The organism is Bacillus cereus group sp. N31 (genome assembly GCF_016483245.1).
Classification (GTDB): domain Bacteria; phylum Bacillota; class Bacilli; order Bacillales; family Bacillaceae_G; genus Bacillus_A; species Bacillus_A toyonensis.
The window spans coordinates 115,343-230,685 of the sequence record NZ_JAEHCH010000002.1 but is presented as its reverse complement, the minus strand read 5'-3'; the positions used below and the strand labels follow the sequence as shown (position 1 = coordinate 230,685).

Sequence of the window (115,343 nt, the reverse complement as noted above, 5' to 3'; positions counted from 1 at the left end):
CACTCACGCGAGCTGGTTCAACGCCCTTTTCTTTACAAAACTGAACAACCATTTCTTCAAATGCGCTCGATAATCCTTTTAAACCATCAATGTACTGCAATTGCTCTACTTGCAACTTTTGAACTGCATTTACATTTTTATGTTTTAAATTCTCATATATTTGTTCTCCAAGCGTTTGAATGTTTTCATATGCTTTTTGAATAATAACGAGCTTCTCATATAATTGTATGTACATATAGCTTCCTTCCTTTTACAAGACTAAATTTACAATTAAACCGTGGATTTCTCCAATTTGATTTAACATTTCTAAATGTCCAGTTTTTGTATTAATTAAGTTCATCACATCTTCTAATTCATTTAATCCCATTTCTGCTTGTTTCACAATCGTCATTTTCTGTGAATATCCGTAACGCGGATGACGAGACATAACGTCTTTATATTGCAATACATTATCTACGTAAAAATTCAAAAATGATTTCACTGTATTTTTGTATTCCATGACATTATCAAGCGTTAATTCCATTTCAATTTTCTCTTTTATTTCTCCAATATTATCGACAAACGCTTCCATTTGTTCTAGCAATTTATCTTTTTTCGGATCTGCATGCAAATTATCCGAAAATGCAAGTCCTGTCCTGACATTTGCTTCTTTCGGCATTTGAGTAGCAGGCGGTATATGCGATAAAATTGGATTATGCGAGATAGAACGTAGCATATATATCACCTATTTATTTTTTTATTTCTTCCTAAACTTAATCGTAAAATCCAGTTATTTATAATTATACTCTGAACAGTAATATTTTGCAGTTATTTTTTATAAAAGATATGTTACAATTTAGCATGAGGTGGCACAATTCTATGAATATTTTTCTTTGTGGTTCAAATCAATTAACAGCATTAGATCAAGATGAAATTAAAAAATTTCTAACTGACTATGCTCACAAACATAAAATTTACATATTATGTTATAAATCTATCGAAAATGAAGTTCTTCGTTTTTTCATTGAAAACGAAAGACTCGCTCAAAATTTATGCCTTTACACGCTACAACCGTTACAAGCATTAACAGATGAATTTCAAGAAGTCGTTCATTACTTAAAAAAACACGGAGCCGAGTATGTTGCTTTTGATCATCCTTCCGACTCCATTTATCGATCAGATTTTATGTTTTTTGTAAAACAAATTATTGAAGATACCGATTTAGTTCTCTGTTTTTATAACGGGGACAAACATACATCTGTCATTCCCATTGACGTTGCAAAAGAAGCAGGTATTGATGCTGTTATTTATGATTTACCGGGTTTACATGAAAAACAGATGAAAAAAAGCTTTGAACAAAAAATTCGTATGATGTAAAGGGGGAGGCACAATATCGTTATTGTGCCCATTGTAAATATGATACTTGAACAAGATTATGATCATTTTATCGCGAGTTTTAAACAACAATACAATATGGATATCGCTTCGTATAAACAGGATAGAATGCGCCGTAGAATCGATGCTTTCATTTCAAGAAAAGGATTTGACAACTACGCAAATTTCTTAAATCATTTACGTGCTGATCAAAATTTATTTTTAAGTTTTATTGACTATATTACAATTAACGTTTCAGAGTTTTTCAGAAATAAAGAACGTTGGCAAACGTTAGAGACGAAAGCACTGCCAAAATTACTTGAACAAAATAACGGGAAATTAAAAGTATGGAGTGCTGCTTGCGCTGCTGGTGAAGAACCATATACACTCTCTTTAATTTTATCGAAACATCTTTCTCCATTTCGCTATGAAATTCAAGCAACAGATCTTGATTTTCATATTTTAGAAACTGCGAAACGCGGTCAATATACAGAACGTTCTTTAAAAGAATTACCTATCGATTTGAAAGAGCGTCATTTCACAAAAGAGAATGATACATATTCATTGCATCAAAACATTAAGCAAAACGTTTCGTTCAAACAACACGACCTCTTAATGCAGTCATTCGATACAAATTACGATTTAATTATATGTCGTAATGTAATGATATACTTTACAGAAGAAGCAAGAGTAAAGCTTTATGAAAAGTTTAGTCGTTCTTTACGAAAAGGCGGTGTACTATTTGTTGGTAGTACAGAACAAATTTTAACACCCGAACGTTACAACCTTCAGCGGTTTGATACATTCTTCTATGAAAAAATATAAAGTGAAACTTTAATCAGCACATACCAATCGGGCTTTTACGGGATTAAAAAGGTCGTCACAATGAAGTGACGACCTTTTTATATAACTCGAATTAAAATGATACCAACAATCCATATAAAAAGAAAAAGAAACGTCATAGACCATTTATGTTCTTGCATTGTATGTTTCAACGCCTGTGACAATTGTGTCATATTCATTTCTGCGAGCGCTCTCCATACACTGACATCCCGATCTTTTGCCGTGCGGTCTGTAACGCTAATTAAAATGGTTTCGTTAGACAATTTCGTTATATAAGCAGTAATAACCGTTACCATTAAATTTATATTTCCTTCTGAAGAATCACTCTCCACTCTAGAGATAAGTGCACTTACATCTAATAACGGAATATGTACCTTTCTACCAAATGATAGTTGTACTTCAGCGAAATCATACGTTCCATCTAATAAAGGAAGATCTTTTATATGCGCCTGCTTAACAAGTCCTTGTAAACTTCTAATTACTTGTTCAAATATTTTTTCTGTTTGCTTACCTTCTCCAGATAACGTATGTAACTTTTTAAAGAGTTGTAACACTGTATCCATCTCTTTAGAAAGTATTTCCTTCATAATCTTTCCATCGCCTAAACTTGCAAGTAAAATGCCTATTTCATTATTTTTCGAAATGATTTTAGACTGCCCACTAAACACTAAATTACTATGCTTTCGTTCTTTCTGAATTTCATGTTCCGAAATAGCTGCAGGCTGTTTTAATGGTTGTAGCGTCTTATTTTCAACTGTCGTACGGTTAATTTCCATTTAAATGCCTCCACTACTACGAAATGATTAGCCCCATTCTTTATTACTCTTTAAAACTAAAAATAGTACAAATAAACCTGACATAATAGTAAACACATTAGAAGCTTGTACTCCTTGTTCACTTCTTTCTTCTTTCTTATCTTCTGGCTCTGTTTTCTTTTTCGAAACGTCTTGCTTGTCATTTTTACCTGTTTTCTCTTTTTGAGCCTTTACATTACTTACTTCCTTATTATCTGCCAATGGGTCTTTTATAACGTGAGGGAATTCCTCTTTCTCTTTCAATGTTTCTTGTATAAACTCATTTACTTTCTCGTCTTGCTTCGGAATGTGAATAACTGGAAGTTTTTCTTCTGGAAGCACGATCTCTACTTTCGAATCTTCTTGCTTACTAATTTCTTTCTTATCTTCTACTTTATTTTCATTCTCTTGCTCTTCTGTTTTTTTATCATCTTCCATTTTTTGTCCCAAAACAGAAACGATATATTCACTTTCCGCAACAAGTTTATTGCCTGCAGCATCCACTATTTCTACAAATAGTTTATACTGTCCATTTGGCAAGGCATCAGTTAGTTCAAATACTTTTTGCCAATCCATGTCACGCTTGTTGTAGTCTAATAAAAAGGGAATTTCTTTATCATCTTTCCCTTTTAATGTAACGCGCACTTCTTTCACAGCAGATTCTACATCGGCAGCTTTCACTCGTATATGTATAGAATCTCCCTGTTTCCGTTCAATTAAGTTCTCTTTTGCTTCATCAATAGTAACTTTATGTAACTTCGGCAATTCTTTATCTATAGTTGGTGTTTCATTTCCAATACGAACGAGCGGGACTTTCACTTCATTTTCTATGAGCTCTTCCTTCTCATTTTCTTTGTAACTTTGAACGAGATGAAGATTCCAATCACCTTGTAAATCAAAACTCTCGACTTTATAGTTAGCAATCCATCGCTTCGTTTCTTCATCATACTCAAAAGATAGCATTCTTTCTTGTGCATACTGCTCGCCATTTCTTTGTAACTGCAATATACCTTTCATACTTTGAATGTCTTTCTCGTTTGGTTCTACAGTAATCCGCATTTCTTCGCCAACTTTTAGCTCTGGCTTATTTACTGTAATAACACCTTGATCCGTTTCTATCTTTCTTTCGCTCTTTTGTTCATTCGTCACTTCTTTTTGTTCATCTTCACCTTGATTTATTTCTACTTGCTCTGGCTGTTCTTGAAGTTTCTTATTTTCTTCTATTACTTCCAATTTATTTATTTTTTGCTCTGGCTCAATTTGTTCTTCCGCCTGACTTTGCAGGGGGAAGAACAAGCACACATGTATACATAGCCAACTCATTAGAAAAAACTTTACGTTTTTCATCTACTCGTTCAAACTCCTATTTCAACGCCTTATAGCGATTTCGTCACTTTTACTCCGAAAAACCCATCTACATTTACAAGTTCACCATATGCCACTAATACATCATTCACATAAATTCGAATCGGTTCATCAATATCTTCATCTAGTACAACCGCTTCATTTTCTTGTAAACTTAATATATCTTGAATGGTTTTCACAGTACTTCCAAATACAAATTTCACATTCATTTCTACATTTTGTAGAATGGATGTATCCATATATACTGGTTCAATCTGTTTTACTTCTTTAAATTCAATAGGTTGTACAACTGGTGCCGCAATTTCTTCCTCTTCAATTTCTTCCGGGGTAATCTCTTCTTGCTCTTCCACCATTGGATACAGAAGTCTTCTTACCATTTCTTTCGCTTCGGAAATGGGTAAAATTTGATACATTTTCGATTGAAGAAGATCGCCAATTTCAAGATTGAACGTAATTTGAACGAGTTCGTCCACTTCCATTGACTCTCCCAAGTATTCCATTTCTTCTTTTAACGTTACAAATTTGACATTTGGCGGCGTCATGTCCATTTTTTCTTGAAACATTTCCGACATCGCTGTTGCAGCATGCCCCATCATTTGGTTCATGATCTCTTTAATACCGCTTAGTTCTAATTCACTAAGCTCTTTTTCCGGATCAACTTCCCCTGTTCCCATCATCATTAAATCTACCATTGTTAAGGCAACATCTTTCGTAAATACGAATACGTTCTCATTCTTTAGCCCTTCAACAAAGTCGACATTTAAAATGACAAATGGCACTGGTACTCCATCATAATGACGAACATTAATCGCCTCTACATTTGGTGTACTAATCGTGACTGGCTGATTTAAAAGCGTTGATAATACCGTTGAAGCTGAACCGATTGAAATGTTCGCAATTTCACCGAGTACATCTTTCTCTTCTTGTGTTAAATACTCTTTTTCAACATGTTCCTCTACAATCTCAGTTTCAACCAGTTCCGCCGGTTCATCTCTTTCTTCTATTTCACCAGATAATTGCAGTAATTTATTTATCATTCGTTTCGCATGTTCCACCGAAACAATTTGTACAAGTTTAGAGTTTACAAGATTATCTATTTTTAGATCGAATGATACTTTAACTATTGTGTTATTTCCAGTTATTTCAGAGATTTTCTCCATCTCTTCTGATAGCTTTACGACTTTAATTGTCGGCGGAGACATATCTACTGTATCTTGGAAGAATTCCGACATAGATGTAGCTGCGAATCCCATCATTTGATTCATCGCTTCTTGTACAGCACTTAGCTCTAATTCACCAAGTTCTTTTCCTTCTTCCACTTCACCTGTCCCCATCATCATTAAATCAGCAATTGATAGTGCAACATCTTGCTTAAGAACAAGAAGGTTTTCCATATCTAATCCTTTTGTAAAATGAATATTTAACACAACATGTGGAACTTCAACATCACTTGTATCATATAAATCTACCAATTCTACACGAGGAGCAGTAATGTTTACTTGCCTATTTAAAATTGTTGATAATACAGTCGAAGCTGAACCAAATGATATATTTGCGATTTCGCCAAGAATATCGCATTCTTGAGGTGTTAAATGCTCATTTTCTTTTTCTAGCACAATTGTGCTCGTTTCCCCGTTTGTTTGTTGCTCAGGCATTTTCCCTGCCTCCTCATTTCTGTTTTTCTATCAAATGATATAAAGTGACACTTTAATCAGTGGGACTTCTATCCATTCCTCACTGATTATTAACCCGCAACTAGCAGGATAAACTCTCAACTTATTACACTCATTATATTTTAACAAACTGATTATACAAATCGTTACTCTGTATTTATTTCCAGTTATATAATTATTTTTATACATTCATAATAATTAACCAAAAAGCTCCCCAATTGTATACAAGTGGGGAGCTTTCCTTCATTCCTATTATAAACCTTCTGGGTTTAAAATGAGGACCACTCGTCCATCACCGAGAATCGTCGCACCAGAGAAATAGTTAGAACTCTCTGCAAAGAAGTCACCTAATGACTTTAAGACGATTTCTCTTTGACCGATAATTGTGTTTACAATAAGCCCATAGCTACGATGTGTATTACGAACAATTAACACAGGAACCATTTGACCATCATATGACGCAAACGCCTCATCTACTGTTTTTTCACCAAATACTGTACTTAAATGTTTCACTTCAATAATTTGGTTACGATAATTTAACACATCTTTTCCTTGTAAGGATTGGATGTCTTCTCTCTTAATTCGAATTGCTTCCACAATATTTCCAAGAGGTAAAGCATAACGCTTATCGTTCGTTTGAACAAGCATAGATTGAATAATAGACAAAGTTAACGGAAGTTCAATTCTGAATGTACTTCCCTTTCCTTCCTCAGAATCAATAATTAAATGTCCACCTAAACTATGAATCGTATGTTTTACAACATCTAATCCAACACCACGCCCAGAAAGATCCGATACAACTTCAGCTGTACTAAATCCTGGTTGGAATATAAGATCAAACACTTCACGATCTGTTAATCTATTCGCATCTGCTTCTGTTACAACACCATTTTTAATCGCTTTTTCTAATACTTTCCCTTTATTAATACCGTTTCCATCATCCGTAATTTGAATAACGACATGATTTCCACTATGAAACGCCTCTAATTTAATCGTTCCTGTCTCATTTTTACCTGCATCACGTCGTTTTTCAACAGTCTCAACACCGTGATCAATTGCATTTCGAATTAAATGAACAAGCGGATCACCGATTTCATCAATTACAATTTTATCAACTTCAGTAGTTTCTCCTGTAATTTGTAAATCGATTTTTTTACCTAAATCTTTCGCTAACATTCGTACCATACGTGGGAAACGATTGAAGACCGTTTCAATTGGAACCATGCGCATGTTTAAAAGTACATTTTGAATATCTTTTGAAATATCTCCCAATCGATTTAAATGCTCAATTAATTCCTTGTTTTGAATCGTTTGTGCCAATTCATCAATGCGCCCACGCTCAATTACACTTTCTTCAAACATATTCATTAATGTTTCGATTTTCTCTAATTGAACACGAATGGAGCGATTCTCCACTTTAGCATTTTTCGTTTTTACTGTGCTTTTAGCTGGTGTAGTATTAGCTGGTTGTTTCGGTGCTTCTACAGGTGATACAACCTGCGCAACTGCAGAAGATTGTATCATTTTCTCTATTTGCACAGCTTCTTGTGATGTATGTCCTTGCTTCACTTCTACTTTCTCAATTTCAGAAATATGAAGCACTACTTGTTTCAATTCTTCTACATTATAATCAGTATCCATAAATACTGTGAACTCAAATCCGAAAGCATCCGCTTCAATTTCTTCAATACTCGGAACAGTTTTTTGTATATTACCTACATTTTGCAATGCTTCTATACACATAATGGCACGTACTGCTTTTAAAATAGCTTGCTGTTCTACCGTTATATGTACTTCATGCGAAACTCCACCATCGTTACCTATATGATCTTGCTCTATATGTTCTGTAGGAGTTACTACATTACCGTGCAATAATGCTTCTAATTTCTGTTTAGTAGAAACTACATCAATATTACCCATTCCGCCTTGTTGTACATCTGCAACCATCTTCTCTAAATTATCAATGCACTCAAAAATCACATCAATAATATCCGCATTGACCACGATATTCCCATGACGGATTTCATCTAACACGTTTTCCATCTTATGCGTTAAATCCGCCATTTCCGCAAATTCCATACTTGCAGACATACCTTTAAATGTATGGGCTGAGCGGAATATTTCTCCTACAACATCCATATCAGCTGGATTTTGTTCTAAAGTTAGCACATTTTCATTTAGCGATTGTAAATGTTCTTCTGATTCCTCAAAAAATATATTCAATAGATCTGTTTGCATTTTAATCCCCTACCTGTCTAACAAACATTTCATTTATGTATAACAATTTAGTGTTTTAAAAAGAGAAAAAAGGGGGCCACACGTGTATCCTCTATCACTGTTTTGATTCCTTGTGGCACCCCTTTTATATTAGCTATTTGCTACTTTTGTTAAAGCTTCGATTACACGATCCGCTTGGAATGGCTTTACAATAAAGTCTTTCGCCCCACCCTTAATTGCATCTAATACCATACCTTGTTGTCCCATTGCCGAACAAATAACAACCTTTGCACTTGAATCAATTTTAATGATTTCTTTTAATGCTTCAAGTCCGTCCATTTCTGGCATAGTAATATCTAATGTTACAATATCAGGTTGAAGTTCTTTATACTTTTGAATTGCTTCTACTCCATTCTCCGCCTCACCGATAATTTCAAATTCAGAATTACTTTTTAATAAGTTTTTAATCATCGTTCGCATGAACATCGCATCGTCTACAACTAAAATTTTATGTGCCATTCTTTTTGATTCTCTCCTTCTATGTATAAATATATCTTAATATTTCACCTTATCATTCTCACTCATTATACAAAATAAAATGATAAAATTTAATATTTTTTTAAAAGAATTTTCGTATTTTTATTATTTTATTATTAAAATAATAATATACTATTCTTTTATATAAATAACAACGCGACGATTTTTCTCCCAGTTTTGCGGTGAATCATTTGGTACAACTGGCTTTGTGTCTGCATATCCTACCGCAGCTAACCTCTTATCGTCCACATTATACACTTCGATTAAGTGGTGAATCATATTAGCTGCTCGTGCTGAAGATAATTCCCAGTTAGAAGGGAATTTCTCATTATGAATAGGTCTACTATCTGTATGTCCTTCCACAACGATTGGATTTGGTACTGATTGGAAAAATCCGACTAATTGACTCATTATCTCTTTTGCTTCTGGTTTAACGTTCGCATCACCCGTATCAAATATTAAATTATCTACGATAACGACACTTACCCCTGTATCTTCTCGATATACATTCACTTGACTAATACCGTTATTATCTACATATGCTTTTAACTTTTTATATAATTCATCCATTCTCTTTTTTGAGATCATTTTTTCATCATTTTTTTCATGTGTTATATCTGGTATTGTATTTTCCATTACTTTTGCATCTACTTGCTCCGCATCGCTAAACTTTTCAAGCATCTTTGACAATTTTACTGCATCCTGCTTTGATGTAGCAACTAGTAATACAAAGAAAGTTAATAATAACATCGTTAAATCTGTAAAAGTCGTCATCCAACGAGGCGATCCCTTTTGCGGTCGTTTTATCATCATACCACTCCTTGCAATATTAGGCTGCTCGTTTTTCTTTTTTTATCTTCGTTTCGTACACATACGTATCAAGTTTCAACTTTAATTTAGAAGGAATTTGCCCACGATACAATTCTGAAATTGCTTCAATTACAAACTTCTTCTCTGTATATAAATCCTCAATACCACGATACACCTTTTCCGCAAGAGGTATTGCGATCATATTCGCAAGTACTGATCCATATAATGTCGTTAGCATCGCCACTGCCATTCCTGTACCAATTTGTGATGTATCTTGCAAATTTTGAAGCATAATGATAAGACCAATTAAAGTCCCTATCATACCCCAAGCTGGAGCGAAATCACCAATTTTATCTAATAATGTTGCCCCTTTTCTTAGCTCATACACTTCTGTTTCTATATCTTTCATTAACACTTCTTTTAATTCATCTTCATCGTAGCCACTTAACATTAAACGAATCCCCTTTTGAATAAAAGGGTTGTCTACTTGTTCTCCATCAACTTCTAAAGAAAGTAAACCGTTCTTTTTAGACTTTTTTGAAAAATCAACGAACAAATCCGTTAACTGTTCTAAATCTTCTTCTCTTCTATGTAAAACAGTAAAAATACTTTTCGTATATTTTTTTATTTCTCCAAATCGATACGCCACAACAATTGTCGCTGCCGTTCCCCCTATGACAATTAAAATAGATGGAATATCTAAGAAGTTTTTAAAAGCTTTTATTCCACCGCCACTAAGTACGATCGCCGCTATTACAATAGCGAAGCCTACTATAATGCCCATTGGACTAGAAATATCAAACTTCCTTTTTTTTCTTTCTGGTCTAGCAAATACTTGTTTTTCGTCTCCCATATTCCTGCCCTTTCCTTTTCATTTTTATAAAACATTTTTTTATTTTAATAATGCGTTTTCACATATAACGTTCATTATACGCTTATCATCTATTTATCGCAATATACTCATAAAATTGACACATTTCATTTCCATATTAGAATTATGGTATGGAAATAAGAGGAGGATCACGATGGAACATAACATTTTACAAGTCATTGCATTAGCAGAAAAACTAAAATACGAAATGCGACATAGCTGGCTTTCTAACGGACGCCAAGAAAGTGTTGCCGAACATACATGGCGCATGTCTCTAATGGCCATTTTAGTTGAGCCTTATTTAGATCAAAAAGTAAATATTGAAAAGTTACTTAAAATGGTTATTATTCACGACCTAGTCGAAGCTGAAGCTGGCGATATCCCTGCTTTTGATACAATGAATAGTCACGAATTACAATTACAAAAACAAAAAAATGAACTTGAAGCAATTTTAAATATTAAACAAACATTAAAAGGTTCTCTCGGTGAAGAATTATATAATTTATGGATGGAGTTTGAAGCGAAAGAAACGTACGAAGCAAAAGTTGCTAATGCGCTTGATAAATTGGAAGTAAAAATTCAGCATAACGAGGCTGACATTAATACGTGGCTACCAATTGAACATAAAATGACATTCCAAGTCGCAAAACATACAAACTTTGACTCTTTCCTATCTAAATTACAAAAACTTATTGAACAAGATGGAGAAAAGAAGTTATTAGCTGCTGGCATTGACGTTGAAGCTTGTAAGAAATAATGAAATAAGACACTCTACTAGAGTGTCTTATTTCATTATTGTTGATACTGCCTGCTTGTAAATCAGCTGTTGCTTTCCATCTACTAACATTAAAACTGTAAATTTGTCTACGCCAGCAACTTCTCCGACTATTCTCACACCACTCTTTAAGAAAACTGTAACAGTACCTTTTTCTTCTTTTATTTGCTTATAAAGCTCATCTTGTAAATGTTCCAATAACGTTTCTCCCCTTTTTTTCGTTGAATATCTTAATATAAAAAACTATAAATTATTCATTTATGGACCTTATCTTTTACATTCATAAACTTATTAATTAGTATATCTAAATCTCGGCTAAATAACAAAACTTTATCATGATCCAATCCGTGTCTCGCAACAAGTTGAATTAACTCTTTCTTTTTGTTTTCTATTTTATTTTGTAATCGTCCCATCTCCATCTCTAAACTAAAACTCCCTTTTCCCATAATATTACTTGTAAAATTATAGTACATATTCCCTCATAAAAAAATATAAAAATGGTTTTTTTTACAATTTTTACGTTTTTAACATACTCTTAATCCGTAAACGCTTTATTTAGTAAGATTTCCCGCACATGTAATATAGAAAAACCTGAATCACACAGACATTTGTCTAATTCAAATACAGACTGGCTCCTTTTCCACATGAAAAACATATTGTATATAGTAGTCCATGAATTATATAGATTAATTTACAAAAAGGAGGAAAACACATGAGCTATGGTGGTAGTTGTGCTGGTTTCGGCGGTGGATTTGCTTTGCTTATCGTACTATTCATCCTTCTAATCATTATCGGATGTAGCTGCTGGGGTGGCGGCGGATACGGATATTAATCATCCTATCCTTACCAAATGAATTAAAAACTATACGAAAACAGCTCATATTTGAGCTGTTTTTTCATACTTTCGTATGAATTTATATCCCTCTTATTTCTGATTTGATCTAACAAAATATCGTTTACTATGAAATAAGAAACATTTTTACTAAGGGGGATTACAATGATTAAAGGTCTTTATGAGGCACATTTACCCGTCCGTAACTTAGAAGTATCAATACCTTTTTATGAATCACTAGGGCTAAAATTATATAAAAGAGGTGACGATATTGCTTTCTTTTGGATTAAAGAAAATGAAAGTTGGCTCGGACTTTGGGAAGGAACAGAATACAAAGTTACTTATCATCCATCTTTGCGACATATTGCCTTCCAAGTAAGCTTGCTTGATTTAGAAAATGCAATACATTGGCTAAGTCAAAAAGGAATTTCAGCACGAAAAGACTTTGGAATGGAGCCGATTGAACCAATCGTTTTTCCAGAGTTGGCACACGCCTCCGTATACTTTAACGATCCTGATGGAAATAGTTTAGAATTGATTGCACAATTACCTGTTGAACTTTCTGCAGCAGAGAACATGTATTTAAGTGAATGGAAAAAACAAGTTCAAGCATCATTAATACATAAGGATTAATCTTTTATGTCAGTTTCTTATTCCACACTGCTTAAAACAAATACAAACTTTAGAAAGCTGTTTTATGGTCAAACATTAAGTGTACTGGGAGATTGGTTTCATACGGTAGCTTTATTCACATTCGTTTATAACGTAACAGAATCTCCGTTTATTATCGCACTAACTTTTATGAGTAAAGGGTTACCTCAACTTCTTCTTAGTCCTTTTATTGGAGGATTTGTGGATCGATTTCCAACAAAGAAGATTTTGATTTCCACCGATGTTTTAAGAGGAGTTATTGTACTCACTTACTTATTAGCAACCTATAAGATTGAAATTATTTTCGTAGCTAATATATGTTTGTCGGTCCTCTCTTGCTTATTTGAGCCTGCTAAACAATCAACTTTAAAAATGATTATTAGGCAAAAACATTTAGTAACTGCAAATACACTTTCTAGTACAGTTAATGGCTTTATGTCAATTATGGGCGCCTCATTAGGTGGGATTATCGCCCAGGCTTTAAGTATAGAAATCGCTTTTATCATTAATAGCCTATCATACTTTGTTTCCGCTTTAATCATTTATAAGTTGAATATCCCTTCTCACAAAAAATTTAACATAAAAAAGTCATTTTTTGTGGATATAAAAGATGGATACACGTACATATTACAGAAAAAAATTATATTAGCATTAATTCTTGTCGGAATTTCATGGGGGATTATTGGTGGTGCTTATCAACTTCTTTTAACAATTTATGCCGAAAGAATCTTCCATGCTAATATTGGAATTTTATATACTGTTCAAGGATTAGGTCTTATTATTGGTAGTCTATTCGTTAATCTATATGTATGTAAAAATAAGGAAACAATAAAAAAAGCATTTGGCTTGGCGTACTTATTACAAGGATTTTTCTTTCTCGGATTCGTTCTATCCAATCAGCTTATTATCGGTATTATTACTTTACTCTGCATGCGTATCGCAGGGGGCATTATCGTCCCTTTAGACACAACCTTATTACAAATGTATACCGAAGAAAACATGATTGGTAAAGTTTTTTCATTTCATTATTCCATATATGGTTCTCTCATTCAGCTATCTATGTTTATTACAGGCTGGCTTTTAGAAACCCTTTCTCCGCAAGTAATTGGTTGCCTGTTAGCTATATGTTGTATTTTTGTTAGTTTTATATGGCTTTTCTTATTTTATCGCGGGAAGCTTAGTGAAGATCCTACCGATACTATATAGCTCACTGCTAATTTTTATTTACTCTCATTTGTTATCGTTATATAACAATCAAATTAAATAAAATACAAGTCATTTCATTTCATGAAAAGGCCCTTTACTTGAACACCATTTGAGAGGAAATCAAATATTTATGTTAAAATAAAAGTAAGATTGTGAAAGATTGCACTTATTCTATAGGCTCCAAACAGCTACATTCGATTTTCGTAGTAATAAAATATGTATTGAATTTGATTAAATAGGAGGGCTATTTTGGAGATTACATTAATTTTCATATGTATAATATTGGTGGCTTCTGTTTTGCAAGCCAGTACAGGTTTTGGCTTTTCTATAATGGCAACACCTTTCTTACTCATGTTATTTCTACCGCAAGAAGCTATACAAATAAACATTATTTTATCATTAATTATTTCAATATCGCTCATTTGGAAAATAAGAATGGACGTTGATTTTATTTTACTGAAACGGTTTATTTTTGGAAGTATAGCCGGTGTACCTTTTGGAATTTTAATCTTCATTTCCGTTAACATAAACACTTTTAAATTAACAATTAGCATCCTACTCTTACTATTAACATTGTTGCTAATATGCAATGTTAAAGTTAGATCAACACCGTTTAGAGATTTCGTAGTTGGTGGATTATCAGGACTTTTAACGACGAGTATCGGTATGCCCAGACCTCCTTTGTTACTTTACAGGAACTGATACTGAAAAAGAGAAGTTAAGAGCAACTACTTTAGCTTTTTATCTGTTTATATATTTCATTAGTCTAATAACTCAAATACTCTTTACTGGAACGAACAAAACAATTTGGGAATCAAGTTTTTATGCAATTCCAATTGTATTGTTAGGTTTATTTATAGGTCAAATTATTTTCAAATGGCTTAATCAACTGATTTTCAAAATATTTACATATATCCTTTTGAGTTGTACAGGTGTTTATCTTCTTATTGAAAGTTTGAATTCGTTATAGAAAATGCTTTAGATTGCGCAATAACAGCTTGGTTTAAATGAAATTATTGTTGTATTTTTAAGCTACAAAATCATCCGATAAAAAGCGGCTATTATGCCGCCTTTTACATTAAATATTTTATAAAGCAAAGACCTGAACTTACTATCACGAGTATATTAAAGAATAAGAAAAAACCTTTTTCGAAATCTGTATACTTTTCTACTTTTACTCCGCGTTTTTTCAACTCCATAATAATCATCGCAACTTCATGTGCATACGCAATACTTCCAAACTGTATATAATTGTTATTATATTTAATCTCAAAAACGTTTTTCATTTTTTTATGTTGCGAAATAGATTGTATATCTCCTATTGGCATGCTATGTTCATTTGTTTTTTTGAAATAACAATCTAACCCTTTCATTATCATTCTTTTATTCGTTAAAACGATATAATAATAAAAAGTAGCTCCTACGTAATATATATTCGGTATAACTTTGTTATTTGCCATATATCCTTCATCTACTAATAGTTCCTTCTGAATTTCTTCACCAGCTTGTAATTCGTTGCGAATTGATTCTTCTAACATTTGTAAAGTTAATTTTTTTAATAACTCTCCATTTCTCACATAATACTTATCTATATTTATAGACTCATTCGCTTCTTTCTCTAAACGTGTAATTTCTTCTTCTGAATATTGGAGCTCATTTAACATCGATAATAATCTTTTATCCATATTACACACTCCCTTTCCACAGTTTTTGAAGTTTTTTCTTTCCACGAGAGATTCGATTGTATATATAGTCAGCCGTTACTTTTAATTCTTTTGCAATATCGTCAATGGAATATCCATCAATATACCTCTTTAAAAAGATATATCGATCCTTTGTATTTAAATCTTGTACGATTTCCATAATCTCTTCTTGTTCTATTTCATACTTATCATGGATACCTGCATCTATTTCTACGTCTTTATCAATTTTATTCTCTTTATATACTTTCTTTTTATATTCCAATGCCTTTAATTTAGTAATACCAATCATCCAAGATTTTAAGTTGCCTTTTCTATATCAAATTGTTCGATTTGAAACCAAATGATAGTAAATACATCATTATAACAATCATCCACATATTGTTTTTCAATAGGGGTACTTAATGATTTATGAATAATGTACAGAATTAATTTTCCATATTAATCAATCACTTCTTTCAAAGCATCTTGATCACGTTTTTTCATTGCTATAATTAAATCCTCTTCAGAATCGAAAATCATAAGCATCTTCCTTCCTCAGTTCCCCTTTAGCAGCTGCTTTTACTTACTATTGGCATTTCATTCTCATTTTCTATCACTTTTGTAAAAATTTATTAATTTTTATTTTCACTTTATATAATAACAAATAAAAAACCGAAGTTAAAAAAGTGAATCCCACTTTCTCAGCTTCGGTTTTACAAGTAATGTTATAACGTAAACTAACGTCTCAGGTTTGTCTTTTTACTCATTTTTTATTTAACCCTTTCTCACTTAAAAACTCTTTCATATGCATTCTTTTCTCTTTGGACATAAATGAGCTCATTGATTCCGTCCATGTTATGTTTTTTTGATTTGATGATCTTTCTTTGTAATATGCGCTCATCGTTTCATCATATTCGTTTAATAATTCATCATATTTCTTTTCATCATATCCATTTTCATGAAGAATTGCTGCTACCGGTAAACGTGGTTTAACTCCATGTTCTTCATCTGGCACACCGACTGTCATTCCAAACACAGGATATACTTTATCCGGTAAATGAAGCAATTCACTCACTTCTTTCGGGTTATTACGAATACCACCAATATAACAAATACCGTATCCTAATGATTCCGCTGCTAGTGCTAAGTTTTGCGCAAAAAGTGAAACATCTACCGTCGCAACGATAAAATCTTCCACCCCTTCATGCTTTATCTCTGTACCATGCTTTTCACACGCCATTTCAAGTCGCTTTAAGTCTGCACAACAAACAAAGAATGCTGCACACTCTTTCACGTGACGATTTCCGGATAGTTCTGCTAGTTTAGCCTTTAGGTCTTGATCGGTTACATATACAACAGAATAGGCCTGTACAAAATGCGAGGAAGCGGCATGCTGCGCAGCTTGAACCATTCTTTCTACTACATCTTTCGGAATGGATTCTTCTTTATATTTACGAACTGAAACGTGTTGCTCCATTTTATGTATGATCTCATTCATAAAAAACACTCCTTTTTTCTCTTCATAATGAAAAATTAACATATCTTTTTCAATATTCACAACTTATAAGCACAAAAAGAGCAATTCTTTTTGAATTGCTCTTTTTAAAATGTCTATCAATACGGTAAATGAAATTATATCAACGATAATTTAAATATATCAACGATTCCTTGCACTATATCAACGATTTTTCGAATATATCCACGATTCGACAAGAAATATCGGTTTACCGACAAATAACGGCAAAATTACCCCAATTTATTTCTTGTCTTATTACGCTGCTTTCAAAACTTTAATACCTTTTACGATATTCCAAATGAAGTAGTAAATTCCTACAAGAATGAATACTGCATATGTGATAGCCATCCCAATTCCCGCGCCATCAGATTGATCGAAGCCTAAACCGTATACGCCTGATACTGCTAATCCAGCAAATAAGATTGCGTACGGAAAAACATGTGACAAAAATGCTTTTTTCGCGTGATATTTCACTTCATCTTCCGCAACGAAGTACACGATAATTGGCAGTAAAAATGGTGCAAAAAAGATACTAAAGTAACATAGTGAAGATAGAATATTATTTCCTTTCATCCGATTCACCTCTAAATAGTTTTTGTTATCTTTATTATGTCAGGAATCTACTCCAGAAACTATCGCTTTACCTTTCATGAACATGACATATTTGTAAGATTTCCCTCAAAAAATCCCGCCTGGAATGCTGGCGGGATCACTTTCACTATATTCGATTCATAAACCAATATTGCGTAATCGCTAAATATTCTCGGACATTTGATGAAATGATAATGGGCTTCGGTGTTTTGGCAGGAAGCCCTTCTAATTGCAAACCTTGTTTTGCTGCTATTTTTTTCGCTCTAAACATATGGAAATCGTTTGTTACGATCATACCTTTTTTCATATTGGCTGGAATTAACGGTTTTGAGAATGTAATATTCTCATCTGTACTCGTTGATTTATCCTCCATTATAATACGGTCTTCTGCAATATTTTGTTTCATTAATCCTTGTTTCATCGCTAATGCTTCTGAAATATCTTCACCTTTTCCTTGTCCGCCAGATACGATAGCGATTGTTTTCTCATGTGATTTTAAATATTCAGCTGCTTTATCAATACGATATTGTAATGAGTACGATGGTTTCGTCCCATTTACTTTCGAGCCTAATACAATGATATAATCAGCATCGTCGGTAGCTTTCATATGCCCATGCTTATAAATGTTATATTGTAAAAAAACCGCGTACACAGCGCAAACCGTTATAATTGCTATAATATACTTAATTATTTTCTTCTTTCTCATATCCATATACTCCTATGTTCTTTGCTTCTTTCATCATAATATCCATTTATTCGTTTGTATACAGACAAATTCCAAATAACCCTTATTTATCCTCTAAAAGGTAATATTTCTATTATTTTTGGGAATAGTAAGTACAACTTCGCACGAAGGAGTGTCCCTATTGCTTCTCTTTTTATGTAACGTATCATTCTTTTTTATTTTATTTTTACTATCCCTTAAGCTACTTGGTAAATCTGCATTGGCACAACTAACTCCTCATGATTTTGGGGCTATTATCTTTTTATCTTATTTAGCTTTTCAAGCCATACCAGTCGCTGGTGCTTTACAAGCATTTCTCGGTATGGTCGTTATTACATGTTTGCACTTACTTCTTACAAAATTAAGCTTACTCAATAAACTAAATCGTTTCATTCTCGGACACCCCATTATTTTAATTAAACATGGTGATATTATTTTTGAGAACTTACAAAAAAGTAGATATCCAATACCCGAATTGCTTTCTAACCTTCGCGTCGCCGGATATCCAAGTGTTCATGAAATTGAATACGCTATTTTAGAAGCGAATGGAGCCATTAGCATTTTACCAAAGCGAGAACTTGTACCATTGACTCCAAAGGATATGAATATACATGTTAAGTATGCTGGATTACCAATAGCCCTTATTGTCGATTCTCAAATTCAATACGATAACTTAAAGTTGATCCATAAAGACGAAAAGTGGTTATATAAAGAGTTAAAAGAAAAAGGCATCACAAATATTAAAAATGTGGCTTTTGCGTCTGTTCAAGAAACTGATGGGTCTTTTGCGATTAGTTTAAAAGAATGAAAAAATCCCCTTACTTGCTCAAGGGGATTTTCTTCATTATATTGCTTCTTTCTTTCCTGCCATATGTAATGGAACAGGATGTTTCATACGATTCATCGTAAATACGATAATTGCTGTCAATACTTCCGCAACCGGCATAACGAGCCAAATTCCGTTTATTCCAAATAACTTTGGCATAATCCATAACAACGGAATAATAAATAGTAACCCTCGGCTCATTATAATAAGTACTGATTTCTTCGTTTGTCGCACTGATTGGAAGTACTCTCCATACACAATGTTGTAGCCTAAAAATACGTATTGGATAAAGAACAAGCTAATACCTGTTAACGTTAACTCCAATAGTTCTGGCGATTGGACATCAAATAGACCAATGATATATTTCCCGAAGAATAATCCGACAATTATCGCAATGCCTCCGAGTACAACCGCAATCTTCACAGCAAACTGTAATCCTTCACGCAATCTTTCTGATAAATTTGCACCGTAATGGAAACTTGCGATTGGTTGTAATGCTGCTCCAACACCAAAGAATAATAGTAATGCCATCGCATGAATGCTATTCACCATTGCATAGGAAGCGACTCCTACTTCTCCTGCATATTGAACGAATGCGATGTTAAAACCAATCGTTACGATTGCTACTGTACTTTCTGCTGTAAAACTTGGGAAACCAATCACCATTATTTGTTTAACCGTATCCCATTCAAAATGGAATTTCGTCCACTTTAAAATACTACTCTTTCTAAAGAAGTGAGTTAATAATACAAGGAAACCAATTGCTGCCGAAAGAATAGTCGCTGAAGCAGCACCTGTTACACCCCATCCAAAGATGAAAATAAAGATATAGTCAAACATTATGTTTAATACAGCCGTTACAACAAGACCTGCCATTGCTAAATTAGGATTTCCATCATTTCGTATAAATGTACTTAAAATATTTTCTAATACGTATATCATTCCAAATGTTAATAACACGTGTAAATAGTCTAACGCATACGGTAAAATCACTTCATTTGCACCGAATAAGTATGCTAAATCTTCTATTCTCCATACGCAAATAGCCGCTAAAACGCCTACGATAATAACTGCTACAGTCATAGATTGCGTAAAAATAGACCTTGCTCTTTCAAGTTTATTTTCGCCTAGTGCAATCGAATATAATGTTGCTCCGCCCATTCCAATCCATAATGAAATGGAGAAGAAAATCGAAAATGCTGGAATAGCGACGTTTACTCCCGCTAAACCGTTCGCTCCAACTCCCCTACTAATCATGACCGCGTCAATCACAATATTAACTGACATTAATACCATTCCGAGAACTGCCGGTATTAAATATGAAATAAATAAACTTTTTATCGGTTTTTCTCTTAATTTTTCTGTTGCTTCCATACTAATATGCTCCTTTTTTCAACGCTCTGTTCACAGTTTAAACCTTCAAGTAACTTGAAGGTCAAGAGAGAATTTAAAAATAGGTAACTTAATTATCGTCATTGATGCCGATTTGTAATTAGTACGAGTCTTACACCTTATTTCATTGTTTTTTCATTATAGGGATTTGAATTTCCGTTACTTGCTCCTCTGGATTTTCTGTTACAGACCAATCAATTAATGCAATCTCAATCGAATCTCCGCTCACTTCATATCCCTCTTGAGAGATGTATTTCATTAACTCCTTGTATGTTTCATCTGTTTCTTCATATGGTCCATGATGATAAGCACACGCAAATATACCTGCTTTAATTTCATCTGAACTATGTACTTGAAAAGGCATATAATCCAAAAGAATAAAAACACTATTGTATGATTGAAATTCATTTTGAATTAATGCTTTTTTGGCAACCGTTACACCGATATCTCCAGAGAATAAGCTATTATCTATTTGTTTCATATTTTTCTGCAACGAATGGATATAATACTCAAACATATCATCTGTTGTATTTGGTGCAACCGCAATCGCTGTAATCTTTCGCTGCGGGATTTCTTTAACTATGATTTTTTCAGCTTTTACTTTCGTCGCTTCCTTAATTACATAAATTCTATGTTCCATTTTTGCTAAAGCATACTCAATTTCTCTTTGCTTCTTTAACATCATTTCTTGTTGCTTTTCAAGTAAATTAAGCGCATAAGATGGGTTCCGCTCATCAATATATTTCTTAATTTCCTTTAACGGAATATTTAACTGTCGTAAAAATTTAATCGTATCTAACAGTGAAAACTGATCAATTGTGTAATAACGATAATTCGTTTGCGGATCGACAATAGACGGGTGAAAAATTCCTTTTTCATCATAATACCTTAATGTAGATTCTGCGATATTATGCATTTTTGCCATTTCTCCAATTGTAAAGCGTTTGTTTATTAACATATTCCATTCTCCAATTCATTAAAAATGTTTCCTTATTTCTTCTTATTATATATTGATTCCCTCCATACCTAAATCGAATCTCATCATGAAAATCTGCTATTTTTTCATTGATTTTTTATAAATTTTATTATATATTGATTACAGGTTCAAGTTACAAGTTCAAAAGAACTTGTAATTAGACCCTTTGTTTAATGGGTTTTACATATTTTCATTAGGCAAATTCCGAGAAATCGTTTAATAAAAATACAAAGTGATAAGGAGAGGATCAAATGGAATTCGAATTTTTCTTTCAAATTGCACTTATTTTATTAAGTACAAAGCTTGCTGGTGACCTTAGTGTTAGATTAGGTCAACCTTCTGTACTCGGTAAATTAATTGTCGGTATCGTTATCGGTCCAGCTGTATTAGGTTGGATTGAAAACTCAGAACTTCTAACACAATTAAGTAATGTTGGTGTTATTCTTTTAATGTTTATGGCTGGACTTGAAACAGACTTAGAAGAATTAAATGCAAATCGTAACTCTTCTTTAGCAGTTGCACTCGGAGGTATCATTCTTCCATTCGTAGGTGGTTATGTTTCCGGTCTTGTTATGGGAATGGAACAAGGGAACGCTGTATTTTTAGGATTACTTCTATGTGCGACAAGTGTTAGTATTTCCGTTCAAACACTTCGCGATTTAGGTAAGATGAAAACACGTGAAAGTACAACGATGCTTGGAGCAGCTGTATTTGATGACATTCTTGTTGTTATTTTATTAGCATTCGCAATGAGCTTCTTAGGCACAGACGATGTTAACTTAACAATGGTTATCTTGAAGAAGGTCGTATTCTTCGCCTCTATTATTTTAATCGGATGGAAAGGTGTTCCAGCGATTATGCGTTGGTTATCACCATTACGCGTATCTGAGTCTATCGTGAGCGCGGCTCTTATTATCTGTTTCTCATTCGCATATTTCGGCGAATTATTAGGAATTGCTGGTATTATCGGTGCTTTCGCAGCTGGTATCGCAATTTCTCAAACGAACTACAAACATGAAGTAGAAAAGAAAGTAGAACCGATTGCTTACGCAATGTTCGTTCCAGTATTCTTCGTTAGTATCGGTATGAATATTACATTTGATGGTATTGGTAATCAAATTTGGTTCATCTTAGCATTAACAGTTATCGCTGTCTTCACAAAACTAATCGGTTGTGGATTTGGTGCACGCATGACTGGATTTGATGCAAAGTCTTCTGCAATTATCGGTGCTGGAATGGTTTCACGTGGTGAAGTTGCACTTATCATCGCAGGAACAGGTCTTTCTTCTGGACTATTAGCACAAGATTACTTTACAGCTATCGTTATTGTCGTTATTTTAACTACAATGATTACACCACCAATGTTAAAATACACTTTTGGTGCCAAAGATAAAGCAATGAAAGCAAGTAAATAAGTTTACTATAATAAAAGGAGATTACTATTTTATAAAATAGTAATCTCCTTTTTCATTTTCTCTTTAAACAATCTCATTCGTCTTTAACCATTTTTCAAAAATAGTCCTTGCTTCTTCATCATCAATATTATCACGAAATGAATATACTTTAATGCCATAGTCATCGATATATTCACCTAGCTTCATTTCCTCCACTTTCTTATAAAAATCGTCTACCTCATAGTGCGGAATATACGCATCCCAAACTGGTTCCTTTATTCTTTTGTACGCTGTCACTTCTAAATCATATCCATCTTCATAATATCCGATGTGATAATGTTGACTAGGATCATATTTCTCCATTCATATCCCCTCCCTTTAAAAAACTACCTTATTTCACGTAATAAACAAAAGCGAGCCTTATATTACAGCTCACTTTTGTTCTTTTATTTGATTAAATACGCTCCATCGCTGTCTTCAACGTACCAACAACGAAAGCAATTTCTTCACTTGAAATAACAAGAGGCGGCGCTAATGTTAAAACATTATTATACCCTGCTGTTGTCATACCGTTTCGTCCTATAATTAAACCTTTTTCTTTACAAGCATTTACAACAGTCGCGATTTTGTCGTTATCAATCGGTTCTTTCGTCTCTTTATCATTTACTAGTTCAATTCCTACTAATAGACCTTTCCCTCTAATATTTCCAACTAGCGGATGTTCCCCGATTTCTTCTTTTAATTGCTCTAATAAAAGTGAGCCCATTTGTGCAGAGCGTCCAATTAAATCTTCATTTTCCATAATCTCTAAGTTTTTAAGTGCTAATGCACAAGCCGCCGGGTTTCCACCAAATGTATTAATATGGCGGAAAAATTCATATTCCCCAGTTCCTTTAAATGCTTCATAAATTTCTTTTTTCACAGCTGTTGCTGATAATGGTAAGTATGCACTCGTAATACCTTTCGCCATCGTAATGATATCAGGCTTAACATCATAGTTCATAAATCCAAATGCTTTTCCTGTACGCCCGAAACCACAAATCACTTCATCACTAATGAGTAGCGCACCGTGTTTTTGACATGTTTCATGAACAGCTTTCATATAGTCTTGTGGTGGCATTAAAATACCTCCGCCTGTAATGATCGGCTCCATAATAAATGCGGCTATCGTTTCACTTAATTCCCATGTCATAACACGATCTACTTCTTTCACACACTCTACATCATAAATATTTTGTGATTCCATTTCTGGCATACGATAACAATCTGGCGGTGTTACGTGTAAAAATCCTGAGGCAAAAGGCTCATATTGATATCTACGCTGCGCTTGTCCCGTCGCTGCCATTGTCGCCATTGTATTTCCATGATATCCTCGGTAACGTGACATAAATTTATAACGATGTGGTTCACCTTTATGTGCATAGTATTGCCTTGCTATTTTAAAAGCTGTTTCATTCGCTTCTGACCCACTATTTGAGAAGAAAATAACATATTCTCCTCCAAGCCACTCATTTAACTTTTCAGCAAGCTTTATTGCTGGCTCATGTGATTGCGACATCGGAAAGTACGATAATGTTTGTAATTGTTCATAAGCCGCTTCTGCGAGTTCTTTTCTTCCATACCCACTATTCACACACCAAAGACCACTCATACCATCTAAATATCTTTTTCCATGTATATCTTCAACCCAGCACCCTTCTGCTTTTGCCCCTACCATTGTACTACTTGGACTAAAGGGACGCATGCCGTGCCAAACATATTGCTCATCTTTTGCTAATAATTCATCAGTTTGTTTCGTTTTCATCATTTCTTCCACCTTCCATAACAACTTATTTTTCACAAAAGCTGCGCTGGTGCCATGATGATTTAAATTTCTCCCTGCTTATTTTCATTCCACAAAATTATGACAAATCCTACTTACAACACAGTAATATTTATCCCGCATTAACGGGCAGTAAAACTCCCACTCCAAAATTCAGCTGGAGCAAAGAAGTTAGGTGGGAGATTAACTGCCCGTAAAAGCCCGATTGGTGCGGGCTAATAATTGGTCAGCATGCCCCCCTACTGATTAAAGTTTCACTTTATAAGAAAATGACAAAAGAAAAAGAGCTTTTCTTTTAATACGAAAAGCTCCTCTTTTTTAATGTGAAGATGTGTCGCTAATACCATGACCAGTATTCGATTTCACAAGAATTTCATCAAACTTCGCTACATCTTCTTTCTTACTAGAGAAAATAGTTCCTAAATATGCTGCTAGGAAACCAAGCGGAATCGAAATAATGCCAGGTGTCGTATATGGGAATAAGGCTTCTCCAACAAAAATAGCTTTTCCAGCTACAGGGTTCCAGACGTTTGGACTTAACGCTACAAGAACAATTGCTGATACGAGTCCAACGACCATACCAGAAATGGCACCCGTTGTATTAAAACGCTTCCAATAGATTGTAAATAATATAACTGGTAAGTTTGCACTAGCCGCGACTGCAAATGCTAATGAAACTAAAAATGCTACGTTTAAGGTTTGCGCAAATAACGCAAGTATAATAGATACTACAGCTACTCCAATCGAAGCATAACGAGCCATTGACACTTGCTCTTTTTCCGTAGACTTTCCTTTACGGATAATCTCGTTATAAAAATCATGCGCAAATGCTGATGCTGCTGTTAATACGAGTCCTGCTACTACAGCTAAAATGGTTGCAAAGGCAATGGCTGATACGAAAGCAAATAAGAAGTCCCCACCTAATGCTTTAGCTAATAAAGGTGCTGCCATATTACCAGCAGGATTTGCTTTAATAATCGCCTCATTTCCTACAAACGCTGCTGCTCCAAATCCTAAGAAAATTGTCATAATATAAAATGCGCCAATTAACCATGTCGCATACACAACAGATTGACGTGCCGTTTTTGCATCTCGCACTGTAAAAAAGCGCACAAGAATATGTGGCAATCCAGCTGTACCAAGTACTAGTCCTAAATTTAAAGAAAGTGTATCAAGACCATCTTTATACTTTACTCCTGGATTTAAAAACGAATCTTTTAATGGCGTAGCTGTTTTCATTTGAGCAAACATTTCAGTCACACTAAAATTAAATTTTGCAAAAACGATAACAGAAATAATAAATGTACCAGCCATTAGTAATACAGCTTTAACAATTTGTACCCAACTCGTAGCAGTCATACCACCAAAAATAACGTACACTGTCATTAATGTGCCAACGATTAAAACTGCTGTCGTATATTCTATTCCTAATAATAATTTAATAAGTGCACCCGCACCGACTAATTGGGCAATCATATAAAAAATTGAAATTGTCATCGTATTCAGGGCAGCAATACCGCGAACTTTTTTCGCATCAAAACGCGCTGCAATCATATCCGCCAATGTGTACTTCCCTAAATTTCTAAGTGGTTCTGCAACTAGGTATAATACGACTAAATACGCAACTAAAAATCCAATACTATAAAAAAATCCATCAAATCCAGTTAACGCTATCGCTCCAGCAATACCGAGGAATGACGCAGCAGACATATAATCCCCAGCGATGGCCAGACCATTTTGCCAACCCGTTAATCCCCCTCCAGCCGTATAAAACTCACTCGCATTTTTCGTTTTTTTCGATGCAAAATAGGTTATGACGAGCGTACCAAGAACAATAATTAAAAATAGTGCAAACGCAGTAGTATTCAAATTCAACTCCTCCCTTTTTGCATATCTTGTAGAATTTCCCGCGAAATTTCATCAAAGGATTGAGCTTTCTTACTATAAATCATACATAATGACCATGTCATAATAAATTGCGCAAAAGCAAATACCCATGCCCATGTCACATCACCGAATGCTGGTGTATTAAGCACTTTCGAATACGATGTTAAAATAGGTAGCGCAATAAAAAAACTGAAAAAGAAAATACTCATTGGAACGATAAACTTCTTCTTCGTATTTAATAACAATTGAAATTCTTCTGACTGAACAACCTCTGTATAATTCACTTCATTTTGCAACTTACGTGCTGACGTATCATCTCGTTTCATCCCCTACTCCCCTCTCCAACTCGAAATACACTTCCCCTTCGCATACCCAAAGACTAAATTTTATAAATATTCAGAAACTTATTTTCATTTTAGACAATCCATACATTCCTGCAAAGATTTTTCGGTAGACATTTTTCGTCAATTTTCTCTAAATTTTTAATATACTTTTTCACAATAAAGTGCAACTTAAATCCGTATAGGTTTCGTACACCCCACACCGATTATTAGCCCGATTCTAACAAATACCCGTACACATTTTTTCCTCGTTAAGAAAGAAGTGGTGCTTAATCCCACGTCTTTTCCATCTTTAAGCGTTCCAAATATAAAATTGAATACTGGATTTGAAACACCAAACCAAAACTTTTCGTTTTTATAATGGTGTAATATATGCTGTTTTTTTAGCCACCTTCCAAACTTAGTGACGGGACTAATCGGCTTATGTGCAATATAATGTTTCCATTCATAAACAAGAAGCATGATAATCATTCCGATTCCAAATGAAAGTGTAACAGTAACACTTTTTGTAATACCATATGATATAAGTAAATATATAGTAAAGCTAGGTACACTAAACCATACAGGCAAAAATAAAAGTTTCAAATCATCTGGGTATACGTGATGATCATAATGTAATCTTCTTAACATTTTTAATAAAAATACGTTTTTAGGCGGCTTTAAATAGAATAAAAAACGATGGGTCATATATTCGTTAAGCGTATAAAAAACAATACCAAACAGACACGCTAACATACCGATCCAAGTGAAAAATTGCATTTTTAAAATAATGATGAAAATAAATAAAATACTATACATAATAACAATATCATGCTGCAAAAAGAACTCTTTCCCTACTCTCTTCATCTTACTTCCCCTTTTTCCAAAAAAAACAGCCGCAACGTATCGTTACGACTATTTCTTTTCTATTCACTTTACAAATTTGCCTGCTGTTCTATTGTCGAGAAAAAATTGTTTGTTCCAAATATATTTTGCTTCGGAATAATGTGTTCTACTGCAAACACTGTTACTTCTCCCCTTTGTACCTCTCCAATAATGAGTCCAAATACCTCATGATTTACTGCAAACGTTGGTTGTTTCGTTTGTAGCAATCTGGCTGCAGTATTAAATACCGCTTCATATAATGGATCCCTATCAGTAATTTCTTTTCGGATTTTTGGTGCTAACGTAATAATAATTTCTTTTCCGTCAATAGTGGTTCGATACATAAAAATCTCCCCTTCAATCTTATGTGAACAACTGTAAAGCTTTGTATGCAAAATGGATAGAATATCCTACTAAAATAATACCTGCTCCGGCTGTTATGTAGCCAAGTGCTTTCTGTTTTAATAAAGTCCTTCCAAAATGTACAGAAAAAGCAATATTTAAATTCCATAAAATAATACCAACAATAATGCATAGACTGTACAAGAAAGCTTCTTGTTTCGTTACCTTCGTAAGCAATGAGCTAAGTGTGCTTCCATATATACCAAACCAAAAAACAAGATTTAATGGATTGGATATAGCAATTAAAAATCCTGCCATAAACGATTGTTTAAGGCCACCTACCTCTTCTTTTTTATATTCCATATTCGAGTGGGAAATTCCTTGTTTTACACTTTGAAATCCTAAATAAAATAATAAGAAAAACCCCGTGCAATACATAAGAGCTTGTACGTATGTATACATAAACACAGAAGATAAACCGAAATAAATGAGAAGCATAAACAAAACATCTGCAGTCATTCCACCAATTCCAACAACCCACGCATGCCAAAACCCGCGTTCAATTCCTCGTTTTAACATTTCAATATTAATTGGACCTACTGGTGCCGCTAATGAAATACCTAATACAATTTGCTGTATAATTGCTCCAAACATCGCTCTATCCTTTCTACTTCCTTTACTATTAAGTAATGATGTAACCTTTAAAAATAGACTAGCTTTCATAATAAAATACCCTTTTTTATCCAAAATATACAAAAGAGCCATCTAGATGATGGCTCTTATTTCTCTACCTTATGATGAAAAGGACATTTCCCTTTTATTGGCTCAATATCGTCTCCAATAAAATATTGTTTCCATTCTCGATGGTCAAGATCACCGTAATGACTAATGTTAGGATGTTTCGGCAGCTGATCCCACTTTTCAACTCGTTCACGAACCATTTGCCTTGAATAGGCCCCTTTAGGACGATCACCTTCTAATCCATCGAAAATGGTACGTGGCTGAAACCCAATAACGAGTGAATTCCCTAAATGCCTAGTCTTTCTCTGTTTATAAGCGGGTGCATTCCCAAATGCAAATATCGGTTCACCACCGAATGAAAATTCCCATAAATAATGATCTGGATCTTCAGGAATTTGCTGCGGCCATGTTTGATTATCATGTTCATGTAAATACTGTAGTACTTTCCAAAAGTAATCACGATAATATTCAAGTGATTGTTCTTCCCATTCTGGTTCCACAAAAAGAAAAAATCCTCTTCGTACAATTGGCCGCTCTTTCATTAATTCTAAAAAAGATAACATTGTATGTGGCAAATGACTCCAATCATTATGAGAAAGAAATGAATAACGAAGTTCATTCTTTTTCAATGCTGTTAAACCGAAATAACATGGGAAAGTTGCTTCTAACACGATGCTTGAAAAATTTTGAAATTCTTTCGCAACCCAATTCGGTATATCCGTTCTCGTTCTCATTCCTTCATTATCTAATAAGTAAGACTTATTCATTCTTTCACCTCATTATGTATAGCATTCAATAAAGAATATTACATAACCGGCCTGTCCTATACCTTTTTAAACATTTGACCAGAAAATTATTTAAAAATACAAAAAAATAAAATCGCTTACTTGACTAATTTCTACCAATTCGTGTATATTTAAATTAATCATTTAGCAGAATATTCAAGATTATAGCATTTTTAGTTTATATTATCTTTTCAAATGAATTTCACTAAATGAAAAAAGCAAATGTTTCTAGGAGGAATTGTAACATGCAAGGAAAAGTAAAATGGTTTAACAACGAAAAAGGTTTTGGATTTATCGAAATGGACGGCGCTGACGATGTATTCGTACATTTCTCTGCTATTCAAGGTGACGGCTACAAAGCTTTAGAAGAAGGTCAAGAAGTATCTTTCGATATCACTGAAGGAAACCGTGGACCTCAAGCTGCTAACGTAGTAAAACTTTAATCCAACATATGACAGGAGGTTACCTTACTTGGTAACCTCCTTTGTTATTCCTTTGTATATTTCCGTTTTACAGAGCGAAAACTATGTGAAATGCGCAATTCACAAAGGAGGCAATTACAATGGGTTCAGAAGTAAATGATTTTGAAGAAGTGAAATTCCGTGTAGAAACAGCACAAAAAATGGTAGGTTCTGCAACAATTTCAATGGATCCAGACACACTGGAGCATGCCACTACTGCAGTAGAAGCAGCTCGCTCTCAACTTGAGATTATGAAATCTGTTGCAACAGATTTAGATGAGCCATTTTTAATGAATGAGGAAAAGAAATTAAGTAAGTGCGAGCATCAATTACATGAAGCGAAGCACTAAAAAAACATCCAGAGAGTTTTCTCTGGATGTTTTTTATGACAACTGTTCTCCATATTTTTTCAACGTTTCTCCAACTGTACATTGCCTAATACAAAATGAATGGGCATAATATTTACTATTCGTTTTCCGATTATGTTCTCGCAAAAAACATCCTTCACAATACGTTTCTAATAAGTCATTTACCTCTGTAATGAGTTGCTTTTTTTCCACCTTTGCACCTCTCTATTCGGTTATTTCTTTATGACTATCAATGACTGTCCCTTCTAATGCTTGCGTTGCTAATTGATGTGCTTCTTTATTTTGTTTTCTAGATATTGGCTCACATACAAGCTTTAATTTCATTTGCTTCGCCTTTCGTTCAATTTGATCTAAGTAATGATTTAAATGCTCATCATAGCAAGGCCATTCTCCAGCCAATTGCTGCAGTACAACTTGAGAGTCTCCACGAAGCGTAACTGCTTCATACTTACTCCCTAATTCTTCGAGTATATTTATACCGTATAATAATGATGCATATTCGGCTTCATTATTATCATATATACCTTCTATATATGCGTTGCGGCGAATTCGGTAGTTTGTATTTCCTTTTTTATAATACACACATATACCTACTCCAGCTTCTTTCGTCTGAAGATCATACCCACCATCAAAATAAACATATATTTCTTGAATCTCTTCCTCCACTTGTTTACTCAGCTTCTTCATTTCTTTTAATGACCATTCTGCATCCATTTCATCGTAAAATAAAAGTTCTTTCGCTCTTCCTGTTTTCTCAAAATCCTCCGCAAATTGAAGTACTTCTTCTATGTTCATATAATCTGTCGTTAATTCCGTCTGCAATCCGCGTTTTGTTTTATATAACCAATGAATTTTATATTTCATGCTAAATTCCCCTTATATAAGAATTCTTATTTATATTTTATTATATTTTATCAAGAGTCACAGTATTATATTCAATATAATCACATACAAAAAGAGCTATCCCTATAGGAATAGCTTTTTCATCTATTACATAAATCTTTCAAATTGTACTCGCTTATTAATCCAGTACATTACAGGCATCCCAATCGCCATTACTACGAATTCACCTGCTGCACATGTTAACCAAGTCCACATAAATGGTAAATCAAATGCAAGATGAAGTTCAATTGCAATCATAAACATTGTAATCGTAAAGATAACTGTATTAAAAATCATACGAGCCCAAACACCTTTAATGAATCGCATAGAAATAATCGTTGCAACTAATGCAAGAATAGATTGCCCTACTCCAAATACTAAATCATAAGCGACCATAGGTGAGAAAAAGAGATTCGTTAAAAATACACCTAATACAATTCCGTAACTTGCTTTCTTATTAAATACAACGAGATGATTAAACATCTCTGAAATACGAAACTGTACACCTGTAAAGCCAAATGGCTGAATAAGCATAGAAACAGCAATATATAATGCCGCTATAATACCATTACCGACTATTGTTCTTATATTCATGACAAAATCTCCTTAGTTTTTTTACGTGGGATGGTTTCGAACCACGTTATTCGTTTTTTAAGCAACAAGACTATATTTTACGCATTAGACACTCTTTCGTCAATAGATTCCTATCATCAACTACCTTTTTTCTTTTAGACAACGTATAATGAAACATATGAAAGATTTAGGAGGTTTCACTTCATGACAGCAACAATACAAAATGAAAAAGTAATCGTTTCCATTTCTGACAAAGGTGCAGAATTGCAAAGCGTTCGCTTAAAAGAAGATAACACAGAATATTTATGGCAAGGTGATTCTACTTATTGGGGACGTCGCGCACCAATTTTATTCCCAATTGTCGGCCGATTAGTAGATAATACATACTACGTAGATGGTAAACCATATTCTTTAACTCAACACGGTTTCGCTCGTGATCTTACGTTCTCTGTAAAAGAACAAAGTGAAACAAAAATCACTTATATCGTTACTAGTAATGAAGAAACATTAAAAAAATATCCTTACGAATTTGAACTACTCATTTCTTATGAGGTAGAAGAACAAAATATACATGTTACATATGAAGTAAACAATCCTGCTTCAAAAGAGATGTTCTTCTCAATCGGAGCGCACCCTGGATTCAACTTCCCTCTATTAGACGGCGAATCATTTACAGATTATCATCTATCATTTAACGGTTCTGAACGCTTAGAAACAAGTGTATTAGAAGGACCTTATCTTTCAAGTAAAAAACAATTAATCGCTGAAAATACGAATGAATTGCCACTTACATACGATTTATTCAAAAATGATGCACTTATTTTTGAAAATATGAATACGAATGAAATTTCTATTCGTTCTCATAAACATAATAAATTTGTAAAAGTAGAATTTGCAGGATTTCCATTTGTCGGCGTATGGACACCAGGAGATAACGCACCTTTCTTATGTATTGAACCTTGGTATGGAATCGCTGATGAAATAAATCCAGCAAAAGATTTCAAGGAAAAAAAAGGAATTCAATCTTTACAAGCGAATGAAACATTTACATGTCGTTATAGCATCACAATCGGATAAGTACTCTATCCCCTACTTCAAAGAAACATTTAAGTAGGGGATAATCTTATAATTTGGAGGTTTCTCATTTTGATTGAAGTGTATATTGATGGTGCATCAAAAGGAAATCCTGGTCCTTCTGGTGCGGGAGTATTTATTAAAGGCATACAGCCACCTGTACAATTATCATTACCACTTGGAACAATGTCCAATCATGAAGCGGAATATCATGCTTTACTTGCAGCATTAAAGTATTGCACGGAGCATAATTATAACATTGTCTCTTTTCGTACAGATTCGCAACTTGTCGAGCGAGCTGTTGAAAAAGAATACGCAAAAAATAAAATGTTTGCACCACTATTAGAGGAAGCACTACAGTACATAAAAAGTTTTGATCTCTTTTTTATTAAGTGGATTCCAAGTAGTCAAAATAAAGTCGCTGATGAATTAGCTAGAAAAGCTATCTTACAAAATTAACGGGGGTATGAGTGTGAAAAAAGAGTGGCTTGCTCCTCTCGCTTTATTATTTGTCTCTTTTATTTGGGGAGCTACGTTTGTTGTCGTTCAAAATGCTATGTCTTTCGTTGGTCCATTTACTTTTAATGGCCTTCGCTTTTTATTCGCCGGAATTATTTTATTATTTGTTCAAATGATTTTCTCACAAAAAACTTCGAAACAACATATAAAGCAGAGTAGTTTTGCCGGATTAATTGTTGGATTCTTTTTATGCGTTGGCTATTTATTACAAACATTCGGCTTACTCTATACAACTTCTTCAAAAGCAGGTTTCTTAACAGGACTAAGCATTGTTATGGTTCCAATCTTATCTTTTATCTTTTTAAAACAAAAGGCTACCATTTTCGTCGTACTCGGTATCACTGTGGCAACAGCCGGTTTATATTTATTAACAGCTGCTGATTCTTTTCAATTCAATATAGGAGATATACTTGTTCTCGGTTGCGCAATCGCATTCGCTGCCCATATTCTCATTAACGGTTTCTATTCTAAGAAAATATCACCTTTATTACTAAGCACATCCCAAGTATTAACTGTTGGTATATTTTCTTCTATTTGCGCTTTTTTATTTGAAGATTGGGAAAATTTATTTTCAATATCGCTATGGACGAATCATTCCTTTTTATTCGCCCTATTTCTAACTTCCTTATTTGCGACATCCATTGCTTTTTTCATTCAAACATCGGCTCAGAAACATACTTCTCCAACGAGAGTAGCAATTATTTTCGCAATGGAGCCCGTTTTTGCTGCATTAACAGGTGTTCTCGTTGCTAACGAACAACTTTCTATGTCTGCTATTTTCGGATGTCTATGTATTTTTCTAGGCATGATTTTTGTTGAACTACCTTCCAAAACAAAAAAAGAAGCGCAGGCCGCGTGAAGTTACGCTTGTAACTTCCGCATAAAAGCCTTAGCGCTTTTTTTATCTGTAATTTCTTCTTCTTTCAATCGTTCTAATAACGCAACAAAATAACTGCCATCAAACTGTAATTGATGTTTAATTGTCGCTTCTATTGCTGCGTTCACAATTCCATCAGATGCACCAGTATATCCTTGCCCGAACATAATAAACCCTTGTGCTTCCTCTGATAATTTAAATCCTTTCGTATGTAAGAATGAAAGATAATCTTCTACTGTTTGCATGATATTCCCACCTACTCAAAAATTCTCCACTTCCTATCATACATGTTTTTACACACTATGAGAATGAAATTTCTTTGACAACTTTGTAAATCAATCGTTTACTTCGCTTGCAATGGAGGATTTCCTAACAATCTGAAGGAATATGTACAGTGGAACTTATTTCATATTAAAGGGGAGACACGATGAAACAAGCACTATTAATTATCGATGCTCAACAAGAATTAATTGATGGAAATGAGCAAGAAAATGAAGTTTTTCGTAAAACTGAGTTATTAGCTACACTAAATACAGCTGTACAGAAAGCAATTGATTCAAATGCCCTTATTGTTTTCGTAAGAGATATCGATGTTGCTTCTGGTAGCGGCGTGGGATTTGAAGTACATAATCAAATTCAAGTACCTCAGTCTGCAATCCTTATTAATAAAGCGGCAACGAATTCATTCTATGGCACTTCTTTACTTGAACTTTTAAAAGAAGAAAAAATTAATCATATTGTGATAGGTGGATGTAAAACTGAACATTGTATTGACACAGCTGTTAGGACAGCAACTGTACAAGGATTTGACGTTACATTAATTAAAAACGGTCATTCCACAACTGATTCTAACGTATTGTCTGCAGAGCAAATTATTGGTCATCACAATAAAATTTTACACGGTCATTATAACGTTGATCATTTTTCTATGGTGAGAGATATCGAGGAAGACCTCTTCCAACCAACTCACGACCAATATCGTGATTAATAAACAAAGAATCCTTCATTCAGAAGGATTCTTTGTTACCCAAAAATTTGTGCTGCAATACTATATAGTTCTCCATTTCTTTTCAAAAATTGATCACTATTTTTCATCATAATTGGTGGTGTATTCACCTTTTTAAAACCAGTAACCTCTAATTCTTTCACAAAATCTTTCTTTACTTCTGGTACATCTATTCTTAATTTCCCATTATGCCCTTTTGCTAAATAATGAACAATATTTATTGCCATCTCATCATTTTTAGCAACTACCGGTCCTAATATTTTATTTTCCGGCGTTTGTATACTCAAACCATATCCTATTATATTTTGTTCCTTATCCTTCACAACAGTGCACTGTTCACTTTGCATCATTCTTTTCTTTAAAAACTCTTTTCTATTTGTTCCAAACGCATATTCATCTATTTTTATTATTTCTTCTAAATCACCTTCCTCATAATCCATCATATATTCTTCATTTCTTGCACATTTATGATTCGGATTGTACGAGTTACATATGTATTTAGAAACATAGCTTGCCACCCTAAATCCTAGCTTTTCGTATAAATGCTTCCCCTCATCCGTTGCAATAAGCATAATTGGTGTTCGAGCTGATACGCTATTCATGCATGAATGCGTTATCGCCTTTCCAATTCCTCTTCCCTTATAATCTGGATGTACAATTACCATTCCGATAGACGCTACTTTCTCCCCATATAATATTATTGCCGCGCTAGCAATAAGTTTCTTTCTCTCATTCCACACACCGTATACAATGCCTGCGTTAAAAATCGTCTCAATTTCTTCTCTGCTATAATCCCAACCAATATAAGAAGATAACGCAACAATATCGTCTATTTTTTCTTTTCTAATACGCTCCACTCTCATTTCCAATTCAATCATTCTCCATCTCCTTATTTAGACATTTAAATCATTATTACTAAATCAACTTGTACATGTTTCCCTTTATTTGTCACACACATATCCTATTTTGACCAAGACTATATTGTAAATGAGGTGACAACATGCCCATTACGAATCGATTTTCTACCACCACTAACGGCGCACTCGCTATTACAGGAAACACTTTGGGCTTAAGTAAAATTAGTAACCAAAACCGTGCTGGTACAATCGGGGCAATTGGTGCATTCGCAACTACGAATACTGCTTTACAAGTAACTACTTTTCCTGCTGGTACAACGTTAAACTATACACAAAATAGTTCTACCGCTATTTTAAATATCCCTGCTGGCAGTACGATTCTTTACGCAGAACTCGTTTGGGGTGGAAACTATTTATCTCGTGATCAAAACATTACGAGTGTATTAGGAAATCCAGTTTCTTTCACAACACCTGTGTCAACATACTCCATTACCCCTTCAGCTGTTACAGCTTCAAATCAAACTTTCGTTTCTGGATCTGTCACATTTGGATTTTATACACGATCAGCAGATGTAACGTCACTCGTTCAAGCCGCTGGATCTGGATCTTATACAACAGGTTCTGTCCCTGGACTTGTAGATCCTATAGATGCTTCTAATGGAACAATCAATTCGGCTGGATGGACGCTTATCGTCGCTTATCAAAATGGGACATTACCTGCAAGAAACTTAACCATTTACGTAGCTGGTAACCGTGTTTCTGCAGAAACTGGTAGTGCCGATGTTTCTGTTTCAGGATTTTTAACACCTTCAGGAGGACCTGTAAGCGGGCGGTTATTTTTAAGCTCTACCGAAGGAGATGCTGATTTAACCGGGGATCAAGCTTTATTCGGACCAAATTTCAGTTCATTAAATGCTTTATCTGGACCAAACAATGCTATAAATAATTTCTTCGGCTCTCAAATTAATAATGCCGCAGGGAACTTAGATACAACGGGGACATTTGGAACGCGAAATCAAAGCGCTTCTACAAGTACAAATATCTCCGCAGGAAGGCAAGGTTGGGATATTACTTCCATCGATATTTCCTCTTATTTAACAAACTCACAAGTTTCCGCCGCAATCCGTTTAACTACTAACGGAGATGCATATATGTTAAATACAGTCGGTTTACAAATTAATATAAATTCACCTAACATACAAGCAACGAAAACTGTGAATAAAAGTGTTGCTGCCATTGGAGATATTCTCACTTATACCGTTACTATCCCTAACACCGGACTTCTTCCCGCCAATAACGTTATTTTTATAGATAGTCTCCCTAATGGTACTTCCTTTATACCTGGCACTGTAACGGTAGATAACGTACCACAAACAAATGCAAATCCTGCCGCTGGTATATCTCTTGGAACAATTAACAATAGTGCCTCTCGTACAATAACTTTCCAAGCGACTGTCGTTTCTCTTCCAAATCAAAACCCGATTTCTAACACTGCGAATATTACATTTCAATATACACCAATTGCCGGGGGAACGACTTTTAACGGTCTTGCAACAAGTAACTCTGCAGGAACACAAATTAACCTCGCAGATATTAATGGCACAAAATCAGTTAACAAACTTTTTACCGATATTGGTGAAACATTAACTTACAGTATTGCCTTAGCTAATGTAGGAAATATCGCTGCAACGAACGTTATATATACGGATCCGATTCCTAGCGGGACTACTTTCATTCCAGGGAGCGTAACTGTTAACGGGGTTACTCAAGCGGGAGCAAATCCGGCTAATGGTATATCAATTGGATCGATTGCTGCAAATTCCACTACTACTATTTCATTTCAAGTATTCGCTCCTTCTATCCCTCAAACAAATCCAATATTAAATAGTGGTACAACAACATATCAATACATTCCTGTACCAAACCAACCGGCAGTAAGTGGGACTGATACGACCAATATCGTATCTACTCAAGTGAATAACGCTACTGTAACTATGGCAAAAGCAGTGGATAAAAATTTTGCAGATATTGGTGATAAACTGACTTACACTGTTTCCTTTACAGGTACAGGTAATACGAATGCGAACAATGTTATTTTTACAGATGTCATTCCTACAGGAACAACTTTTGTCCTAAACAGTTTAACAATAGATGGCACGACACAAGTGGGAACAAATCCGGCTAACGGTGTGAATATAGGATCCATCCCAACTGGCACAACAAAAAATGTTTCATTTCAAGTAGTAGTAAATGCAATACCCGCATCAAATGTCGTATCTAACGGATCAAGCGCTTCTTATCAGTACACCGTCAATCCTAGCCAATCACCCGTTACGAAAAACATTTCTTCTAACGTCGTTACTACACAAATTAACAACGCAAACTTAACATTAACAAAATCAACAAATAAACAATTTGCCACAATTGGCGAAACGATAAGTTATACAATTCTTATTACAAACAGTGGAAATACGGCGGCTAATAACGTTCAACTAACAGATCCACTTCCAAATGGAACGATATTAACATTAGGTTCTGTAACGCTCAACGGCGTTTTACAAAATGTAGATTCTCTCGTCGCTTTACCTATCGGCACAATTCCTGGCGGAGCTACTTTCACCTTATCCTTCCAAGTAACAGCCATTAACATTACTGCACAAAACCCTATCATTAATAACGCTTTCGCCTCTTATATTTACACTGTAAATCCAAGCCTGCCACCAACTTCAAAAACTGCAAATTCTAATTCTGTTACATCAACAATTAGACTAGCAAACCTTCACGCTAATAAATCTGTAAGTCAAACGTTTGCGGAAGTTGGAGATGTATTAACTTATACCTTTTCTCTTACAAACGATGGAAATGTTGCGGCGAACAATGTATTACTATCCGATTCAATTGCGAATGGTACTGCCTTTGTACCGAACAGTGTTATAGTTAACGGTGTTTCTCAACCGGGCGCAACACCAGCTAGCATCACTATTGGTAGCATCAATGCTAATGCTACAATTACAGCTTCATTCCAAGTATTAATAACTAGCATTCCAAACCCAAATCCTATTTCGAATAGTGCCTCCATTTCCTATAACTTTACCGTTGATCCAAATGCTTCACCTGTAAGTAAAAATACAACTTCAACCACTACATTTACTCAAGTAAACGATGCAAATGTCATTTCAGCCAAAACAGTGGATAAAGTGTTCGCTACTGTAGGGGATGTATTAACTTATACCGTCGTTTTAACGAATGCAGGAAGTGTTTCTGCTGATAATCTAACTTTCGTAGATACAAATCCAGATGGCACTACCTTTATTCAAAACACTTTCCTTATTAACGGTGTACTTCAAAATAATGCAGATCCAAATATAGGTGTTCCATTACCTGCCGTTCCTGCTAACAGCTCACTTACCGTCTCTTATCAAGTAACTGTCATCTCTTTACCAGCACAAAACCCAACAACAAATTCATCTAGTACACAATATAGTTTCATTTTAAATCCGGGTGATCCACCAACTATAGAAACATCTTTAAGTAATACTGTAAGTACACAAATTAATGTAGCAAATGTAGTTATTGTCAAACAGGTAGATTTAACTATTGCTGATGTTGGGCAACCAATCACATATACAATTGCCCTAGCTAATCCTGGGAATACTCCAGCGAATAATGTAGTTGTTACTGATATACTACCTCCTGGTACGACTCTCATACCAAATAGTATTTTTATAGGCGGTGCTTTACAACTAGGTGCAGATCCAAGTGTCGGTCTTCAAGTTGGCACAATTCCAGCAGGCGGAATTACAACTATTGTCTTCCAAATTAGTACGAATGGGATACCTTCACCAAATCCAGTGCAAAACAGTGCTGCACTTCAATATAGCTTTATCGCAGATCCAAATTTACCTGCTGTTGCGAGAAATGTTACTAGTAATATAGTAACGACACAAATTAATACCGCTAATATTGTTGCTACGAAACTAACAAGTACAAATTTCGCTGATGTTAGCGATGTCATTACGTATGCAACGATTTTAACGAATAACGGCAATATCCCTGCCTCCAATGTAACGTTTACAGATATCATTCCAGCTGGTACCATCTTCCTTCCTAATACTGTAACGATTAACGGTGTCCCTATAGCAAATGCAAACCCTGCTAATGGCATTTTTATCGGTACGATAGGAGCGAATTCATCACGTACTGTTTCATTCCAAGTTTCTGTACCAACTATTCCTAGTCCAAATTCGATAACGAATCAATCGAGCACTACATTCCAATACACGTACGATCCATCCAAACCAGTTGTAATGCAGATGATTGCTTCTAACACTGTACAGACAACTATTAATAATGCAACGATTACCGCTGCAAAATCGGCAGATAAACAGTTTGCGAACGTAAATGATATTATTACTTACACGACTACTTTAATGAATAACGGGAACACACTTACATCAAATGTAATATTTACAGATGTAATTCCAAACGGGACATCGTTCATTCCTAATAGTGTTACTGTAAACGGGAATACACTGCCTAATGTCAATCCAGCAAGCGGAATTGCAATCGACCCAATAAATCCGAATGCCAATACGATTATCTCGTTCCAAGTACAAGTAAATTCTATCCCGAATCCAAATCCAATCCCGAATCAAAGCAATACAACGTACCAGTACGTCGTAGATCCTAACTTACCTCCAGCATCCGCCAATGCGTTAAGTAACGTAATAACAACTCAAATTAATAACGCTACTATTGTCGCTACTAAGTCTGTGAATACACCAACAGCTGCAATTGGTGATATCGTTACCTATACGATTGCAGTAACAAATACAGGTAATACCCCTGCTAGTGCGACTGTTTTAACGGATGGGCTTGGCACAGGAGCTTCATTTATCCAAAACTCCGTAACTATCAATAATGTTCCACAACCAGGATTAGATCCATCACTTGGTATTCACTTGACAGATATTTCGCCAGGAGATACTGTATTCATTACTTTTCAAGCACAAATTTTAGCGATACCACCTAGTGGCACATTAACAAATAATGCTCTTGTAAATTATGAATATACCGTGAATCCAAACCAATCTCCTGCTGTTGGTAGCACAATTACAAATACGACGGTTACCCCAATTATTGATGCTACTCTATCTATAAACAAAACTGTCAATTCAACATTTGCTACTATTGGAGATACACTTACTTTCACTTCAACCATTACTAATTCCGGTAATACTACCGCAAACAATGTTATTTTTACAGATTTAATTCCAAATGGAACAACTTTTATTCCAAATAGTTTTACGATAAATGGAACAACCATTCCTAATGCAAACCCACAAAATGGCATCAATATTGGTAACATGAATTCAAATGCATCTGTTACACTCAGTTTTCAAGTAAACATTACAACACTTCCAAACCCTAATCCAATCCCGAACAAATCATCGCTTCAATATAGCTTTATTGTAGATATAAATGAACCGCCAGTTTCACGAACAGTTAAATCTAATAAAACTTTTACACAAGTAAATACTGCTTCTGTTATCGCAACAAAAACTGCAAGCAGTGCTTTTGCTGCTGATGGAGATACAATTACGTATACAACTACCCTTACCAATAGCGGAAATACTACCGCAAACACACCTGTTTTTATCGATATATTACCACCCGAACTTTCATTCGTTCCTGATAGCGTACAAATTAATACCATCCCACAACTTGGATTTAGACCAGATAGCGGGATTTCTTTAGACTCAATTCCAGTTGGAGGAACGACAACAATTAGCTTTCAAGCTATCGTTGGCTCAATTCCAGCTACTAACCCAACGTTGAACCAATCTAGCACAACATACTCAATCATTGTTGATCCTACCCAGCCGCCGGTGACAGAAACAGCTACAAGTAATCCAACTTTAGTTCAAATTAACGAAGCGATTATTCAAGCAAAGAAAAGTGTAGATCGACTATTTTCTGACGTAGCACCTGGAAATTCATTTTTAACGTATACTGTTTTATTAGAGAATATAGGAAACACAACTGCTACGAATATCATTTTTACAGATCCGATTCCAAATAACGCAGTATTTATAGAAGATAGCGTTCGAGTAGGCGGAGTTTTATTACCTGGGGTAAATCCAGCGAATGGGATACCGATTGGGGATATTATTGCAGGAGATTTTATAAACGTTACCTTCCGTGTGCAAGTAGTTAGCATTCCAAATCCAATTTTCACAATTGGACCAGGCGGACCAAACTCACCGGTTGTAAACGGCGCTTCCATTAATTATCAATTTATGACAGGACCTAATTTACCACTTGTTTCACGAAGTACGACATCTAATTCTGTTTCGACACAAATAAATTCTGGGGAAATTGTGGCAATCAAATCTGTAGATAAAACTTTCGCTACGATTGGCGATACAATTTCTTATACAATTACATTAAGTAACCCTGGAAATGTCACTTCACAAAATATAATTTTCACGGATACTTTACCTGATGGAACGACATTCATATCTGGCACTCTTACAAACGATTCTGGTACACAGCAAATCGGAAATCCAGGTAACGGGATTCAGATTGGAAATATAAACCCAAGTGGAACGGCCATTATTGCTCTCAACGTACTTGTTACAAACATTCCAAGTATAAATCCAATTTCTAATTTTAGTTCTGTACAATTTCAGCATATTGTCAATTCAAGTCAACCAGTTATCACTCAAACCGCTTCATCGAATACCGTTACTACGACAATAAATAGCGCAATATTAACTACCACAAAAAATGCTGATAAATCCATTATTTCTGTTGGCGATACGATTACGTATACATCTACTATTACAAATACAGGAAATACAACAGCAACGAATATTACATTCACAAGCGCTATTCCAGCTAACACTACATTTATACCAAATTCTTTCACAATCAATGGTATGCAGCAATTTGGTGCACGGCCAGCGCTCGGAGTAACTATACCAAATATCGCTCCTGGTAAAACAGTAACCGTTACTTTCCAAGTAAATGTTATTTCTGTGCCTCCTTCAAGTTCAATTATGGATAACGATACAATTTTATACTCTTATACTGTTGATCCAAGTGCCGCTCCTATTACAACTTCTACTTCAACGAATATCGTTACAAACCCGGTACTAGATGCTATGATAACGATGGTAAAATCGGTCGATCAAACAATTGTAACACTAGGTGATACCATTACCTATACAACCATTTTAACGAATAATGGCAATACAAATGCATCGAATATTACTTTCACTGATCTTATTCCAGACGGCACAACGTTCATTCCGAATAGTGTCACAATCAATGGCAGTACACACATCGAACTCGATCCTAATACAGGTATAACAATCGGATCAATTGCTCCTAACAACTCAATATCTATAGCATTTCAAGTTACTGCTACTTCTACACCAACCCAAAATCCTGTAGCCAATTCCGCTACTGCTTCTTACACATTTATCGCTGATCCAAATGCACCGATCGTTTCAAGAAACGTTACTTCAAACACAGTGTTTACTACGATTAATACAGCTAACATTCTTTCATTAAAACAAGTCGATAAATCCTTTAGTCGTATTGGAGACACACTCACTTATACTGTCGTTTTAACAAACAATGGAAACTCATCCGCACAAAATGTTATATTTACAGATACCGTGCCAAGCGTCACTACATTTATTGCAAACACATTTTCTATTAATGGAGTTCCTCAAAGTGGGGTGGATCCATCGAACGGTGTGAATATTGGGACAATAACAGCCGGGACTACAGTAACAGTTTCGTTCCAAGTTACTGTAACATCATTACCAACCAAAAACCCAATTGTAAATTTCTCATCAACATCGTATCAATTAGTCTCACCACCTGATGCAGAGACTTCAATTAGTAATCCTGTTTCAACACAAATTAAGGAAGCCATATTATCTATGACGAAGAATGAAAGTGTATCCTTTGCAGATATCGGGCAAACTACTTTTTACACTACTTCTATTTCGAATATAGGAAATACGGATGCAACGAATATAGTATTCACAGATGTATTACCAAGTGGACTCACATTTGTTCCTAACACATTAACTGTCGATGGCGTTTTACAACCTAACGCGAATCCAAATACAGGTGTATTACTTGCAACACTTCCACCAAATGAAATATATAGTATCGTCTTTCAAGTTAAAGTAAATAGTATTCCCCTTAGTAACCCAGCACCAAATACAGCATCAACGACGTATGAGTTTACTGTTGATCCTGTTAATCCTCCCGCTTCAAGTACAGCTAATTCTAACACTACGCTTCTTCAAATAAACAATGCAAATATTATAAGTACAAAAACGGCAGATCTTACCTTTGCGGATGTTGGTAATACAATAACATTTACACTTAACCTTCCTAATACTGGGAATTTGGTTGCAACTGATGTTACCGTTATCGATATACTTGATAGCAATTTAAGTTTCGTTCCAAATAGTTTCACAGTTAATGGGCAAACCATTCCAAACGCCGATTTATCAACTGGTGTAAATATTGGTTCCATTAATGGTGGTAATACGGCAATCGTTACATTCCAAGCAACTGTTATTACACTTCCAACACTTAATCCCATTTCTAACTCTGCTTCTACCACATATCATTATGTCGTTGATCCTAGCCAGCCATCTATTACAACTTCCAATCAATCTAATACAACGACAACACAAATTAATAGCGCTATCCTTACTGCGCAAAAAAATTCCAATGTATCTACGGTAGATATCGGGCAGGATATTACCTACACCGTTACAATTACAAATAGCGGAGATGTTAGTGCAACGGATGTTATTTTTACCGATCTTATTCCAGACGGAACTTCCTTTGAACCGAATAGTTTTACACTTAATGGAACTAGCATCCCAAATGCGGATATCGTTACAGGCGTTCCAATTGGTGATATCGCGCCAAACGAATCTGCCATTGTAGCATTTCATATTAATGCCAATGAAATTCCGCCTATAAATCCAATTACCAATCAAGCTAGCGTTAGCTTTCAACATATCGTTAATCCAGCCAATCCTCCAGTTTCAAAAAACATTACTTCTAACAATGTTACAACAAAAATTGAAAGTGCTATTTTAAACACTATAAAAATAGGAGATAAAGCATTTGCAACGATCGGTGATACAATTACGTATACAACGACTATTACGAACACAGGCAATATTCCAGCTAACAACGTTGTTTTCTCAGACCCTTTACCGACATGGACACAATTTGTTGCAGAATCCGTTGTTGTTGATGGCACTCCATTATCATCCGCTTCCATTATTGACGGTGTTGGTATAAATACAATCAATCCAAATCAAACTGTAACAATCATATTCCAAGTGCAAATCGTAAGCAATCCAACAACGTTCACACCCGAACTCCAAAACTTAGGATTTGTTAACTTCCAATATAACGTAGGCAATGCATTACAGGCTCAGCCTGGCAACGTGGAAACGAACGTCTTCGTTACTTCTATTAATTCAGCAATACTTTCAGCTGTAAAAACTTCTAGTACAGCCTTTGCGAATATTGGAGACACGATCACTTATACAGTTTTAATTCAAAATAGCGGCAATACGAACGCTACGAATGTAAATTTCTCAGACCTACTTCCAGCAGGAACGACCTTTGTTGAAAATAGTTTTGCTGTAAATGGAAGTACCATTCCAGGTGCAAATCCAAATAACGGAGTTAACATCGGAACCGTTAGTACGAACAGTTCCTTAACCGTTACTTTCCAAGTCATAGTTACATCTACTCCACCTTCAAATCCAATTACAAACGTTGCATCTATTCAATTCGCATTCATTGTTGATCCGGCCTCTCCTCCTGTTACAGGCACAGTAACTTCTAATAGTGCTTCTACACAAATTAATAACGCTACTGTTACAACGGTTTTAGAAGCAAATCGAACAATCGTATCTATTGGAGATATAATTACGTACACTGCAACATTAACAAACACTGGAAACTTTCCTGCAAATTCTGTATTACTCATTAATGGAATTCCTGAAGGGGCATTATTTGTTCCAAATAGTGTTACGCTTAACGGGATTTCACTTCCAGATGCAAGTCCAACGCTCGGCATTCCAGTTGGTATTATCGCACCAGGTGATTCTGCTACTATTACGTTCCAATTTCTTGCAAGTTCTATTCCACCGCAAGGGGCAATAATAAATCAAGCACTTACAAGTTACACGTATATTGTCGATCCGAGTCAACCTCCAGTTACAGCAACATCCTCATCTAATACGGTGACTACAGCTGTCGTTGATGCATCGTTATCCGCAATTAAAAATACAGATTCTCTCGTACAATCTACTAACGGTACAATCACTTACACAGTAGTTGTTCAAAATAACGGAAATACAACTGCAAATACAGTTACTTTAACAGATTTAGTCCCAGAAGGTACTGCATTTATTCCGAATAGCGTGACCATTAATAACATCTCAGTTCCAGGTGCCGATCCAAACGTAGGAATACCATTAAACTCCATCGCGTCGTCAGAAATTGTCACCGTCACATTCCAAGTTATCGTTCAATCTATTCCAAGCGTGAATCCAATTTCTAATATAGCCCGTATTGACTATACTTTTATCGCCGATCCAACTGCTCCTATCATCTCTCGAACAATTACTTCGAATCCAGCTTTCACACAAATTTCAGATGCGAATGTTCTTTCTTTAAAAGCAGTCAATGCACAACAAGCAACAACTGGCGACATTTTAACCTACACGATAACACTAGAAAATACCGGAAATATTCCAGCTACTAATCTCATATTTTCAGATACTATTCCAGAAGGGACCACATTCGTAGAAAATAGTTTTACACTTAACGGAACAGCTATACTTGGTGCCAATCCAAATGTAGGTGTTACTTTGCCTAACCTAGCAGCAAACGCTACTCACCTTATTGCGTTCCAAATTCTTATTAACGATTCATTCTCGCAAGAATCGATTACAAATCAATCTAATACAACATATACAATTCAACCAGACCCAGGGCAACCGCCTATTACTGAAACATCTACAAGTAATATTGTCATTACAAATTTCGTGCAAGCACAATTGACAATTACAAAAACGTCCAATCCAATAACTGTAGATATCGGTGGAACTATCCTTTATATTTCTGAAGTGACAAACATCGGTAATGTTGATGCAATAAATATTATTTTCACAGATTCTATTCCAGCCGGGACTACATTCGTTCCCGATAGTGTCACAATTAACGGTGTCCTGCAGCCAGGTGTAAATCCTGAAAACGGAATACCAATTGGCACGATTCAACCAAACAGTTCCAAAACGATACTATTTCAAGTGCAAACAAATAATCCACCTACTGAAACTGAAATTGTAAATCAATCTTCAACAACTTATCAATATGTAAGTATTCCTACAGCTCCACCAGTGAATCGCTCTGCAAATTCTAACATTGTTACAACATCACTTCAAAATGCAAATATTATTTCTGTTAAACAGGCGGATATTACTTTCGTATCCATCGGGCAAAATATCACCTATACAAATACACTACAAAATATAGGAACTGTTCCAGCTAACAATACGGTATTCATTGACAACATTCCAGAAGGTGCTATATTCATTGCAGATAGCTTATCAATAAATAACGTGATTCAGCCTAGTGCAAACCCTGAAAATGGAGTAATTCTCGGCACCATACAACCAAATGAAACAGTCACTATTTCATTCCAAGTACAACTTACAAATATACCAGAGAACAATACAGTCATTAACATTTCAGACACTTCATATGAATACCAAATTGACCCTAGTTCTCCAATTATTCAGCGTGGATCGTTATCAAATGCAGTAAACACGGAAGTGCGGACGGCTAATGTTCGTGCAATTAAATCTGCCAACAGATCTATTACACGCATCGGTCAAATCATCACATATACAGTCGCAGTTACAAACGCTGGTACAGTACCTATTACAAATACTCTCCTAATTGACGCGATTGCAGCTGGCACCACATTCATTCCCAATAGCATCCTTGTAGATGGCATACCAAGGCCCAATGAAAATCCAATTACCGGAATCACCCTTAATATTATCCTTCCAAATAATACGATTATTGTTACGTTCCAAGTAAATGTAGTCTCTACACCTTCTCAAAATAACATTAATAATATCGCCGTCATTCACTATGAGTATCAACCAGACCCAAGCTTACCACCAATTTCAGAAACGACCTCTTCCAATACTACAAATATACAATTTATTGATGTTATTCTTATCGCTACAAAATCCGCTAATACAGTATTAGCTAATATTGATGAAATCATTGCATATACAGTACTCATTCAAAATAACGGATCCACTACAACTAACTCCATCTTTTTTACAGATACGATAGAAGATGGAACAGTCTTTATTCCGGGAAGTGTAATAGTTAACAACACTGTATTTCCTGCAGCAGATCCAAATATCGGTTTTTCTATTCCTAATATTGCGTCAAGTCAATCGACAACAATAACATTCCAAGTTTCCGTTACGAATTTACCTGCTGTAAATCCAACACCTAATACTGCAAACATCATCTACGACTTTATTTTCAATCCTGACTTTGCACCAATTCAAAAATCTACTACTTCCAATACTACTTTCGTTCAAATTAATGATGCTGATATCATTTCACTTAAAACGGTTGATTTGACCTCTGTAACAATTGGTGACATTTTAACTTATACAACAACTTTAACGAATACAGGGAATACGGATGCCACTGCTGTTGTATTTACAGACAATATCCCTGATGGAACAACCTTTATAGACGGTAGCGTTTTAGTAAATAACATTCCGCAGCTTAATGCCAATCCAAGTAACGGTATACTTGTAGGCACGATTGCTCCTAACGTTACGATCACAGTCACATTTTCCGTTACTGTGGTAGCTCTTCCAGCTAGTGGCCATGTTCAAAATCAAGCAACTTCTCGTTATACAATAAATGGTGAAGAACAAATATCAAGTAGTAATATTACCTTCACTGAAGTTATTTCTGCAAATGTAATTGCAACAAAAACAACACCTATCCAATATGCTGACCTACAAACTATCATCCCTTATACAATTTCCATCACCAATAATGGGAATATACAAGTGGAAAACATTATCGTAACAGATATCATCCCAGCAAATACGAGCTTTATAGAGAATAGTGTTATTGTGAATGGCGACGCTCGTCCAAATGACAATCCACTTAGCGGTATACCAATTGATAACATTCCGCCTAATACGACAGCAAATGTTCTATTCCAAGTACGGGTTACTTCTATTCCGCAAACAAATCCAATCTCTAACACGAGTACAATTCAATATGAATACACAGTACCAGATCAACCACCTATTACCGAAACTATTATTTCATCAGCTGCCATAACAGAAATTCATCACGCGAATTTAAATAGTAATAAAGCTGTTGACCTTGCATTTGCAACGGTCGGTGATACGTTAACGTATACGATTACCCTAAATCAAACTGGTAATGTTGCAGCAAATGATGTAGTTATTCAAGATATTATTCCTCAAGGTACTACGTTTATAGAAAATAGCGTTATTGTAAACGGAGAAACTCTTCCCGGAGTTAATCCAGTAAGCGGCATACCAATTGGCACTATAATTGTTGGTGGAGATGCTATCGCTTCATTCCAAGTTTCTGTGACTTCTATCCCAACACCAAATGAACTCAACAACGAAGCAATTACTACTTTTAACTATATAGTCAACCCAAATAACTTACCTGTTACAAATACGACTACAACAAATACTGTCACAACAACTGTCCAAAATGATAATGTTATTGCTATAAAATCTGCTGATGTCACGAATGCCTTACCTGGTCAAACTTTAACGTATACAATTACGATTACGAATAGCGGTAATGTAACGATTGAAGACCTTCTTGCCAGAGACACCTTACCAATAGATACGACTTTTGTTGCTGGTAGTGTTACGATTAACGGAATCAATCAGCCTAATGAGAATCCTGAAAATGGTATTACATTAGGAAATCTTGCTCCTAATGAATCTGTTATTATTACGTTCCAAGTGACAATATCTTCTTCTACTCTTCAATCTACAATTAATAATAATGCTTCTGTTTCCTATACCGTTATCATTGATCCAACAAAACCACCTATTACAATTACAAAACAAACAAATACCGTTACAACGACAGTCATTGATCCGATGGTTCGCATTGAAAAAACAGCAGACAAATCTATCACCGTTATAGGAGATATCATTACATTCACATTAGCGGTATTTAATCACTCCCCAATCCCGACAATCAGTACTTCTGTTATAGACAGTATTCCAGCTGGTACAACATTTATAGAAAACAGCGTAACAATTAACGGTGCTCCGGTTCAAAATGTTCGTCCAGACACTGGTATTAATATTGGTTCTTTATCTGCAGATACAGTAGCAACTATAACATTTCAAGTTCTCGTAACTTCTATTCCTTCAAACAGTACAATTATAAATTCTGCAATAGTTACCGCTGCTTTTCAATTGACACCACAGGATCCAATTATTACTTTCATTGTTAATTCAAATATTGTTTGTATACCAGTTCAATTTGCAACTGCAACAGTCACGAAAAATGCTTCCGTCAGCTCAGCTTATTTAAATCAATATTTTGATTACACGGTGCGTATTACGAATACTTCCGAGATTTCACTTTCAAATATCTCGTTACAAGACACCATTCCAGCAGGTTTACAATTTATAAACGGCACTGTCTTCATTAATGGGGAACGCTCGCCATTAGCGAACCCGAATATCGGTTTCCTAGTCGCTACTAATTTGGAACCGAACGAAACAATTATCGTGTTATTCACAGTACAAGTGATAAGTCCACCTATTCATAATGAATTTAAAAACACAGCAAACGTTTCTTTACAACTTCAAGTCTCGCCTACCGATCCACCAATTACAGTAACCGTTACAAGTAACGAAAACATCGTCACCTTTATTCCAGAAAATCCAGATGAAACACTACCAAATTTTAATTGTTTCTTTGACGGTGAACGTTTCATACGCATTACTCCTCGAAATATACGAAATTACTTTTGGACTTGGATTTGGTGGCGTTAATCAAAAAGAAAAAGCTTGTAGTTCGGATAATATCCAACCTACAAGCTTTTTTCATAAACAAAATTATCAATTGCTAGCAGCACTATATGCTACATGTCGTTTCTCAATCCGTTCTTCAATTTCTTTCATATTCTCTTTATTAGTTAGTAGGGATTGTTTATTTTCTATTAATAATTGTTTAAAGGATTTTCTCACTTTTTTTCGCATGTTTATTTTCCTCCTTGGGGGATGGTTTATATAAAAGATAACTTGAAACTTTAATCAATGAAAGGATGTACCTTCACTAATTATTAGCCTACATCAATCGGGCCTTTACAGGGAGTTACTCTTCCATCATCACTCTTTATTCAGCGATAATATTGATATAGAAGTCCCACCGCCCGTTAATGCGGGATAAGGATTTATCTGTGTAGACTTATAATAATTGATTGTTGTGAAATCCATTTGAACTTCACATGAAAATTCCGTTTATTTTCTGACAACTTTGTGAACAAAAAAAGAAAGACCGATTCATTCTAAATCGGTCTTTCTAGTATTTATAACATGTTTATTAATATTTCAGGTCTTCCCCAATCCATTTCGTTACATACAAAGCGTAGTTTTTCTTCGTCCATTGTGTGTAACCCTTCTTCTAACGAACATGAAATTGGAACTTCACAATGAATTTGCGCTAATTGTAAAGAGATATTTAAATTCTCTAAATCACTTTCAATTTTTGTACGCTGCGCTTTCGTTAATGATGCTATATTTTCTAGTACTGCCGATACTGTGCCGTATTCTTGAATAAGCTTATACGCTGTTTTTTCACCAATACCTTTTACGCCTGGATAGTTATCACTCGTATCTCCCATGAAAGCTTTCGCATGGACAATTTGCCAAGGTTCTACACCTTTCTCTTCCATGATTTTTTCCGGTGTGTAATACTCGTAATTTCCAATTCCTTTACGAAGAAGCATAACTGTAACATTCGTATCAACCAGTTGAAGTAAATCTGTATCACCTGTCAAAACATAAACTTCTGCCTCATTGCAATATTGTTTTGCAAGCGTACCAATACAATCATCCGCTTCATAACCTTTCATGCCTATTACAGGCATAGATAATTTCGCAGTCATTTCTTGCACTAAATCAAATTGCGGAATTAATTCTTCTGGCGGTGCTGCACGATTTGCTTTATAATTCGAGAAAGATTCCGTTCTAAATGTCGTACTTCCCATATCCCAGCACGTTACAATGTGCGTTGGTTCGATTGCTTGTGTTGCTGTTAATAAATGCTTCATATAACCATGAATCCCGTTCGTTGGGGTACCATCTTGTCGTTTCATAAATTGTCCGTAGACACTTGTTGCGTAAAAAGCACGAAATAATAGTGCCATACCATCAACTAATAATACTTTTTTCATAATTCCTCTCCTACTAACAAAAAATAATAACCCCACGTTATCACGTAAGGTTATATAAATAGATTACCATTCTACGTTTTTTCAACTTTGTCTATTATACATTGTTTTTATATATTTAGCATCATTAACACATTAAGACGTTCTACTGCAACAAGTATGAAGTATTCCTGAATACGTATTTTTACCTGTTGAAACAACTACAGCCTTTGCATTTCCACCAATAATATTAGTACCTTTAAAACATACATTTTCAAGTTCAAGTGGATTATAGTCTTTCATCCGTTTTAATGGAATAAATCTTTTACGTTCAAGGTGGTAGCAACTTTCAAATTTCTCAACATTTGCATCGTTCCCTGTCAATACAGATTCATTTACTAATAAATCATTTGCATAAATGATACGTACATCTGCCGGTACTATATCACCTTCTGAAAGAAAAATCATATCTCCTGGTACAAGTTCTTGTACTGGTAACTTCATCATTTTCAGTTCGTTATTTAGCCCTGTACTACTAGCACATTCTACTCTAGACACAGTAATTGTTTCACATTGCAATTGATCACGCACATGTTGTTTTGAAAAACCTGGAATCATTCCACTTAACTTCATTATTACTTCTGCAATACGCGCTCTTTTTGAAGTTAATTCATTTCGACCGTATACTTGAATACGTTTTTGCGCCTCTTTCATAGATAATCCGTCTCTTGTTGTTTTAAAATACGCAAATACAGATTTTACATCTCTTGTTGCAATTTCAATTAATAAATCTTTATTTTTTTGAAGCATTGTTTGTTCTTTCATTGATTTTTTACTTTGTTTATATGACGTGTTACCCACAGTTTTGTTTACATATAACATATTATCGTCTCCTCCTTTACAACATAGGAAGAAACGCTTTGTTTCTCAATTTATCCACTTTACCGTGAAAGTGTCTAGCGCTTAATTATGTATATAAACGCTACATTATGATAAATATAGAGGGAGGAACAAGTCGTTTCCTGCCTACATCATATATTTTTGATTTGAAGTATATGGGTAACGGAACCGAGTCAGAATTTGACATGCTCCTCACCTCCTCGTTTATTTTTATAGTTTATACTATGAAATGACTCATAGATTGGTAACAAAAAAGACCCTTACTCATAAGAGAGCAAAGGTCATTGCATACACAAATAAACGATTCCTAATATAATTAGAAATCTACGGACCTCTCCCTCGCCGAGTTTTAGCACTGTATAGCATAGGTTCATTACCAGCTACGTTAAGAAAAACCTTAATTCGATCATTCCTGTTGACCCATTGGCGTCTCTCGACATTTTTGGGCAGTAGCATTTCTCTATACAGGAGCCTCACCTAACAGAGACTTATTTTAATTACATAGAAAATGTTACTCTTATTTAAAATAGATGTCAACACTTTGTATGGAAACTTTTCCTTATTACAGAAAAGCCCTCTCTGTTGTTAGCCTATTTTCTCATATATAGTACAAGTTAGCGAACGAAAAAACTTACGTATAAAACGTAAGTTTTTAGTAAGTTACACAACCAGCAATTACAATACCAATTGAAAGTGATAAAAACATAAGAAACAGGCCGACTGCTTGATTATCTTCTTCAAGGCTTTTATTTATATTAAAGCGTGGTGTAAGCCACTCAGCTAAATAATAAACAATAATTTGGGCCAAAATACCAACCGCTCCCCACGAAACCATATCCAAAAGTGAAATGGAATTAGCGGCCGTTGAATATAAAACGATAGCTAGCCCGAGTACCCTTCCTCCAAGTACATAACTGACCGCTTTGTTACCCTGAGCCATTAACTTAAATTCTTTCACTTTCGTTGTCACTTCCATAAGGAACAAACCTATACATAAAAGTGCGAGTGATACTGCTAAATATAGTAAAAAATTAATCATTTATTTTCCCCCTTCTTAATACCTACTGGTAAATAATAAGATTCATTTCCTGTAATCTTTTCCCCAGCACGTATACCGATACTGCTCGCTTTTCCAGCGATTAAAAACGCCCCAAACACATACGATAGTTTCTCCACTCCTTTTTCAGTTTCCAAACATACAACTGGAAGCTCTATATACTTTTGAAATATCGGCAATGACGTTTTATATGTTTCATGTGCATTTCGAATCATAATATTCGTGTCTTTATCGCGAATTGTAATTGTGTCACCTTCCCTACCAAACGAAGGTTTTTGAACGAAAGAACCTTTTCCTAAAAATAAATCTGGTTCTAAATATGTAGGTAGCATATATTCTTTAACCCACTGTTGTTCCTCATCTGTATAAAAAGCCCCTTCTTCTGCTAATCCCCAAATAAGACACTGAATTGATTTTGGCTGAAGTAAAAAGGCAGACAAAGGATTTATAATAAAGAGATTTCCGTCTTTTACAAGTTGTAAAAGTTCGACACCTACAAAATCTCCAGTTTCAGGATCTTGATCCTCAATCAAATCTTCTATCGGATACGTTTGGCGGTACAACACATCAATTTTCACACCGTCATTATCTACTAATGCATCCTTTGTAATTCTAAGTTCTGACATTGGAATCACTTTATTTTCAACATGACATAGCTGACTCAAATACATAGTCGTATTCCAATCCTCTATATGTTCATGATGTGCTGTAAAAACGACATTTGGATTATCTATTCCCTTTACAGCCTCCATTACAGCTTTCGTAATACCAGAAGATAGTAACCGCTCTTGATTTATATTTGGATCATCGTAACCGAATTCTTCACAAACCTTTCCATTCATTTGAAAGCATTCCATAATAAAAGTTGGTGTATCACTATTAAATTCAAGCATTTTAATTTGATTATCATCAGTTAAGACAAAATCAAATCTTGAAATGATAGATTCAGGATACAATTCTTTCATTCTAATAAAAGGTAAACTTGCAGGTGGAAATCCAAGTTCAAGAAGCTGTTCGTCACATAAATTGCGCAGAAGTCTAGCAGTCTTAAAAAATATTTTCCCCATTCGTTCAGTCGCTATTTGTATTTGTTTCATAGTGCGAAACGTTATTGGAAACATATGAAACAAACTATATTCACCTTCATATAAATCCGCCCAAAAATTCGGATATTTCGAATAAAACTCATTTCGCTTTCTTTTGTATTGCGACATATTTTAGCCCCCAAATCCTCCCTTTGAACCGCTTCCAATTCCACCTTTAAATTCCGCAGACGATTGATACGATTTAAACGCCGATGAATTTTTAAAAGTGGATTTATTTTGATAGTATCTCCCACCATAGAAGTAATGTCCACGATAACCTGAACTACTATCATCACACTGCCATACCCCAAGTTCATCATCCCAATCCCAATCTGAACAACTATTATCATTCGGTTTTGGGGGAAGATCTTGTGCGCAGCCAAATAAGGTGCCCGTCATTAAAGACGTGACGACACCACCTACTAGCCATTTCGTTTTTGTCACCCTCGCACTCCCCTTTTTAAATTCTATTCCTATTATATAGCAGAGCATGATAAAGTAGAAGAAAAAGGAAGAAGAGGGTAACTAACTGTTACGATTTATTTAACCGATTATAACCAATGTTAATTAAATATATCAGTAAGCCCTGCTAGTCAAGTGATTGGCTAGTAGCGAGGGTTAACTGCGGGCAATCCCTAAAGCTGATTGAACTACAACGTGGCTAGAAATAGCGAGCGTGAATGTCGCGAAAGCAGAAAAAATCAATCAGATGATGCAAGGTTAAATCCTAAACATTAAAACAATGGGTCTTCCGCCTCGAATCATCTAAGTCAAAAGTGATAAGATGAACGTTCAACGACTATCTCGTATAACTGACGAGAGTACATCACAAGCCTATGGTGCTGGAAAAATCCTCTATCTCTAAAGAGATAAACATATAGTCTGCGCTCATGTGAAAACATGAGAAGTTCATAAGAGAACTGGCTAAGGAATTGCGCCCTTAGTTGAACGAGATACATTTAATTAAATCTATCAAACCTCATTGAATATATCGAACATACGTGCTATTGTAGGTTCAATGAGGTAAGAATAATAATGAAATTTTTACGAGTTAGTCAAGTATCAGAATTAACAGGTTTGCATCCGAGTAGTCTTACGAGAATGCTGGTGGAACACGCTACTATTCAGAGGAATCCATCTTTCATTATCTAAAAGGTGAGTGTCCGAATAATCGCACAGTAAAGGAGTAGGCTTCTGATGATATTGGCGAAGAAAGTTAGACTGATTCCAACGCCTGAACAAGAACAAGTGCTTAGAAACCATGCTGGTGCTGCAAGATTTGCTTATAACTATTGTAAAAGAATGAGTGATAGATACTATAAGCTATTTGGAAAATCTGTTTCACAGTTAGCTTTACAGAAACGATTTACAAAGATCAAAAAGCGAAAGAGATATGAGTGGTTAAAAGACATCAATGCACAAGTTCCCAAACAGGCTTCAAAAGACTTTGATACGGCGAGAAAAAATTCGTTCAAAAAGTACAAAAATGGTTATCACACTTCTTATAAATCCAAAAAAGATTTAATTCAAGGATTTTATGCCAATTATGAAAGACTGGTTATAGGAAAGAAAGTAGTTCATATTAGTCTATTGGAGAAGTGAAAACAAGCCAACAACTACCAAGAAATAAAAAACCATCCAATTCAAGAGTTACATTTGATGGTCGTCACTGGTGGATTAGTGTAGGGTTCCAAGAAGACTTTGAATTACAAGAACTAACCAATGAGTCGATTGGTGTGGATGTTGGTTTAAAAGAGCTGTTTGTAGCTTCTAATGGTATGAAAGAACGAAATATAAACAAAGATGCTAAGGTTAAAAAACTTTTGAAAAGGAAAAAGTCAGCGCAAAGCGATATGTCTAGGAGATTTAAAAAAGGTGTGAAAATTCAATCTGCCGGATATGAAAAAGCGAAAGCTGAGCACCTGCGGTTATCTAGGAAAATTATGAATATACGAAATAACCATATCCATCAAGCAACAGCTAAATTGGTGAAAACCAAACCAATGAGGATTGTTGTGGAAGACTTATCTATCTCAAACCTGTTAAAAAACAAAAAACTATCGAAGGCACTTTCCTTTCAAAAATTAAACTTCTTCTTTCAATGTTTGTCATACAAGTGCGAGAAGTATGGCATTGAGTATGTAAAAGCTGATAAATGGTTCGCTTCAAGCAAGATTTGCTCATGTTGCGGAGTTAAATACGACCATTCAGTTCAACCAGAAGGACAGTGGAGTTTAAAGATTCGTGAGTGGCGTTGTGTTCCATGCAATAGCCATCACGATAGGGATGTAAATGCTTCGATAAATTTATCAAGATGGGTAAAATAAATGCTTGATAATAGGAGGTAACGATACTGCCTCGTGTGGAGTGTTATACCCCTCGTCCCTTCCGGGTTGCGAGAACACGATGAAGCACTAACTTGTGTAAATTTGATTGAATTATATAGATTTAGTTAAGTTTATCGTATCGGATAAAATGCGCTTAGAATATCGACTTAATGATGAAACGAAAGGGTATCCTGCTTTATGGAACTACGCCAATATTTCTAATTCTGAAATTATCGCACGCATGACTTGTGAATATTTTATTAAAGAGAAAAATACTTATGTTGTTACTGCAACTTCGGTTGATCCAGACGGAACAGCAGTTATTTATATTCAAAAAGAAGTTTTCGCCAATGACCCTTCAGACCCTACATACTCCCACATCGGTTTTGAAATTAGAGAACTAAGTGAAACGAGTTCAAGCTTAGTAGATAGTCAAGATGTATGGAACTACGAAGAAATTTTACCATCTCTTCATTCAGATATTATATATATTCAGCGAGACGGCATGTCTATGGAATTCTCCTTGGATTCAAGAGAGATTGATGAAGACAGAAAGTGCTACATTTATTACGGAAACTTCACAGGTGAATCAAGATAATATTGATATATCTATGCAACAAAAAAACCTTACGTATAAAACGTAAGGTTTTTATATAGCCCCACATATGCCGTTCTCTCTAGATGTCCATAAACCTGCTCTCACAGGTGGATGCTCTCACAAATGTTTGTAACTTCCTTCTTAAAAAGATGGCATGTTAGCTACATTTAAATATTGAACTTCCATATTAAACTTATTGGTTTAAGACATGCATAAGCTACGTACACCGTAGGAATTTTATATAAGGTTAGTTGAAATAAGACCCCCGCACGTGCCGCTCCTCGTAAATGTCCAAAAACCCGCTACTCGCAGGTGGATGCCCTCACAGTTACCGTACATCTTCCTCCACAAGGAAGGCTTGATGATGGTCGCTAAATATTGAGCTTCCGTATAACTAACATCGGTTTTAGACATAAATAAGTTACGTACACCGCAGGATGTATTATTTACTTGTCGTTATATTATCACATTGTTTCCAATGTGTAAAATACAAAGTTTTTCGAGCAATCTCTTGCTTGTGACCTTATTTTAATACAAATTATTTTTGCATGCAAGTGATTAATCTTCTTCTTTTGCAATTTGATTTTCTGGATAAGAAATCCAATCACTCCAGCTACCTGCATACAATTTAACATTTTGGAATCCAGCCAATTTTAACGCAATGATATTTGGACATGCCGTAACACCAGAACCACAATATACAATGGTTTCCTTATCTTTCGACAGATTTTGGAATCGTTCTTGTTGCTCAGCTTCATTCTTAAATTGTCCTGATTGCAACATTCCATCCTTCCAAAAATAGTTTGCTGCTGTCGGAATATGTCCTGCTTTATGATCGACAAGTTCCTCTACACCAGCATAACGTTTCGGCTCTCTTGAATCAATTAACGTAACATCTGCACCTGCCTGGATATTCTCTCTTACTGTTTCCAGCGATACAAGCATATGATCTTGTATGTTTGTTTTGAATGTTTTTCGTATAACAACAGGAATTTCCGTTGTTGTCAGTAGTCCATTCTCTTTCCAAACCGGGAAACCACCATCTAATATATATACTTTCTCATGTCCTACATAGTTACATAACCACCATAAACGAGCAGCATTTGCACCAGCTTGACTGTCATACGCAATTACTGTCGTATGTTCATCAATACCAACCTCCGAAAGCTTGTCCGCAAACTCTTCAATGCTTGGCAACGGATGGCGGCCACCATGTTCTGCTATAGGACTTGATAAATCTAAATTCAAATCAAAATATAACGCATGAGGAATATGTTCTTCTTCATACTTTTCTCTACCCCAATTAGGATTCGCTAAATCAAAACGACAATCGATTACACGGACGTTCTCATCTTCTATATGCTCACGTAACCATTCGACTGTAACTATCATCTTTAACGACCTTCTTTCTCTTGTAAACGACTTACATACTCCATAACCATTTCTTCTGTAACATATTTACGCTGTAAGGTAACACCATTTTTTGCAAGATCATTAATTTGCTTTGTTACAACATTAATGACATCAACCGAAAATTCTTTCCCATTTGACGCAAGAGATACGGCTGCTTCAATAGCTGCTTCACGCTGCGCATCTAATTGTAAACATGCTTTTACACTTTCATTTTGTTTACGAGAATGTGCTGTAATTGCTTTATGTACTTCCATCTTCTCTTCCCCCTAAATAAGTTATACGTTCTAATTCAATTCCATTGCAAGCCGAATCATATCACGGCATACAATGCCATTTTCAATAATCTCTTCTTCATAATGCTTCGAAAAGTAATCAAAATCAATAGAAAAAATACGAAATCCACATTTTTGATATAAAGCAAGTTGTGAAACACTAGAATTGCCTGTACCAATTTCAAGTTTTGACATACCATATCCTTTAGCAGTTTCTACGGCATGCCTTAATAGCTTCTTCCCAATCCCTTTTCCTTGCAAATGCTCTGCAACCGCAATATTCATGATTTCCATCGTCTTCGGCCTTGTTTCCAAAAGAACATACACACCGATGACGCTGCCCCCTTGCTTTGCTACGTATGTTAACCCTCTTTGTACATATATAGCTATTTGCCGTTCACTTGGATCAGCAAGTAGCAATAAAGACTTCGGTATAGCCTCTTTTAAAATACGTTCTATTACAAAAGGCATAAAAAATCCCCCCATCTCTATTGTTCTAAACCCTCCTTGTCTACCATAAATAATAGAAAGGAGGGATTCACCATGGACAACAATGAGAAAAAATGCAACGTCATCTCTATTGATGGAAAGAAGAAGAAAAGCGACACGTATTCCTATCCAAAATTAGTAGTTGAAAATAAAACATACGAATTTTCTTCATTCGTCTTATGCGGTGAAACACCAGATGGCAGACGACTCGTTCTTACTCATATGATTTCTACCGATGAATTTGCTGGATTTGTCAAATCTTTAGATACTGTACTGCAAAAGAAAATTGAACGAATCTTTTTCTCATAACGACTATATAACATAAATTTCTTTTTCAATCTCTACTAACTGCTTGTGCAATTGTTCTTTACTTTGTTCATATAGAAATACATCGATCGTTTCAGCCAATGCAAACAATATACTTTCATAATAGTTCATCACATCTTGTTGCATCGCTTTTTGGAATAAGTTCCACTTCATATCCCATTCTTGCTTATAATGATGAACAAATAAATCTTTTTCATCGGCTACATAGTTTGATACAAGCGGTTCTAATACAGATTTAGCGTCTTCTTGCATAAAAGCTTTGTCATTCTTTTCAAAAAAGCTTTTCTCATTTTTAAAATGTGCCAGTGCTTTTTTGAAATCTTTTATTTCAACTGAAGGGAACGGTTCTTTATGTGTAATATCTTTATATTCATACTCCACTGTTCCATTCATAGAAATTGATTGATTTTCTACTTTACAGTTCACTACAATTTCGTCCTTTGCACGCTTCATCGCTTCGTCTATCCATTTTTCAAGACGTAATGATGTCGCACGCATTTCTTGTAATAAATCATGCTGAATAAATGCTACTAATTCCATAACACACTGTTGCAATTGTGTTTTCACATTTCCATCCGTTCGAAGTGACGCCGGATTAATAAATTCAGTAAACACATCGTTATAACGTAGGAATAGACGCTGTTGCACGTAATAAAGCAACTCTTTCACTTCATTTTGCATCGCCTGTTCTTCAGCAAGTACACTATATGATGAAATGATATGAAGTAGTTGATCACGCTCTGCTTCATATTTTTTCGTTTGCTTCTCTTTCTCTTCATTCCCCTGCTTTGCACCATTTATCATGTTTACTAAAAGCTGATCTGCCCCTTTCAACGCACCATATAGAGCATGCACAGAAACAAGCATTAAATCTCTCATCATAAAGGACGTAAATGATTCCTCAAACTTAGTAATTCCAGAGTTTTGTAAAATACCATACTTCTCTTTTTTAACATTCTTTCCTTGTTTCTCTTCAAGCGCACATAAACTTGAAATTGCAAATAAACGCGGATTTCTAATACCGTATTGCAGTAGCTGATCTGCGATATAACCTTTTACCATTTCAAGTTCTTCTTCAGACTCTGCTAAATCCGCCGCATTAATTAAGAAGAACATTTTATCAAGAGCAAAAGTATCCTTTACACGACCAAGCTGAATTAAAAATTCACGATCAGCACGAGAGAATACATGGTTATAATATGTTACAAATAAAATAGCATCTGCGTTTTTAATATACTGGAATGCAACATCAGTATGGCGAGCATTAATAGAATCCGCTCCAGGTGTGTCTACAAGCGCTACTCCCTGCCTTGTTAAAGCACAATCATAATAAAGCTCCATATACTCAACGAAGCATGATTTTTCTTCATTCGCTACATAATCAGAGAACTCTTCTAATGTGACTTGTACTTGTTCTCCTAAATAAGTAGAAACTGCATCATACCCTTTTTGTACCGCTCGTAAAAAGCTAAATGTTGTTTTTTGCTTCCCAGTCGGTGAAGGATATTTCATAACTTTATCAATTTGTACTAACGCCTCATCTAACGTAGTAATCTCATAATGAAACAGCTTATAAACAGCTTTCATATCTTCTAATAGAGCTTGCTTTGATTTGAATTGAACCATTACTGTTCCGTGTGGTTTTTCCTCTGTAACCGGCAAAATTTGATTAATCGTTGCCGTCGTCGGATTTGGTGATACAGGAAGTACCTTCTCACCAAGTAAGGCATTGGCAAATGATGATTTCCCAGCACTAAAAGCTCCGAATAACGCTACTGTAAATTGTTTCGTTTCCACACGACGCCTTTTTTCTATCACCTCTTGCTGTACATGTTTCAGCGCTGGCAATGGCTCTAATATCATTTCAGCTTTCTTCACTTTCTCTAATATACGCTGAATATTTAAAGCTGCCGTTCCTTTTATCTCTTCTTCATGAGCCGCTACATTATCATTTACAATTTCCTGCTCTTGTAGTGTGAATTTCTCACTAACAATTTGTTTTTCACGTTGCAATATCTCCTCTATTTGCAATCCTTCTGGTGTAGCAACACGCTCGTGCCAAACATTTTGTAAATAACTTTCATATGTCTCTAAATTGTTACTGTATTGTAATTCCGTCTCTTTTGCCGTTTGCAACATCGTATATTTTTCAATCTCTTCTTCCATACGAGCAACTGCTTCCTTCACTTTTTGCTTTAAAACGACTGCACTTTTATCAAAAATTTGCTGTGCTTTTGTAAAATAACGTTTCTTCAGTTCATTCGCTACATCCGCTGTATAAAGAAGTAAGTAATCACCTGTGAAACCTGCACCTTGTTTAATGACTTCAGCTAACATTTCTGGTCCAAAAGCAATTTCTAAAGCATATATGTCTTTCCCAATTTCCTCCGTGAACAATCCTTCTTCTTTTAAGAAGGCTACAATAAATTCTTTCACATGAAAATCAAGTTGCGTTTCAACAGTCTTTTGAAGGGCAGAATAAAACGCCTCTACACGTCTTTGTTTTTCTTGCTCCGTCTTTCCTTTCGCAAATAACAAACCAACTTTAAACTTTGTTAATTTCGTTTCTAAATATGCATTTGCCAATTCTCTCATTTCAAATGGCATTAAATACGCGTTATCTAATATAGCTTGTAAACCTTTTATAAATTCGTTTCTCACATGAGATTCTTTACTAGCCTCGTGATGTTTAGTTTCCGTTAGCTCTTCTTTCTTTTCAACTATTTCTGAAATCGAAAGCGGTGATGCTAACTCTTCCTCATATGTCAAAAGAGCTTTTTCATTTTCAGAAACAATAAACGAGAAATGTTCTCCCATTAAATATTCTGTTTCTCGCTCCATTCCCTCTCTTACATACTGCTCTTTTTCTTTCATAATAGAAGTAATTAATGTTTCTAAACTTCCAATTTCATTATGTTGATGGTTCATCATTCGTAATGACGTATAATAAACTCCATCTACTTCAATATCCCAGTTAGAGAACGATTGTTTCACACTATCTTTATAATCCTCAAATGATAATTCATTTTCTTTATGTTTATCTATTTGATTTACAACGAGATAAACCGTTTTATTACGTTGTTTCAATTCTTTGACAAATTGCAAATTCACTTCCGATTGGACGTGATTATAATCCATCATATAAAAAATTACGTCTGCTAGATGAAGTGTCGATTCTGTCGCTAGTTGATGGGCATCATCTGTCGAATCAATTCCTGGTGTATCAACTAACATAACTCCCTCAGGAATTGGCGCATCATTTCGATAAATATGAACACCAATTACCTCATCGCCATCTTTACAAATCTGTTTTAATTCTTCTGCTGAATATGCACCGTCATATTCGTACTGTTCTCCAGATTTGACCGTTACAACAACACGATCTAATCCCTTTTCAATTTTGACGACGTTAGCGCTTGTCGGAATCGGACTTGTTGGTAACAACTGCGCTTTATATAGATGATTCATCATCGTTGATTTCCCTGCCGAAAAGTGGCCGCAGAATGCTATCATAAGCTGCTCTTGTTTATATTTTTGAATCACTTCAAACAACTTTAAGCTATTCTCTGCATCCCCGTGTTTTTGCCACTCTTCATAAAAACAAACAAGTTTTTTCATACCGTTTGTCTGTACTATGTTTGTCATCCCCTTGTTCCCCTTTATCCAAGATGTATATACTTTTCCCCGCTATTTGCGAGCTCTTAATCAGTGAGAGATGCATCTCCCCATTGATTACAGTTTCACTTTACTATCATACTAAATTTTCAGCATATTCTCATTAAAAATAAAAAATCCCTTTCATTCTTTTTACAAATGAAAGGGATTTTATGTAATTTTATTCATTTTGCTGTTCCTACTCCATTTAAAACATATTTCGCAATAACTGCATATACAGCAACTGTACCTGCTACTAATGCATATACCATACTCGCGCACCAACCTTTTTTGATAATGATTATCACTTTTGAATACATTTTATCATTAAAGAGAATCATTATCAACAAATTTCTAAAAAAGAAAGCTCCTTCGGGAAAAGGAGCTTTACTGCCTGTTTTAAAGAAGTTTAAAACTTGCTGTGCACTCTTATTATATCTCATAATACACATCTTAACAGTTTTAAAAATTGGAAATCCCCTCTATCCCCTCCCCCTTACATTTTGTATAATAAAAGGGAATTACTTATTAAGGAGGAAAATAATGACACAAAATCTCACGCAAGGCGAGAGGATACACTCAATTGATATCATTAGGGGAATAGCTGTACTAGGTATTTTTCTTGTTAACTGGCCTATTATTGCTGGAATTGACTCACGTGATCTTTCAGGAGTTTATGAGGGACTAGATAGTTATATCCGTCTAATTTACGATATGTTTATTCAAACAAAGTTTTATACTATCTTTTCGTTTTTATTCGGACTAGGCTTTTATATTTTTATGACGCGTGCTGAAGCGAAAACAGATCGACCAAAAACTTTATTTGTTCGTCGCTTACTTATTTTATTATTATTTGGTTTCTTACATTATGTGCTTTTATGGGACGGAGACATTTTACATACTTATGCAATCGCTGGATTTTTCTTATTTTTATTTTATAAGAGAGAACCTCGTACCATTTTAATATGGGCAATTGCTTTATTAAGTATTTTTCAATTTCTTATACTAATTGCTAGTATTAGTGTTGCCTTAATGTCAAAGGCTGAACTTGGATTCTCCTTACCAGTCATGCCACTTGAAGACTGGGTGTCACAAATACAAAATCGTTTCCATGCATTTTATGCTGATGGAATAGTATTAAATATTACAATGCTCCCAGAAACAGTTGGGCTATTTTTACTTGGTTTATACGCCGGTAAAAAGGATATTTTCCGCCGCACGAAAGAGTTAGATACAAAACTTAAAAAATGGCAAATTATTACGTTCATTTTAACATTACCAATGTGGTTCTTCATGGTCCGTTACTTCTTATCAAAACCATTTTATGAACCAATTTATATGCAGGCCTTTACAATGTTCAGTGGAAAAACATTATTCATCTTCTACATTTTCACGCTAATGCGTTTATTACAAAAAGAAAAATGGCAAACATTATTACGCCCATTCCAATACGTTGGACGAATGGCGTTAACAAATTACATCTCACATACAATTGTTACATTACTTGTATTCGGACTATTGTTCAAAAATGATTATCTTGCTCCATTATGGGTAGGACCTCTATTTTGCATCAGTTTTTATACGTTACAAATCTTTATTAGCCGCTGGTGGCTTTCACATTATCAATACGGGCCACTTGAGTACATTTGGCGGCTTGGTACATATGGGAAAATGATGCCACTTAAAAAGAAAAGCAAGGTCTCATAATGAGACCTTGCTTTTCTATGCTTCTCTTACTGCATTTTGCATCGAAACTGGCTCTTCTTTTACTTTCCCTTTTCGCTGCGGCACCATATTAAATACAATATTTAAAAGTACTGCTGATGCACTTCCAAGTACAATTCCGTTATCTGTTAAAATACGAATATTTTCTGGAAGTTGTGAGAATAATGTAGGAACGACTGTAACCCCAAGCCCAATTCCGACAGAGCATGCAACAATTAATAAGTTTTCTTGCTTTCCAAAATCAACGCTACTTAACATTTTAATACCATATGCCATAACCATACCGAACATCGCTAACATCGCACCACCAAGTACTGATTTCGGAATGATTGTTGTAATAGCTGCGATTTTTGGAATGAACCCAAGAACGATTAACATACCACCGCAAGTATAAATAATAACGCGATTTCTTACTCCTGTTAATTGAACAAGTCCTACGTTTTGAGAGTAAGTTGTATATGGAAATGCGTTAAAAATACCACCTAACACCATCGCTAACCCTTCTGCGCGATAGCCTTTTGTTAATTCTTTTTCACCAATCTTTTTATTACAAATATCAGATAACGCAAAGTATACACCTGTTGCTTCTACAATCCCTACACAAGCAACGAGAATCATCGTAATAATTGGCGTTAATTCAAATGTCGGTGTACCGAAGTAAAACGGCTGAATACCGTGGAACCAATCTGCTTCTCCAACAGCTTGCAAGCTTACTTTCCCCATAAACGCTGCAACGATTGTACCGAACAAAAGACCTAATAAAATAGAAATAGAACGGATAAATCCATCAAAGAAACGATACATAATGATGATAAATAATAATACGCCAAATGCTAACGCTAAGTTTTCAAGACTTCCGAAATCTTTGCTTCCTACTCCGCCAGCCATATCATTAATCGCTGCTGGAACAAGTGTAACTCCAATTACAGTAACAACAGACCCTGTTACGACAGGGGGAAATAATTTTACAAGCTTTCCAAATAATTTCGCAAAAATAACAACAAACAAACCGGCAGCAATAATTGCTCCATAAATAGAAGACACGCCGTATTGTTTCCCAATTGCAATCATCGGCCCAACCGCTGTAAATGTACAACCTAGTACAACTGGAAGTCCAATACCGAAAAAGCGATTTGATAATGCTTGTAAAATTGTTGCAACGCCGCACATTAATAAATCAATTGAGACTAAATATGTTAACTCTTTTTGATTTAAGCCAAGTCCGCCTCCCACAATAAGTGGAACGATAATTGCACCGGCATACATAGCAAGCATATGCTGCATACCTAGCGATGCGATTTTAAATGGATGTTGCTTCATCGCTTATTTCACCTCCGCAGTTTCTTGCTGTACAAATGTAACTGTGCCGTTATCAAGTGATGCAATTTCTGCTAGTGACTCAACACGAACGCCTTGTTCACGAAGCTTCTTTCCTCCATCTTGAAATGCTTTTTCAATAACAATTCCAATTCCCGCAATGCTTGCTCCAGCTTGCTCTACTAAACTCATTAAACCCAAAGCAGCCTGACCGTTTGCTAAAAAGTCATCAATGATTAATACACGATCATTTTCATCAATATGAGTGCGAGATAGTGAAATTTCATTTGTTTCTTGTTTTGTAAATGAATATACGTTTGCAACATACATATTATCTTGTAACGTTAACGATTTACGTTTTCTTGCAAAAATTACTTTTACACCCAGCTCTAATGCAGCCATAACCGCTGGTGCAATGCCAGAAGATTCAATCGTCACGATTTTTGTAATGTTCTCTTCTTTAAAACGTTTAGCAAATTCTTTTCCAATCTCTTGCATAAGTACCGGATCAATTTGGTGATTTAAAAATGCATCTACCTTTAATACGTCACCAGATAAAACCTTTCCTTCGTTCAAAATCTTTTCTTGTAATACTTTCATGTTTGTTCCTCCTCTTATGCAATAAAAAAACTCCAAAAGCCGCCACCACTCGTTACAAGTGAGAGACGTGCTTTTGGAGTTTCGCAAAAAAGAATGCTTAACAAGCAAATATATTCGTCCTCACTCATAGTCAAAGTATTTACGGTACTTCGGTAGAAACTTGCAGGCCATATCCCCGCGATTATATGAGTGTAGCTAACTATTTATTTTATAGAAGGATTATAACGCAATTTTTATACTTTGAAAAGTATTTATTAATAAAACACGTACAAATTTTATAAAAACACTATTTTCGTTCGATTTTTGCAAACTCTTACATTCTCTATTACAACTTCGTTAAAATGACTGGTCCATCTTTTGTAATCGCAATTGTATGCTCGTATTGAGCAGATAATTTCCCATCCATCGTTCTTGCAGTCCATCCATTTAAATCAACTTTAGAATAGCGCATACCTACATTTACAATCGGCTCAATTGTAATTACCATGCCTTCTTGCAGCTTAGGTCCTTGTCCCGGTTTACCAAAATGAAAAATTGCTGGTTCTTCATGAATCTCTTTACCAATCCCATGCCCCGTAAAATCTCTTGCAACAGAAAAACCTTCAGCATTTGCATAACTTTCAATTGCAAAACCAATATCCCCTACATGATTACCGATTATCGCCTGATCAATTCCTTTATATAAAGCACTCTCAGCCACTAGCAATAACCTTTTTGTTTCGTCAGAAACATCCCCTACTATATATGTCCATGCAGAATCTGATAGCGCACCATTTAAGTTTACTACCATATCAATTGTGACAACATCTCCCTCATTTAAAGGAACATCGGCCGGAAACCCATGACACATTTCATCGTTTACAGACGCACATATCGCATATGGATACCCGTTATAACCTTTCTGCTCAGATGTTGCACCATGCTTTTCTAAATACACTTCAACAAACGTCTCAATTTCTTGTGTTGTTATTCCTGGTTTTATCATTTTTCCAATTTCTCTATGACATGAAGCAAGTAATTTCCCAGATTCATGCATCAAATCTATTTCACTTTTCGTTTTAATTGTAATCATTCTACCTCTCCTTGCTAAGCTTGCTATTTGCTACTAAAGTTCAATCATACACACCCTCTAGCAAAAATTCCAATTACAAAAGCAAACATCATTTATTTTTATTTTTTAATATGCATTTTTTCGGATGTTTATTTAGTGTTTTTTATTGATATTCACTTATAAACAACGTATAGTGTTACTATACTATTAAAAGGAGGGTTTTTAAAAATGATGCATGCAGGAAGACTACGTCAGCAAACTTTGAACACTAAGTAACTTAATATGTTCAAAGGCTCTGTTTTCATAAAGCAGAGTAAACGGGATTAGTCTGCACATTTTTAATAATCTTCAACGGAAAAGTACACTTTCTACATGGAGAAAGGCAGATATACATCTGTCTTTTTGTCGTATGTTTTTTCATACAAAGAGAGACCTCTATTTCTTATATCCTCGTCTACTCTTAACCACAGACAGAAGCCCGTCTGTGGTTTTTTTATGATTACATCTTCTTATATCTCACTAATTTGATCCTATTGGTGTAGTTAGGGGGAAATGGTAACAGAAAACGTACTCAAGCATTAAGATTAAAATAAGCATTTGGAGGAAATAAAAATGAACACACTTAAAATTAAACAATTAGCAACTAAGGAAGGCCTAAATATCTTAGAAGATTCAATAAAAATCAATGAATCTGGTGTTGACTTTCAAGTAGCACACGCTAAAGAACAAAACGGAGATAAATGGATACTAAGAATTCCTCGTAGACCAGAATCTATGAGACATGTCCTACAAGAAAAAAAGGCATTGGAAATCATAAAAAACCATGCAGGATTCCAAGTTCCTGATTGGTCTATATTCACTGAAGACTTAATTGCCTATAAGCAACTAAGTGGCGTTCCTGCCGCCACTATTGATATAGAACAACAAGGATATATATGGAGCTTTAATGAAAAAAACGCACCATCTGAATACCATATTTCATTAGGAAAAGTTCTAGCGAATTTACACTCATTACCTCAACAAGAATTTAATAATATCGGTATTGAAATTCTTACTGCTAATGAATTAAGAGCTTCTATGGAACAAAGGATGAATCGAGTGAAGGAACAATACTATGTCAATCAAAAATTATGGGATCGTTGGCAAGCATGGCTAACTGAAGATTCTTTTTGGCCATCTCATGTAGGAGTAACGCATGGGGATATACATCCAGGTCATATCCTGATTGATAAGAAAAATAATGTAACTGGCTTAATCGATTGGACAGAAGTAGGGATAGCTGATGTTTCTATAGATTTCACATCACATTATCTGCTCTTTGGGAAAGATGGACTAACAAAGTTAATTAGCTCTTATGACAATGCTGGTGGTAAAACTTGGTCAAGAATGGATGAACATATTATCGAACTTCTAACAACAAGTAGTATCACTGTTGCTGAATATGCTCAAGTGTCAGGTTTGAAAGAGATGCATGAAGCAGCTGTACACATGCTAGCAACTGAAAGTTAATATAGTTACAAAAAAACTTTAAACTAAAAAACAGAAGAACTCTCTTCTGTTTTTTAGTCATTTTTACATATATAATTCATTTTCAAAAACTCAAAACAACTACCGTTCGTCTCCTGGATAAACGTTCCCACTGCTTCAAATCCTGCCCTTTTATATACTTTAATCGCTCTCTCATTAAATGTCGCTACTGATAGTGTTATATAGTTGCAGCCGTATTTTTCTTCACTAAAATCTAGTCCAGCCTTCACGAACTTTAACCCTAATCCATTGCCAGCTATATCAGGTCTCATTCCAAGTCCTATATCAACCGTTTGATTATTCATTTTAGAAAAACTCCAGTAACCAATGAGAGTACCATTTTCCTTCACAGCAAACGTATCGTCTCCTCTCATTTCAGTACTTAAAAACTCTGCTAAATCTTCTTGATCTGCCTCTATATCATAAAAGGAATATTTCCCTTCATAATGCCAGTTGTATGCAATTTCCTCTGCTTCTTTTTGGTTCATTACTGTAAATGTATAATCCATTCTCCCATCCCCTTTAAAAAAAGAGCTGCAATTAAGCAGCTCTTTTTTATAACTCGTAAATCTCTCTATACTTCGCTTCTAAATAATCAGCTAAGTAGTTTGCATTTAGCCCTTCACCTGTTACATCTTCTAAAATTTCAAGTGGCTTTTTCGTTTTGCCATATTGATGAATGTTTTCTGTTAACCATTCACGAATTGGCGTCACGTTACCTTCTTCTAATAATGCATCAAAGTTTGGAATATCTTTTAGCATTCTTTGCTGAAATTGCGCTGCATACATGTAACCAAGCGCATAAGATGGGAAGTATCCAAATGAGCCACCAGCCCAGTGAACATCTTGTAATACACCTTGTGCATCATTTTCTGGACGAATTCCTAAATATGCTTCCATCTTATCATTCCAAGCCGCTGGTAAGTCCTTCACTTGTAGTGTACCATCAAATAATTCTTTCTCAAGCTCATAACGAACCATAACATGAAGCGGATATGTAAGCTCATCTGCTTCTATACGAATGAATGAAGGCTTCGATTCGTTAATCGCATCATAAAACTCATCGACTGATATATCGTTAAATTGACCGTCACTATACTCTTTTAATAAATCATAATTTTTCTTCCAGAATGATTTATTACGACCGATAAAGTTTTCAAAGAATAATGATTGCGATTCATGAATACCCATAGATGTTCCACTACATAGCGGTGTACCCTCAAACTTTTCTGCAATATTTTGTTCATATACAGCATGACCACATTCATGAATTGTTCCAAACACAGCCATACGGAAATCTTTCTCATCATAGCGTGTTGTAATACGAACATCCCCTCTATTTAATGTAATTTCGAAAGGATGTACCGTTTCATCAAGACGCCCTGCTTCAAAGTCATAATTCAATTGCTTTAATAACTCTAATGTAAAGTTCTTTTGTTTTTCTTTCGAAAAGTGTTCCGATAAAGCACTTGTTTTTAATCCCTTTTTAGACTCTGAGATTTCTTTTACAAGCGGCACGATACGCTCACGAAGTTGACCAAATACGTGATCTAACACTTCTACTGTAATACCAGGCTCATACATGTCTAATAATGTATTATATTTATATGTTTCGTAACCCCAATATGTAATAAATTTCTTTTTGAATTCAACAATTTTTTCTAAATACGGACGGAACATTTCGAAATCAGATTTTTCGCGTGCTTCTTCCCACACACTTTCCGCTTTCGCTTCTAATTTCACATACGCTTCGTATTCAGCTTGTGGAATTTTCTTATTTCTATCATATTCTTTACGACACTCTTCAACCATTTTCTTCGTCGTTTCAGAAAGTTTATCTTCAGATATTAAAGCTTCAAGCTCAGTTAAGTAGTTCCCCATCTCATTTGAAGTCGACATAGCAAACACTTCTGACGAAAGCATCCCTATGACTTCTGAACGCTGATCCACACCTTTTTTTGGTGCACCCGTTCTTAAATCCCAAAACATTAAGCTTAATGCTTCTCCGTAATTTTCTATCTTCTTCACATATGTTAAAAATTGTTTTTCTACTTCATATGTAGCAACTGTCATCGTATAAAAGACCTCCTTTTTCTACCTCAAACTTATTTCGACACGAAAACATAAATTCCTTTTATAATAGAAAAAAAGCTTGGCAAGCGCCAAGCTTTTCCTTATAATTCTTTACCTTCTACCGGAAGTACTTTTTTCACTGCTTCTATCACTTTTTCATCTTCCGTATCTGATAGGAAGATTGATATAGCACCTTTATCGTCGCTCGTACGAATTAAACGTCCAATCCCTTGACGAAGGCGTAAAATCATATATGGCACATCTACATCCCAGAATGGATTATTTACGTGCTTACGTTTCGCTTCAAACACAGGATCGTTTGGAGGGAATGGTAATGACCAAATTATTACATGTGATAATGATGAACCCGGAATATCTAAACCTTCCCATAAATGAACGGCACAAAGTACAGTCTCTTCTTCATTTTGGAAACGAGAAACGAGCTGACTAATTTCTTGATCCCCTTCATATAAGAACGGAACTGACATTTGCTCTTTACTTACATATTCTTTGAACGCTGCAAGTTCTTGCGTTGTACGGAATAATACAAGCGTACGTCCATTCGTTTTCTGTATATTTTCAAGTGTATATTGACACTTTCTTTCCCATTCATTTTCTTTCGTATGCGATAGTAAGTTTACTGCCATTTGCTCTTCATAATTAAACGGTGAGGCAACTGAGAATGATAAGTAATCTTTTACCCCTAAGCTATTTGCAGTAAATGCGAACGAATCGTTGTCCGATAATGTCGCAGAAGAGAAAATGTATGGAATTTTCTTCGAGAATACTTTTTCTTGTAACACTTCTTCAACTGCACGCGGCATAATAACTAACGTGAAGGCACCATCACCTTCTTCACCCCACGTAATTACATTTTTCTCATGCATGAAAAGACGAAGTGAATGTTCTAACACATCTAAATGTTCATCAACGATATTTAAATCGTATGTGTTTACTGTATGCATTTCACTTTCAAATACTAGTGCATCACCGACTTCACCGATTTTTGCATAAAGTCTTTTCGCTTCTGCGGTTACTTTTTCTGTCACAGTAATTTCTAAACGATCAGAACCTTCAATTTCCTTTTTATTCTCTTGTAACACATCAAAGAATCGCTCTGTTTGCCAAATTGTTTCTTCTACTAAATGTGCAAACTCTTCACGAATATCGTTCTGTAACAATCTCGTTAAAAGCTGCTCCATCATCGTTTGCTTTAAACGGTACGTTAAAGCTTTTTGAGCTGCATATTCTACAAGATGTCCTTCATCGAATACAACGCAGCTACTTTCAGGTAATAACGGAATTTGTCCTTCACGTTTACGAGCATCGTACGTCCAAATATGATCCATATAAAAATCTTGAGAACAAATGATTAAATCTGCCGCTTTACGATAATGTTCACGAGAAAGAGTTTGTCCACAACGATGACGTGAATCACAAGTGAAGCAATCTTGGAAGTAATCCCAGTTTACTTTTGACCATTCCTCATCATTTAAAAGTGGAAATTCTTTTCTGTCACCATAGTGAGTAAAGTTTTGCATCGTACCATGATCAAATACAAACTGTGGTAATTCATAATATACGTCTTCAATTACTTCTGGAGCTCGTCCACTCATAACATCTTCAAGTTTACGTAAACATAAATAGTTATCCATCGATTTCGCAAGTCTTACGTCAACAGATAGTCCTAATGCTTCTGATAACTTAGCAATGTCCCCTTCTTCTTTCACAAGCTGCTCAATTAATGTTTCATCTGCACAAGCGATAATAGCAGGTTTTCCTGTATAACGCGCATAACAAATTGCATATAAAAGGTATACAATCGTTTTCCCTGTTCCTACACCCGCTTCTGCGAACATAACTTTTTTCTCTTGGAAAGCACGCTCTAATTGAAACGCCATAAAGATTTGTTCATCACGCTCTTCAAAGCCTTTTTCCGGAAGGATGTCGTAAAATACATCTCCAATCCACTCATTCAACTTATCATAAAAATTATCTTGTTTTCCTACTTCAAATGGTAATCTCTTCTCAGTAAACATCCTTAGCCTCCAACCAAAAAGTTTTTCTATAAAACGATATAGTAACTGCTACTCATATGTGTGCAGCCACTTTCCCCTGTTGCAATACTTAGAAATACACGAAAAAAAATTTTCCTTTCGAAAAAGGAAAATTTTCTTCTATATTAACGACTTTAAATACCGTTTATCAATCGCTGTTTCATGTGAAAGAGCTGATAAATATTCTTCTTGAGCTTTTTGTATTTCATCTACAATTACGCCTTGACTATCCACTTCTTTTCCGAGCTCATCATACGTACGGTGAATAGCTTTTTGAATCATCGATAATTGAAAACTATCCATATCACTGCCTCCTTTACGCATTACATAATAGCCAGTATATGCGTGCTGGAGGAGTTTTATACTATGAATTACGCGGTGGACGTTTTCCGAAGTATTGGTAGTAATCTGTACGGATAAATCCGTTAAATAGTTTACGTTTCTTCGATGCATCTTTTCCGTAACACTTCTCAAATGCTTCGTAACTTGTTAATACATACGCTGACCACGTATCTAATGGGCGAAATACTTGTCCCATTTCTTTATACAGTTGTTCAACGAGTGCTTTTTCACTTAAACGTTCTCCGTATGGAGGATTCGTTACGACGTAGCCATAATCCTCTTTTGTTGTGAAATCTTTTACTTGCATTTGCTTAAATGTGATTAAATCACCTAAACCTACTTCTTCTGCGTTTTCTTGTGCAACTCGAATCATACGATGGTCAATATCAGATCCAATGATTTGTAATGGTTGATTATAATTTGCTAAATCTTCAGCTTCTTGACGAGCTTCGCGCCAATTTTGTTTACCAACCCAGCCCCATTCATCCGATGCAAAGCCTCGGTTAAATCCTGGTGCGATATTTTGTCCAATTAATGCAGCTTCAATCGGAATTGTTCCAGATCCACAGAAAGGATCCACGAAAGGACGATCTGGCTTCCAGTTCGTTAACTTAATTAGAGACGCAGCTAATGTTTCTTTTAAAGGAGCTTCCCCTTGATCCATGCGGTACCCACGTTTATGAAGTCCAACACCACTCGCATCGATTGTTAATGTTGCAATGTCTTTCAACATTGCAATCTCAATACGGAATAACGGACCATCTTCTTCAAACCAAGTTGTACGTTTATATGTTGTTTTTAATTTTTCAACGACAGCTTTTTTAACGATACGTTGGCAATCCGAAACACTGAATAACTCAGATTTTAGAGATTTACCGATAACAGGGAATTCTCCGTTCTCTGGAATATAATCTCCCCAGTTTAATGCTTTCGTTTTTTCAAATAGCTCATCAAATGTTGTTGCTTTAAATTCGCCAACTTTAATTTTCACACGGTCCGCAGTACGTAACCATAAATTCGTACGACAAATCGCCTTTTCATCTGCCTCAAATGTTACTTTGCTGTTTTCTACTTGACATTCATAACCAAGATCGCGAACTTCTCGGGCAACTAACGCTTCAATACCCATTGCCGCTGTTGCAATTAAAGTAACTTTTCCCATTTGCATTCACCTCTTATGTATATTCAAACAATAATTAATAGCAATTTGTCCTATTAATCATTACATTTTACGAAAATTTTTCTCATTAACCATTGTAACTCATAATTTATAACTTCATACAAATAAAAAGCCCTCCTCTAACAAAGGAGAGCTGAGTTATTTCATAGTTGGTTCATAACGTTCTGTAAGCCATGTTCTGTTCCTTTGTACTGCAAACGGCCCACGCCTCGTACTCCGGTAGCAATCATCTATCTACAGGTTATGAAAACCTGTCCTTTTCCGTCGTTCATTTCCTTGGAAAAGATTCCCCTACCATTATTTGGGTTTCTCGCTCGTGGGGTTTACCTCGTTCCACTCCTATCATTTCTTCAAGGACTTCGTCACTGTGGCACTTTAAAGGTAGTCAAACCATATCCGAAAGGACTTAGGTTTTTTCCCTGCCGTTAAACCAGCCTTACAGCCAGAATACCCTAGCTTATGAATTGGCTAGGCACGAACACTACAGCCATCTCAGGCCGTGCGAGCATGGACTTTCCTCTACAACGTTGGCGTTGCAGCGATTGCCCAAACGTTATGACATCCATTAGTATAGTGGAAACAAAAAGATTTTGCAATGTTTTTTTCTATGTACAATGCCTCAACCTTGTTTCCACCTTATTTTATTCGTATAACTTACTTCCAAATACAGCTTTTTCTAAGTTGGATAAACGTTTTAAAATATCCGTATTCGTGTTGTTATATACCGGTTGTGCAACTGGTGTTTGTACAGGTTGTTGTGGAGCTTGTGTTGCAGCTAGTTTTTGTTCTTCTAATTCTCGTTTTAAACGAACATTTTGTTGCTTCAATTGATCAAATTCTTTGTGGAAAGCTTCATAGTCTTTAATAATCATATCAAGAAACTTGTCTACTTCTTCTTGTTGATAACCTCTCATACCTGTTTTAAATTCTTTTTCCAAAATATCTTTCGCCGTTAATTTAATTTTATCCGAAATCATTTTCTTCACCTCAAATTTTTGCCAAAACTTTCATTAACTAAATTTTTTCAGAAACAATGCCTTTTGTCAATCATATATACGAGTACAATATTACATATTACTCTGCAGTATTCCACTGTTCCTCTTCTATTATATCTTGTAAATCAGAAAAAAGAATGAAATAACTGTGATAATTTTCTATTTCTCCTTTTTTCTTAGCTACTTCTACAATATATTTAGGACTCCCAGGCTTTTCTTCATCATATACAGCTAAAAGAGCATCACTTTTTTCAATAAAAAATTGATTCTTTAATTTAAACTGCTCTGGGCTTTCGTACTTCCGTTTCGTAATACTATCAATGTGGTCTGCTTGTGAAAGAATAAATTCGTAATATTCACGGTTATCTTCTTTCCAATTTTCTTCTTGTTCTAAAAAAGGAGTAAATACCGCTAATTTTAAATCTGGATATTCTACTTGAATTTCAAAAACAACTTCAGCAGCCCACAATTCTACACCTAGCTGGCCGCTTATAATAACCCACTCCAAACCATCTTCTACAAAAGCAGTTAATTTACGATGCAGCGCTTTTTTTATGCAGTCTACTCCTGGATGATCCTTTTTAAATATTCCAAGTTCAAATGGCTTATATCCTGTTACAGCAACAACTTTCATATCAACACTCCAATTACAAAAAAAGAACTAGCATTTTGCTAGTTCTAACATATCATTTACTTTTTAAATATTCCACCAACGTTTGGTCCAACATTTGGTCCTACATTCGGTCCTGGTCCAAACGGGGATACATTCGGTCCTGGTCCAAATGGGGATACATTCGGTCCTGGTCCAAATGGAGATACATTCGGCCCTGGTCCAAATGGAGATATTTGATGACCGTGGTGATGGTGACCATGACCACATGGACCACATCCACCGCCAAATCCTGGATCGATTGGATCTACAACATTTACATTTGAGTTTGTTTGCGGGAAGAAGTTTTGGTTTTTAATTTGTTGATGGTGTACATGTGTCGTATGCGTTGGGAAAATGTGTGGCACCACCGTTGTTGAAAAAGAATGTGTTACACACTGTTTCGTCGGATGAATGACAGGAGCAGTCGTACAAATAGGTCCTACAGGCTTATGCCCTCCAAAACAAGGATGACAATGATGCATAGTTTTTTCTCTCCTCTCTCGTTAAGAAAATCTGATTACACTTTACAATATGAGAAAAGAGGTGAAGCCGTTTGTTATATATACCCATTTGTTTCATGGAAATTTGTCTAGTGCTACACTTCATTCATGCTATTTCATTATGGACAACAATCCATCATCACTTACCAAAGAACCCTCCAACCTGCTTAACAATCCCCGTCACTTGATTCATCGCATTCATCATTTGTCCAGCTGTATTCATCATTTTATTCACATCATAGTTACCATCTGAATTTTTAAATTGGGAAACAAAGCTCGAAAACTGACTTGGTTGCTGTTGTTGCTTTTGTTTATTCATCGTCGGATACGGTTGTTTTGGCGGATAAAACATCGCTTGTTGATTTCCATAGGGAGATGGTGGTGGTGGCATATAATATTGTGAGTTCATATAAGGTTGCTGCTGATTCATATAGGATTGTTGCTCTTGTTGCGATTGATTCATATAGGGTTGCTGCTGTTGTTGCTGTTGATTCATAAACGATACTTCAAATGGCTGGTAATAATTTTGATTTCCATAATGAGGCTCGAAAGGATACATATTATACCGTAAATATGTATCCGTATTATATTGGTACATATTTTGCTGTGCATATGGATTTGGTTGCTGATATACGTTAGATTGTTGAAACATGCATTCTCTCCTCCTTCACATAAGTTTCTACATATATAATATGTACTTGTAAAATAATTTGTGTGACGGAGTATCTGTCTATTTTTGTCGGAAGTTTAAATTTTTAAAAAATTAAAAAAGAAAACCCTTCCATGCTATGATAATTAAGAAGAAGATTCTCATGGGGGAGGAATCAACATGGTATTAGGGGATTTAAAACAAGCGTTTTCTCAAAAGAAGGGGTATTACACAGAGAATGTAAATGAATTATTAGACTTTGCGAGACATTGTTATCTCGAAGGAAAAATATGTATATCGGATTACCGAACATTAATAAAAGAATTAGAAATAAACGGTGCAACAAAACCTACAACAATGACAGAAGCTTAAAAAAAACAAGAGGGTTTCCCCTCTTGTTATTTACATTGCTCAACTATATTTTGCAAAGTATACGAAATGGCTTGATGTGTTTCAAAAAAACGTTTACCTTTTCCTTTATTTACAAAACATTGTAACACATTCGTTTGTAAATTATCGTACACTTGATCAATTTGCTGTACATGTATATACTTCGGTTTTTCTTCCTTAATCCACGTATAAGCTAATTCTTTCCACACCTTTAATTCCTCATCTACTATGTCTACAAACGGCTTCATATCCTTATAAAAGTCATATTCAATTATTTCTCTTTTTTTTACATTCGCTTCATTATTATACTGCATGAGTTTTTCTGAAGACTGTATTAATGCTTCATACTCCATTTCATTCCCACCTTATTATGCACTCACTACGATGTTTTGAAACGTCTTCACCCAATTCCCTTTTTCTTCGTGATGCACTAATTTATTTTCCATATGCTCAATATGCATTTCTGTTATTTCTATCTTATTACATATTTTTTCGCTCTTATCCTTCAATGCATGATTTATTCTAATTCCTATATTCATTTCCAGCAAATCGAGAGAACTTAACATTTGATCCATTTTTTTCATTACATCTACTTTCTGAACCATCGCCATATACAAAACGCCCCCTTCTTTGCTTTTCCTTTGTCATGTAATTTCGCCGGATAATTCTTCACTCCTGCACACATGACAAAACTAGTTGTTATTCGTCAAAGAAATCATTTTGAATGTCATTTATAGAAATGGTAACAATACAAAAAGGAGGTGTATGAAGATGGCAAAGAACAAAAACGAAAAAAAGAAAAAACAAAACAAACAACAAAATAAACCCGAGACTGGTAATCCAAAGCTTGATGGCCCAAACTTCCCTGCTACATAAAGTGAAAGTTTAATTAATGGGGCTTTTCCAAACTACTAATTTCTAAATCCCCCTTAATCTTCTACTTTCATTCAGTTTTGAGATTAAAATCTTAACACACTTAGCAGGATTTCTTCACATTAAGAAGTCCCATCTTCATTTATAAAGATGGGACTTCTTTTTTATTATATCATGAACTCGTCTATTCTTTTAACAAAACGATTCACGATAGAAACAGCATAGATCTGCTCCCTCTTTCTTTTATACCATTCCTTTATATTAACTTCATCCTTCGGTTCTTCAAATAAAAACAATGCATTCATTTTCGAATCTTCACAAAACCAATCCCTCATTGTTATTTCCTCATGTGCAACAAGAGAATACACATCTCTTAGTGCTGGTGTATAGGATTTTCTAGTTCCCCTTAAGTAATATTCATAATCTTCTCTAGAGCCAGTATGTGTAGTTTGTAGTGCAAACTTATAAAATAAACGTTTATAAGTCGGATGAAACAATAACCACGCTAATTTTTTCCCAAGCTCTATACGCTTTTGCAACGTTTCAAATTGATAAACTGAAAACCCATACATCCCCCCTTCAATGGTTGGAAAAATAACTGCACTAATATGCAACATGTCTTGAACTTTAAAAAGCGCCGTATGAAATACATGTTTTTTAAAGTAGCTATTCTCAATAACTGGTTTTTGAATTTTATTTTGCTCATTTATAATAAGCGCTGTCATAAGCCTATTCATATCTTTTTTCTCCCAGAAAAATGTCCATTCTTTTTCCATGAAAAGTGATACGTTGAAAAATTGCAACAAATGAAAGAGAGGTATACGTCTCCTCTTGCTTTCTTCATATAGTAGTAACTGCGGAAATGCATCTAAGAAAATAATCCAATTAGCCTGTTCATATATGAGAAACAAATGTTTTTTTACTAATCGAGGCAAAACAGTAGCATAATATCTTCCTTCTAAATCAGTCATATTCCAGCCTGCATTTCTCGAAACCATACTCGCTAAAAAAGACCACCTGATTTCACTATTTCTTACATAAAATTTTTGATACGATTGTGTCCGAGAAATGTTGTCCATATTAGCTATTTCTGTTTTCTTTTTAATAGTGTGAATGATTGCTTTTTCTTCCTTTGTACAAACCATATTTTTACGATATTGTTTTATTTTTTCGTAATCATTCCATGTAAACATAAATAAGTCATCATGCCTTTCTTCAAAAAGGTCACATCTTTTTTCATTTTTTGATATAATCACCTTTGTAAGTAATTCTTAAAAAGTTGGGAGTGGACACACTATGACCATTCGTTACCCAAATGGAAAAAGGTACAATCAAGCTTCACTACCTCCTAAAACACCAATAAAAAAACATACTTATAGTAATAGAGGTATGTCCCTTGAAGAGGAATTAAATGAAACAAATCAATATTACTTAACCCATAATATTGCATGTGTACATAAAAAACCTACACCTCTTCAAATTGTAAAAGTAGATTACCCCGCTCGAAGTGCTGCAGTGGTAAAAGAAGCGTATTTTAAACAACCTTCTACAACGGATTACAACGGTGTATACAAAGGGAAATACATCGATTTTGAAGCGAAGGAAACAAAAAACAAAACTAGTTTCCCACTTCAAAACTTCCACCTTCATCAAATTGAACATATGAAGCAAGTAATTGCTCATAATGGAGTTGCATTTGTTATTATTAAATTTACACTTTTTGATGAATTTTATTTACTCGATGCGAAACATATTATTGCATTTTGGAACCGTCAAAATAATGGTGGGCGTAAGTCAATTACTAAAGAAGAAATAGAAGCGCATGGATCATTGTTATCATGCGGCTATCACCCTCGGATTGATTATATCCGTGTACTAGACACGGTTTATTTTTCGTGATAGAGTCATCACTAAGGCTCTTTTTTCGACTTTTGAGGGAGAGAATGAAAGGTAGGAGAAAGTATAATGTCAGATAATTATCGTTCTCGTACAGAACGAAATCATGCGAAAAATCAAACGGAAGAAACAAATAAAGAAAAAAAACCAAAGAAAAAAGGCTCCTTTTTCAAGAAGTTCCTTATAGGTTGTCTACTTCTTGGTATCGTTGGTCTCGTAGCTGGCGTTTCCGCTTTCTTTGTTATGGTAAAGGACGCTCCAAAATTAGACAAATCAAAACTTGTCAATCCTTTATCAACAAAGTTTCTTGATAAGGATGGGAAGTTTTTCTATGAATACGGTGCGGAAAAACGAACCCATGTTACTTACGATCAAATTCCAAAAGTAGTTGAAAATGCATTCCTTGCAACTGAGGATTCACGTTTCTATGACCATAATGGAATTGATTTTAAACGAACTACAAAAGCAGTTATGGAAAATGTCACTGGTGGTTTCGGTTCCCAAGGTGGTAGTACGATTACACAACAAGTAGTAAAAAACTATTTTCTAACGATGGAAAAAACCGCAAAACGAAAAGTGCAAGAATGGTACTTATCTTACAAATTAGAGCAACAATACTCTAAACATGAGATTTTAGAAATGTACTTAAATAAGATTAATCTAGGTAATCGCTCTTACGGTATTGCAACAGCGGCTCAAAAATATTATCAAAAAGATTTAAAGGACTTACAATTACATGAAGCTGCGATGCTCGCTGGCTTACCTCAAGGTCCTAACATTTATGATCCAACAAAACCAGAAAATGTTGAACGAGCAACAAATCGTCGTAATATTGTATTAACATTAATGAATCGACACGGCTATATAACAAAAGAAGAAATGAATAACGCAATAAAGATTCCTGTAACTGAGGGTCTAAAAAAATCAGAACTAACTGAAATGAAGTTTCAAGCATTTTTAGATGCTGTCGTAAAAGAAGTTGAAAAAGAATACCCTGATGTAAATATCGGTTCAGATGGTTTAACGATTCATACAACCCTTGATCGAGATGCTCAAGAGTACGCTGAACAAATTATGGATGGCAACCTCATTAAGTATCCAAACGATCAGTTCCAAGGATCATTTGTATTTATGGATACACAGTCTGGAGAAGTTCGAGCAATTGGTGCTGGGCGTAAAGAAAGTAAGTCTACTTTCAAAGGTCATAATATGGCTGTTGATTTAAAACGCCAAGTTGGTTCAACAATGAAACCAATTTTCGATTATGGTCCTGCAATTGAAAACCTTCAATGGTCTACTTATCATCAATTAAATGACTCTGAATATACTTACTCTGATGGCACAAAGATTAAAAATGCTACCGGTAATTTTAAAGGTGACGTTTCACTTCGTGAAGCATTGAAGAAGTCATTAAACATCCCGGCTTTAAAAACAGCTCAAGCAGTCGGTATTCCTAAGGCAAAAGAGTTTGCTGAAGGTTTAGGCATGACGTTTAAAGATGGCATAGCACATGAATCTACTGCAATCGGTAGTAATGAAAGCTCTCCGTTAGATGTCGCTGGGGCTTATGCAGCATTTGGAAATGACGGTGTATACAATAAACCTCATTTCGTTAAAGAAGTTATTTTCCCAGACGGAAAAAAGAAAAGCTTTAAACCGAAAGAACAACGTGCAATGCACGACCATACAGCTTACATGGTTACTGACGTTCTTCGTGACGTAGTAAAACCTGGTTCCGGCGGTACGGGGCCAACAGCATATGTTTCTGGTTTTGACGTTGCTGGTAAAACAGGAACACAAAACTTTGATGCAAAAGATATAAAAAAATATGGCATCCCAGCTGATGCTAACAGAGATAGCTGGTTCGCTGGATATACACCACAATATACGATGGCTGTGTGGACTGGTTACGAAAAGAATGGTCCAGAAAATTACATTAGCGATCGTTATACTAAAATTGCGCAACAAATGTTCCAAGTAATGATGAGCAAATTTGCTACAGATAAATCTCGTTTCGAACGCCCTTCTTCTGTACAAGAAATAAACGGCGAGTTATACGTAAAAGGTGCGAAAAAAGATGCAATTAAAGAAATTAAAGTAGATCCACCTAGTGGCCTTAATGTCGCTTTCGATGGCGCTAGTACAGTTACACTAAACTGGTCTGGCCCAACAGCAGTTGATGCTTATGCCGCAACTTATAAAGCTACAGACGGTTCTAGCGGTAGCTTATCAGTTAGCGGTACAACAGCTACTCTTGGTGGTATTAAGCCTGGTGTTACTTACAGCTTCTCTGTAGTAGCGAAAAAAGGTACTGGAACAAGTCCAGCAGTTGGTGCATCCTTCACTGCTCCTGGTGGAACTCCAGACGCTAAGAAAGCTGAAGAAGAGGCTGCCAAAAAGAAAGCCGAAGAAGACGCTAAGAAAAAAGCTGATGAGGAAGCTCAGAAAAAAGCTAATGAAGATAAACTAAAACAAGAAGAAGCTCAGAAAAAGGCTGCTGAAGAACAGCGTAAACAACAAGAGCAACAAGAACAACAACGTAAACAACAAGAAGAGGCTCAAAAGAAAGCTGAAGAAGACGCTAAGAAAAAAGCCGAAGAAGACGCTAAGAAAAAAGCTGAAGAAGAGGCTGCTAGAAAAAAAGCTGAAGAAGACGCTAAGAAACCACAAGAGCAGCAACAACAAAACACAGGTGAAGATACACCTCACGCAGACGGAAATGTTGTTACAACAGAGTCTTAATACAAAAAAAGAAGTCCTTTCTCTTAACGAGGAAAGGACTTCTTTTTTGTTATCATTTTCTTTACATATAACTTTTCTATTTCAATATACAACTGTGCTAACTGAATATAAGAATGATAATTATTTGGTTTCTTTATAATGAACGAATATCGCTCCATAAAATTAACTGGTTGTACTTCCAATTCACTCGTGTAATCTTCCATTTCATTCAAACTATGAACAGGTTGCTCATTTAGCCAATATACAATTGATAACAAATGTGCTGCAAAAAGAATCATCGGGCCTTCAGCTTCTTGTTTCTTTCTGTTTCGAAATAATGTGGCAATGTCTTCATGCTTAGTTTTCCATACATTCAACATTACCGGAATACTGTTTTCAATTTCATTCCACGGCTCATATTGTCTTTCTATATCAAATATAAAGTAAGTATTTTGTATGATTTCTTCAAAAGATTGGTCTGTATGATACTTAATCGAATTTGCGTTTTTTCGAAAAAATGGTAAGTACCGAAATTCTTTCGGTACTCCTATAACTCGCTCCATCCTTTATTTCCCCTTCATTCGCTTCTTTCCTTCGCGACACACTTCTAGCAATCGGCACTCTTCACATTGTGGTCGCTGCGCTTTACAGTGATAACGTCCAAAGAAAATCAAACGGTGATGTGTAACGCCCCATTCATCCATCGGAATTTTCTTCATTAATGTTTTTTCGACTTCTAATACAGAGTCTTTCCATCTACAAATCGCTAATCGTTTGCTCACCCGCTCTACATGCGTATCGACAGCAATTGCCGGTATCCCAAATGCTACCGATACTACAACATTTGCTGTCTTCCGTCCTACACCAGGTAACTTCGTAAGCTCATCTCGATCTTTCGGCACTTCTCCATTGTAATCATCTAATAACATTCGGCACAATTTTTGAATATTTTTTGCTTTATTTCTATACAATCCAATAGAACGTATATCTTGTTGTAACTCTTCTAGAGAAACACTTAAATAATCTTCTGGTGTTTTATATTTTTGAAATAAATTTTTCGTCACTTTATTTACAAGTGCATCTGTACATTGTGCAGATAATGCCACTGCAATTACAAGTTCGAATGGATTATCATGAATCAATTCACAATGTGCTTCTGGATACATATCCGCCATTGTGTCTAAACAATAACGAATTTGCGTTTTATTTAACATATACTTCCTCCTACATTACTGCTCCAACCAATTATAAAAAGGCACTTTCCCAGTAAATTTCGTCTCTTGTGTTGTTACTTGTTGCGCTCGTTGCTGATTTGCTCTAAATTTCCGTCCTTGATTTTGAGCTTGATCTACTGTTTTAATTCCATTCTTTTTCCACTCAAATAAAATACGATCAATATATCGGAAGTTCAGCTTACCGCTCATCACAGCTTCTCGTAGAGCCGCTTGAATTAAATTCGGATGATGTTGATCTTGATCCTCCCACATTCCCAATGTTTCACATTCAAATGGAGAAAGTGGTCTTCCGAATTCTTTTTCAAATACTGTATATAAATTTACTTGCAGTTGTTTTTTTTCTTTTTGTTCTTCCTCTATTGATTCATTCATTAAGAAATGCAATATTTTTTCCCATAGCGGTTGTAAAGAATAACTTTCACACATCATCGCTTCTGATCTTTTTCCACCTTCTAGTGATAAAAAACCTTTTTGAATCAATGTTTGAATTACTTCCATACATTTCATTTCCGCTATTGTCATTCGTTCGGAAATCTCCGACGGAGTCGGAAACGAATTTCCCGATTCTAAAAATGTATGCACATGAAGTAAAACCATAAATTCCGTTTCATTTAACCCTAATTTTTTATAATGCATCATAAGTAATTTTGGAATCGCAATGCTTCCCTGTTCAAACCACTGTAACATCATTTTCTTTTTCATCACCAAACACCTCGTTCTCTAGTATAACACACCTTTCGCTATTTCTTTTTGCCACAATTCGTCAAAAAAACCTCCCTATTATATAGAGAGGTTTTTTATTGTATTAACGAAATATACAATTAAGCTTTCACTTTACTTTTCATAAACGTATGAATGCGTTCTAATGCTTTCTCTACTTGTTCAAGAGATGTCGCATATGATAAACGAACGTTATTTGGAGCCCCAAATCCTGTACCTGGCACAAGAGCAACTTTTTCCTCTTCTAATAAAGCTTTCGCCCACTCATCAACTGTATCATATCCTGATAAAGCTACAGCCTCTTTTACATTAGGAAATAAGTAAAAGGCGCCTTGCGGTTTAATACAAGTAAAGCCAGGGATTTGAATTAATTTATCATAAATAATGTTTAATCTTTCTTCAAATGCTTGGCGCATTGTTTCTACAGGTTGTTGTGAGCCTGCATATGCTGCAATTGCGCCGTATTGAGCGATTGAAGTAGGGTTTGACGTACTATGACTCGCTAAGTTCGTCATCGCTTTAATCAGCTGCTTATTTCCAGCTGCGTATCCAATACGCCATCCTGTCATAGAATGAGATTTAGATACACCATTAATAATTAGGGTTTGTTCTTTTAATGCATTAGAAAGCTGGGCAATTGAAGTATATTCCGCATCACCATAAATTAACTTCTCATAAATTTCATCTGAAACGATTAAAATGTTATGTTCTAAACATACTTCTCCAAGCTGTTGTAATTCTTCTTTGCTATAAATCATTCCTGTTGGATTGCTCGGTGAATTAATAATAACTGCTTTCGTTTTCTCTGTAATTGCCTCACGCAACTGCTTTGCTGTAATTTTGTACTCATTGTCCTCTAAACCTTCTACATAAACCGGATTACCGCCAGCAAGCTTTACTTGTTCTGGATAGCTTACCCAGTAAGGAGTTGGGATGATAACTTCATCTCCTTCATCAAGCAACACTTGGAATAATGTATATAATGCATGTTTTGCACCATTACATACAATAATTTCAGATGGATCATACTGAATGCCTTGATCGCGCGTAAATTTCTTCACAATTTCTTGTTTTAACGATTGTAATCCACCTGTTGGCGTATATTTCGTATGCCCTTCTAACATCGCTTTATGCGCAGCTTCCATAATATGCTCTGGTGTATTAAAGTCAGGTTCTCCTGCCCCTAATGCAATTACATCATGACCTTCTGCCTTTAACGCTTGTGCCTTTGCTGTAATTTCTAAAGTTGAAGACGGTGTTAAAGCAGCTACTCGCTTTGCTAATTTCATTTGTAGTTCCCCCTACATCTATTTTTGAGCGCTATATCGTCTTAAAAACGACCCATCTTTAAATTCAAGATAGTAGTAATTATAACGATTGTCATAATCAATATATGTAACTTCCCATAATGGTACTTCTACTGGTACACCATCTCTAATACCTTTTTCAAAGCCTAATTTCACTTTCAGAATTTCCTTTGGCTTTCTTTTTGATTCTTTATCGCCGACTTGTTCTATTGTTCTTTGTATAGCCTCTTTTTCGGAAATACCTTCACTCTTTTTCCTTACTACGGTATCCCCTTTTTTCTCAGGCACCCAAACGATAAGATGTTCTCCCTTTTCATCTGTACCCTGTACGACTGTATATGCAGCTTTTCCGTTGTAATAATCAACAGATGTCACTTTTGTAAGCTTTGCTTTTTCTTTAGCAATTTCTACAGATTTCGACTCTTTGGGAATTTTCTTGTCCATCGCTTTATTATAAACATACGCCCCATATATTCCGCTAGCAACGATAACGATAATGATTGCAAAGATCCACTTTTTCATTGTATCACTACGTTCTGTAAATCGTAAATACAGCTGTTTCTTTGTCTTTTTCGTCTAATGCTAATCCGAACATGAGGTCCTGCTCTTTTAACGTACGATTCAAACTATCAACAATTTTATACAAATCTGACGAATATTTAATACGCGTCGTTGATAGTACTTCGATTTTCTTCTCCATGAAAAAACTCCTCCGTTACACAAAAATTTCTAATTATAGAAGAACGCAATGCGGTTACAATAAGAGTACATTCTTTACAACCCCTGCTTCATCACCCATCTATTATAGCAGGACATGTACAGCAAAAAAAGGTTTCAAGTCGAAAACCAATACATTTTGTATACAAGAAGTAAGAAAAATAAAATTCCTCCTACCCACATTTTTTACGCCTGAAGTTTATAAGTACTTCAGGCGTATTTTTCTTCCAATTTTTATTCATTTGACGGTTCTTCTAATTGCACCAACAACTCTTCTAACGGTCCTTCATAAAGAGGTACATTAGGAATTGATTGTAAAAATCTTTTTCCATAGGAAGAACTCGTCAATCGACGGTCTAACACTACTACCGTCCCCGTATCAGTATTCGTTCGAATTAAACGCCCAAATCCTTGTTTGAAACGTAATATTGCTTGCGGGAGCGCTAATTTTGCGAATACGTCCTCACCTTGATTTTTTAACCATTCACCTTTCGCTTCCATCATCGGCTGATGAGGAGGTGTAAAGGGAAGACGGACAATGACAAGGCAACTCAAGGCATCTCCTGGAATATCGATTCCTTCCCAAAAACTGCTCGTGCCTAACAATATTGACTTGTCGAACTCTTGAAACTTTCGAATTAAGCGACTTCGACTCCTATTGTTTACACTTTGTGTTAATAATAGATAGCCTTCTAATTCATCATTGCTTTTCAAATTCACATACGCTTCTTTCAGCATTTCATACGAAGTGAATAAAACAAGCATTCTCCCTTTTGTAACTTTTGCTATCTTGGCAATATGTTCCGATACAGATTCAATATATTCCTCATTACTTACTCGCTTAATAAACGGTACATCCGTTGAAACCATTAATTTCATTTGTTTCTCATAATGGAATGGCGATTGAACCTGTAAAGTATTTGGAGCAAAATCATGTAAGCCAAGCTCTTCTTTTATATAGTCAAATGTATCGTTAACTGTTAATGTTGCAGATGTAAAGATAACACTCTTTTTTTCTGTTAAAAATTCATCAGCAAACCTTTCACCAATATGAACTGGTTGCGCGTATAAAATGGTTGAATGAATCGTTCCTTTCGTCTCCGTCTCCATCCAAGTTACATATGCATTTTTTTCCAATATGAGCAACTGTAATGATTCTGCCATCTTTCTCAGTAACCCACTTAGATGCATAAATTCACCCGTAACAACATGCATTTCCCACTCTAACTTACTTTGCAATATATCTACTTGTTTCTCAAGTATGGTCACTATTCTTCTTAATTCATATACAAAACGATTTGTTAACTCAACAATACTATCCCACAACTTACCTTGCTCTACTTCCGTGTTATATCGATAAATGAGCGGCATATTGTTCGTTCCTTGTTCTTGCTTTGTTTGTTTAAATATAAAAGTACGTAACATTTGGAATAGTTCATCCGCATCAAATTTAAGTTCCTTCAAACTATGGCTTATCATACGGAAAGTAGAACGGGATGCTTGCTCTGATTTTTTCATCATTTTATATACTTTAGAAAGCACATCATCCGTTTCTAGTGTACCAAGTCGAGATAAAATCAATTGAAAATACATACAAGAGAACTGTTCACCTAGTGTTCTACTCGCAGCTTCTTCAATATGATGAGCTTCATCAAAAATTATATGTTCACATGAAGAAAACAGTGGTTCTTCACTTGAAAAATCTTGAAATAATAATGCATGATTTGTAATAACGATATCTGCAAATAAAGCTTTATTTTTCGCTCGCTGATAAAAGCATCGACTAAACCAATTACTTTGCATACCGCCCGGACTATACGCATCACTACAAATACGATTCCAAAGTAACTTTCCGCCCTCTGGAATATTTAATTCATCTCGGTCACCTGTTTCAGTTTTTAATAACCAAACTAAAATTTTCGCCTTCGTAAGTGCCATATCGTAATTTTTTTCTTCCTCTTGCAAAGCATATTCAAATTTATGTAAACAAAGATAATGCTTTCTCCCTTTTAGAAGAGCTGTCTCAAATGAAAATGGCATTATTTTTTGCAATAACGGAATTTCTTTTTCAAGTATTTGTTGTTGAAGTTGTACCGTTTGTGTACTGATAACGACAGGTTCTTCTTTTTTATTCGCAAAATAAAGACTAGGAAGTAAATAAGCAAGAGTCTTTCCCGTCCCTGTACCTGCTTCAATAAGAGAAAAACGAGAATCTCTTAACGCCGTATATATCTCTTTCATCATCATTTGCTGACTTTCTCTTCTTTCAAACTTCAGCATATGTAATTCCAGTTTATCCATCGTTTTATTCAAGAAAGCATCAAATTTTAATGAATATGTTTCTCCAAGACTTAAGGAATAGTTCCGTTTTCTCAGTGCAATATTGCGATACACTTCATATTCCGCTTTTATTTCTTTACCATGCATTACTTTCTTTAAAATATTTTCAGAAAGCACATCAGCTATATCACTTTGGAAAACATCACTCAATTCATAAAGTGATTGTAATGTAACAAGTGGTAATTTTTCAATTTCATTTAAAAATTGTAAAAACAACTCTGCTGTCGCAAGAGCATCACTATCCGCACGATGTGGTTGATCGTGTTCGAGTTCATGTTTCTTAGCTAAATCACGTAATTTATAACTATCGGCTGTTGGCAAAAGAATTTGTGCCAATTCAACCGTATCGATTTTAGGACAATGTATTTCTGTATATCCAGCCTGCCTTAATTCTTCGTTTAAAAAATTCCAATCAAAGTGAACATTATGCGCAACGAAAGCGGCACCTTGTAATAGCTCAACAATCATCGGGGCTACATCTTGAAATAACGGGGCTTGTTTTACAAGACTTTCATCAATCCCTGTTAATTCTGTAATAAATACGGGAATCTCTCTCTTTGGGTTAACAAAAGATGAAAAAATCTCCAATATCTCTCCATCTTCTACTACAACAGCTGCAATTTGGGTAATTTTATCTTTCCCGTCTTTCCAGGAGTTTCCTGTCGTCTCTAAATCAACAACGACATAACGTTTACTCATATATGTAACACCTCAATTTCTTACCTTTCAAACAACAATAATTCATATAATGTTACTATACCACGTTTTATCTCATCTTAATGAAAAGATGCACAAAAAAGCTATCTCCTGATATAGAGATAGCTTTCCTCTTTTATAATATTGTACCAGCCTTTTCAGCACCTAACATTTCAACAATTTGATTTTGACCGTCTAACACTGCAATTTTTGGTTCTTGTTTATGAACCTCTTCTTCCGTAACTAAGCCATAACAAATTATAATTACTTTATCTCCCGGTTGTACAAGCCTTGCTGCAGCACCGTTTAAACAAATAACACCGCTACCGCGTTCGCCTTTAATAACATATGTCTCTAAGCGCGCACCGTTATTATTATTTACAATTTGAACTTTTTCGTTCTCTACAATATTTACTGCATCCATTAAATCTTCATCTATTGTAATACTACCTACATAGTTTAAATTTGCCTCCGTTACAGTTGCACGATGTAACTTTGCTCTCATCATTGTGCGAAACATAGATGCTCCCCCTTATTTAACCGTTAATGTTATATTGTCAATTAATCTTACATTTTCAAACTTAACTGCAATAGCTAAAATGATTCTTCCTTCCATTTCCCCTACTATTGCCAATGACGGATATGCATATAAATCCGCATAATCTACAGTACCTTTCGTATACGTCTCAATATGTTCTTTCACAAGATTTGTAATGATTTCTGAATTACGTTCGCCTGCCTCAATTCTTTCTTTCGCTATACATAGACTGCGGTATAAATGAGAAGCCTCTTCACGTTCTTCTTGTGATAAATACACATTACGAGAACTTTTTGCTAATCCATCTTCTTCTCTTACAATATCAACTGGTACGATCGTTACTGGAATATTGAAATCAGTTACAAATCCTTCAATTACAGCAACTTGTTGTGCGTCTTTCATACCGAAATAAGCACGATTTGGCATTACAATATTAAATAATTTCATTAGTACAGTCGCAACTCCAGAAAAGTGACCAGGTCTTTGTTTTCCACATAATACGTCAGTACGCTTTACAACTTCTACAGTTGTTGTTTGTTCTGCTGGATACATTTCTTCTACACTCGGATAAAATAAATAATCCACACCGTTTTCTTTTGCTACACTTTCATCTCTCTCAATATCACGAGGGTATCGCTCTAAATCTTCGTTCGGCCCAAACTGTAGTGGGTTTACAAACACACTTAAAACTACAATTTCATTTTCTTCTCTTGCCTTGCGTAATAAAGTAGCATGCCCTTCATGTAAATAACCCATCGTTGGAACAAAACCAATATTCTTTCCACTTGTACGAAGTTCGCTCGTAATTTGCTGCATCTCTTGCACTGTAGTTATGATTTTCATTACTGTTTTCCCCCGTATAACGCTAAGCATTCTTCTTCTTTCATTGTGAACGAATGTTTCTCTTCAGGAAATTGCCCTGTCTTCACTTCAGCAACATATTGAGAAATCCCACGTACAATTTCCTCTTGAACAGACGTATACTGTTTTACGAATTTCGGAACACGATTTACCCCATATGAGATGAGATCATGATATACAAGAACTTGCCCATCTACTTTTTGTCCCGCTCCAATCCCGATTATCGGAATTGTTAATTGCTTCGAAATTAATTCTGCTAACTGCATTGGCACACATTCTAACACAAGTGCTATCGCACCAGCTTCCTCACATTTCTTTGCATCGTCTATTAATTTCTTTGCACTTTCAGCATCTTTTCCTTGCACTTTATATCCACCCAATACTCCCACAGATTGAGGAGTTAAACCTAAATGTGCTACGACAGGAATTCCTGCATTCGTTAAATAATGAATCGTCGATATAACTTCTCCAGCACCTTCTACTTTTAGTGCATGTGCTCCGCTCTCTTGAACGATGCGGCGTGCATTCACCATCGTTTCTTGTAACGATATGTGATAAGACATAAACGGCATATCAGTTACAATAAATGTTTCTTTCGCTCCGCGGCGTACAGCTTTCGTATGATGAATCATATCCTCTACTGTTACAGGTACTGTTGAATCATATCCGAGTACAACCATCCCAAGAGAATCTCCAACTAAAATCATATCGACTTCAGCTTCTTCTGCTAATTTAGCAGAAGGATAATCATACGCCGTTAGCATCGTAATCGGCTCACCTTGCTCTTTCATCTTCAAAAAATCTGTTTTTGTTTTCAAAAACTACTCCTCCTTTATACAGGAGAGAGGCGATGGCCGAAATCATATAAAAAACCCCTCTGGCCATAAAAGGGCAGAAGGGTTGTGTGTTAGTCGGCATTATTCATCCCTCTGTCCCAGTCCGTTATTGGATCAAGGCAGAATCCAAGTTATTATTTTTTGTACTGCTTCGAATCATGGTGCAGTTCGCTCTGATACTGCCCACATTCGAACTAATTATAGCAAAGTACAAAAAGAAATTACTACATTTTTTTGAAAAAATAATTTTTTATTTCCATTACGGTATGTGAAATTTAATTAGATAGTGTATATGCTATATAGTTTTTACAGAGAATTCAGTCCTAAAAAATAAGTGGGTGCGTTTCCCATACATACCTTACAACTCCAAGTTAACTTCTTTTGTAATCCATTTAAATGCGAAAAATTGATTTAAAGATACTGATATTTTATTTGACTGTATAGTATAAGCCTAAAACTAATGATGCAAGTTAATTGAAGAAAAGCACTTAGAAAAGGAGAATTGCGAATGTCTATGAACAAGTGGTTATTTCCATTACTCGGTTTGTTTGTAATGATTGTGAGTGTGATAACTTTAGACTCCATCAACGTAGTTGCCTCAGCTAACGTCGTAACACAACCTATTGAGTCAACGAAAGTGATTGAAGTCGAACTGAACGATGATTACTTTAATCCGAATGTCATCACTATTCCAATTGAAGAAACAACAACATTGTTATTAAAAAATAAAGGTAAGAACGAGCACACCTTTACAGTGAAAAAACTCGGAATTGACGTCGTAGTTGAGTCAGGAAAAGAAAAAAACATTACCATAAAACCTAAAAATACTGGTACATATGAATTAATATGTAGATACCATCTCCTTAAAGGAATGGAAGGAAAAGTAATAATCAAATAATAAGCAGCGCTAATCGAACGTTACTCTACATACAACTTAAGTTGTAAAAAGTATATTGTCACATTACAAAGCCTACTCAAAAATATTGAAATAAAAAAGAAGTTCCAAAAAAGGAACTTCTTTTACTTCATTTCGATATCCGCAGAATGAATATGATGTATTTTCCCTTCATGGTCCTCCAGAAGCAATACACCCTCTTCTGTAATCCCTTTTGCTAGCCCCGTAATCGTCTGTCTCATCGTTCGGGCAGTAATTTCTTTCCCGATGCTCACAGCGTAACTTTCCCAAAGAATTTTAATTACAGAGAAACCATTTTGTAAATACTCTTCATATAATTTTTCTAGTTGTAAAAAGATTTGTTGCATAAGTTCCGCACGAACAATCGGCTTACCTGATTCAATCGCTAAAGAAGTGGCAATTTGCTGAATTTCCTCATCAAAATGTTCTTGTTTTTGATTCGCATTAATACCAATTCCCATAATGACAGCATTGATTTTATCAGGATCCGCTTGCATTTCTGTTAATATACCTACAGCCTTTTTACCTTGAATTAAAATATCATTCGGCCATTTAATCCCTACATTTACACCTGTGCATTTTTCAATTGCTTGTGCAACGCTAACAGCCGCTAGCAGAGTGAGCTGCGGGGCATGATGAACCGGGATCGATGGACGCAAAATAATACTCATCCAAATTCCTGTTCCTTTTGGCGAATGCCACTTTCTACTTAAACGGCCTCTACCTGCAGTTTGCTCTTCCGCAACGACAATTGTTCCCTCTTCTACTCCTTCATAAGCAAGTTTTGCTGCAATATGCTGAGTAGATTCAACTGATTCTTCAAAATAAACCGTTCTACCGATACGCTCTGTTTGTAATCCTAACTGAATTTCATTAGCAGTTACTTTGTCTGGCTTACCCGCAATGCGGTAACCTAATCGACGCACAGCTTCAAGTTCATATCCCTCATTCCGAAGGTCCTCCATATGTTTCCACACAGCGGTTCTTGAACAACCAAGTTTATCACTAATCGTTTGGCCAGATACAAACTCTCCATCCGCTTCAGAAAAAACTTGCAACAACTGCTTTCTTATAGTAGATTGCATCTTTGCAGCCACTCCCTTATACTCTCTTTCTCATTAACTACATTTCCTTGTACGATCGCTTCTTCGATTTTTTGAAGCATTTCAGCAACCCACGGACCAGGCTTTTTATTCGCCCAGTTTAATAGATCATTCCCACTCACATTCATTTCTTGACGACCCTTGATTGGCAATGCATGAAACATTGATTGTACTCGTTTAACAGATGTAGGGTTATAGTTTTCAATCATCGCTTCATATACTCTCTCTGTCATTTCAGCGATATGAATACCCGTTTTATAAAGAAGGACTGTATCCCAATCCCTCTCCTTTCTCGTACGAATTGTTAATAAAACTGCGATAATATCTTTTATTTTTTTATTCGAAAACTTCCATTGACGTAAAAATACAGATGGATGCTCTTCTCCGATACAATATAAGAAAAATGCCCATGCCTCAATGTCTGTTTCAAAAGAGTCCCATTTATACTGCGTAGCTTTTAACAGTCTCTCTTCTGACATTTGTAAATAGGGCAAATGAGAAAATAGCTTCGTCTCTACTAATTCTTTGAGGCCCTTCACACAATAGGTACCAGTTAACAGTTTCTCAAACTCTACTGTGATGCGCTCAATTGCTATATGTTCTAGCAAATGTCCATACGTTTCAATCGCTTGCTTCGTTTTCTTTTCTAAAGAAAACCCTAACGTACTTACAAACCGAATGCCACGCATCATTCTTAGTGCGTCTTCTTGAAAACGATTCGCTGCATTTCCAACTGTCACAATTTCTCTCTTTTGAATCGCTTCCTGCCCAGCAAATAAATCCACCATTTCGCCTTCTTCTGTCATGGCAATCGCATTCATTGTGAAATCACGACGTTTTAAATCCTCTTCTAATGAACGAACAAATTGAACACTACTAGGTCTTCGAAAATCTTCATATTCGCTTTCTGTTCGAAAAGTGGTTACCTCATAAGGTTCACCATTTTCTACAACAATTACAGTTCCATGCTCAAGACCAACAGGAACATGTCTTGGGAATATATCCATTACTTCTTCTGGTAAAGCAGATGTCGCAATATCAATATCTCCAATCGGCCTATCGATAATAAGATCTCGTACGCTCCCACCAACAAAATAAGCCTCATGTCCTTGTTGTTTTAATATCTCAATAATAGAACTAGCTTTTTTAAATCTTTCCATTTTTGTCATCCCTTAGTATGTCATAGTAAATTGCTTCATATTGTGAGACGATTTTTTCTGAGCGGAACTGCTCATAAACACTTTCTCTTGCTCGCTCTCCCATATTACGGTGAAGCTCTTCATTCTTTAATAGCTGAATGGCTTGATTGGCCACACCTGTTGTATCGCCAACTTCACATAAATATCCTGTTTCACCATGTTGAATGACTTCTGGAATACCTCCAACCCTTGTTCCGATACAAGGTACACCACACGCCATCGCTTCTAATAAAACAAGACCAAAACTTTCCTTCTCTGATAGAAGCAACATTAAATCACTCATCGCAAGTAGTTCTGCAACATTATCTTGCTTCCCTAGGAATAAAACGCGATCTTCAATATGTAAATTCTTCACTATCTGTAAAATTGTACAAAATTCTGGTCCGTCTCCAACAAGAAGCAATTTCGCATCAACTTCTTTAGCAACTTTAGCAAATGCCTGAACAACATCCTGCACACGTTTCACTTTACGGAAATTTGAAATGTGAATAAGTACCTTTTCACTCTCACTTATACCGTATTCTTTCTTTAATTGAGACATATTACGCTTGAAATATACACGTTCGTCTATAAAGTTATATACCGTTTGAATGTCTTTATTTGGTTTTACAAGCTCATGCGTTTCGTCAATTAATGAATGCGAGACAGCAGTAACAACATCAGACTGCTCAATACCAAAACGAATTAAATTATTTAACGAAGGGTCGGAACCTAACACAGTAATATCTGTTCCATGCAAGGTTGTAACAATTTTAATACGCTCTCCAATCATTTGTTTCGCTAAATAAGCACAAATTGCATGTGGTATTGCGTAATGCACATGTAAAATATCAAGACTTTCTCTTTGTGCAACCTCTGCCATTTTACTCGCTAACGCTAAATCATATGGTGGATATTGAAATACAGAGTATTGATTCACCGTCACTTCATGAAAATAAATGTTTGGATACACTTTATTTAATCGAAATGGTAAACCCGATGTAATAAAATGAATTTCATGCCCGCGTTCCGCCAATTGCTTTCCTAATTCTGTTCCAACAACTCCAGAACCACCTACAGAAGGATAACATGTAATACCTATTTTTAATTTCATTTACATCCCCCTATTAAATCAGCATGTAATAAAACCGGTTTCTTACTCATAAATCCTTCGGCATACAAGACTCCAACTTCTTTCCCAAACATCTTCTCACGAGCGACCACAGTTTCAACGTAACCCTCTGTTAACGGCGTCTTAACACCATCACTCCCTGTTGAAAACTGACTTTCATACGCTTCTAATGCTTCCACTTTTTGCGATAGGTACTCACTAATATCTATACAAAAATTCGGTTTATGAAAACCATTAATCATATAATTATAAAAAGACTCCACACGATGTGGTGGAAGTTCTGGCATATATTTACGGATTCCTGCTGAAAAAATTGCCTCTTCCACAAGCTTTGCACAATTTGCATGATCTGGATGACGATCTTCATAATATGGTGCAAAAACGAGTTTTGGTTTATATGTACGGATTACCTTTACAATTTCACGTATAAACTCTTCTTTCATATACAAGCCACGATCTGGCATCGCTAAATTCAGTCTCGTTTTTACTCCCATTATACGAGCTGCGATCTTTGCTTCTTCTTTTCTCAACTCTATCGTTCCATTTGAAGAAAGGTCAGCTTCTGTTAAATCACAAATACCTACTTCAAACCCTTGCTTCGTATATTTTGCAATGGTACCCGCCATGCCGATTTCAACATCATCGGCATGAGCACCAAACGCTAATATATGTAATCCACTCATAATTGTTCCCCTCATTTTCTTAACTTGCGATAATCTAAATCCCCTCGTTCTAATGCGTGCATTAACATTTCAGCACTTGCCATGTTCGTTGCAAGTGGAATCGCATATACATCACATAAACGAAGTAATGCATTTACATCTGGTTCATGCGGCTGAGCAGTTAGTGGATCTCGGAAAAAAATCACCATATCCATATCGTTTTTTGCAATCATGGCACCGATTTCTTGATCGCCACCAAGAGGACCCGACTGATATCTTGTTACATCTAAGCCAGTTGCCTCCATAATGCGAAGTCCTGTCGTTCCTGTTGCAAACAATTCATGTTTTTCAAAAATTGGTTTATATGCGTACGCAAACGAAACCATGTCATTTTTCTTTTTGTCATGTGCGATTAAGGCAATTTTCATCCGTTGTCTCCCCTTTAGTCGATAATGTTTTCTAAACCGTACACAAGATGATCAATGTTCATTACTGTTTCAATTGATAGTTTTACACCTGACATAAATGATGCACGATTGAATGAATCATGGCGAACCGTTAACATTTGTCCATCCCCGCCGAACATTACTTCTTGGTGTGCAATAAGTCCCGGTAAACGTACACTATGAATGTGAATACCGTCTACATTTGCACCACGAGCACCTTCTATTTGCTCTACTTCGTTTGGATGACCTTGCTGCTTTGATTCACGATTTTGACGAATTAATTCTACTGTTTTGACAGCTGTACCAGATGGTGCATCTAATTTTTGATCATGGTGTAATTCAATTACTTCAACATCTTGGAAGTACTTCGCTGCCATTTGTGAAAATTTCATCATAAGAACTGCACCAATTGCAAAGTTTGGAGCGATAATTGTTCCTACTTTATTATCTTTTGCATTTTCTGTTAATTGCTTTAGTTCTTCTTCCGTAAATCCAGTTGTACCAATAACAGATCGAAGTCCACGTTCAACTGCAAGTGTCACATGTTTCTTTCCAACTTCTGGTGTTGTTAAATCTAATAATACATCTGCTTCCACTTCATCTAAACAAGTATGTAAATCTGCGTAAATCGGTGTATCTAACATCGGCATACCAGGTAAGTCTGAAATCTTTTCTCCACCATGCTTATAGTCTACTGCTGCTACTAAATTGAAATGTTCTGTTCTTTCCATAAGAAGGACTGCTTCATGTCCCATACGTCCTCTTGGTCCAGCGATAATTACTTTAATTTCTTTCATTATTCTTTCTCTCCCTCATCAATGCGTGTCCAGCGATCTTTATCACGTGTATTAAATTTTTCCATTACAATGTTATGCGCTGTTTCTAAATCAATATTTAAACTATTTGCCATACAAATCATAACAAACAATACATCTCCAAGCTCTTCTTCAATACTACGTTCTGTTTCAGTTGTTTTCTTCGGTTTCTCACCGTAGTAATGGTTTACTTCCCTCGCAAGCTCTCCCATTTCTTCCGTTAAACGAGCCATCATTGCAAGCGGACTGAAATAACCTTCTTTAAACTGACCAATATATGCATCTACTTCTTTCTGCATATCTTTCATCGTTTTTGCTTCCATACTAATCACCTCTAATCCTTCCTCTTTCATGTTAGCCAATTCATCGCGATTTGACAAATATTATTCCCCGCCAAACACCTATTTGCGACCCTTTTTTGGATAGACTATAATGAAGTGAAACTTTCTTTTGCGGTTTTGGCAAAAGATCAGCTAAAATCAATTGTTTTTTTATAGCCTTCACTATTTTTATTAACAACTAGAAATTACTTATCATTATGTTTTACCGTTTCAGCGGAGCAATGCAATCTACATAATTAGGGGGATTTCTATATGACATCGAGTTTGAAGATTCGAAATATCATTTTCATTTTAATCGGTTCCGCTATTTTTTCTTTCGGTATTGTGAATATCAATATTGAAAATCACCTTGCAGAAGGTGGATTTACCGGTATTACACTATTATTGTATTTTCTATTTAAGTTTGACCCTTCTTATTCAAACTTAATTTTAAATATCCCTATATTTTTTATTGGTTGGAAGTTACTTGGAAGAACGACATTTATCTATACACTAATCGGCACATTCAGCGTATCTTTATTTCTATGGATTTTTCAGCGTTACGACGTTCTTAACTTACATTTAAACTTACAAAATGATATGACACTCGCGGCTTTATTCGCCGGGGCATTTATCGGTATCGGTCTTGGCATAATATTTAAATATGGGGGGACTACTGGCGGTGTAGATATTATCGCAAGACTCGCTCATAAATATGTTGGCTGGAGTATGGGGAAAACAATGTTTATGTTTGATGCTATCGTCATTATCGTCTCTATTCTTACCTATTTATCATACCGCGAAGGCATGTATACGTTAGTTGCTGTTTTTATCGGAGCGAAAGTCATTGACTTTATGCAAGAAGGAGCCTATGCGGCAAAAGGAGCAACTATTATCTCAGATAAAAACGATGAAATTGCTGCCCAAATTTTATCTGACATGGAGCGCGGAGCAACCTTTTTAAAAGCTGTTGGATCGTATACGAAAGTGGAACGGAACGTATTGTATTGCGTTGTCGCTAAAAATGAAATCGTGAAATTAAAAAATATTATTACTTCTGTAGATCCTCATGCCTTTGTTGCTGTAAGTGACGTACATGATGTAGTTGGTGAAGGTTTTACATTAGATGAAAATAAAAATCCGTTACATAATTAAATTCAACTAGAAAAGCTCTTTAGCTTTTCTAGTTTTTTATTACATATCTTTTAAGCTTCTCCCAATCCTCATAAATAAGCTTCAACAAACTCCGATTATAAAAAATAGAAGCTGGATGAAAGGTCGGAAAAATAGAATATTCTTTTTCTGTCCATACAAATTCTGTACAGCAACTACCTTTCAATTGTTGCACGGGTTGTTTTAACAATTCTCCATGAACATCTGTAATTTTATGATTTTTACCGACTAAACGCTGTAATGCAATATTACCAAGCGTAACGATAACAGGAGGGTCTATATGTTCCAACTCATAATCTAATAAAGGTGCATGAGCAAGTATTTCTCCTTGATTTGGTGTTCTATTATACTTTTTCTGTATTTTTTCGCCATTTCGTTCTTTTTTCTCTCTCCATTTATATGGCCTACTCCGGACCGCACTCGTAATATATACTTCTTCCCTTGTAACATGAATACGTTCTAAAAACTCCATTAAATGTTTTCCAGCTCTACCGCTAAACGGAATCCCATTATGAATTTCTGTTTCACCAGGTGCTTCACCAACGAGCATAATTTTTGGGTTTCCAGGGCCTTGTCCACTTAGAAAACCTTCTAGCTGATACGAAGCACTGCGCTCTTTCACTTGCTTTACTATATAGTCTGGATATTCCATTATCTCCCCCCTCATCGTATGCTACTTAATGATGATTTCCCTACAATATTTCTTTCATTTTATCCTGTCCATTTATTATAGATAATAAAAAAAGACTATCAAAATTGATAGTCTTTAGTCGTCGCTACGCTGCATACCAGTATATATTAATACAAGACGTAATAATTCAAATACAGCTACAGCTGCAGCTGCTACATATGTTAATGCTGCCGCATTTAATACTTTACGAGCTTGACCGTACTCATCTGTCGATACGATACCAAGTGCTTCAATTTGTTGCATTGCGCGTTTTGATGCATCAAACTCAACTGGTAATGTAACAAGTTGAAAAACAACACCTGCTGCCATCAAAATAATTCCTAGCAACAATAAACCAGACATTTGTGCAAACACACCAATTAAGACGAAAACCCAAGACATATTCGAGCCAAAATTAGCAACTGGCACTAATGAATGACGAACACGCATGAAATTATAATCTTTTGCATCTTGAATCGCATGCCCTACTTCGTGTGCTGCTACTGCTGTACCAGCAACTGAATGGCCATAATAGTTATCTGTTGATAATCGAACTGTTTTGGCAGTTGGATCATAATGGTCTGATAAATGACCTGGCGTTTCTTCTACAGCTACGTTGTATAATCCGTTTTCATCTAAAATTTTCCGAGCCACTTCTGCTCCTGTCATACCTGATGTTGAATAAACTTGTGAATACTTGCTATAGGCACTACGTACTTTTGACTGTGCATACAACGGTATGATCAAAATGATCGCGAAGTAAATTAAATAAAACATCATGAACCTCCATTGAAGTTTTAATTATAGTACTTCTCATTCTATTTTTTTCTGCCACCATTGTCAATGAATAAACCTTACAATCCGTATCTTTATTTATCCCGCTATTTGTAGACAGTTAGACTCCCACCTCAAAATTCTGCTGGAGCAAAGAAGTTAGGCGGTATATCCACTGCCCGTAAACGCCCGATTGATGAGGGCTAATAATCAATGAGGGATGAACCTCCCCACTGATTAAAGTTTCACTTTATCGCATTATCTATTTTTAGAATGTACATTACTTTTTCTTTTCTCTCGCTCGCCTTTATACTTTCTCCATCCAACATAAGTTAATGTGAATAAAATAAGTCCTCCAGTAATTGTCATAAACCAAATGAGAGAGGGGGCAATTTCATCTTTTTTTACTGTGTGAAATATCTTTTGCAAATCTCCTTTAATGATTCCTAATTGCATTTGCCCACCTTTCGTTTTTAACATAACGTTACGAAATTCATCCAAATAAGATAAATGAGCATTTACACGTTGCACCTCGTTTTCTGGCAAAGCAATCATTAGGCTTGGGTAAATAATATTAAATTCATTTAAGAATGTATTTAACGTTTGCTGAAACTGTCCAGTATCTTCTTTTTTCATCGCTTTTTCCATTTGAGAAAAAGCATCCATTACTTTCCCTTCTCTTTCCATCCAAAGCGGTTGATATTTCGATACTTGCGCATCAACAGCAAGTTGTAATGCTATCACATTATCAATTTTAACTTGCTTACCTAAATCTTCTTCCGAGAGAGATTGTTTCGCTTTGTCGTAAGCTAAAGAAATGACTCTAATTTGATCTGGTGTTACTTCTTGCTTCTTTTCATTCCCCTTCACTAAAAACTGCTCCGAGAAATATTGTAATACTTGTACTGCTTTTTCATCTTCATTACGCTTCACTAACTGTAACGAGTCGTCTAGCAACCCCGTTAGTTCACTCCACTCTTCAGCATATATACGTAACGGAAACATTATAATTAGAAATGCTATCAATCCAATTAATGTTCTCTTCATCCCGGTCCCCCCTATAACTACTAGTACAAAATATGTGGAATTGGACAAGAATAGAACAGAACTGTCCCGAAAAATATATTATCGTTTTACAAACAAAAAAATTCTCTTTAAGCAGAGAATTTTTCCTTTGAAATCCTTTTCTTTTTTACGAAATATCTATACAAGCTGTAACAAAGTATACTACCACCTAAAATGAATAATAAAATAGCACACGCCGCATGCATAAAAAATTCTTCTGGTAGCATTAAAATAATCGGATCCGATTCAATATCAAACATCCAATAATCGTTACTGAATAACAGCTTATGGAATAATACAAAACTCTTTTCAAAATTAATAGCGATTGGCAACACCAGTGCTATCGGAAATATAATTGTTACAATCGATCCATGCAGTAAAAATTTTTCGTTTTTTCTTTTTAATAAATAAACGCCGCCTATCACTACAATCATAATTGTCGCATACATCACATATTGAATCTTTACTATAATATTTTTAACATCTACAAAATGAATACGACCATTTGTAGACATATCTAATGTCGGTAAATGTAATACTCCGTCATAAAACGGAGATAAATATGTAATTAGCACATCATAATTTCTCTTAATTTCATCTTTTGTCATATCCGCTAAATCTGGAATGTTTAAAAAATCAATTTCAAAATAATACAGCCATTTTCCATATACAACTGCCATTGTTGCAAGTGCAAAAATAGAAAATGCTATGCTATATGAAACAACTAACGTAATCAATCGATCCAATATTTTTCCACTCTTACTTCTTTTCATTTTCTCCCCCTAAATGTTCACACCATCATAAAGAAAACTGTTTTCGGCGCTCACGTAAGCAATAATAGTATGTGATGCACAGTACGACAATACTTAACCAAAATGTAAAATAACCAATTTTCTCTACAAACAAATGCATAATTCCGTATCTCGGCATTTGCCAAAATAAATAATCAATTGCGTCATTATGTAATGTCCATATACCTGCTACTACAAAATGCCATTTTTTTATACGGTAAAACGGAGCATATAACACTCCCTGCACTGCCATTGCAAAATGCGATAGCATTAACATATACCCCATCAAGCCAATAGGACCTTTTACATAAATCATAACCACATTTACAACAACAGCCCATATACCATATTTTATTAAAGTTACAATTGCCAGCGCCTCTATTAATCCCCAGTTTCGCTTTACCAAGAAAGCAATTAAAACAAAGACAAAAAAGAGAGTCGCCATAGGACTATCTGGTACAAACGGCCAAAATATAGGTGACGTTTCTTTTAATTGATTTCCATACCATATAAATCCGTAAATTGTACCTAGTATGTTAACAATCAATAAAAATAATAATACTGAGCGTTGTCTTAACATTGCATACAAGTAAACCAAGCTGTATGTCCAACACCTTTCATTCTTTCCTCAAACTCTACTCTATTATATAGTAAACTTTCTGTCATCAAAATAAAAAGCTGACCACAAAATTTGTAGTCAGCTTTTCTATTATTTTTTATTATACTTTGCAACGAATTCCGAAAGCTTTTTCAGTTCTTCATCCGTACCTTTAAATACACCTTTAGGCATAGAACCTTTTCCATCTTTCGCAATTTTAGCGATTTCTTCAGGTTTTAAAGTTAAGTTCTGCAAAGCTGGTGCTGCCGCCCCGCCTTGTAAATTATCACCATGACACGTTAAACAAGTATTTTTTTGCATTAACTTGTAGCCGTCATCATTTTTATCAACTGGTGCTGTTTTTACAATTGCGCCTTGTTTCTTTGCAGCTTCCCAGTCGTGGTGTGCTACAGATTCCCAAGTTAAAAAGATAATCGATGCAATTGCTAAAAGCATAAATCCAGTGGCTACAGGACGCTTCAACGGGCGTCTTTCTGGACCTCGATCGAGAAATGGAGCTAACAGTAATGCTCCAAACGCAATCCCTGGCATAATAAACGCTCCAATTACAGTAAATGAACCAGAAGCATAAGAATACTTTAGTAACTGATACAAAAATAAGAAATACCAATCTGGAAGTGGTATATATCCGGCATCTGTCGGATCCGCCATTCTCTCAAGCGGTGACGGATGTGCCACTGTTAAACATAAATAACCGATTAAAAAAACTGCACCAACCATCCATTCTTTTAACAAGAAGTTCGGCCAAAATGCTTCTGTTTTTCCTGGGTATTCAGAATAATCTTTTGGAATATTTGGTTTCCGAGCTACTGGTACTCGAGAATCTCCTACAAATTTCATTCCTTTGCCGCGATGCATAATCTCCCTCCTTTAGTTCTTTCCCCTTTAATTTAGCAATCTCTTATAGTGGACCGGAAATACCTTGTTTGCGAATCATGATGAAGTGGAAGGCCATTAAACCTAGAAGTGCTGCTGGTAAGAAGAAGACATGAATAGCAAAGAAGCGAGTTAATGTTTGAGCGCCAACAATTTCGGAATGACCAGCGAGTAATGTTTTAATATAAGGACCAATGAGCGGCGTTTGCTCTGCGATTTGAATCCCTACTTTCGTAGCAAATAACGCTTTCATATCCCACGGTAATAAATATCCGGTAAAACCAAGACCTAACATAACAAAGAAAATAAGAACACCAACAATCCAGTTTAACTCACGAGGTTTTTTATACGCACCTTGGAAGAAAACTCTGAGTGTATGTAAAAACATCATTACAATTACGAGACTAGCACCCCAGTGGTGCATACCACGAACAATTTGCCCGTACGCAACTTCATTTTGTAAATAGTAAACAGATTCCCACGCATTTTTAATATCAGGCACATAATACATCGTCAAAAACATTCCAGATAAAATTTGAATTACAGTAACGAAAAAGGTAAGTCCTCCAAAGCAATAAACGAATGCAGAAAAGTGATGTGCCGGGTTTACATGTTCAGGTACTTCATGATCAGCGATATCGCGCCATATCGGTGTAATATCTAAACGTTCATCTACCCAATCATAAATTTTATTTAGCATCTACTTTGCACCCCCTTTTGGCTTCGCTTTTCCTAAATACAGCGTTCCATCTTTCACTTTAGACTCGTACACATCAAGCGGAGCAAGTGGCGGTGTGCCTTTAATGTTCATACCATCTTTTGTATAACGTCCTCCGTGACACGGGCAAAAGAATTGATTCGGATGTGCTTTGTCCGAATTCCAGTTCACTGTACACCCTAAATGTTTACACACTGGAGAAAATGCAACGATGTCTCCGCTTTCATCTTTATGCACCCAAGCAGATTTTGGCTCTTCAGACTTGTACCATCCGTCAACCTGTTTCACCTTAAAGTCGAAACGCTTCGGCTCTGTTGTAATATCCTTTACTTGCGCAACAGCAACCATATCTGTTCCCGCTTCTTTTCTTAACACCGGATCAAGCGCAAATCGCGTCATCGGCATTAAAATACCCGCTGCCATAAAGCCTCCTACTCCTGTAAGTGTGTAATTTAAAAACTGTCTTCTTGACACACGATGTTCTTTCTCGCTCACGAAAATTTCCCCCCTCTATCAGAAATTGTCCCCTCGTGAAAAATAATATAAAAAATAAATACTAGGACACTATCATGATATAATACCCTCATGCACAGGTCAATATCATACTACTCATAATAATAAGAACTTTCTGTTTATTGCTATTTTCCCCATTTTTCTTCTAACATTACCATTATATTTTTTATATGAGCGTGGATGACTTCTCTCTTCGCTTGATCACTAAATTGTTCTAACGCTAATGAGGGTAACCAAAATAAATCCCCCTGTAACTCTTGCATATCTTCTTTCCATGAAAAATCACTTGTAACATAAGCAATATGTTTAAAGCCTTGACTTTGTAAATGATCTGTCCATTCTTGCAAACGAGCTTTTTCATTCTTTTGACTTTCTACTAAATACGTAAATGCAGGTAGTAAAAGCACTCTTCCTTTATATTCTCTTTCCAACTCCATACTCAACAATTCAATAAATTCACCTTGTTCTACTACCGTTTTCATTTCTTTTGCTGCTGAAATTGACAAAAGAGGTATTACCCCTGTATCTACATACTCCCTTGCTTGCTCAAACTGTTCCACGTCTTTTACAATCCATTTCACATTTCTTCCCTCCCTCCAACTAAAATGACAGAACTTTCACTTTATATATATTAAACCATACTAAAAGGGGTAAAAAAAGAAAAACTACCCAAGATAGGTAGTTTTTCTTAAAAAATTCCGAAATTTGTAAAAATTTAATAATTCGAATAAATCCTATAAAGTCTTTAACTCCGCCGTTAACCTATGAAACGTTTCCTTATCTTGCTTATCCAACGCTTCATCAATTTGTTTCAAAAGACGTTCTCTTCTAAATGAAAATACACTCTCTTCTAAAAATCTCTCTGCAAGTAAACGATCTTTTTCATTTACTTCAATATGCTTTGGTAAATATGGATTGTCTTCTAATACAGCTACATAGTTTGCGTTTTGGAACGATGATTTAAAGTTGAGTTGAATATAAATATCCTCATCTCGATTTAAACGAATATCATGAAACGATTTTTCAGCATCTGTTGTCATAACATTTTGTTTAAAAAAGTGAAACGGTGTGTCTTTCACGCAATTTGCTGACATCACTAAGCCACGCGGACAATATTTTGCATGCTCTACGAAGTGGACTTTATGCATTAATTGGTCGTGACTCATTAAATAATTCAAAATCCATACACATTCACGCTGTTTCAGTTGGTAATTATTCAAAAACCATTTCACAAAATCCTTCTTCTCGTTTACAGAAACAGGGGTATTCATAGCAATTAAGTCCCTCCTCTGTCTTTCTCTTTTCTTTTTAGATTCAAGAAGCGGCATTCAGTTTCCTTCCAACTTATGAAAAATCCTCTAAATTATATAACAACTCTTCAATATGAATTTGTGTCGGGTCTAGTTGTAATAACTGAGTAAACACTTCTTTGGCCTCTTTTCGCATTCCTTCTTCCAATAAGAAATAACCGTACTCTTCCAAGAAGTCTGGATGATTCTTAAAAGAAGTATATGCACTTTCATAGTGCTTTAATGCATCCGAATACATTTCTAATTGTTTTTTTGCAAACGCAAGATCCCAAAGTAGTTGTGTATCTGGCTCTCCGCTATCAATAGCACGCTCTACAACTGTGATTAACTCTTCATACTTTTCTTGTCCTTTTAAAATATATGCATATTTTAATATTGCACCTAAATGTCCTGGATCTAACTCAAGCGCTTTTTGAAGCACTTCCTCTGCCTCTGCTACTTTTCCTAATTTAGCTGCAATGCTCGCTAATTCTACATAAAACGGAACAGCAAGCTCATCTACTTTAATTCCTTCTTGAAGTGTTTCATAGCTTTCTTGCAGCATTCCTTCTTTTTCATAGCTTTTCGCTAAATACATGTATAGTGATGCGTACTCAGGATCTAATTCTTTTAGTTCTTGCCAAGCACCAATTGCTCTTTGATATTCTTCTCCTTGATATAATGTGAAAGCATATCCAAATAAGGAGTGAATATCTTTTTGCTCCTCTAAGCCTGCTTCATAGTAAGAGATCGCTTCTTCCCAGTTTCCAATTGCACTTAACGTTTCTGCGAGACGAAGTGCAATGACAACCCCCCCCATTACTTTATGTTCCGCTAATAGCGACTCGTAATAAGTAATTGCCTTTTGTTCTTCACCTTTACTACTATATAATTCTGCTAATCCAAACGTAATAACAGGTTCGTCAGGCATCAATTCTTTCGCCTTTAATAGTTTTTGCTCTGCTACATCATCAAAACCTTGCATTTGGAATAAATCTGCAACAAGCAATAACGATTGAACATATAAATCATCATTTTCTGGAATATCATGAAGTACTTCAATCGCTTCATCTTCTTTATCTAAATCAATATATAATTCTGCTAAAAATACCGTAAATTCACTCTCTTCCGGATATAGCAAGCGTAAATCTTCTGTTATTACTAGCGCCTCATCCGTAAACCCAAGTGTATGATAGTAGCGAGCGATATCATACTTCTCTTCATCATTCGCAACTTGTAATTGTTCTTTTAATAATTGTAATCCTTTTTCCGCTTCACCATTTTCAATATATGACACAGCTTGTTCAAACTTTTGCATAAACGTCTCCTTTAATTCTAAAAAATATTCTCTTCTGTTCATTTATCCCGCTATTAACGGGCAGTAAGACCCCCACCTCAAAATTCAGCTAAGGCAAAGAAGTTAGTTTGGGGATCAACTGCCCGTAAAAGCCCGATTGGTTCAACTAATAATTAGCGGGGGATAAACATCCCCCCACTGATTAAAGTTTCACTTTATCATAAGCAACGCACTGTTATAACGCAACCTTTAGAATGAGCATGCTCCTTCTTGTACTTTTTCTTATAGCGTAGCTACTTGTTCAAAAAGTTCGGATGTGACACCGATCCCTCACTACTTTCTATTGTACCGTTTTCTTTCATGACCGTGCAAATAACTTCCCTTATTAATTATGAAGCAACACCAACCAAGCTTTTAGGAGCTGTTCATGCGGGATAAAAAAGACTCCTATAAAAGGAGCCTTCACAATTTCTTAAGAATAGGTTTCTTCTTTCTTAACTTGCTCATTTACAAGCTCTTTCAGTAATTCTATAATTTCATCATTTTCTTCTTTCAATCCGACGGTAATACGAATGCCATCATGTATTCCAAATGCAGCACCAGAACGAACAATATATCCTTTCTTCATTAATCGTTCGAAAGCTTCATTACCAGAAATACCAAGTTTTAAGAAAATGAAATTTGTTTGAGACGGATAATAGAATACGTTATATTCCTTACAAAATGCATAGTATTGATTTAACCCTTCAGCATTTTTTTGCACACAGTCTTGTAAAAATGTTTGATCTTCTAATGCAGCTATTGCTACAGCTTGGGCTACAGTCGATGTATTGAACGGTAACCTTGCTACTTCCAACTGCCCGATTAACTTCGCATCACCAATCGCATATCCAATTCGAAAAGCAGCTAAGCCATATGCTTTTGAAAATGTACGTAATACCATAAGATTTTCATATTTTTCAAGAAGTGGCAATGTTTGCGGATAGTCTTTTGCTTCCGCATATTCATAATATGCTTCATCCATAATAACGAGCGCTGACTTAGGTACTGATTCTAAAAATGAAAGTAATTTTTGTTTCTCTACATATGTACCTGTCGGGTTATTCGGATTACAAATCCACACAATCTTCGTTTTATCATCTACTTGTTGTAACATTGCATCTAAATCGTGAATGCCATCTTTAAGTGATACTTCACGAACTTCTGCCCCTTCAATAACAGCATGGTGATGGTATTGCGAGAATGTAGGATTCGCCATTACAACATTTGTTCCTTCATGTAGTAAGGCACGGCTAATCATTTGAATAACTTCATCTAACCCACTACCAAATAACAGTTGTTCCGCTTTTACACCTAAATGATCAGCTACTTTTGTCCGAAGTTCAAAAGCATATCCATCTGGATAAAGAGCGTATTGACTCACTAATGATGTTAACGCTTCTGTCACATTTGTAGAACAACCGAATGGATTTTCGTTCGATGCTAATTTCACAATTTTTGATAATCCATATTCTCTTTTTACTTCTTCAATATTTTTCCCAGGTACATATGCTCTCAAAGTTAACAATCGCTCTTTCACTCTCATTTTTCTTCCCCCAGTCATTTTATTGAATTCGATTACAGTAAGGGATTATAATCCCTTACTGTAATCTTTTATCATAACCGTCACTATTACGAAAACACCTCTAAATAAGCACTTCATAACTGTTCCCTATATTTTTAAGCCATATCCTTTTGAAATGCTTCTAACGCAATATGAACAGTCTCATCAGGAATAGATACGACGTTCACCACCCCATATTCCTGCATAAGTACCATATGAATTGTTCCAGCATTTGCTTTCTTATCTTGTTTCATCAGTTGAACGAGGCGCTCTACATTCAAATCGCTTGGCATTTTTGGATAGCCGTATTGCAAGAACCACTGCTTTATCTCTTCATAAGCAAGATCAACTTTATACACTTGCTCACTTAAAAATAAAGCAAATAACATCCCAACTGCTACTCCATCACCGTGAGTAATATTTCCATATCCAATCTCTTTTTCAAGAGCATGCCCTAGCGTATGTCCAAAGTTCAAATGAGCACGTACACCTTTTTCTGTTTCATCTTGCGATACAATATTTGCTTTTACAGGAATCGCCTTCATTAATATGTGAATTAACTTCTCATCACGAAGATCCGCAAATGTTTGCACTTCTTCTTTTAACCAATGATACAGTTCAACATCACCAATCAAAGCATGTTTTATCACTTCTGCAAAACCTGAACGCCATTCTTTTTCAGGAAGAGAGTATAAAAATGGTGTATGATATACAACCGCTTCTGGCTGATGGAATGCACCAATCATATTCTTCCCTAACGGATGGTTAATTGCTACTTTCCCGCCTACTGCACTATCGTGAGCTAATAAAGTCGTTGGAACTTGGACAAAGCGAATGCCACGCATAAACGACGCAGCAACAAAACCAGCCAAATCTCCAATCATTCCGCCTCCAAGTGCGATAATTAAAGAATTTCTATCTAATTTATTTTCAAGAGCTGACGTATGAGCCGCATAGAAATTTTCAAAAGACTTCTCTTTTTCACCACTCGGTACAACGAATGAAAATACTTCTTGCTCTACTTGCAATGCATTCACAACTGTCTGTAAATGTAAAGATGCAACAACTTCATCTGAAATGATCATTACGTTAGATACAACTGGCTGCATATTTTGAACAAATGTTGTCAAATGTAATAATGCCTCTTTCCCAACATGTACATCATATTCTTTTGATTTCGTTTGAATATGTATGTTTTCCATTAAAATCCCCTCGCATATTCATTATGTTTCTCCATATTTTCACGAATAAGATCCATACGATCTAATCCAAATTGTTCTATTAAAGCAGTCGCTAATTCCCAAGCCACAACAGCTTCTGCAACGACACTAGCTGCTGGTACAGCACAACTATCTGAACGTTCAATGCTTGCTGTAAAAGGTTCTTTCGTATCAATATCCACACTTTGAAGAGGTTTATATAGTGTAGGTATCGGTTTCATCACACCGCGCACAACAATTGGCATTCCAGTCGTCATACCGCCTTCTAATCCACCTGCATGATTCGTTCTTCGTGTATATCCACGTGCTTCATTCCACAGAATTTCATCATGAACTTCACTTCCGGGTCTATGCGCTGCTTCAAAACCAATTCCAATCTCAACACCTTTAAAGGCATTAATGCTCATAATCGCGGCTGCTAATTTCGCATCCAGTTTTCGATCATAATGCACATAACTTCCTACTCCAATTGGCATTCCTTCCACAATTACTTCAACGATGCCACCGATTGAATCACCATTTGCTTTCGCATCATCAATTGCTTTTATCATTTGGTTGCCAGCTTCTTCATCTAAACAACGTACAGGTGATGCTTCTGTAATACTTTTTAATTCTTCAATTGAACGATACGTAATCTCCTTAGCTTGTACACCGCCAATTTCAATTACATGGCCTGCCACTGTAATACCAAGTTCCGCTAACACTTTTTTAGCAACCGCACCAGCAGCAACACGCACTGTCGTTTCGCGTGCTGAAGAACGTTCAAGTACATTTCTCATATCTCTATGACCATATTTAATCGCACCATTTAAATCAGCATGTCCAGGTCTTGGTTTTGTTACTTTCCTCTTCATTTCTTTTTCTTCTTGTTCCGTTAACGACTCTGCACCCATAATTTTTGTCCAGTGTGCAAAATCACGATTTTCAACAACAAGTGCAATTGGAGAACCTAATGTCTCTCCATGTCTAACACCACTTGCAATTTGCACTTGATCTGTTTCAATTTGCATGCGTCTACCACGCCCATATCCCTTTTGCCTTCTAGCTAACTCTTCATTTATATCATCCGCTACTAAAGGCAGTCCTGCTGGAATACCTTCTATAATCGTTGTAAGTTGTGGACCATGAGATTCACCAGCTGTAATATATCGCATACGTTATTCCTCTTTTCGTATATGTATTTATCTCGCTATATTAAGCAATGATATTATCTTTCATTACTCTAAAAATATGAAAGAAATTATATGATTGATCAGCCATT

General features: G+C 35.5%; 111 protein-coding genes, 3 other RNA genes, 3 pseudogenes and 3 riboswitches (1 of these 120 cut by a window edge). Of the genes and pseudogenes, 26 read left to right on the top strand and 91 right to left on the bottom strand.

Annotated elements, in window-relative coordinates:
* Positions 1–235 carry the 5' portion of a flagellar export chaperone FlgN gene (gene flgN / locus JDS81_RS05475; RefSeq protein ID WP_097954674.1) on the bottom strand. Its footprint begins 218 nt before the window's first position, so only the first 235 of its 453 coding nucleotides appear in the window; its start codon is at positions 233–235; its stop codon lies beyond the left edge, outside the window.
* A gap of 15 nt (positions 236–250) precedes the next feature.
* Entirely contained in the window at positions 251–715 is a 465-nt protein-coding gene (locus tag JDS81_RS05470) for a YaaR family protein (protein ID WP_000946323.1), read from the bottom strand.
* 143 nt (positions 716–858) lie between these two features.
* Here JDS81_RS05470 and JDS81_RS05465 point away from each other — a divergent pair, with 143 nt between their 5' ends.
* Together JDS81_RS05465 and JDS81_RS05460 are read left to right on the top strand one after the other, a co-directional pair.
* A complete protein-coding gene (locus tag JDS81_RS05465) occupies positions 859–1,356 on the top strand; it encodes a hypothetical protein (protein ID WP_001020087.1) in 498 nt (165 codons plus the stop codon).
* A 39-nt stretch (positions 1,357–1,395) separates the two neighbouring features.
* The gene (locus tag JDS81_RS05460) at positions 1,396–2,178 is read left to right on the top strand and encodes a CheR family methyltransferase (protein ID WP_061530136.1); all 783 of its coding nucleotides are present in this window, start codon (positions 1,396–1,398) and stop codon (positions 2,176–2,178) included.
* 77 nt (positions 2,179–2,255) lie between these two features.
* Here the strand turns inward: JDS81_RS05460 and JDS81_RS05455 are convergent, their stop codons facing one another.
* From JDS81_RS05455 to JDS81_RS05425, 7 genes are all read right to left on the bottom strand, one after another.
* Entirely contained in the window at positions 2,256–2,972 is a 717-nt protein-coding gene (locus tag JDS81_RS05455) for a hypothetical protein (RefSeq protein WP_000405178.1), read from the bottom strand.
* 27 nt (positions 2,973–2,999) lie between these two features.
* Entirely contained in the window at positions 3,000–4,337 is a 1,338-nt protein-coding gene (locus tag JDS81_RS05450) for an Ig-like domain-containing protein (protein ID WP_097954673.1), read from the bottom strand.
* Between the two features lie 29 nt (positions 4,338–4,366).
* Complete coding sequence (locus tag JDS81_RS05445) at positions 4,367–6,010, bottom strand: flagellar motor switch protein (protein WP_097954672.1); 1,644 nt, start codon at positions 6,008–6,010, stop codon at positions 4,367–4,369.
* Between the two features lie 270 nt (positions 6,011–6,280).
* Positions 6,281–8,266, bottom strand: a complete 1,986-nt coding sequence (locus tag JDS81_RS05440; RefSeq protein WP_001192585.1) for a chemotaxis protein CheA — start codon at positions 8,264–8,266, stop codon at positions 6,281–6,283.
* A 129-nt stretch (positions 8,267–8,395) separates the two neighbouring features.
* Complete coding sequence (locus JDS81_RS05435) at positions 8,396–8,764, bottom strand: response regulator (RefSeq protein WP_000940571.1); 369 nt, start codon at positions 8,762–8,764, stop codon at positions 8,396–8,398.
* A 150-nt stretch (positions 8,765–8,914) separates the two neighbouring features.
* Positions 8,915–9,592: an OmpA family protein gene (locus JDS81_RS05430; protein WP_000596044.1), complete on the bottom strand. Its 678-nt coding sequence runs from the start codon at positions 9,590–9,592 to the stop codon at positions 8,915–8,917.
* A 19-nt stretch (positions 9,593–9,611) separates the two neighbouring features.
* Positions 9,612–10,445, bottom strand: coding sequence for a flagellar motor protein MotP (locus tag JDS81_RS05425; RefSeq protein ID WP_000502107.1), 834 nt, complete (start codon positions 10,443–10,445; stop codon positions 9,612–9,614).
* Positions 10,446–10,617: 172 nt separating this feature from the next.
* Here JDS81_RS05425 and JDS81_RS05420 point away from each other — a divergent pair, with 172 nt between their 5' ends.
* Complete coding sequence (locus tag JDS81_RS05420; protein ID WP_000400765.1) at positions 10,618–11,220, top strand: HD domain-containing protein; 603 nt, start codon at positions 10,618–10,620, stop codon at positions 11,218–11,220.
* Positions 11,221–11,247: 27 nt separating this feature from the next.
* On the opposite strand, the gene hfq is transcribed toward JDS81_RS05420, so the two are convergent.
* On the bottom strand, positions 11,248–11,436 hold the full coding sequence (gene hfq / locus JDS81_RS05415; protein WP_000400654.1) for an RNA chaperone Hfq: 189 nt from the start codon (positions 11,434–11,436) through the stop codon (positions 11,248–11,250).
* A gap of 56 nt (positions 11,437–11,492) precedes the next feature.
* Positions 11,493–11,711, bottom strand: a complete 219-nt coding sequence (locus JDS81_RS05410; protein ID WP_000291696.1) for an aspartyl-phosphate phosphatase Spo0E family protein — start codon at positions 11,709–11,711, stop codon at positions 11,493–11,495.
* A gap of 239 nt (positions 11,712–11,950) precedes the next feature.
* Between JDS81_RS05410 and JDS81_RS05405 the strand changes: the two genes are divergently transcribed.
* From JDS81_RS05405 to JDS81_RS05390, 4 genes and pseudogenes are all read left to right on the top strand, one after another.
* Positions 11,951–12,070, top strand: coding sequence for a YjcZ family sporulation protein (locus JDS81_RS05405; RefSeq protein ID WP_000120179.1), 120 nt, complete (start codon positions 11,951–11,953; stop codon positions 12,068–12,070).
* 165 nt (positions 12,071–12,235) lie between these two features.
* The gene (locus tag JDS81_RS05400) at positions 12,236–12,703 is read left to right on the top strand and encodes a VOC family protein (protein ID WP_097954671.1); all 468 of its coding nucleotides are present in this window, start codon (positions 12,236–12,238) and stop codon (positions 12,701–12,703) included.
* 6 nt (positions 12,704–12,709) lie between these two features.
* Positions 12,710–13,927 carry an MFS transporter gene (locus tag JDS81_RS05395; RefSeq protein ID WP_097954670.1) on the top strand — a complete coding sequence of 406 codons (1,218 nt, stop codon included), beginning with the start codon at positions 12,710–12,712 and terminating at the stop codon, positions 13,925–13,927.
* A gap of 249 nt (positions 13,928–14,176) precedes the next feature.
* Positions 14,177–14,897, top strand: a pseudogene (locus JDS81_RS05390) (sulfite exporter TauE/SafE family protein).
* 103 nt (positions 14,898–15,000) lie between these two features.
* Here JDS81_RS05390 and JDS81_RS05385 read toward each other — a convergent pair.
* The 5 genes and pseudogenes from JDS81_RS05385 to JDS81_RS05365 all read right to left on the bottom strand — a co-directional run bounded on the left by JDS81_RS05385 (position 15,001) and on the right by JDS81_RS05365 (position 18,422).
* Positions 15,001–15,612: a PH domain-containing protein gene (locus JDS81_RS05385; protein WP_000361358.1), complete on the bottom strand. Its 612-nt coding sequence runs from the start codon at positions 15,610–15,612 to the stop codon at positions 15,001–15,003.
* A 1-nt stretch (position 15,613) separates the two neighbouring features.
* Positions 15,614–16,056, bottom strand: a pseudogene (locus JDS81_RS05380) (sigma-70 family RNA polymerase sigma factor).
* Positions 16,057–16,372: 316 nt separating this feature from the next.
* Positions 16,373–17,107 (bottom strand): oxygen-insensitive NADPH nitroreductase, encoded by a 735-nt coding sequence (nfsA, locus tag JDS81_RS05375; protein WP_001002408.1) that lies wholly within the window; start codon positions 17,105–17,107, stop codon positions 16,373–16,375.
* Between the two features lie 273 nt (positions 17,108–17,380).
* Positions 17,381–17,698 (bottom strand): magnetosome magnetite crystal formation protein family, encoded by a 318-nt coding sequence (locus JDS81_RS05370; protein ID WP_097954669.1) that lies wholly within the window; start codon positions 17,696–17,698, stop codon positions 17,381–17,383.
* A gap of 145 nt (positions 17,699–17,843) precedes the next feature.
* Complete coding sequence (locus tag JDS81_RS05365) at positions 17,844–18,422, bottom strand: YdcF family protein (RefSeq protein WP_001227662.1); 579 nt, start codon at positions 18,420–18,422, stop codon at positions 17,844–17,846.
* A 160-nt stretch (positions 18,423–18,582) separates the two neighbouring features.
* On the opposite strand from JDS81_RS05365, the gene JDS81_RS05360 reads away from it, so the two are divergent.
* Complete coding sequence (locus JDS81_RS05360; RefSeq protein ID WP_000923918.1) at positions 18,583–19,248, top strand: DUF421 domain-containing protein; 666 nt, start codon at positions 18,583–18,585, stop codon at positions 19,246–19,248.
* Between the two features lie 36 nt (positions 19,249–19,284).
* On the opposite strand, the gene JDS81_RS05355 is transcribed toward JDS81_RS05360, so the two are convergent.
* Positions 19,285–20,640, bottom strand: coding sequence for an MATE family efflux transporter (locus tag JDS81_RS05355; RefSeq protein WP_097954668.1), 1,356 nt, complete (start codon positions 20,638–20,640; stop codon positions 19,285–19,287).
* A gap of 142 nt (positions 20,641–20,782) precedes the next feature.
* The gene (locus tag JDS81_RS05350; protein ID WP_000906738.1) at positions 20,783–21,616 is read right to left on the bottom strand and encodes a MerR family transcriptional regulator; all 834 of its coding nucleotides are present in this window, start codon (positions 21,614–21,616) and stop codon (positions 20,783–20,785) included.
* Between the two features lie 269 nt (positions 21,617–21,885).
* Between JDS81_RS05350 and JDS81_RS05345 the strand changes: the two genes are divergently transcribed.
* Entirely contained in the window at positions 21,886–23,049 is a 1,164-nt protein-coding gene (locus JDS81_RS05345) for a cation:proton antiporter (RefSeq protein WP_000393900.1), read from the top strand.
* 63 nt (positions 23,050–23,112) lie between these two features.
* Here the strand turns inward: JDS81_RS05345 and JDS81_RS05340 are convergent, their stop codons facing one another.
* The 8 genes from JDS81_RS05340 to JDS81_RS05305 all read right to left on the bottom strand — a co-directional run bounded on the left by JDS81_RS05340 (position 23,113) and on the right by JDS81_RS05305 (position 29,792).
* Positions 23,113–23,391: a DUF3986 family protein gene (locus JDS81_RS05340; protein ID WP_000417075.1), complete on the bottom strand. Its 279-nt coding sequence runs from the start codon at positions 23,389–23,391 to the stop codon at positions 23,113–23,115.
* A 91-nt stretch (positions 23,392–23,482) separates the two neighbouring features.
* Positions 23,483–24,832, bottom strand: a complete 1,350-nt coding sequence (locus JDS81_RS05335) for an aspartate aminotransferase family protein (RefSeq protein WP_000850988.1) — start codon at positions 24,830–24,832, stop codon at positions 23,483–23,485.
* A 336-nt stretch (positions 24,833–25,168) separates the two neighbouring features.
* A complete protein-coding gene (locus tag JDS81_RS05330; RefSeq protein WP_206772240.1) occupies positions 25,169–26,719 on the bottom strand; it encodes a solute symporter family protein in 1,551 nt (516 codons plus the stop codon).
* 2 nt (positions 26,720–26,721) lie between these two features.
* Entirely contained in the window at positions 26,722–27,063 is a 342-nt protein-coding gene (locus JDS81_RS05325) for a DUF485 domain-containing protein (protein WP_097954666.1), read from the bottom strand.
* Positions 27,064–27,249: 186 nt separating this feature from the next.
* Complete coding sequence (locus JDS81_RS05320) at positions 27,250–27,924, bottom strand: sterol desaturase family protein (RefSeq protein WP_097954665.1); 675 nt, start codon at positions 27,922–27,924, stop codon at positions 27,250–27,252.
* Between the two features lie 68 nt (positions 27,925–27,992).
* Positions 27,993–28,286 (bottom strand): cytoplasmic protein, encoded by a 294-nt coding sequence (locus tag JDS81_RS05315; protein ID WP_097954664.1) that lies wholly within the window; start codon positions 28,284–28,286, stop codon positions 27,993–27,995.
* Positions 28,287–28,305: 19 nt separating this feature from the next.
* Positions 28,306–29,049 (bottom strand): LysE family transporter, encoded by a 744-nt coding sequence (locus tag JDS81_RS05310; protein ID WP_001196845.1) that lies wholly within the window; start codon positions 29,047–29,049, stop codon positions 28,306–28,308.
* A gap of 14 nt (positions 29,050–29,063) precedes the next feature.
* Positions 29,064–29,792 carry a YqcI/YcgG family protein gene (locus tag JDS81_RS05305; protein ID WP_001043781.1) on the bottom strand — a complete coding sequence of 243 codons (729 nt, stop codon included), beginning with the start codon at positions 29,790–29,792 and terminating at the stop codon, positions 29,064–29,066.
* A 263-nt stretch (positions 29,793–30,055) separates the two neighbouring features.
* Between JDS81_RS05305 and cspB the strand changes: the two genes are divergently transcribed.
* Together cspB and JDS81_RS05295 are read left to right on the top strand one after the other, a co-directional pair.
* Positions 30,056–30,253, top strand: a complete 198-nt coding sequence (gene cspB, locus JDS81_RS05300; RefSeq protein ID WP_001161728.1) for a cold shock-like protein CspB — start codon at positions 30,056–30,058, stop codon at positions 30,251–30,253.
* A 119-nt stretch (positions 30,254–30,372) separates the two neighbouring features.
* A complete protein-coding gene (locus JDS81_RS05295; RefSeq protein ID WP_000534393.1) occupies positions 30,373–30,621 on the top strand; it encodes a DUF2564 family protein in 249 nt (82 codons plus the stop codon).
* A gap of 33 nt (positions 30,622–30,654) precedes the next feature.
* On the opposite strand, the gene JDS81_RS05290 is transcribed toward JDS81_RS05295, so the two are convergent.
* The 3 genes from JDS81_RS05290 to JDS81_RS05280 form a co-directional block, all read right to left on the bottom strand.
* On the bottom strand, positions 30,655–30,831 hold the full coding sequence (locus JDS81_RS05290; RefSeq protein ID WP_097954663.1) for a zinc-finger domain-containing protein: 177 nt from the start codon (positions 30,829–30,831) through the stop codon (positions 30,655–30,657).
* Between the two features lie 12 nt (positions 30,832–30,843).
* Entirely contained in the window at positions 30,844–31,503 is a 660-nt protein-coding gene (locus JDS81_RS05285) for a ribonuclease H family protein (protein ID WP_097954662.1), read from the bottom strand.
* Positions 31,504–31,629: 126 nt separating this feature from the next.
* Positions 31,630–32,115: a QueT transporter family protein gene (locus JDS81_RS05280; RefSeq protein WP_001026463.1), complete on the bottom strand. Its 486-nt coding sequence runs from the start codon at positions 32,113–32,115 to the stop codon at positions 31,630–31,632.
* A 6-nt stretch (positions 32,116–32,121) separates the two neighbouring features.
* A riboswitch (PreQ1 riboswitch) is annotated at positions 32,122–32,166 on the bottom strand.
* 132 nt (positions 32,167–32,298) lie between these two features.
* On the opposite strand from JDS81_RS05280, the gene JDS81_RS05275 reads away from it, so the two are divergent.
* The 3 genes from JDS81_RS05275 (at position 32,299) to JDS81_RS05265 (ending at position 34,546) form a co-directional block, all read left to right on the top strand.
* Entirely contained in the window at positions 32,299–33,171 is an 873-nt protein-coding gene (locus JDS81_RS05275; RefSeq protein ID WP_000127408.1) for an aldose 1-epimerase family protein, read from the top strand.
* Positions 33,172–33,240: 69 nt separating this feature from the next.
* Complete coding sequence (locus JDS81_RS05270) at positions 33,241–33,627, top strand: reverse transcriptase-like protein (protein WP_000573867.1); 387 nt, start codon at positions 33,241–33,243, stop codon at positions 33,625–33,627.
* A 13-nt stretch (positions 33,628–33,640) separates the two neighbouring features.
* Entirely contained in the window at positions 33,641–34,546 is a 906-nt protein-coding gene (locus JDS81_RS05265; protein WP_142312456.1) for a DMT family transporter, read from the top strand.
* A gap of 2 nt (positions 34,547–34,548) precedes the next feature.
* Here the strand turns inward: JDS81_RS05265 and JDS81_RS05260 are convergent, their stop codons facing one another.
* The gene (locus tag JDS81_RS05260; protein ID WP_001195212.1) at positions 34,549–34,809 is read right to left on the bottom strand and encodes a DUF6123 family protein; all 261 of its coding nucleotides are present in this window, start codon (positions 34,807–34,809) and stop codon (positions 34,549–34,551) included.
* Positions 34,810–34,991: 182 nt separating this feature from the next.
* Here JDS81_RS05260 and JDS81_RS05255 point away from each other — a divergent pair, with 182 nt between their 5' ends.
* On the top strand, positions 34,992–35,552 hold the full coding sequence (locus tag JDS81_RS05255; protein WP_000806314.1) for a cysteine hydrolase family protein: 561 nt from the start codon (positions 34,992–34,994) through the stop codon (positions 35,550–35,552).
* A gap of 35 nt (positions 35,553–35,587) precedes the next feature.
* On the opposite strand, the gene JDS81_RS05250 is transcribed toward JDS81_RS05255, so the two are convergent.
* Complete coding sequence (locus tag JDS81_RS05250) at positions 35,588–36,448, bottom strand: GNAT family N-acetyltransferase (protein ID WP_000571028.1); 861 nt, start codon at positions 36,446–36,448, stop codon at positions 35,588–35,590.
* 122 nt (positions 36,449–36,570) lie between these two features.
* Between JDS81_RS05250 and JDS81_RS05245 the strand changes: the two genes are divergently transcribed.
* Positions 36,571–51,603, top strand: coding sequence for a DUF7507 domain-containing protein (locus JDS81_RS05245; protein WP_097954660.1), 15,033 nt, complete (start codon positions 36,571–36,573; stop codon positions 51,601–51,603).
* 66 nt (positions 51,604–51,669) lie between these two features.
* Here JDS81_RS05245 and JDS81_RS05240 read toward each other — a convergent pair whose 3' ends face one another.
* The 6 genes from JDS81_RS05240 to JDS81_RS05215 all read right to left on the bottom strand — a co-directional run bounded on the left by JDS81_RS05240 (position 51,670) and on the right by JDS81_RS05215 (position 56,468).
* A complete protein-coding gene (locus JDS81_RS05240; protein WP_001228051.1) occupies positions 51,670–51,810 on the bottom strand; it encodes an FbpB family small basic protein in 141 nt (46 codons plus the stop codon).
* A gap of 329 nt (positions 51,811–52,139) precedes the next feature.
* Positions 52,140–53,006 carry a 5'-3' exonuclease gene (locus tag JDS81_RS05235; RefSeq protein WP_097954659.1) on the bottom strand — a complete coding sequence of 289 codons (867 nt, stop codon included), beginning with the start codon at positions 53,004–53,006 and terminating at the stop codon, positions 52,140–52,142.
* A gap of 132 nt (positions 53,007–53,138) precedes the next feature.
* The gene (locus JDS81_RS05230) at positions 53,139–53,864 is read right to left on the bottom strand and encodes a P-type ATPase actuator domain-containing protein (RefSeq protein ID WP_000967618.1); all 726 of its coding nucleotides are present in this window, start codon (positions 53,862–53,864) and stop codon (positions 53,139–53,141) included.
* Between the two features lie 344 nt (positions 53,865–54,208).
* Positions 54,209–54,374: riboswitch (M-box (ykoK) riboswitch) on the bottom strand.
* A 160-nt stretch (positions 54,375–54,534) separates the two neighbouring features.
* The gene (locus JDS81_RS05225) at positions 54,535–54,921 is read right to left on the bottom strand and encodes a DUF350 domain-containing protein (protein ID WP_000606849.1); all 387 of its coding nucleotides are present in this window, start codon (positions 54,919–54,921) and stop codon (positions 54,535–54,537) included.
* Entirely contained in the window at positions 54,918–56,153 is a 1,236-nt protein-coding gene (locus JDS81_RS05220) for a glutathionylspermidine synthase family protein (protein ID WP_097954658.1), read from the bottom strand. Before JDS81_RS05220 ends, JDS81_RS05225 begins: the two co-directional genes overlap by 4 nt.
* A gap of 3 nt (positions 56,154–56,156) precedes the next feature.
* Positions 56,157–56,468 (bottom strand): hypothetical protein, encoded by a 312-nt coding sequence (locus JDS81_RS05215; RefSeq protein ID WP_000169030.1) that lies wholly within the window; start codon positions 56,466–56,468, stop codon positions 56,157–56,159.
* Positions 56,469–57,221: 753 nt separating this feature from the next.
* On the opposite strand from JDS81_RS05215, the pseudogene JDS81_RS05210 reads away from it, so the two are divergent.
* Together JDS81_RS05210 and JDS81_RS05205 are read left to right on the top strand one after the other, a co-directional pair.
* Positions 57,222–58,351, top strand: a pseudogene (locus JDS81_RS05210) (RNA-guided endonuclease InsQ/TnpB family protein).
* A gap of 148 nt (positions 58,352–58,499) precedes the next feature.
* The gene (locus JDS81_RS05205; RefSeq protein ID WP_001235522.1) at positions 58,500–58,949 is read left to right on the top strand and encodes a hypothetical protein; all 450 of its coding nucleotides are present in this window, start codon (positions 58,500–58,502) and stop codon (positions 58,947–58,949) included.
* Between the two features lie 54 nt (positions 58,950–59,003).
* On the opposite strand, the gene ssrS (JDS81_RS05200) is transcribed toward JDS81_RS05205, so the two are convergent.
* The 5 genes from ssrS (JDS81_RS05200) to JDS81_RS05180 form a co-directional block, all read right to left on the bottom strand.
* A non-coding RNA gene (gene ssrS / locus JDS81_RS05200) (6S RNA) lies at positions 59,004–59,187 on the bottom strand.
* A 21-nt stretch (positions 59,188–59,208) separates the two neighbouring features.
* Positions 59,209–59,391, bottom strand: a non-coding RNA gene (ssrS, locus tag JDS81_RS05195) — 6S RNA.
* A gap of 116 nt (positions 59,392–59,507) precedes the next feature.
* Entirely contained in the window at positions 59,508–60,341 is an 834-nt protein-coding gene (locus JDS81_RS05190) for a sulfurtransferase (RefSeq protein ID WP_097954500.1), read from the bottom strand.
* A gap of 2 nt (positions 60,342–60,343) precedes the next feature.
* On the bottom strand, positions 60,344–60,616 hold the full coding sequence (locus JDS81_RS05185) for a YpbS family protein (protein ID WP_000451820.1): 273 nt from the start codon (positions 60,614–60,616) through the stop codon (positions 60,344–60,346).
* 30 nt (positions 60,617–60,646) lie between these two features.
* Complete coding sequence (locus tag JDS81_RS05180) at positions 60,647–61,105, bottom strand: GNAT family N-acetyltransferase (protein WP_097954499.1); 459 nt, start codon at positions 61,103–61,105, stop codon at positions 60,647–60,649.
* Between the two features lie 72 nt (positions 61,106–61,177).
* Between JDS81_RS05180 and JDS81_RS05175 the strand changes: the two genes are divergently transcribed.
* The gene (locus JDS81_RS05175) at positions 61,178–61,432 is read left to right on the top strand and encodes a DUF3931 domain-containing protein (RefSeq protein ID WP_000369740.1); all 255 of its coding nucleotides are present in this window, start codon (positions 61,178–61,180) and stop codon (positions 61,430–61,432) included.
* 3 nt (positions 61,433–61,435) lie between these two features.
* Here JDS81_RS05175 and JDS81_RS05170 read toward each other — a convergent pair whose 3' ends face one another.
* Both JDS81_RS05170 and JDS81_RS05165 read right to left on the bottom strand, forming a co-directional pair.
* Complete coding sequence (locus JDS81_RS05170) at positions 61,436–65,095, bottom strand: dynamin family protein (RefSeq protein ID WP_097954498.1); 3,660 nt, start codon at positions 65,093–65,095, stop codon at positions 61,436–61,438.
* Positions 65,096–65,289: 194 nt separating this feature from the next.
* The gene (locus JDS81_RS05165) at positions 65,290–65,547 is read right to left on the bottom strand and encodes a hypothetical protein (protein WP_001270161.1); all 258 of its coding nucleotides are present in this window, start codon (positions 65,545–65,547) and stop codon (positions 65,290–65,292) included.
* 100 nt (positions 65,548–65,647) lie between these two features.
* Between JDS81_RS05165 and JDS81_RS05160 the strand changes: the two genes are divergently transcribed.
* Positions 65,648–66,811 (top strand): DUF418 domain-containing protein, encoded by a 1,164-nt coding sequence (locus JDS81_RS05160; protein ID WP_000193176.1) that lies wholly within the window; start codon positions 65,648–65,650, stop codon positions 66,809–66,811.
* A gap of 15 nt (positions 66,812–66,826) precedes the next feature.
* Here the strand turns inward: JDS81_RS05160 and pbuX are convergent, their stop codons facing one another.
* The 3 genes from pbuX to JDS81_RS05145 all read right to left on the bottom strand — a co-directional run bounded on the left by pbuX (position 66,827) and on the right by JDS81_RS05145 (position 69,818).
* On the bottom strand, positions 66,827–68,149 hold the full coding sequence (gene pbuX, locus JDS81_RS05155) for a xanthine permease PbuX (protein ID WP_000809217.1): 1,323 nt from the start codon (positions 68,147–68,149) through the stop codon (positions 66,827–66,829).
* A 3-nt stretch (positions 68,150–68,152) separates the two neighbouring features.
* Entirely contained in the window at positions 68,153–68,746 is a 594-nt protein-coding gene (locus JDS81_RS05150) for a xanthine phosphoribosyltransferase (RefSeq protein WP_000866492.1), read from the bottom strand.
* Positions 68,747–68,853: 107 nt separating this feature from the next.
* Positions 68,854–68,955, bottom strand: a riboswitch (purine riboswitch).
* A gap of 116 nt (positions 68,956–69,071) precedes the next feature.
* A complete protein-coding gene (locus JDS81_RS05145; RefSeq protein ID WP_016108094.1) occupies positions 69,072–69,818 on the bottom strand; it encodes a type I methionyl aminopeptidase in 747 nt (248 codons plus the stop codon).
* 591 nt (positions 69,819–70,409) lie between these two features.
* Between JDS81_RS05145 and mphL the strand changes: the two genes are divergently transcribed.
* Positions 70,410–71,306 carry a macrolide 2'-phosphotransferase MphL gene (mphL, locus tag JDS81_RS05140; RefSeq protein WP_001094126.1) on the top strand — a complete coding sequence of 299 codons (897 nt, stop codon included), beginning with the start codon at positions 70,410–70,412 and terminating at the stop codon, positions 71,304–71,306.
* Positions 71,307–71,359: 53 nt separating this feature from the next.
* Here the strand turns inward: mphL and JDS81_RS05135 are convergent, their stop codons facing one another.
* The 10 genes from JDS81_RS05135 to JDS81_RS05090 all read right to left on the bottom strand — a co-directional run bounded on the left by JDS81_RS05135 (position 71,360) and on the right by JDS81_RS05090 (position 79,775).
* Positions 71,360–71,833: a GNAT family N-acetyltransferase gene (locus JDS81_RS05135; protein ID WP_000386700.1), complete on the bottom strand. Its 474-nt coding sequence runs from the start codon at positions 71,831–71,833 to the stop codon at positions 71,360–71,362.
* Positions 71,834–71,879: 46 nt separating this feature from the next.
* Positions 71,880–73,397, bottom strand: a complete 1,518-nt coding sequence (gene ypwA, locus JDS81_RS05130; RefSeq protein ID WP_097954497.1) for a carboxypeptidase — start codon at positions 73,395–73,397, stop codon at positions 71,880–71,882.
* 101 nt (positions 73,398–73,498) lie between these two features.
* Positions 73,499–75,436, bottom strand: coding sequence for an ATP-dependent DNA helicase (locus JDS81_RS05125; RefSeq protein ID WP_000493722.1), 1,938 nt, complete (start codon positions 75,434–75,436; stop codon positions 73,499–73,501).
* 138 nt (positions 75,437–75,574) lie between these two features.
* Positions 75,575–75,757, bottom strand: coding sequence for a DUF3921 domain-containing protein (locus JDS81_RS05120; protein ID WP_000376898.1), 183 nt, complete (start codon positions 75,755–75,757; stop codon positions 75,575–75,577).
* A 61-nt stretch (positions 75,758–75,818) separates the two neighbouring features.
* Positions 75,819–76,958: a THUMP domain-containing class I SAM-dependent RNA methyltransferase gene (locus tag JDS81_RS05115; RefSeq protein ID WP_000521231.1), complete on the bottom strand. Its 1,140-nt coding sequence runs from the start codon at positions 76,956–76,958 to the stop codon at positions 75,819–75,821.
* Between the two features lie 180 nt (positions 76,959–77,138).
* Positions 77,139–77,530: RNase P RNA component class B (gene rnpB, locus JDS81_RS05110), an RNA gene on the bottom strand.
* Positions 77,531–77,617: 87 nt separating this feature from the next.
* A complete protein-coding gene (gene gpsB, locus JDS81_RS05105; RefSeq protein WP_000622427.1) occupies positions 77,618–77,953 on the bottom strand; it encodes a cell division regulator GpsB in 336 nt (111 codons plus the stop codon).
* A 97-nt stretch (positions 77,954–78,050) separates the two neighbouring features.
* Positions 78,051–78,605 (bottom strand): SLOG family protein, encoded by a 555-nt coding sequence (locus JDS81_RS05100; protein ID WP_097954496.1) that lies wholly within the window; start codon positions 78,603–78,605, stop codon positions 78,051–78,053.
* Positions 78,606–78,661: 56 nt separating this feature from the next.
* A complete protein-coding gene (locus JDS81_RS05095; RefSeq protein WP_000546286.1) occupies positions 78,662–79,105 on the bottom strand; it encodes a spore coat protein in 444 nt (147 codons plus the stop codon).
* Between the two features lie 157 nt (positions 79,106–79,262).
* Complete coding sequence (locus JDS81_RS05090) at positions 79,263–79,775, bottom strand: YppG family protein (RefSeq protein WP_000487698.1); 513 nt, start codon at positions 79,773–79,775, stop codon at positions 79,263–79,265.
* Between the two features lie 177 nt (positions 79,776–79,952).
* Here JDS81_RS05090 and JDS81_RS05085 point away from each other — a divergent pair, with 177 nt between their 5' ends.
* Positions 79,953–80,144 (top strand): YppF family protein, encoded by a 192-nt coding sequence (locus tag JDS81_RS05085; RefSeq protein ID WP_000242658.1) that lies wholly within the window; start codon positions 79,953–79,955, stop codon positions 80,142–80,144.
* 26 nt (positions 80,145–80,170) lie between these two features.
* Here the strand turns inward: JDS81_RS05085 and JDS81_RS05080 are convergent, their stop codons facing one another.
* From JDS81_RS05080 to JDS81_RS05070, 3 genes are all read right to left on the bottom strand, one after another.
* Entirely contained in the window at positions 80,171–80,515 is a 345-nt protein-coding gene (locus JDS81_RS05080) for a YppE family protein (protein WP_000455491.1), read from the bottom strand.
* A 15-nt stretch (positions 80,516–80,530) separates the two neighbouring features.
* Positions 80,531–80,773, bottom strand: a complete 243-nt coding sequence (locus tag JDS81_RS05075) for a hypothetical protein (RefSeq protein ID WP_001252045.1) — start codon at positions 80,771–80,773, stop codon at positions 80,531–80,533.
* A gap of 429 nt (positions 80,774–81,202) precedes the next feature.
* On the bottom strand, positions 81,203–82,228 hold the full coding sequence (locus JDS81_RS05070; RefSeq protein WP_097954502.1) for a DUF2515 domain-containing protein: 1,026 nt from the start codon (positions 82,226–82,228) through the stop codon (positions 81,203–81,205).
* Between the two features lie 103 nt (positions 82,229–82,331).
* Between JDS81_RS05070 and recU the strand changes: the two genes are divergently transcribed.
* Both recU and JDS81_RS05060 read left to right on the top strand, forming a co-directional pair.
* The gene (gene recU, locus JDS81_RS05065; protein ID WP_000155587.1) at positions 82,332–82,934 is read left to right on the top strand and encodes a Holliday junction resolvase RecU; all 603 of its coding nucleotides are present in this window, start codon (positions 82,332–82,334) and stop codon (positions 82,932–82,934) included.
* Between the two features lie 66 nt (positions 82,935–83,000).
* Positions 83,001–85,673: a PBP1A family penicillin-binding protein gene (locus JDS81_RS05060; protein ID WP_097954495.1), complete on the top strand. Its 2,673-nt coding sequence runs from the start codon at positions 83,001–83,003 to the stop codon at positions 85,671–85,673.
* Positions 85,674–85,696: 23 nt separating this feature from the next.
* On the opposite strand, the gene JDS81_RS05055 is transcribed toward JDS81_RS05060, so the two are convergent.
* From JDS81_RS05055 to panB, 10 genes are all read right to left on the bottom strand, one after another.
* The gene (locus JDS81_RS05055) at positions 85,697–86,215 is read right to left on the bottom strand and encodes a YpoC family protein (protein ID WP_097954494.1); all 519 of its coding nucleotides are present in this window, start codon (positions 86,213–86,215) and stop codon (positions 85,697–85,699) included.
* A gap of 3 nt (positions 86,216–86,218) precedes the next feature.
* Positions 86,219–86,866 carry an endonuclease III gene (gene nth, locus JDS81_RS05050; protein ID WP_000933024.1) on the bottom strand — a complete coding sequence of 216 codons (648 nt, stop codon included), beginning with the start codon at positions 86,864–86,866 and terminating at the stop codon, positions 86,219–86,221.
* 15 nt (positions 86,867–86,881) lie between these two features.
* Positions 86,882–87,589 carry a DNA replication protein DnaD gene (dnaD, locus tag JDS81_RS05045; protein ID WP_097954493.1) on the bottom strand — a complete coding sequence of 236 codons (708 nt, stop codon included), beginning with the start codon at positions 87,587–87,589 and terminating at the stop codon, positions 86,882–86,884.
* A 119-nt stretch (positions 87,590–87,708) separates the two neighbouring features.
* Entirely contained in the window at positions 87,709–88,896 is a 1,188-nt protein-coding gene (gene aspB, locus JDS81_RS05040; RefSeq protein WP_000761565.1) for an aspartate transaminase AspB, read from the bottom strand.
* A gap of 18 nt (positions 88,897–88,914) precedes the next feature.
* Positions 88,915–89,436 (bottom strand): cell wall elongation regulator TseB-like domain-containing protein, encoded by a 522-nt coding sequence (locus JDS81_RS05035; protein ID WP_000758736.1) that lies wholly within the window; start codon positions 89,434–89,436, stop codon positions 88,915–88,917.
* Between the two features lie 7 nt (positions 89,437–89,443).
* On the bottom strand, positions 89,444–89,614 hold the full coding sequence (locus JDS81_RS05030; RefSeq protein WP_000412179.1) for a YpmA family protein: 171 nt from the start codon (positions 89,612–89,614) through the stop codon (positions 89,444–89,446).
* Positions 89,615–89,865: 251 nt separating this feature from the next.
* Positions 89,866–92,670, bottom strand: a complete 2,805-nt coding sequence (gene dinG / locus JDS81_RS05025) for an ATP-dependent DNA helicase DinG (protein WP_097954492.1) — start codon at positions 92,668–92,670, stop codon at positions 89,866–89,868.
* Between the two features lie 133 nt (positions 92,671–92,803).
* Positions 92,804–93,187, bottom strand: a complete 384-nt coding sequence (panD, locus tag JDS81_RS05020; RefSeq protein ID WP_097954491.1) for an aspartate 1-decarboxylase — start codon at positions 93,185–93,187, stop codon at positions 92,804–92,806.
* Between the two features lie 12 nt (positions 93,188–93,199).
* Positions 93,200–94,048 carry a pantoate--beta-alanine ligase gene (panC, locus tag JDS81_RS05015; protein WP_000692376.1) on the bottom strand — a complete coding sequence of 283 codons (849 nt, stop codon included), beginning with the start codon at positions 94,046–94,048 and terminating at the stop codon, positions 93,200–93,202.
* Positions 94,048–94,884 carry a 3-methyl-2-oxobutanoate hydroxymethyltransferase gene (gene panB, locus JDS81_RS05010; RefSeq protein WP_000851101.1) on the bottom strand — a complete coding sequence of 279 codons (837 nt, stop codon included), beginning with the start codon at positions 94,882–94,884 and terminating at the stop codon, positions 94,048–94,050. The genes panC and panB overlap by 1 nt, the downstream gene beginning before the upstream one ends.
* Positions 94,885–95,410: 526 nt before the next feature.
* On the opposite strand from panB, the gene JDS81_RS05005 reads away from it, so the two are divergent.
* Positions 95,411–95,800, top strand: a complete 390-nt coding sequence (locus JDS81_RS05005; protein WP_052943515.1) for a cupredoxin domain-containing protein — start codon at positions 95,411–95,413, stop codon at positions 95,798–95,800.
* 122 nt (positions 95,801–95,922) lie between these two features.
* Here the strand turns inward: JDS81_RS05005 and JDS81_RS05000 are convergent, their stop codons facing one another.
* The 7 genes from JDS81_RS05000 to JDS81_RS04970 are packed head-to-tail and all read right to left on the bottom strand — an operon-like array spanning position 95,923 to position 101,477.
* Positions 95,923–96,903 (bottom strand): biotin--[acetyl-CoA-carboxylase] ligase, encoded by a 981-nt coding sequence (locus tag JDS81_RS05000; RefSeq protein ID WP_001192037.1) that lies wholly within the window; start codon positions 96,901–96,903, stop codon positions 95,923–95,925.
* Entirely contained in the window at positions 96,888–98,081 is a 1,194-nt protein-coding gene (locus JDS81_RS04995; protein WP_097954490.1) for a CCA tRNA nucleotidyltransferase, read from the bottom strand. The genes JDS81_RS05000 and JDS81_RS04995 overlap by 16 nt, the downstream gene beginning before the upstream one ends.
* Positions 98,068–99,213, bottom strand: coding sequence for an N-acetyl-alpha-D-glucosaminyl L-malate synthase BshA (bshA, locus tag JDS81_RS04990; protein ID WP_000768312.1), 1,146 nt, complete (start codon positions 99,211–99,213; stop codon positions 98,068–98,070). The genes JDS81_RS04995 and bshA overlap by 14 nt, the downstream gene beginning before the upstream one ends.
* Entirely contained in the window at positions 99,210–99,914 is a 705-nt protein-coding gene (gene bshB1 / locus JDS81_RS04985; RefSeq protein ID WP_097954489.1) for a bacillithiol biosynthesis deacetylase BshB1, read from the bottom strand. The genes bshA and bshB1 overlap by 4 nt, the downstream gene beginning before the upstream one ends.
* A gap of 11 nt (positions 99,915–99,925) precedes the next feature.
* Positions 99,926–100,321, bottom strand: a complete 396-nt coding sequence (locus tag JDS81_RS04980; RefSeq protein ID WP_000684758.1) for a methylglyoxal synthase — start codon at positions 100,319–100,321, stop codon at positions 99,926–99,928.
* A 14-nt stretch (positions 100,322–100,335) separates the two neighbouring features.
* Positions 100,336–101,136, bottom strand: coding sequence for a dihydrodipicolinate reductase (dapB, locus tag JDS81_RS04975; protein ID WP_097954488.1), 801 nt, complete (start codon positions 101,134–101,136; stop codon positions 100,336–100,338).
* The gene (locus JDS81_RS04970; RefSeq protein WP_044810165.1) at positions 101,136–101,477 is read right to left on the bottom strand and encodes a nucleotide pyrophosphohydrolase; all 342 of its coding nucleotides are present in this window, start codon (positions 101,475–101,477) and stop codon (positions 101,136–101,138) included. Before JDS81_RS04970 ends, dapB begins: the two co-directional genes overlap by 1 nt.
* 270 nt (positions 101,478–101,747) lie before the next feature.
* Between JDS81_RS04970 and JDS81_RS04965 the strand changes: the two genes are divergently transcribed.
* Entirely contained in the window at positions 101,748–102,629 is an 882-nt protein-coding gene (locus JDS81_RS04965; protein ID WP_000204285.1) for a YitT family protein, read from the top strand.
* A gap of 28 nt (positions 102,630–102,657) precedes the next feature.
* Here JDS81_RS04965 and JDS81_RS04960 read toward each other — a convergent pair whose 3' ends face one another.
* From JDS81_RS04960 to aroC, 14 genes are all read right to left on the bottom strand, one after another.
* A complete protein-coding gene (locus JDS81_RS04960) occupies positions 102,658–103,299 on the bottom strand; it encodes a uracil-DNA glycosylase (RefSeq protein WP_098055121.1) in 642 nt (213 codons plus the stop codon).
* Positions 103,300–103,413: 114 nt separating this feature from the next.
* On the bottom strand, positions 103,414–104,094 hold the full coding sequence (locus JDS81_RS04955) for a zinc metallopeptidase (RefSeq protein WP_000499539.1): 681 nt from the start codon (positions 104,092–104,094) through the stop codon (positions 103,414–103,416).
* Positions 104,095–104,349: 255 nt separating this feature from the next.
* Positions 104,350–105,138, bottom strand: a complete 789-nt coding sequence (ypjB, locus tag JDS81_RS04950; RefSeq protein WP_000831603.1) for a sporulation protein YpjB — start codon at positions 105,136–105,138, stop codon at positions 104,350–104,352.
* Positions 105,139–105,245: 107 nt separating this feature from the next.
* Entirely contained in the window at positions 105,246–105,929 is a 684-nt protein-coding gene (gene lit, locus JDS81_RS04945) for a lipoprotein intramolecular transacylase Lit (RefSeq protein WP_097954486.1), read from the bottom strand.
* Between the two features lie 25 nt (positions 105,930–105,954).
* Positions 105,955–106,545 carry a lipoprotein heptaprenylglyceryl N-acetyltransferase LhaT gene (gene lhaT, locus JDS81_RS04940; RefSeq protein ID WP_000262817.1) on the bottom strand — a complete coding sequence of 197 codons (591 nt, stop codon included), beginning with the start codon at positions 106,543–106,545 and terminating at the stop codon, positions 105,955–105,957.
* A gap of 111 nt (positions 106,546–106,656) precedes the next feature.
* Complete coding sequence (gene qcrC / locus JDS81_RS04935) at positions 106,657–107,424, bottom strand: menaquinol-cytochrome c reductase cytochrome b/c subunit (RefSeq protein WP_000554601.1); 768 nt, start codon at positions 107,422–107,424, stop codon at positions 106,657–106,659.
* Between the two features lie 43 nt (positions 107,425–107,467).
* Positions 107,468–108,142 carry a menaquinol-cytochrome c reductase cytochrome b subunit gene (gene qcrB / locus JDS81_RS04930; protein ID WP_000932700.1) on the bottom strand — a complete coding sequence of 225 codons (675 nt, stop codon included), beginning with the start codon at positions 108,140–108,142 and terminating at the stop codon, positions 107,468–107,470.
* Entirely contained in the window at positions 108,143–108,655 is a 513-nt protein-coding gene (gene qcrA / locus JDS81_RS04925; protein WP_001290419.1) for a menaquinol-cytochrome c reductase iron-sulfur subunit, read from the bottom strand.
* Between the two features lie 143 nt (positions 108,656–108,798).
* On the bottom strand, positions 108,799–109,254 hold the full coding sequence (locus JDS81_RS04920; protein ID WP_000871316.1) for a YpiF family protein: 456 nt from the start codon (positions 109,252–109,254) through the stop codon (positions 108,799–108,801).
* A gap of 153 nt (positions 109,255–109,407) precedes the next feature.
* Positions 109,408–109,944 carry a ReoY family proteolytic degradation factor gene (locus tag JDS81_RS04915; protein WP_097954485.1) on the bottom strand — a complete coding sequence of 179 codons (537 nt, stop codon included), beginning with the start codon at positions 109,942–109,944 and terminating at the stop codon, positions 109,408–109,410.
* Between the two features lie 73 nt (positions 109,945–110,017).
* The gene (locus tag JDS81_RS04910; RefSeq protein WP_001168690.1) at positions 110,018–111,280 is read right to left on the bottom strand and encodes a tetratricopeptide repeat protein; all 1,263 of its coding nucleotides are present in this window, start codon (positions 111,278–111,280) and stop codon (positions 110,018–110,020) included.
* A 451-nt stretch (positions 111,281–111,731) separates the two neighbouring features.
* Positions 111,732–112,844, bottom strand: a complete 1,113-nt coding sequence (hisC, locus tag JDS81_RS04905; protein ID WP_097954484.1) for a histidinol-phosphate transaminase — start codon at positions 112,842–112,844, stop codon at positions 111,732–111,734.
* A 134-nt stretch (positions 112,845–112,978) separates the two neighbouring features.
* The gene (aroB, locus tag JDS81_RS04900; RefSeq protein WP_097954483.1) at positions 112,979–114,064 is read right to left on the bottom strand and encodes a 3-dehydroquinate synthase; all 1,086 of its coding nucleotides are present in this window, start codon (positions 114,062–114,064) and stop codon (positions 112,979–112,981) included.
* Positions 114,064–115,236 carry a chorismate synthase gene (aroC, locus tag JDS81_RS04895; RefSeq protein WP_001269353.1) on the bottom strand — a complete coding sequence of 391 codons (1,173 nt, stop codon included), beginning with the start codon at positions 115,234–115,236 and terminating at the stop codon, positions 114,064–114,066. Before aroC ends, aroB begins: the two co-directional genes overlap by 1 nt.
* Positions 115,237–115,343: the final 107 nt, after the last annotated feature.

Excerpts from the sequence above, each read along its gene's own strand:
- JDS81_RS05470 (WP_000946323.1), bottom strand. The coding sequence starts at position 715 with ATGCTACGTTCTATCTCGCATAATCCAATTTTATCGCATATACCGCCT.
- JDS81_RS05465 (WP_001020087.1), top strand. The coding sequence starts at position 859 with ATGAATATTTTTCTTTGTGGTTCAAATCAATTAACAGCATTAGATCAA.
- JDS81_RS05460 (WP_061530136.1), top strand. The coding sequence starts at position 1,396 with ATGATACTTGAACAAGATTATGATCATTTTATCGCGAGTTTTAAACAA.
- JDS81_RS05455 (WP_000405178.1), bottom strand. The coding sequence starts at position 2,972 with ATGGAAATTAACCGTACGACAGTTGAAAATAAGACGCTACAACCATTA.
- JDS81_RS05450 (WP_097954673.1), bottom strand. The coding sequence starts at position 4,337 with ATGAAAAACGTAAAGTTTTTTCTAATGAGTTGGCTATGTATACATGTG.
- JDS81_RS05445 (WP_097954672.1), bottom strand. The coding sequence starts at position 6,010 with ATGCCTGAGCAACAAACAAACGGGGAAACGAGCACAATTGTGCTAGAA.
- JDS81_RS05440 (WP_001192585.1), bottom strand. The coding sequence starts at position 8,266 with ATGCAAACAGATCTATTGAATATATTTTTTGAGGAATCAGAAGAACAT.
- JDS81_RS05435 (WP_000940571.1), bottom strand. The coding sequence starts at position 8,764 with ATGGCACATAAAATTTTAGTTGTAGACGATGCGATGTTCATGCGAACG.
- JDS81_RS05430 (WP_000596044.1), bottom strand. The coding sequence starts at position 9,592 with ATGATAAAACGACCGCAAAAGGGATCGCCTCGTTGGATGACGACTTTT.
- JDS81_RS05425 (WP_000502107.1), bottom strand. The coding sequence starts at position 10,445 with ATGGGAGACGAAAAACAAGTATTTGCTAGACCAGAAAGAAAAAAAAGG.
- JDS81_RS05420 (WP_000400765.1), top strand. The coding sequence starts at position 10,618 with ATGGAACATAACATTTTACAAGTCATTGCATTAGCAGAAAAACTAAAA.
- JDS81_RS05410 (WP_000291696.1), bottom strand. The coding sequence starts at position 11,711 with ATGTACTATAATTTTACAAGTAATATTATGGGAAAAGGGAGTTTTAGT.
- JDS81_RS05405 (WP_000120179.1), top strand. The coding sequence starts at position 11,951 with ATGAGCTATGGTGGTAGTTGTGCTGGTTTCGGCGGTGGATTTGCTTTG.
- JDS81_RS05400 (WP_097954671.1), top strand. The coding sequence starts at position 12,236 with ATGATTAAAGGTCTTTATGAGGCACATTTACCCGTCCGTAACTTAGAA.
- JDS81_RS05395 (WP_097954670.1), top strand. The coding sequence starts at position 12,710 with ATGTCAGTTTCTTATTCCACACTGCTTAAAACAAATACAAACTTTAGA.
- JDS81_RS05385 (WP_000361358.1), bottom strand. The coding sequence starts at position 15,612 with ATGGATAAAAGATTATTATCGATGTTAAATGAGCTCCAATATTCAGAA.
- nfsA (WP_001002408.1), bottom strand. The coding sequence starts at position 17,107 with ATGAATGAGATCATACATAAAATGGAGCAACACGTTTCAGTTCGTAAA.
- JDS81_RS05370 (WP_097954669.1), bottom strand. The coding sequence starts at position 17,698 with ATGAAAGGAAATAATATTCTATCTTCACTATGTTACTTTAGTATCTTT.
- JDS81_RS05365 (WP_001227662.1), bottom strand. The coding sequence starts at position 18,422 with ATGAGAAAGAAGAAAATAATTAAGTATATTATAGCAATTATAACGGTT.
- JDS81_RS05355 (WP_097954668.1), bottom strand. The coding sequence starts at position 20,640 with ATGGAAGCAACAGAAAAATTAAGAGAAAAACCGATAAAAAGTTTATTT.
- JDS81_RS05350 (WP_000906738.1), bottom strand. The coding sequence starts at position 21,616 with ATGTTAATAAACAAACGCTTTACAATTGGAGAAATGGCAAAAATGCAT.
- JDS81_RS05345 (WP_000393900.1), top strand. The coding sequence starts at position 21,886 with ATGGAATTCGAATTTTTCTTTCAAATTGCACTTATTTTATTAAGTACA.
- JDS81_RS05340 (WP_000417075.1), bottom strand. The coding sequence starts at position 23,391 with ATGGAGAAATATGATCCTAGTCAACATTATCACATCGGATATTATGAA.
- JDS81_RS05335 (WP_000850988.1), bottom strand. The coding sequence starts at position 24,832 with ATGAAAACGAAACAAACTGATGAATTATTAGCAAAAGATGAGCAATAT.
- JDS81_RS05325 (WP_097954666.1), bottom strand. The coding sequence starts at position 27,063 with ATGAAACGAGATGATACGTCAGCACGTAAGTTGCAAAATGAAGTGAAT.
- JDS81_RS05320 (WP_097954665.1), bottom strand. The coding sequence starts at position 27,924 with ATGAAGAGAGTAGGGAAAGAGTTCTTTTTGCAGCATGATATTGTTATT.
- JDS81_RS05315 (WP_097954664.1), bottom strand. The coding sequence starts at position 28,286 with ATGTATCGAACCACTATTGACGGAAAAGAAATTATTATTACGTTAGCA.
- JDS81_RS05310 (WP_001196845.1), bottom strand. The coding sequence starts at position 29,049 with ATGGCTCTTTTGTATATTTTGGATAAAAAAGGGTATTTTATTATGAAA.
- JDS81_RS05305 (WP_001043781.1), bottom strand. The coding sequence starts at position 29,792 with ATGAATAAGTCTTACTTATTAGATAATGAAGGAATGAGAACGAGAACG.
- cspB (WP_001161728.1), top strand. The coding sequence starts at position 30,056 with ATGCAAGGAAAAGTAAAATGGTTTAACAACGAAAAAGGTTTTGGATTT.
- JDS81_RS05295 (WP_000534393.1), top strand. The coding sequence starts at position 30,373 with ATGGGTTCAGAAGTAAATGATTTTGAAGAAGTGAAATTCCGTGTAGAA.
- JDS81_RS05285 (WP_097954662.1), bottom strand. The coding sequence starts at position 31,503 with ATGAAATATAAAATTCATTGGTTATATAAAACAAAACGCGGATTGCAG.
- JDS81_RS05280 (WP_001026463.1), bottom strand. The coding sequence starts at position 32,115 with ATGAATATAAGAACAATAGTCGGTAATGGTATTATAGCGGCATTATAT.
- JDS81_RS05275 (WP_000127408.1), top strand. The coding sequence starts at position 32,299 with ATGACAGCAACAATACAAAATGAAAAAGTAATCGTTTCCATTTCTGAC.
- JDS81_RS05260 (WP_001195212.1), bottom strand. The coding sequence starts at position 34,809 with ATGCAAACAGTAGAAGATTATCTTTCATTCTTACATACGAAAGGATTT.
- JDS81_RS05255 (WP_000806314.1), top strand. The coding sequence starts at position 34,992 with ATGAAACAAGCACTATTAATTATCGATGCTCAACAAGAATTAATTGAT.
- JDS81_RS05250 (WP_000571028.1), bottom strand. The coding sequence starts at position 36,448 with ATGATTGAATTGGAAATGAGAGTGGAGCGTATTAGAAAAGAAAAAATA.
- JDS81_RS05245 (WP_097954660.1), top strand. The coding sequence starts at position 36,571 with ATGCCCATTACGAATCGATTTTCTACCACCACTAACGGCGCACTCGCT.
- JDS81_RS05240 (WP_001228051.1), bottom strand. The coding sequence starts at position 51,810 with ATGCGAAAAAAAGTGAGAAAATCCTTTAAACAATTATTAATAGAAAAT.
- JDS81_RS05235 (WP_097954659.1), bottom strand. The coding sequence starts at position 53,006 with ATGAAAAAAGTATTATTAGTTGATGGTATGGCACTATTATTTCGTGCT.
- JDS81_RS05230 (WP_000967618.1), bottom strand. The coding sequence starts at position 53,864 with ATGTTATATGTAAACAAAACTGTGGGTAACACGTCATATAAACAAAGT.
- JDS81_RS05225 (WP_000606849.1), bottom strand. The coding sequence starts at position 54,921 with ATGATTAATTTTTTACTATATTTAGCAGTATCACTCGCACTTTTATGT.
- JDS81_RS05220 (WP_097954658.1), bottom strand. The coding sequence starts at position 56,153 with ATGTCGCAATACAAAAGAAAGCGAAATGAGTTTTATTCGAAATATCCG.
- JDS81_RS05205 (WP_001235522.1), top strand. The coding sequence starts at position 58,500 with ATGCGCTTAGAATATCGACTTAATGATGAAACGAAAGGGTATCCTGCT.
- JDS81_RS05190 (WP_097954500.1), bottom strand. The coding sequence starts at position 60,341 with ATGATAGTTACAGTCGAATGGTTACGTGAGCATATAGAAGATGAGAAC.
- JDS81_RS05185 (WP_000451820.1), bottom strand. The coding sequence starts at position 60,616 with ATGGAAGTACATAAAGCAATTACAGCACATTCTCGTAAACAAAATGAA.
- JDS81_RS05180 (WP_097954499.1), bottom strand. The coding sequence starts at position 61,105 with ATGCCTTTTGTAATAGAACGTATTTTAAAAGAGGCTATACCGAAGTCT.
- JDS81_RS05175 (WP_000369740.1), top strand. The coding sequence starts at position 61,178 with ATGGACAACAATGAGAAAAAATGCAACGTCATCTCTATTGATGGAAAG.
- JDS81_RS05170 (WP_097954498.1), bottom strand. The coding sequence starts at position 65,095 with ATGACAAACATAGTACAGACAAACGGTATGAAAAAACTTGTTTGTTTT.
- JDS81_RS05165 (WP_001270161.1), bottom strand. The coding sequence starts at position 65,547 with ATGAGATATAATAAGAGTGCACAGCAAGTTTTAAACTTCTTTAAAACA.
- JDS81_RS05160 (WP_000193176.1), top strand. The coding sequence starts at position 65,648 with ATGACACAAAATCTCACGCAAGGCGAGAGGATACACTCAATTGATATC.
- pbuX (WP_000809217.1), bottom strand. The coding sequence starts at position 68,149 with ATGAAGCAACATCCATTTAAAATCGCATCGCTAGGTATGCAGCATATG.
- JDS81_RS05150 (WP_000866492.1), bottom strand. The coding sequence starts at position 68,746 with ATGAAAGTATTACAAGAAAAGATTTTGAACGAAGGAAAGGTTTTATCT.
- JDS81_RS05145 (WP_016108094.1), bottom strand. The coding sequence starts at position 69,818 with ATGATTACAATTAAAACGAAAAGTGAAATAGATTTGATGCATGAATCT.
- mphL (WP_001094126.1), top strand. The coding sequence starts at position 70,410 with ATGAACACACTTAAAATTAAACAATTAGCAACTAAGGAAGGCCTAAAT.
- JDS81_RS05135 (WP_000386700.1), bottom strand. The coding sequence starts at position 71,833 with ATGGATTATACATTTACAGTAATGAACCAAAAAGAAGCAGAGGAAATT.
- ypwA (WP_097954497.1), bottom strand. The coding sequence starts at position 73,397 with ATGACAGTTGCTACATATGAAGTAGAAAAACAATTTTTAACATATGTG.
- JDS81_RS05125 (WP_000493722.1), bottom strand. The coding sequence starts at position 75,436 with ATGTTTACTGAGAAGAGATTACCATTTGAAGTAGGAAAACAAGATAAT.
- JDS81_RS05120 (WP_000376898.1), bottom strand. The coding sequence starts at position 75,757 with ATGGATAGTTTTCAATTATCGATGATTCAAAAAGCTATTCACCGTACG.
- JDS81_RS05115 (WP_000521231.1), bottom strand. The coding sequence starts at position 76,958 with ATGGGAAAAGTTACTTTAATTGCAACAGCGGCAATGGGTATTGAAGCG.
- gpsB (WP_000622427.1), bottom strand. The coding sequence starts at position 77,953 with ATGATTTCGGATAAAATTAAATTAACGGCGAAAGATATTTTGGAAAAA.
- JDS81_RS05100 (WP_097954496.1), bottom strand. The coding sequence starts at position 78,605 with ATGAAAGTTGTTGCTGTAACAGGATATAAGCCATTTGAACTTGGAATA.
- JDS81_RS05095 (WP_000546286.1), bottom strand. The coding sequence starts at position 79,105 with ATGCATCATTGTCATCCTTGTTTTGGAGGGCATAAGCCTGTAGGACCT.
- JDS81_RS05090 (WP_000487698.1), bottom strand. The coding sequence starts at position 79,775 with ATGTTTCAACAATCTAACGTATATCAGCAACCAAATCCATATGCACAG.
- JDS81_RS05085 (WP_000242658.1), top strand. The coding sequence starts at position 79,953 with ATGGTATTAGGGGATTTAAAACAAGCGTTTTCTCAAAAGAAGGGGTAT.
- JDS81_RS05080 (WP_000455491.1), bottom strand. The coding sequence starts at position 80,515 with ATGGAGTATGAAGCATTAATACAGTCTTCAGAAAAACTCATGCAGTAT.
- JDS81_RS05075 (WP_001252045.1), bottom strand. The coding sequence starts at position 80,773 with ATGGCGATGGTTCAGAAAGTAGATGTAATGAAAAAAATGGATCAAATG.
- JDS81_RS05070 (WP_097954502.1), bottom strand. The coding sequence starts at position 82,228 with ATGTTTACATGGAATGATTACGAAAAAATAAAACAATATCGTAAAAAT.
- recU (WP_000155587.1), top strand. The coding sequence starts at position 82,332 with ATGACCATTCGTTACCCAAATGGAAAAAGGTACAATCAAGCTTCACTA.
- JDS81_RS05060 (WP_097954495.1), top strand. The coding sequence starts at position 83,001 with ATGTCAGATAATTATCGTTCTCGTACAGAACGAAATCATGCGAAAAAT.
- JDS81_RS05055 (WP_097954494.1), bottom strand. The coding sequence starts at position 86,215 with ATGGAGCGAGTTATAGGAGTACCGAAAGAATTTCGGTACTTACCATTT.
- nth (WP_000933024.1), bottom strand. The coding sequence starts at position 86,866 with ATGTTAAATAAAACGCAAATTCGTTATTGTTTAGACACAATGGCGGAT.
- dnaD (WP_097954493.1), bottom strand. The coding sequence starts at position 87,589 with ATGAAAAAGAAAATGATGTTACAGTGGTTTGAACAGGGAAGCATTGCG.
- aspB (WP_000761565.1), bottom strand. The coding sequence starts at position 88,896 with ATGAAATTAGCAAAGCGAGTAGCTGCTTTAACACCGTCTTCAACTTTA.
- JDS81_RS05035 (WP_000758736.1), bottom strand. The coding sequence starts at position 89,436 with ATGAAAAAGTGGATCTTTGCAATCATTATCGTTATCGTTGCTAGCGGA.
- JDS81_RS05030 (WP_000412179.1), bottom strand. The coding sequence starts at position 89,614 with ATGGAGAAGAAAATCGAAGTACTATCAACGACGCGTATTAAATATTCG.
- dinG (WP_097954492.1), bottom strand. The coding sequence starts at position 92,670 with ATGAGTAAACGTTATGTCGTTGTTGATTTAGAGACGACAGGAAACTCC.
- panD (WP_097954491.1), bottom strand. The coding sequence starts at position 93,187 with ATGTTTCGCACAATGATGAGAGCAAAGTTACATCGTGCAACTGTAACG.
- panC (WP_000692376.1), bottom strand. The coding sequence starts at position 94,048 with ATGAAAATCATAACTACAGTGCAAGAGATGCAGCAAATTACGAGCGAA.
- JDS81_RS05005 (WP_052943515.1), top strand. The coding sequence starts at position 95,411 with ATGTCTATGAACAAGTGGTTATTTCCATTACTCGGTTTGTTTGTAATG.
- JDS81_RS05000 (WP_001192037.1), bottom strand. The coding sequence starts at position 96,903 with ATGCAATCTACTATAAGAAAGCAGTTGTTGCAAGTTTTTTCTGAAGCG.
- JDS81_RS04995 (WP_097954490.1), bottom strand. The coding sequence starts at position 98,081 with ATGGAAAGATTTAAAAAAGCTAGTTCTATTATTGAGATATTAAAACAA.
- bshA (WP_000768312.1), bottom strand. The coding sequence starts at position 99,213 with ATGAAATTAAAAATAGGTATTACATGTTATCCTTCTGTAGGTGGTTCT.
- bshB1 (WP_097954489.1), bottom strand. The coding sequence starts at position 99,914 with ATGAGTGGATTACATATATTAGCGTTTGGTGCTCATGCCGATGATGTT.
- JDS81_RS04980 (WP_000684758.1), bottom strand. The coding sequence starts at position 100,321 with ATGAAAATTGCCTTAATCGCACATGACAAAAAGAAAAATGACATGGTT.
- dapB (WP_097954488.1), bottom strand. The coding sequence starts at position 101,136 with ATGAAAGAAATTAAAGTAATTATCGCTGGACCAAGAGGACGTATGGGA.
- JDS81_RS04970 (WP_044810165.1), bottom strand. The coding sequence starts at position 101,477 with ATGGAAGCAAAAACGATGAAAGATATGCAGAAAGAAGTAGATGCATAT.
- JDS81_RS04965 (WP_000204285.1), top strand. The coding sequence starts at position 101,748 with ATGACATCGAGTTTGAAGATTCGAAATATCATTTTCATTTTAATCGGT.
- JDS81_RS04960 (WP_098055121.1), bottom strand. The coding sequence starts at position 103,299 with ATGGAATATCCAGACTATATAGTAAAGCAAGTGAAAGAGCGCAGTGCT.
- JDS81_RS04955 (WP_000499539.1), bottom strand. The coding sequence starts at position 104,094 with ATGTTTTATTTAATTTACTTCGCGATCATTTTGATCATACCGTTGTAT.
- ypjB (WP_000831603.1), bottom strand. The coding sequence starts at position 105,138 with ATGAAGAGAACATTAATTGGATTGATAGCATTTCTAATTATAATGTTT.
- lit (WP_097954486.1), bottom strand. The coding sequence starts at position 105,929 with ATGAAAAGAAGTAAGAGTGGAAAAATATTGGATCGATTGATTACGTTA.
- qcrC (WP_000554601.1), bottom strand. The coding sequence starts at position 107,424 with ATGCATCGCGGCAAAGGAATGAAATTTGTAGGAGATTCTCGAGTACCA.
- qcrB (WP_000932700.1), bottom strand. The coding sequence starts at position 108,142 with ATGCTAAATAAAATTTATGATTGGGTAGATGAACGTTTAGATATTACA.
- JDS81_RS04915 (WP_097954485.1), bottom strand. The coding sequence starts at position 109,944 with ATGAATACCCCTGTTTCTGTAAACGAGAAGAAGGATTTTGTGAAATGG.
- JDS81_RS04910 (WP_001168690.1), bottom strand. The coding sequence starts at position 111,280 with ATGCAAAAGTTTGAACAAGCTGTGTCATATATTGAAAATGGTGAAGCG.
- hisC (WP_097954484.1), bottom strand. The coding sequence starts at position 112,844 with ATGAGAGTGAAAGAGCGATTGTTAACTTTGAGAGCATATGTACCTGGG.
- aroB (WP_097954483.1), bottom strand. The coding sequence starts at position 114,064 with ATGGAAAACATACATATTCAAACGAAATCAAAAGAATATGATGTACAT.
- aroC (WP_001269353.1), bottom strand. The coding sequence starts at position 115,236 with ATGCGATATATTACAGCTGGTGAATCTCATGGTCCACAACTTACAACG.